General features: G+C 47.0%; 79 protein-coding genes and 3 tRNA genes. 74 read left to right on the top strand and 8 right to left on the bottom strand.

Translation table 11 applies throughout. The annotated features are described in order from the left end of the window. Together V7M78_RS15340 and V7M78_RS15335 are read left to right on the top strand one after the other, a co-directional pair. Positions 1-290, top strand: a 290-nt coding sequence (locus tag V7M78_RS15340; protein WP_333651095.1) for a putative PEP-binding protein, incomplete at its 5' end; no start/stop codon positions are given. 83 nt (positions 291-373) lie between these two features. Further along, entirely contained in the window at positions 374-1,666 is a 1,293-nt protein-coding gene (locus V7M78_RS15335; RefSeq protein WP_333651093.1) for an O-antigen polymerase, read from the top strand. 64 nt (positions 1,667-1,730) lie between these two features. On the opposite strand, the gene V7M78_RS15330 is transcribed toward V7M78_RS15335, so the two are convergent. Next, positions 1,731-2,699 carry a DUF4349 domain-containing protein gene (locus tag V7M78_RS15330; RefSeq protein WP_333651091.1) on the bottom strand — a complete coding sequence of 323 codons (969 nt, stop codon included), beginning with the start codon at positions 2,697-2,699 and terminating at the stop codon, positions 1,731-1,733. 165 nt (positions 2,700-2,864) lie between these two features. Between V7M78_RS15330 and dapF (V7M78_RS15325) the strand changes: the two genes are divergently transcribed. The 18 genes from dapF (V7M78_RS15325) to V7M78_RS15240 all read left to right on the top strand — a co-directional run bounded on the left by dapF (V7M78_RS15325) (position 2,865) and on the right by V7M78_RS15240 (position 22,804). Beyond that, positions 2,865-3,722 (top strand): diaminopimelate epimerase, encoded by an 858-nt coding sequence (gene dapF / locus V7M78_RS15325; RefSeq protein ID WP_333651089.1) that lies wholly within the window; start codon positions 2,865-2,867, stop codon positions 3,720-3,722. A gap of 133 nt (positions 3,723-3,855) precedes the next feature. After that, a complete protein-coding gene (locus V7M78_RS15320) occupies positions 3,856-6,756 on the top strand; it encodes an EAL domain-containing protein (RefSeq protein ID WP_333651087.1) in 2,901 nt (966 codons plus the stop codon). A 46-nt stretch (positions 6,757-6,802) separates the two neighbouring features. Continuing rightward, positions 6,803-7,990, top strand: a complete 1,188-nt coding sequence (locus V7M78_RS15315; RefSeq protein ID WP_333651085.1) for a pyridoxal phosphate-dependent aminotransferase — start codon at positions 6,803-6,805, stop codon at positions 7,988-7,990. Next, positions 7,987-9,039: a histidinol-phosphate transaminase gene (hisC, locus tag V7M78_RS15310; protein ID WP_333651083.1), complete on the top strand. Its 1,053-nt coding sequence runs from the start codon at positions 7,987-7,989 to the stop codon at positions 9,037-9,039. Before V7M78_RS15315 ends, hisC begins: the two co-directional genes overlap by 4 nt. A gap of 57 nt (positions 9,040-9,096) precedes the next feature. Next, positions 9,097-10,224, top strand: coding sequence for a sporulation integral membrane protein YtvI (gene ytvI / locus V7M78_RS15305; RefSeq protein WP_333651081.1), 1,128 nt, complete (start codon positions 9,097-9,099; stop codon positions 10,222-10,224). A gap of 3 nt (positions 10,225-10,227) precedes the next feature. Further along, complete coding sequence (locus V7M78_RS15300; RefSeq protein ID WP_333651079.1) at positions 10,228-11,184, top strand: glycoside hydrolase family 25 protein; 957 nt, start codon at positions 10,228-10,230, stop codon at positions 11,182-11,184. Positions 11,185-11,203: 19 nt separating this feature from the next. Beyond that, a complete protein-coding gene (locus tag V7M78_RS15295) occupies positions 11,204-12,559 on the top strand; it encodes an MATE family efflux transporter (protein ID WP_333651077.1) in 1,356 nt (451 codons plus the stop codon). Positions 12,560-12,736: 177 nt separating this feature from the next. Beyond that, complete coding sequence (locus V7M78_RS15290) at positions 12,737-13,120, top strand: ArsR/SmtB family transcription factor (protein ID WP_442914663.1); 384 nt, start codon at positions 12,737-12,739, stop codon at positions 13,118-13,120. Positions 13,121-13,166: 46 nt separating this feature from the next. Next, positions 13,167-13,391, top strand: coding sequence for a cation transporter (locus V7M78_RS15285; protein ID WP_333651075.1), 225 nt, complete (start codon positions 13,167-13,169; stop codon positions 13,389-13,391). Between the two features lie 14 nt (positions 13,392-13,405). Then, positions 13,406-15,274, top strand: a complete 1,869-nt coding sequence (locus V7M78_RS15280) for a heavy metal translocating P-type ATPase (protein WP_333651073.1) — start codon at positions 13,406-13,408, stop codon at positions 15,272-15,274. A 301-nt stretch (positions 15,275-15,575) separates the two neighbouring features. Continuing rightward, positions 15,576-16,913, top strand: a complete 1,338-nt coding sequence (glnA, locus tag V7M78_RS15275; RefSeq protein WP_333651071.1) for a type I glutamate--ammonia ligase — start codon at positions 15,576-15,578, stop codon at positions 16,911-16,913. Positions 16,914-16,953: 40 nt separating this feature from the next. Beyond that, positions 16,954-17,502 (top strand): ANTAR domain-containing response regulator, encoded by a 549-nt coding sequence (locus V7M78_RS15270; RefSeq protein WP_333651069.1) that lies wholly within the window; start codon positions 16,954-16,956, stop codon positions 17,500-17,502. A gap of 15 nt (positions 17,503-17,517) precedes the next feature. Then, on the top strand, positions 17,518-18,330 hold the full coding sequence (gene dapF / locus V7M78_RS15265) for a diaminopimelate epimerase (protein ID WP_333651067.1): 813 nt from the start codon (positions 17,518-17,520) through the stop codon (positions 18,328-18,330). Positions 18,331-18,346: 16 nt separating this feature from the next. Continuing rightward, entirely contained in the window at positions 18,347-19,579 is a 1,233-nt protein-coding gene (locus V7M78_RS15260) for an LL-diaminopimelate aminotransferase (RefSeq protein WP_333651065.1), read from the top strand. 177 nt (positions 19,580-19,756) lie between these two features. Then, positions 19,757-20,212 (top strand): Lrp/AsnC family transcriptional regulator, encoded by a 456-nt coding sequence (locus V7M78_RS15255; protein WP_333651063.1) that lies wholly within the window; start codon positions 19,757-19,759, stop codon positions 20,210-20,212. A 79-nt stretch (positions 20,213-20,291) separates the two neighbouring features. After that, on the top strand, positions 20,292-21,074 hold the full coding sequence (locus V7M78_RS15250) for an N-acetylmuramoyl-L-alanine amidase (RefSeq protein ID WP_333651061.1): 783 nt from the start codon (positions 20,292-20,294) through the stop codon (positions 21,072-21,074). A 154-nt stretch (positions 21,075-21,228) separates the two neighbouring features. Further along, on the top strand, positions 21,229-21,873 hold the full coding sequence (locus V7M78_RS15245) for an HAD family hydrolase (RefSeq protein ID WP_333651059.1): 645 nt from the start codon (positions 21,229-21,231) through the stop codon (positions 21,871-21,873). Positions 21,874-21,907: 34 nt separating this feature from the next. Then, positions 21,908-22,804, top strand: a complete 897-nt coding sequence (locus tag V7M78_RS15240; protein ID WP_333651057.1) for a DUF368 domain-containing protein — start codon at positions 21,908-21,910, stop codon at positions 22,802-22,804. 68 nt (positions 22,805-22,872) lie between these two features. Here V7M78_RS15240 and V7M78_RS15235 read toward each other — a convergent pair whose 3' ends face one another. Beyond that, positions 22,873-24,138 (bottom strand): peptidoglycan-binding protein, encoded by a 1,266-nt coding sequence (locus V7M78_RS15235; protein ID WP_333651055.1) that lies wholly within the window; start codon positions 24,136-24,138, stop codon positions 22,873-22,875. Between the two features lie 101 nt (positions 24,139-24,239). Beyond that, positions 24,240-24,437: a hypothetical protein gene (locus V7M78_RS15230; protein WP_333651101.1), complete on the bottom strand. Its 198-nt coding sequence runs from the start codon at positions 24,435-24,437 to the stop codon at positions 24,240-24,242. A 259-nt stretch (positions 24,438-24,696) separates the two neighbouring features. Between V7M78_RS15230 and V7M78_RS15225 the strand changes: the two genes are divergently transcribed. The 3 genes from V7M78_RS15225 to V7M78_RS15215 are packed head-to-tail and all read left to right on the top strand — an operon-like array spanning position 24,697 to position 29,293. After that, positions 24,697-25,785, top strand: a complete 1,089-nt coding sequence (locus tag V7M78_RS15225) for a carbamoyl phosphate synthase small subunit (RefSeq protein ID WP_333651053.1) — start codon at positions 24,697-24,699, stop codon at positions 25,783-25,785. After that, on the top strand, positions 25,769-28,972 hold the full coding sequence (gene carB / locus V7M78_RS15220; RefSeq protein ID WP_333651050.1) for a carbamoyl-phosphate synthase large subunit: 3,204 nt from the start codon (positions 25,769-25,771) through the stop codon (positions 28,970-28,972). Before V7M78_RS15225 ends, carB begins: the two co-directional genes overlap by 17 nt. Positions 28,973-28,987: 15 nt before the next feature. Further along, on the top strand, positions 28,988-29,293 hold the full coding sequence (locus V7M78_RS15215) for a DUF3837 family protein (RefSeq protein ID WP_333651048.1): 306 nt from the start codon (positions 28,988-28,990) through the stop codon (positions 29,291-29,293). A gap of 89 nt (positions 29,294-29,382) precedes the next feature. Here V7M78_RS15215 and V7M78_RS15210 read toward each other — a convergent pair whose 3' ends face one another. Genes V7M78_RS15210 through V7M78_RS15200 form a run of 3 tightly spaced genes read right to left on the bottom strand, consistent with a single transcriptional unit; the run spans position 29,383 to position 30,478 of the window. Further along, a complete protein-coding gene (locus V7M78_RS15210) occupies positions 29,383-30,000 on the bottom strand; it encodes a manganese catalase family protein (RefSeq protein WP_333651046.1) in 618 nt (205 codons plus the stop codon). Beyond that, entirely contained in the window at positions 30,000-30,296 is a 297-nt protein-coding gene (locus tag V7M78_RS15205) for a spore coat protein CotJB (protein WP_333651044.1), read from the bottom strand. The genes V7M78_RS15210 and V7M78_RS15205 overlap by 1 nt, the downstream gene beginning before the upstream one ends. Beyond that, complete coding sequence (locus V7M78_RS15200; protein WP_333651042.1) at positions 30,296-30,478, bottom strand: spore coat associated protein CotJA; 183 nt, start codon at positions 30,476-30,478, stop codon at positions 30,296-30,298. Before V7M78_RS15200 ends, V7M78_RS15205 begins: the two co-directional genes overlap by 1 nt. A gap of 194 nt (positions 30,479-30,672) precedes the next feature. On the opposite strand from V7M78_RS15200, the gene V7M78_RS15195 reads away from it, so the two are divergent. From V7M78_RS15195 to V7M78_RS15065, 27 genes are all read left to right on the top strand, one after another. Then, positions 30,673-31,596 carry an NYN domain-containing protein gene (locus tag V7M78_RS15195; protein ID WP_333651040.1) on the top strand — a complete coding sequence of 308 codons (924 nt, stop codon included), beginning with the start codon at positions 30,673-30,675 and terminating at the stop codon, positions 31,594-31,596. Positions 31,597-31,821: 225 nt separating this feature from the next. After that, positions 31,822-31,894, top strand: a tRNA-Val gene (locus V7M78_RS15190). 35 nt (positions 31,895-31,929) lie between these two features. Continuing rightward, positions 31,930-32,003 (top strand) — tRNA-Met (locus tag V7M78_RS15185). 151 nt (positions 32,004-32,154) lie between these two features. Next, a complete protein-coding gene (locus tag V7M78_RS15180; RefSeq protein ID WP_333651038.1) occupies positions 32,155-33,081 on the top strand; it encodes a diacylglycerol/lipid kinase family protein in 927 nt (308 codons plus the stop codon). A 172-nt stretch (positions 33,082-33,253) separates the two neighbouring features. Continuing rightward, positions 33,254-33,796 carry a 2-C-methyl-D-erythritol 2,4-cyclodiphosphate synthase gene (gene ispF / locus V7M78_RS15175; RefSeq protein WP_333651036.1) on the top strand — a complete coding sequence of 181 codons (543 nt, stop codon included), beginning with the start codon at positions 33,254-33,256 and terminating at the stop codon, positions 33,794-33,796. 79 nt (positions 33,797-33,875) lie between these two features. Then, positions 33,876-35,279 carry a cysteine--tRNA ligase gene (cysS, locus tag V7M78_RS15170; protein ID WP_333651034.1) on the top strand — a complete coding sequence of 468 codons (1,404 nt, stop codon included), beginning with the start codon at positions 33,876-33,878 and terminating at the stop codon, positions 35,277-35,279. Next, positions 35,264-35,722 carry a Mini-ribonuclease 3 gene (locus V7M78_RS15165; protein ID WP_333651032.1) on the top strand — a complete coding sequence of 153 codons (459 nt, stop codon included), beginning with the start codon at positions 35,264-35,266 and terminating at the stop codon, positions 35,720-35,722. Before cysS ends, V7M78_RS15165 begins: the two co-directional genes overlap by 16 nt. Beyond that, positions 35,719-36,456: a 23S rRNA (guanosine(2251)-2'-O)-methyltransferase RlmB gene (rlmB, locus tag V7M78_RS15160; protein ID WP_333651030.1), complete on the top strand. Its 738-nt coding sequence runs from the start codon at positions 35,719-35,721 to the stop codon at positions 36,454-36,456. Before V7M78_RS15165 ends, rlmB begins: the two co-directional genes overlap by 4 nt. Positions 36,457-36,478: 22 nt before the next feature. Continuing rightward, positions 36,479-37,462, top strand: coding sequence for a transglutaminase-like domain-containing protein (locus tag V7M78_RS15155; protein WP_333651028.1), 984 nt, complete (start codon positions 36,479-36,481; stop codon positions 37,460-37,462). A 63-nt stretch (positions 37,463-37,525) separates the two neighbouring features. Then, positions 37,526-38,578: a type II secretion system F family protein gene (locus tag V7M78_RS15150; protein WP_333651026.1), complete on the top strand. Its 1,053-nt coding sequence runs from the start codon at positions 37,526-37,528 to the stop codon at positions 38,576-38,578. 11 nt (positions 38,579-38,589) lie between these two features. Continuing rightward, positions 38,590-38,910, top strand: a complete 321-nt coding sequence (locus V7M78_RS15145; RefSeq protein ID WP_333651024.1) for a hypothetical protein — start codon at positions 38,590-38,592, stop codon at positions 38,908-38,910. 18 nt (positions 38,911-38,928) lie between these two features. After that, the gene (locus tag V7M78_RS15140; RefSeq protein WP_333651022.1) at positions 38,929-39,420 is read left to right on the top strand and encodes a DUF4860 domain-containing protein; all 492 of its coding nucleotides are present in this window, start codon (positions 38,929-38,931) and stop codon (positions 39,418-39,420) included. Beyond that, a complete protein-coding gene (locus V7M78_RS15135; RefSeq protein WP_333651020.1) occupies positions 39,413-39,823 on the top strand; it encodes a hypothetical protein in 411 nt (136 codons plus the stop codon). The genes V7M78_RS15140 and V7M78_RS15135 overlap by 8 nt, the downstream gene beginning before the upstream one ends. Positions 39,824-39,836: 13 nt before the next feature. Beyond that, positions 39,837-40,316: a short-chain dehydrogenase gene (locus V7M78_RS15130; RefSeq protein ID WP_333651018.1), complete on the top strand. Its 480-nt coding sequence runs from the start codon at positions 39,837-39,839 to the stop codon at positions 40,314-40,316. 19 nt (positions 40,317-40,335) lie between these two features. Next, entirely contained in the window at positions 40,336-41,403 is a 1,068-nt protein-coding gene (locus V7M78_RS15125; protein WP_333651016.1) for a type IV pilus twitching motility protein PilT, read from the top strand. A gap of 62 nt (positions 41,404-41,465) precedes the next feature. Then, entirely contained in the window at positions 41,466-42,422 is a 957-nt protein-coding gene (locus V7M78_RS15120) for an L-lactate dehydrogenase (RefSeq protein ID WP_333651014.1), read from the top strand. Between the two features lie 209 nt (positions 42,423-42,631). Further along, a tRNA-Thr gene (locus tag V7M78_RS15115) sits at positions 42,632-42,704 on the top strand. 134 nt (positions 42,705-42,838) lie between these two features. Further along, positions 42,839-45,445, top strand: coding sequence for a transglycosylase domain-containing protein (locus V7M78_RS15110; RefSeq protein WP_333651012.1), 2,607 nt, complete (start codon positions 42,839-42,841; stop codon positions 45,443-45,445). A 114-nt stretch (positions 45,446-45,559) separates the two neighbouring features. Beyond that, positions 45,560-47,014, top strand: a complete 1,455-nt coding sequence (gene gltX, locus V7M78_RS15105; RefSeq protein WP_333651010.1) for a glutamate--tRNA ligase — start codon at positions 45,560-45,562, stop codon at positions 47,012-47,014. A 99-nt stretch (positions 47,015-47,113) separates the two neighbouring features. Then, positions 47,114-48,958 (top strand): ATP-dependent helicase, encoded by a 1,845-nt coding sequence (locus V7M78_RS15100; protein WP_333651008.1) that lies wholly within the window; start codon positions 47,114-47,116, stop codon positions 48,956-48,958. 3 nt (positions 48,959-48,961) lie between these two features. Then, positions 48,962-49,513: a cob(I)yrinic acid a,c-diamide adenosyltransferase gene (locus V7M78_RS15095; protein ID WP_333651006.1), complete on the top strand. Its 552-nt coding sequence runs from the start codon at positions 48,962-48,964 to the stop codon at positions 49,511-49,513. A gap of 103 nt (positions 49,514-49,616) precedes the next feature. Further along, entirely contained in the window at positions 49,617-49,949 is a 333-nt protein-coding gene (locus tag V7M78_RS15090; protein WP_333651004.1) for a DUF1292 domain-containing protein, read from the top strand. A gap of 207 nt (positions 49,950-50,156) precedes the next feature. Next, on the top strand, positions 50,157-50,537 hold the full coding sequence (locus V7M78_RS15085; protein WP_333651002.1) for a helix-turn-helix domain-containing protein: 381 nt from the start codon (positions 50,157-50,159) through the stop codon (positions 50,535-50,537). An 18-nt stretch (positions 50,538-50,555) separates the two neighbouring features. After that, entirely contained in the window at positions 50,556-51,170 is a 615-nt protein-coding gene (gene yedF / locus V7M78_RS15080; RefSeq protein ID WP_333651000.1) for a sulfurtransferase-like selenium metabolism protein YedF, read from the top strand. Positions 51,171-51,318: 148 nt separating this feature from the next. After that, positions 51,319-51,726, top strand: a complete 408-nt coding sequence (locus V7M78_RS15075; RefSeq protein WP_333650998.1) for a DUF6465 family protein — start codon at positions 51,319-51,321, stop codon at positions 51,724-51,726. A 243-nt stretch (positions 51,727-51,969) separates the two neighbouring features. Further along, positions 51,970-52,239: a U-box domain-containing protein 56 gene (locus V7M78_RS15070; protein WP_333650996.1), complete on the top strand. Its 270-nt coding sequence runs from the start codon at positions 51,970-51,972 to the stop codon at positions 52,237-52,239. Next, on the top strand, positions 52,175-53,107 hold the full coding sequence (locus tag V7M78_RS15065) for a YitT family protein (protein WP_333650994.1): 933 nt from the start codon (positions 52,175-52,177) through the stop codon (positions 53,105-53,107). The genes V7M78_RS15070 and V7M78_RS15065 overlap by 65 nt, the downstream gene beginning before the upstream one ends. Here the strand turns inward: V7M78_RS15065 and V7M78_RS15060 are convergent, their stop codons facing one another. Continuing rightward, positions 53,108-54,352: a DNA polymerase Y family protein gene (locus V7M78_RS15060; RefSeq protein WP_333650992.1), complete on the bottom strand. Its 1,245-nt coding sequence runs from the start codon at positions 54,350-54,352 to the stop codon at positions 53,108-53,110. 193 nt (positions 54,353-54,545) lie between these two features. Between V7M78_RS15060 and V7M78_RS15055 the strand changes: the two genes are divergently transcribed. The 12 genes from V7M78_RS15055 to citG all read left to right on the top strand — a co-directional run bounded on the left by V7M78_RS15055 (position 54,546) and on the right by citG (position 65,828). Beyond that, on the top strand, positions 54,546-55,817 hold the full coding sequence (locus V7M78_RS15055; protein WP_333650990.1) for a D-alanyl-D-alanine carboxypeptidase family protein: 1,272 nt from the start codon (positions 54,546-54,548) through the stop codon (positions 55,815-55,817). A 94-nt stretch (positions 55,818-55,911) separates the two neighbouring features. After that, a complete protein-coding gene (locus tag V7M78_RS15050; protein WP_333650988.1) occupies positions 55,912-56,802 on the top strand; it encodes a YitT family protein in 891 nt (296 codons plus the stop codon). Positions 56,803-56,932: 130 nt separating this feature from the next. Beyond that, a complete protein-coding gene (locus V7M78_RS15045) occupies positions 56,933-57,499 on the top strand; it encodes a hypothetical protein (RefSeq protein WP_333650986.1) in 567 nt (188 codons plus the stop codon). A gap of 249 nt (positions 57,500-57,748) precedes the next feature. Further along, on the top strand, positions 57,749-59,203 hold the full coding sequence (locus V7M78_RS15040; protein ID WP_333650984.1) for an acyl-CoA carboxylase subunit beta: 1,455 nt from the start codon (positions 57,749-57,751) through the stop codon (positions 59,201-59,203). Between the two features lie 19 nt (positions 59,204-59,222). Continuing rightward, positions 59,223-59,600 carry a hypothetical protein gene (locus V7M78_RS15035; protein WP_333650982.1) on the top strand — a complete coding sequence of 126 codons (378 nt, stop codon included), beginning with the start codon at positions 59,223-59,225 and terminating at the stop codon, positions 59,598-59,600. 21 nt (positions 59,601-59,621) lie between these two features. Then, complete coding sequence (locus tag V7M78_RS15030; protein ID WP_333650980.1) at positions 59,622-60,032, top strand: biotin/lipoyl-containing protein; 411 nt, start codon at positions 59,622-59,624, stop codon at positions 60,030-60,032. Positions 60,033-60,096: 64 nt separating this feature from the next. After that, the gene (locus V7M78_RS15025; RefSeq protein WP_333650978.1) at positions 60,097-61,509 is read left to right on the top strand and encodes an oxaloacetate decarboxylase subunit alpha; all 1,413 of its coding nucleotides are present in this window, start codon (positions 60,097-60,099) and stop codon (positions 61,507-61,509) included. Positions 61,510-61,542: 33 nt separating this feature from the next. Next, positions 61,543-62,076, top strand: a complete 534-nt coding sequence (gene citX / locus V7M78_RS15020) for a citrate lyase holo-[acyl-carrier protein] synthase (protein ID WP_333650976.1) — start codon at positions 61,543-61,545, stop codon at positions 62,074-62,076. 101 nt (positions 62,077-62,177) lie between these two features. After that, positions 62,178-62,477, top strand: a complete 300-nt coding sequence (gene citD, locus V7M78_RS15015) for a citrate lyase acyl carrier protein (protein ID WP_333650974.1) — start codon at positions 62,178-62,180, stop codon at positions 62,475-62,477. Beyond that, the gene (locus tag V7M78_RS15010) at positions 62,474-63,373 is read left to right on the top strand and encodes an aldolase/citrate lyase family protein (RefSeq protein ID WP_333650972.1); all 900 of its coding nucleotides are present in this window, start codon (positions 62,474-62,476) and stop codon (positions 63,371-63,373) included. The genes citD and V7M78_RS15010 overlap by 4 nt, the downstream gene beginning before the upstream one ends. A gap of 1 nt (position 63,374) precedes the next feature. Then, positions 63,375-64,937, top strand: a complete 1,563-nt coding sequence (citF, locus tag V7M78_RS15005) for a citrate lyase subunit alpha (RefSeq protein ID WP_333650970.1) — start codon at positions 63,375-63,377, stop codon at positions 64,935-64,937. A gap of 3 nt (positions 64,938-64,940) precedes the next feature. Next, the gene (citG, locus tag V7M78_RS15000) at positions 64,941-65,828 is read left to right on the top strand and encodes a triphosphoribosyl-dephospho-CoA synthase CitG (RefSeq protein ID WP_333650968.1); all 888 of its coding nucleotides are present in this window, start codon (positions 64,941-64,943) and stop codon (positions 65,826-65,828) included. Positions 65,829-65,843: 15 nt separating this feature from the next. Here citG and V7M78_RS14995 read toward each other — a convergent pair whose 3' ends face one another. Continuing rightward, on the bottom strand, positions 65,844-66,530 hold the full coding sequence (locus V7M78_RS14995; protein ID WP_333650966.1) for a response regulator transcription factor: 687 nt from the start codon (positions 66,528-66,530) through the stop codon (positions 65,844-65,846). A 111-nt stretch (positions 66,531-66,641) separates the two neighbouring features. On the opposite strand from V7M78_RS14995, the gene V7M78_RS14990 reads away from it, so the two are divergent. The 12 genes from V7M78_RS14990 (at position 66,642) to radA (ending at position 83,034) form a co-directional block, all read left to right on the top strand. Further along, positions 66,642-68,819 (top strand): ATP-binding protein, encoded by a 2,178-nt coding sequence (locus tag V7M78_RS14990; protein WP_333650964.1) that lies wholly within the window; start codon positions 66,642-66,644, stop codon positions 68,817-68,819. A gap of 151 nt (positions 68,820-68,970) precedes the next feature. After that, on the top strand, positions 68,971-70,365 hold the full coding sequence (locus V7M78_RS14985; RefSeq protein WP_333650962.1) for a CitMHS family transporter: 1,395 nt from the start codon (positions 68,971-68,973) through the stop codon (positions 70,363-70,365). A gap of 211 nt (positions 70,366-70,576) precedes the next feature. Continuing rightward, positions 70,577-71,695 carry a sodium ion-translocating decarboxylase subunit beta gene (locus tag V7M78_RS14980; RefSeq protein WP_333650960.1) on the top strand — a complete coding sequence of 373 codons (1,119 nt, stop codon included), beginning with the start codon at positions 70,577-70,579 and terminating at the stop codon, positions 71,693-71,695. Positions 71,696-71,761: 66 nt separating this feature from the next. Continuing rightward, positions 71,762-71,893 carry an OadG-related small transporter subunit gene (locus V7M78_RS14975; RefSeq protein WP_333650958.1) on the top strand — a complete coding sequence of 44 codons (132 nt, stop codon included), beginning with the start codon at positions 71,762-71,764 and terminating at the stop codon, positions 71,891-71,893. Positions 71,894-72,171: 278 nt separating this feature from the next. After that, positions 72,172-74,571 carry a dockerin type I domain-containing protein gene (locus V7M78_RS14970; protein WP_333650956.1) on the top strand — a complete coding sequence of 800 codons (2,400 nt, stop codon included), beginning with the start codon at positions 72,172-72,174 and terminating at the stop codon, positions 74,569-74,571. A gap of 47 nt (positions 74,572-74,618) precedes the next feature. Then, positions 74,619-76,442, top strand: a complete 1,824-nt coding sequence (locus V7M78_RS14965) for a cadherin-like beta sandwich domain-containing protein (protein WP_333650954.1) — start codon at positions 74,619-74,621, stop codon at positions 76,440-76,442. 140 nt (positions 76,443-76,582) lie between these two features. Next, positions 76,583-76,969 carry a GntR family transcriptional regulator gene (locus V7M78_RS14960; protein WP_333651099.1) on the top strand — a complete coding sequence of 129 codons (387 nt, stop codon included), beginning with the start codon at positions 76,583-76,585 and terminating at the stop codon, positions 76,967-76,969. Between the two features lie 21 nt (positions 76,970-76,990). Next, positions 76,991-77,536 (top strand): UvrB/UvrC motif-containing protein, encoded by a 546-nt coding sequence (locus V7M78_RS14955; RefSeq protein WP_333650952.1) that lies wholly within the window; start codon positions 76,991-76,993, stop codon positions 77,534-77,536. Then, entirely contained in the window at positions 77,529-78,563 is a 1,035-nt protein-coding gene (locus V7M78_RS14950) for an ATP--guanido phosphotransferase (RefSeq protein ID WP_333650950.1), read from the top strand. The genes V7M78_RS14955 and V7M78_RS14950 overlap by 8 nt, the downstream gene beginning before the upstream one ends. A gap of 16 nt (positions 78,564-78,579) precedes the next feature. Then, complete coding sequence (locus V7M78_RS14945; RefSeq protein WP_333650948.1) at positions 78,580-81,030, top strand: ATP-dependent Clp protease ATP-binding subunit; 2,451 nt, start codon at positions 78,580-78,582, stop codon at positions 81,028-81,030. 120 nt (positions 81,031-81,150) lie between these two features. After that, positions 81,151-81,564 (top strand): endosialidase, encoded by a 414-nt coding sequence (locus V7M78_RS14940; RefSeq protein WP_333650946.1) that lies wholly within the window; start codon positions 81,151-81,153, stop codon positions 81,562-81,564. A gap of 78 nt (positions 81,565-81,642) precedes the next feature. Further along, positions 81,643-83,034, top strand: coding sequence for a DNA repair protein RadA (gene radA, locus V7M78_RS14935; RefSeq protein ID WP_333650944.1), 1,392 nt, complete (start codon positions 81,643-81,645; stop codon positions 83,032-83,034). Positions 83,035-83,360: the final 326 nt, after the last annotated feature.

The raw sequence follows: 83,360 nt of genomic DNA, 5'->3' as shown, positions 1-83,360 counted from the left end.
TCAATCCGGCAGTATTAAGAAGCATCCGCCACGTGATCGAATGCGGACGCAAGGAGGGAATCATGGTAGGCATGTGCGGAGAAGCGGCCAGTGATCCTATGCTTATTCCTTTGCTGCTGGCCTTTGGCTTGAATGAATTCAGCATGAGCGCCTCTGCCATCTTAAATGCCAGAAAGCTGATCACCGGCTACAGCACCAGAGAGCTTCAGGCAGTGGCTGACAAGGCCATGTCCTTTGCAACAACCAAAGAAGTGGAAGATTATATGAAGGAATTTATCCGCCGTTCATAATTCTTCCTTATGTATCAGTATGAAAGGTGCAGCGTCCGCAAAAAAGCGGCCGCTGCCCTTATTTACCAAAGGGGTATTTTACAATGAGCGTTTATCTGATCAGCTATGCAGCGTCTTTTTTATTTGCAAGAGCAGGATTTTACTGGCTGTCCGGTATTGTTCTGATGCTGGCGGCTCTTTTCCTCTACTGGAGGGATTACAAAAAGACCGGGAATATCATTCATCTGCGGGGACTGTTTTCCCTGTTCTGGGTGGGAGGGGAAGGCATTGCCTGTTTAAAGCTTTCAGAGCTTTCTTCTGACTGGAGCATTATTACATGGCTCTGTTTTCTTGTGGCATTTCTGGGTTTTTGGTCAGCTTTTGAATTTCTCACGAAGCTGCAGGGGGAGCCGGGAGGCCAGCGTTCCAGCTGGTTCAGCTTTAAGGGGTTTGAAAGACCTCTTTTTCTATCCATGGTTATTGTTACGGGCCTGTCACTTGGGGCTTTTATTTTTGAAGCTGCTGTTTTGGGATTTATTCCCTTTTTTACCAGGGGAGTGCCTCACGCCTATTCCTCCTTTCACATCACCGGGGTTCATTATTTTACTGTATCCTGTGTGTTGGTTCCGCCTCTGGCTGTACTTTATTTCAGCATTGAGCAGGGGAGAAACGGCCTGCGCATGATTCTGACCGTGATCATGGTTTTAATTGCCTGTGCCATTCCCATTCTCTGCGTATCCCGGTTCCAGTTGATTCTGGCTGTAGGGCTGGCTGTTCTGGCCTACATTGCCATGGAGCACCGGCTGAATATCATCTACGCGGCAGGCCTTGGTCTGGGGATGATTGCCATTTACGGAATACTCACTGTGGCAAGAGGCCATGATGTGGCTTATTTAAACGGCATTTTTGAAATGAAGAACAGCCGTATGCCCATATTTATCACCCAGCCCTATATGTATATTGCCAATAACTATGACAATTTCAATTGTCTGGTGGAATGGCTTCCTTCCCATACCTTTGGGCTTCGGATGCTCTTTCCTCTATGGGCTCTTACAGGGCTTAAGTTTTTGGTTCCCTCCCTTGTGGATTTTCCCATCTATGTAACAAAAGAGGAACTGACTACAGTGACCCTGTTTTACGATTCCTTTTATGATTTTCATATTATAGGGGTGCTTTTATTTGGAGCCATTTTAGGCGCGGCGGCTTTCTTTCTCATGAGATTGGTAAAAGGAGCCCGCAATCCTATTATCTACTTATTTTACGCCCAGTTTGCCATATACATGATCCTTTCCTTTTTCACCACATGGTTCAGCAATCCGGCCACCTGGTTTTACTTCGGAGCCACGGCCGCCTTGTATTTGTTCTGCTCCTGGAAGAATAACGGAAGACGGGGATAGATATGCTCATAAAAAGCTGCAAAGCAACCGGATAAACGGCTGTTTTGCAGCTTTTTTACTGTGATTATGACTCCGGCGTCTTTGGAGCCTCTTCTTTTTCCTTTGAAACAGCTTGGGAGGGCTTTTGGTTTTTCCTGCGTCTGCGACGGAGGAGAACGATGACTCCCGCCAAAGCCAGGACAGGCAGCCAGAAGGGAATGGTAGTGATCAAAACTACCACAAAGCTGACCGCTCCGTTTTTGAATGTCCGTAGGTTATCTTCCAGACCTTTTTTGATACGGGTTCCGGCTGAATCCTGAGAGGTAGGAGAAAAGATGGTAACTTCTCTGATGTACAGGGAAACCGTACTGTAATCCACTTGATTATCGTAGAGCCTGAGCTGAGACTCCATGGACTCCAGTTGATAGCGTATTTCCGACAAGCGCTGCTGGATGGTGATGACCGTGTCCACTGACTCAGCTTTTTCAAGGAATTCCCACATCTTTTCCTGTTCGATTTCCAGGGATTTCTTCTTGCTCTCCAAGTCACTGTACTGGAGGGTCACATCCTGGGTTGACTCGGATCTGTTTGTCACATTTGTATTTGATTCCACAGCGGTTAAAAAGCCGTCCACCTGATTTACCGGAATCCGGGCGGTGATGCTGGCATATCTGGGCCCCGGGTTTCCGGAGGAATACAGGCTGTTTCCGCCCATATCCGACTGTTCTATGTATCCGCCCAGCTCCTGAACCTTGGTTTCCAGCCCTGAGACCAGAGTGTCAAAGTTATCGGTCTCCAGGTTTAAACTCACGTTTCGTATCAGTTTTCTCCCGGCAGGAAGAACAGGCTTGCTTTCCTCTCCCATAGCCTGCGAGGCTGGGGAAAAGACTTCTGCCTCTGCTGCTGCTGCCTCTGTATTTCCTGAAACACTTCTGTCTGCCATTCCGTACTCTGCCGGCACAGCCTGTGAACGGGCAGAAGATTTGCCTGCACAGCCGCCCAGCAGGAGAACTGCCAGAAGCAGGAAAATGGCTTTTAAACTTCTTTTTTTCATAAAATCCCTCCTCTCTATTTCCAGAAAAATAGTATGAAATCAGTATATCATGGCCCTTGGGCCATTTCAATAAATGGGCAAAAAACTTAAGAAAAGTTTATAGATTTGTGTGACTTTTACGGCTGGAATAGGAATATTGTAGAGTAGGGGAAAGGGGGCTTTTTTATGAATATCGTCTTAGAAAAATATCACGGACTGGGAAATGATTATCTTATTTTTGATCCCAACAAAAATGAACTGGAGCTTACAAAAGACAGGGTCCGGCTGATCTGTGACCGGAATTTCGGAGTAGGGTCTGACGGACTTTTGGAAGGGCCTGTGCTAAAGGAGGATAAGCCTAAGGTCAGGATCTTTAATCCCGACGGAAGTGAAGCGGCGTCAGGGGGAAACGGGGTCAGGATTTTTGGGAAATATTTAAAGGATGCAGGCTATGTGCAGAAAAACAGCTTTACAGTCAGCACTTTAAGCGGATTGCAGACCATCCGGTATTTAAATGAAGAGGGAACCAGAATCAAAACCTCCATGGGCAGACTCAGTTTTTACAGCGATGAGATCCCGGTGACAGGGCCCAGAAGAGAGGTGCTTAACGAGACTATGGTGTTTGGAAGCATTCCTTACCGGGTCACCTGTGTGTCCATGGGAAATCCCCACTGTGTTATATGGTTAAATGACATATCAAAAGACCTGGCCTGCCGGATCGGAAAGCACAGCGAAGCAGCGGATTATTTTCCGGAAAAGGTCAATACAGAGCTTTTAAGAGTGGTGGACAGGACCAACATTGAGATCGAAATTTATGAAAGAGGGGCCGGGTATATTCTGGCTTCCGGAACCAGCGGATGTGCGGCGGCAGGGGCTGCTTTCCGGATGGGGCTTACAGATCCCAACATGTATGTCCACATGCCCGGAGGCACTTTAGAGGTAGAGATTGAAGAGAGCGGAGAGGTTTTGATGACAGGGGCAGTTGGATATGTAGGCAGATTTATCCTTTCCCATGAAATGACGGAGCAGCTTCGCACAACGTAATGAAAGTCTCCCGCCCGGAGCATCAGGTAAATCTTCCCAGTGAATGTGTTGACGAAAATAGCGTTTTCATACTATAATATTACAATAATTCAGTTGATGCGTAGTTAATGCAGTGCAGGAGAGGCGGGAGTTTATGAATCGTATGTCGGCTGAAAGCGGAGAGGCTGGTATTTACATCGTTGATCAGAATTACAGGATCATCTATCTGAATGATATGGCAAGGTCCTATTATCCAAATTTGAAAGCAGGAATGCACTGTTATGAAGCGGGTGAGGGCTCTGCCCCCTGCCCTTGTCCCGGAAAGGATTCCGGGCACATGATCTATTACAATACATCATCTGAGCTTTGGATGGATGTGTCCTCCGGAGAAATCGAGTGGCCTGGCTATGATCGGTGCAGGCTCATTATGTTTCGCCCGGTGAGTGAAAAAAATAAAAATTTGTTTTATTATCTGACTGACAATACGGTCTATGATGAACTTCTTGAATTAAATATTTCAGCAAATACCTATCGGATGCTCTCTTTTCAAAAGGATAAATACATTCTTCCCGAAATGGATGGAGGGCTGGATCTTTTGGTGGCCCGTTCCTCGGATTCCCTGATTCATCCCGAGGACCGGGAGGCTTTTTTGAAGTTCTGGGACTCCTCCACTGTTCTGGAGCGTCTTCATTCCAATGGAAGAATCTTAAGGGGAGAGTTCCGGAAAAAGCTGGTAAACGGAAGCTATGGCTGGGTCTGCATGATCTTCGTCCTGTTCCGGTGCGGAGAGTGTGAGGATGCCATTATCATGTGCTACGTCCAGGATATCAGCCGGAGGAAGGCGGAAGAAGAGGAGGAACAGCGCAAGTTCCGGGAAAAGCGCGAAGAAACCGACTTTATGACAGGGCTTTTCCGCTACGGTCCCTTCTTTGAGAAAGCGGAACAGATGTTGAAGCGGAAGGCGGGCACTGTTCATTTTATGGTGGCAATTGATATTGAGCATTTTAAGTTTTTCAACGAGTGGTATGGAGAAGAAGAGGGAGACAGGTTCCTAATAAAGATCGGAAACCACTTAAAGGAAATGGAACAGGCCTATGATACGGTGGCCGGATACATGGGCGGAGATGATTTTGTTGTAATCCTTCCTGCAGACAGCTCATTATTGGACAGCCTGGAGGAAGGGCTTAACGGATATGTCAGGGAGTACGGCGGAAATGCAGGTTTTCGTCCTGCTTTTGGAATCTATCTCATTGAGGATTTGAGTCTTCCTGTCAGCATGATGTATGACAGGGCTTCTATTGCATTAAACTCTATTAAGGGGAAATACACCCAGCGCATCGGCTGGTTTGATCCCGGCATGAAGCAGAAGATGCAAAACGACCAGGTTCTTCTGTCGGAAATTCAGAGAGCTCTTGAAAAAAAGGAATTCATTTTCCATGTTCAGCCCCAGTGCGATATGCTGACAGGGAGAATTGTGGGGCTGGAGTCTTTGGTCAGATGGCAGCATCCGGTGAGGGGACTTGTTTTACCGGGGGATTTCATTCCTCTTCTGGAGCAGAACGGCTTTATCACTTATCTGGATGTCTACATCTGGGAGATGGTATGCCAGCTTTTAAACCGCTGGAAAAGAGAGGGAAGGCGGCTGATCCCTATTTCCGTCAATGTATCCCGCATGGATATCCGTGCCATTGATATTGTTTCTAAATTCCGGGAACTGGTGGACCAGTACAAAATTAATCCTAAATTTCTGGAAATAGAGATTACAGAAAGCGCTTATGCAGAGGATTATGACTTGCTCCGGAATGCGGTGGAGAATTTGAGGAAGGCGGGCTTTCCGGTGTTTATGGACGATTTCGGAAGCGGCTATTCCTCTCTCAATATGCTGAAGGATGTGAATGTGGATGTCTTGAAAATCGACACCAAGTTCCTGGATATGAATGAAAACAGCCGGACCCGTGGAATGGGAATTTTAGAGACCATTGTCAGAATGGCAAGGGTCATGCAGCTGAAAGTCATTGCAGAAGGAGTGGAACAAAAGAGCCAGGTTGACTTTCTGATTAATACGGGCTGTATTTACGGTCAGGGATATTACTATTATAAGCCCATGGCTGTGGAGGAGGCAGAACAGCTTTTGCTGAAGGATCATTATGTGGACTATGGAGGAATCCGGGCCCGCCAGACCCAGCTTAAGCTGGAGGATTTATTTAATGAGAATATTACCAGCGAGGTCATGATGAACAATCTGCTGGGTGCTATTGCCCTTTATGAGGTTTACGATGATCTTTGCGAAGTCCTTTGGGCCAATGAGGAGTATTACCGCATTACCGGGGATAATTTCATGGAAACAGAGGAGCGCAGGCGTTTTATATTAAATAAAATCTACAAAGACGATGCGGACCGGATGCTGAATCTCTTTGAACTGGCTTATAAGGACCCGGTTAGCGGGGCGGAAGGAGTTCTGCGGCGCTGCCGTTTGGACGGCTCCCTTATGTGGGTCCAGTTAAGGGTGTTCTTTTTAAGGGAACAGGATGGACGCCGCCTTTATTACGGTTCTGTCCGGGATTTTACAGAGCAGGTGGAACAGCGCCGGAGGCTGGAGGATTCCCAGAAGATATTGACAGGCATTGTAAAGATGACGGGAGAGAACATTTCCCTGGAAGATATAGCCAGAGAAGGCTACAAGGCAGTCAGCAATATATTTACCCAGGTGATTCCGGGCGGACTCCTTGGCATCTATTGTGAAAAAGGATTTCCCCTCTACTTTGCCAATAAAGAAGTGCTCCGCCTTCTGGAGTATGATTCCTATGAGGTGTTTGCAGAGGATATTGAAGGAAAAGTCGGAAATATCCTCCATCCTGAGGATATGAAGGTGATACAGGAGAATATTTCCCGCTTCAGTTCTCCGGGAATGGAGTATACCCTGCAGCACCGCCTGAGAAAACGGGATGGAAGCTGGCTTTGGCTGAAGACGAGAGGGCGGGTTCTCCGGGTGGAAAACGGCCGCACCGTTATTATAAACTCCTGTATGGATATTACGGATACCGTGAAGCGATAAACGGAAGAGGCGTACCGTCTCCTCCATATATAGAAAGGATAAAATCATGATAGCAGACAAGATGAGACCTCTTTTAGAAAACAATTCTGCCATCCGTGCCATGTTTGAAGAAGGAAAGAAGATGGCAGCTCTGTATGGCCCTGAAAATGTCTATGATTTCAGCTTGGGAAACCCCAATGTTCCGGCTCCGGCTGCGGTCAGCCAGGCCATTTTAGACATTATAAAGGAGGAAGACCCAACCCTGGTTCATGGGTATATGAGCAATGCAGGCTTTGCAGATGTGCGGGAAGCCATTGCCGGGTCCTTAAACAGGCGGTTTGGAACTCATTTTCGTCTGGAAAACATACTGATGACCGTTGGAGCTGCCAGCGGCATGAATGTCATACTGAAAACCATTCTGGACCCAGGAGATGAAGTGGTGGTATTTGCCCCTTATTTCATGGAATACGGCTCTTATGTGAGAAATTATGATGGGGTGCTTGTGGCAGTTCCCCCAAATACAGATACTTTTCAGCCGGATTTGGCGGAGTTTGAGAAACGGATTACTGAAAAGACAAAGGCTGTGATCATCAATACACCTAATAATCCTACCGGTGTCATCTATTCTTCGGAAACTCTCCGACAGATTGCAGAGATTATGGAGAAAAAAGAAAAGGAGCTGGGGACTTCCATTGTGCTGATTTCTGACGAGCCCTACAGGGAGCTGGCCTATGACGGGGCAGAGGTTCCTTATGTGACTCCCTTTTACCACAACACCATGGTCTGCTATTCCTACAGCAAATCCTTATCCCTGCCGGGAGAGAGAATCGGATATCTGGTGATTCCCGATGAGCTGGAGGATTCCTCCAAGGTTCTGGCGGCAGCGGCCATTGCAAACCGCATTTTAGGCTGTGTCAATGCGCCTTCCCTTATGCAGAGGGTCATTATGCGCTGCGTGGATGAGCAGGCTAATCTGGAGGCTTATGATAAGAACCGGCAGCTTCTTTACAGCAGCCTTACGGAATATGGGTTTGACTGTGTGAAACCGGAAGGGGCTTTTTACTTGTTTGTAAAGGCTCCGGAGGCGGATGATAAGGCATTCTGCCAGGTCTGCAAGGAGCACAGGGTGCTTGTGGTGCCCGGAACCTCCTTTGGGTGTCCCGGCTATGTGAGGATCGCTTACTGCGTTTCCTATGAGCAGATTCAGCGGGCTTTGCCTGCCTTTGAAAAAATTGCAAAGGAGTACAGCTTATGAGACCATGGGAAGCAAATATCCGCCGGGTAGCTCCTTACGTACCGGGAGAGCAGCCAAAGGGAACGGATTTAGTGAAACTCAATACCAATGAAAACCCCTATCCTCCGGCTCCGGGGGTGAGGGAAGCTCTGGCCCGGATGGACTGGGAACAGCTTCGTAAATACCCGGACCCGGCCGCATCGGTTCTTACCAAGGCTCTTTCTGAATATTATCAGGTAGGGGAAGATCAGGTTTTCCCCGGCGTAGGCTCTGACGATGTGATTGCCATGGCTTTTATGACCTTTTTTAACTCTGAAAAGCCGGTGCTGTTTCCTGATATCAGCTATTCCTTTTATCAGGTTTGGGCTGATTTGTTTAAGGTTCCTTATGAAACTCCTGCACTTGATAAAGATTTTTGCATCTGCAAGGAAGATTATTACAGGGAAAACGGGGGAATCATATTCCCAAATCCCAATGCTCCTACAGGCGTTTTAATGCCTCTTCATGAGATTGAGGACATTATAGCCCATAATCAGGAGTCTGTGGTGATCATTGATGAGGCTTATATTGACTTTGGCGGAGAAAGTGCCTTAAAGCTGGTGGAAAAGTATGAAAATCTGCTGGTGGTTCAGACTTTCAGCAAATCCCGTTCCATGGCAGGGATGAGAATCGGATACGCCATCGGCCACCGGGATCTGATTAAGGCATTAAATGATGTGAAATACTCCTATAATTCCTATACCATGAATGCACCCTCCCTGGCTTTAGGGGTGGAAGCGGTGTTAGATGATAAGTATTTTAAGGAAACCCTTCATAAGATCGTGGATACGAGAGAACGGGCTAAGGATAGGCTTAAGGAACTGGGATTTTCATTTCCTGATTCCATGGCAAACTTTATTTTCGCCTCTCATAAAGACCGGAAAGCAGAGGAGATTTATCTGGCTCTCCGGGAAAATAACATCTTTGTCCGTTATTTTAAGAAACCGGGACTGGACAATCATCTGCGCATTTCCATCGGCACAGATGAAGAGATGGAAAAGCTCTACAGCTTTTTGAAAGAAATTCTTTAGATTTTATTCCTTTGCGGGAAATACTTTCCAGTAGTATAATAAGGGCAGGTGATGCAAATGGAACATATGAAAAAATATTTCAGGCTTATACTCAATATTGTTATTCCGGTTCTGGGGTTTTATTTGATCTGCGTCTGGGGGCCCAGGTTTTTGAGCTTCTTCCTGCCCTTTGTCATTGGCTGGATCATTTCAGTCATTGCCAACCCCCTTGTGCGTTTCCTGGAGAGCCGGCTTAGGATTGTGAGAAAGCACAGCTCTGTTTTGATTGTGGTGTCCGTTCTTGCCCTCATTATTGCCGGATTATACTTTCTGATTTCCAAGCTGATTACAGAGGCGGCCGGGTTTGCGGCAGACTTGCCCAGGTATTATGAAACCGCATGGGCAGGAGGACAGGAGCTGCTTTTAAAGCTGGAAGGAATTTTGCAGTTTCTTCCCCAGGGAGTCCAGGATTCCATGGACCGGTTTTTCACCCATATGGGCGAATACTTAAATGTGCTGGTGCAAAAGATCGCTTCTCCCACGGTCATGGCAGCCGGAAATGTGGTAAAAGGGATTCCGGCGGCACTGGTTTACACCATTGTGACCATCTTTTCCTCCTATCTTTTTATTGTGGACAGAGATAAGGTTATGGGGATACTCCACCGGTATATGCCGGAGGGAGGAAGCAGGTATTACCGCCATTTGAAAAAAGACGTAAGGCACCTCATAGGCGGGTATTTTCTGGCCCAGTTTAAGATCATGTTTATCGTGGCAGTAGTTCTGGCAATTGGGTTTTTGGTGCTGGGAGTTGATTATGCCCTGCTTCTGGCAGTTCTCATCGCTGTGCTGGACTTTCTGCCCATTTTGGGAACTGGAACCATTCTCATACCCTGGGCACTGCTCCGCCTTGTCTCAGGCCAGTATGCCTTTGGCTTCGGCCTTGTTGCCATTTACGTTCTCACTCTGGTCTTAAGGCAGATCATTCAGCCCAAGATCGTGGGAGATACCATGGGGCTTGATCCTTTTATGACTCTGCTTTTTTTGTACCTGGGATTTAAAATCAGCGGAATTGCCGGAATGATTCTGGCTGTACCCGTTGGAATGCTGTTTATTAACTTATATGAATTCGGTGCCTTTGATTCCCTTATCGGCAGCGTGAAGATTCTGTTTCACGATATCAACGAATTCCGCAGGAGAAAGGATTAAAAGATGAGAGATAAAACCAGATTGAAACTCAGCGCATGTGCGTGTCTGACCGCAGGAATTATGGCCCTGTCTTTGATCGCGGCGCCTGTTACCGGTTATTCGGCCCAGCCCTGGGAACTGGAAAACGGCCAGTTTGTAGATGCGTCAGGAATTCCCATTGCCGGAGCTTTACAAAAGGGAATTACAGTGACCAAGTACCAGAACCGCCAGAGCGAGAAAAACGGAGGCATTGACTGGGATAAGGTGGCAAAATCAGGAGTATCCTTTGCCATGGTGCGCATCGGTTATTTTAATGACATGGACCCTTATTATTCCATGAACATGACCGGCGCGGCAGCCAAGGGGATTAAAACAGGAGTGTTTTTCTATACCCAGGCCCTTGACACCCAGACGGCAGTGGAAGAGGCCAGATATGTGCTTCGTATGGTGAAGGATTACGCTGTTTCCTATCCAATTGCCTATGATGTGGAATCCCAACATTTGCTGGATAATAACTTGTCAAAGCAGCAGATTACGGATAATATCAATGCATTCTGCAAGACCATCACAGAGGCAGGCTACCGGCCTGTTGTCTATGCCAACAACGAATGGCTGACCAACCACATTGATATGAGCCAGGTTCCTTACGACGTCTGGTATGCCAGATACGGAACCATCAACAATTACCAGAACCGTACCATCTGGCAGTGTACGGACCAGGGACGGGTAGACGGCATTGACGGAAATGTGACCATAGAATTTTCCTTTGCAGATTACAACTCCCTTATTCCGTCAGAAGGCTGGAAGGTGATTGATGGAAACTGGTATTATACGAAAAATTATGTAAAACAGACCGGCTGGGTTCAGGTAGGAGATATCTGGTATTATCTGGATTCCAATGGCATTATGGTTCACAGTACCACTATGAGTATTGACGGGGTTTCTTATACCTTTGATACCAGCGGGGCCATGGTGCAGTAACCAGCTGAATGAGGCTTAAATGACAGAGAATAATTTAGATACAGACCAAATAAGAGGACTGGTATGGAGGCTGGCAATTCCCTCCATGCTGGCCCAGTTTGTAAGCGTTTTTTACAGCATCGTAGACCGGATGTACATAGGAAATATTGCCGGAACCGGTGAGATTGCATTGGCAGGAGTGGGAATCTGCGGTCCTATTGTGACTATGGTTTCTTCTGTTGCTTTTTTAGTGGGTGTGGGAGGCTCTCCCTTAATGAGCATCCGCATGGGGGAGAAAAACCATCGGGCAGCCAGCCAGATCCTTGCCAACTGCTTTTTGCTTTTAACGGTTTTAGCCGCGGTGATCACTGTTTTTTCCCTTATGATAAAAGATAAGCTTTTGATGTGGTTTGGGGCAAGCGAAGCCACGTTTTCCTATGCCAATGAATACATTACCATCTGCCTCCTGGGAACTGTGTTTGCCCTGCTGGCTACCGGGATGAACCAGTTTATTATCTGCCAGGGGTTTGCAAAGGTGGGGATGAAGTCCGTTATTTTAGGGGCCGTATGCAATATTGTGCTGGACCCCATATTCATGTTTGTCTTTGGCCTGGGGGTAAGGGGAGCTGCAATTGCCACCGTATTATCCCAGATGGCTTCCTGTACCTATGTGCTTCGGTTTTTATTTGGAGACAAGCCCCCTATCCGGATTACCTTTGGTCATTACGACTGGCAGATTATGAGGCGGGTCCTGATTCTGGGCTTAAGCCCTTTTCTCATCATTGCTTTTGACAATGTTCTGATTATCGCTTTAAACATGATCATTCAGCGTTACGGCGGAGAAAGCCAGGGGGATAAGCTTCTTACCTGTATGACCATTGTGCAGAGCTTTATGCTGATGGTCACCATGCCCCTTGGAGGAATTACGGGAGGAACCCAGACCATACTGGGTTATAATTTCGGGGCGGGAAGACCGGACCGGATTAAAAAGGCAGCAGGCCATATTGCGGGCCTGGCTCTTATATTCACCACTATTATGTTTATTCTGGCTCATACGGTGCCTCAGTATTTTGTCCGTATTTTTATCCGTAATGAAGCTTATGTGGAGCTGACGGTGTGGGCTATTAAGGTTTATACCATGGGAATCATTCCCCTGGCCCTCCAGTATACAGTTGTAGATGGCTTTGTGGGAATGGGAGCCGCTAAAGTGGCAATCTCCCTTTCCATGTTCCGGAAGGCCGTCTTTTTAGTGGGGGCAGCTCTTATCCCAATCTGGTTTGGGGTGGAACAGATCTTTTATATTGAACCGGTTTCGGATTTTGTCAGTGTCTTAGTGTCATTGACGGTCACATTCCTGGTATTTGACCGGGTAGTGGTCAAAAAAACGGCGGATTGATTTTAATGCCCCATGGGTGCAGCCTTTAAGCTCTTTGCAATGAGAGCAGAGGCTGCACCTTTTTTGTTTTGATGATAAAAGAACTCAATAAAACCTCTTGACAATTTATGAAAAAATGATAACATAATCATATGAACAATCATTCATATGACGATAACAAAGATAAGGAGGAATTTAATGGGAGAAGAGACTTTAAAAAATATTCCCAGAGGTGAAGTTGACCAATGTGAGCTTATATATGTCCATGAAGATGTTGTGGGCCAGGTGTTAAAGGCAATGCCAAAAGAGGAGGAGCTTTTTGATCTGGCAGATTTTTTCAAGGTATTCGGGGATACCACCAGAATAAAGATCCTTTACGTCCTCAGCCGTTCAGAAATGTGTGTGTGTGATATTGCCAGCCTGCTCCAGATGAGCCAGTCGGCTATTTCCCACCAGCTTCGTGTGCTGAAACAGATGAGGCTGGTGAAGTTCCGCAGGGAAGGAAAGACTGTATTTTATTCCCTTGCAGACGGCCACATTGAGACTATACTGGCTCAGGGCATGGAGCACATTGAAGAGTGATAAAAACTATGACAAAAAACGAGACAGATGAAAAGGAGAGTCAATTATGAAAAAAATTGTTAAATTAGAGGGTTTATGCTGCGCCAACTGTGCGGCTAAAATTGAAGAAGAGGTAAAGAAGCTTGACGGTGTGGAAAGTGCTTCCTTAAGCTTTATGACTCAGAGGCTGGTTTTGGAAGTGGAAGACGGAAAATCTGATGGCATTATGGAAGCTGCAAAAAAGATATCATTTAAGATCGAACCAGAAGCAGAATTCAAGGTTCTTCGGTAGGAGATGAAGCAGCTATGACGAAGAAGCAGAAAAAGATGATCACCAGGCTGGCGGTCGGCGCTCCGGTTTTTATATTAGGATTGCTTGTGGAAGGAAAGGTGTCCTGGTACTGGCTTCCCTTTGCAGTTTCTTATTTGCTGGTAGGCTATGACATTCCCTTAAGGGCTTTGAGAAACCTGCGTCACGGCCAGTTATTTGATGAAAATTTCCTCATGTCCCTGGCAACCTTCGGAGCCATCGGCATCGGGGCATTGGAAGAAGCCGTAGGAGTTATGCTGTTTTATCAGATTGGTGAATTCTTTAATGACTATGCGGTGAACCGGTCGAGAAAATCCATTACAGAGCTGATGGATATTAACCCGGAATACGCCAATCTCTTAAGGGATGGAAAAGAAGAAAAGGTAGATCCTTATGAGGTTTCCATCGGGGATATGATCGTGATAAAGCCAGGGGAAAAGGTTCCTCTTGACGGAGTGGTGGTTAAGGGAGCAGGAAGCCTTGATACCAGGGCTTTAACCGGAGAATCCATGCCTGCAGAGGTTAAGGAAGGATCTGAGGTGATCAGCGGTTCCATTAACTTAAACGGTGTTCTGGAGGTTCAGGTAACCAGCCTGTTTGACGATTCCACAGTTGCAAAGATCCTGGAACTGGTGGAGAATGCCAGCTCCAGAAAGGCAAAGGCCGAAAACTTCATTACAAAGTTTGCGAGAGTCTATACCCCGGTGGTAGTAATCCTGGCGGCCTTGCTGGCAGTGATTCCTCCCCTTTTGCTGGGAGGGGGCTGGGGAGTCTGGATTTACCGTGCCTGCAGCTTTTTGGTTGTTTCCTGTCCCTGCGCTCTGGTAATTTCCGTTCCTTTAAGCTTTTTCGGCGGTCTTGGAGCAGCCTCCAGACACGGTATTTTGATGAAAGGCAGCAATTACTTAGAAGCAATGGCTTCTTTGGAAACAGTTGTTTTTGATAAAACCGGAACGCTGACCAACGGCAAATTTAAAGTGACGGAAACAGATCCGGCAGAGGGTACGGAGGAAGAACTGTTAAAGCTGGCAGCTTACGGGGAATTTCATTCCAACCATCCCATTGCTTTGTCGGTAAAAGAAGCTTATGGAAAGGCTGTGGATGAGTCCAAAATCGGCCTGGCAGAAGAGATTGCCGGATACGGCATCAGGGCTGAAATAGAGGATGGCGGAAGGACCAGAAACTTGTTCATCGGCAATGCAAGGCTTATGGAGCAGAGAAATATTGAGATTTTTGAAAAGGGCATTGCAGCGGGAACCACTTTATATCTGGCTGACGGAGAAACTTATCTGGGTTCTATTACCATTTCCGATACCATTCGGGAAGATGTGCCCAAGGCTTTAAAGGGCTTAAAGGATTCCGGAGTCAAAAGGCTTGTTATGCTGACCGGAGATAAGCCGGAGGTAGGAAGAGCCGTAGGAGAAGCAATTGGTATTGATGAGGTTCACGGCGGACTTCTACCCGGCGACAAGGTTGGAAAAGTGGAAGAACTGCTGGCGAAAAAGCGGGAAGGTTCTACTTTGGCCTTTGTGGGAGACGGAATCAACGATGCTCCTGTTTTGTCCAGGTCTGATGTGGGCATTGCCATGGGCGGAATCGGATCAGGTGCTGCGGTGGAAGCGGCAGACGTGGTTATCATGACTGATGAGCCGTCAAAGCTGGTGGATGCCATACGGATAGCCAGGAAGACCATTGGCATCGTAAAGCAGAATATTGTGTTCGCCATAGGCATCAAGGTTTTGGTTCTCTTTTTGTCAGCATTTGGGTTTGCAAACATGTGGACTGCTGTATTTTCAGACGTAGGAGTGTCGGTTCTGGCTATTTTAAATGCCGTGCGGGCTTTAAAATATGAAAATTACAAATAAAAATACATTGACAAACTTTTTTTAAGCTGTTATATTTTACACATATACGGGGTGGTGCGAAGATGGTCCATTGTTGAGAGACAGTTTTCGCATACCCTTTTTTGTATTATAAAGAAGCATCATGATAATGAAGCACCCTGCGGGTGTACCATGATGCCCAGAAAACTTGGGTAGTAATAAGGAAGCACCCTACGGGTATACCATGATGCCCAGAATGCGTGGGCAATGATAACGAAGCACCCTGCGGGTATACCATGATGCCCAGAAAACTTGGGCAGTAATAAGGAAAGGAAGGCGTATTATGAGCAAATATAGCAAAGAAGATATATTGCGTATTGTGGAAGAGGAGGATGTGGAGTTTATCCGGCTTCAGTTTACTGATATTTTTGGCATGCTGAAAAACGTTGCCATTACGAAAAATATGCTTGGAAAGGCCCTTGACAACCGCTGCATGTTTGACGGCTCTTCCATTGAAGGTTTTGTCAGAAATGAAGAAGCAGATATGTATCTTCATCCTGATTTTGATACCTTTGAACTTTTCCCCTGGCGTCCCCAGCAGGGAAAGGTGGCCCGGTTGATGTGCGATGTCCACTGTCCGGATCAGACACCTTTTATGGGAGATCCCAGGTTTGTGCTGAAAAAGGTGCTGAAAAAGGCCAGAGACATGGGCTTTGTATTTCATGCAGGCCCGGAATGTGAATTTTTCCTTTTCCACACCGATGAGGAAGGCCAGCCCACCACCAATACTCACGAGATGGCCAGCTATTTTGACGTGGCTCCCATTGATCAGGCGGAAAATGTGCGCAGGGATATGATTATGACCCTGGAGGACATGGGCTTTATGATCGAGTCCTCCCATCATGAAATCGCACCGGGCCAGCATGAGATTGATTTCCAGTACACAGAAGGGCTGGCAACAGCGGATCAGATCATGACCTTTAAGATGGCGGTAAAAACCATTGCAAAGCGCCACGGCCTTCACGCCACCTTTATGCCCAAACCCAAGGCAGGAGTCAATGGTTCCGGAATGCATTTAAACATGTCCTTATCGGATTTAAAGGGTAAAAACATGTTTGAGGATTCCAACGGTAAGCTTGGCTTAAGTAAGGTGGCATACCAGTTTATAGCCGGAATTCTTTATCATATGGAAGAAATGGCAATTATGACCAATCCCTTGGTCAACTCCTATAAACGGCTCATTCCCGGCTACGATGCACCTATTTACATTGCATGGTCTGCCAAGGGAAACAGAAGTTCGGTCATCCGCATTCCTTCTTCCAGGGGGGAAAGCACCAGGATTGAGCTTCGTTGCCCCGATGCCTCTGTCAATCCCTACCTGGCTCTGGCGGTCTGCCTGGCAGCAGGCCTTGACGGAATCGAAAAGGAAATGTCTGCTCCGGAAAGTGTTGACGATAATATCTTTGTTATGTCTGCCGACGAAATCCAGAAAAGGAGCATCAGACAGCTTCCGGAAACTCTTGGAGAAGCCATTGATGCGTTCCGGGAGGCTGAATTTATGAAAGAAGTACTGGGCGAGCATATCTACACCAAGTATCTGGAGGCCAAGGAATCGGAATGGCGTCAGTTCCGGGCCCAGGTGACGGACTGGGAAGTAGAAGAATACCTGTATAAGTATTAGGATTTCTGATTCCCATGGGGTTATCTGGAGGTGAGAGTGTTTGACCAATGTGATAGTGGCATTTTCCAAAGCGGAAGATGCGAAAAATATTAAAAATATTCTTATGAAAAACGGCTTTTCCGTGTCAGCGGTCTGCACCTCCGGCGCTCAGGCGGTCAACAGTGCCGATGAGCTGGGCAGCGGAATCGTGGTCTGCGGATGCAGGTTTGCGGATATGGTGTATCAGGATATTTACGATTGCCTTCCCAAAGGGATGGGGATGCTTTTGGTGGCTTCTCCCAGCCAGTGGAGCGGCAGAGCTCCTGACGATGTGGTCTGCTTAGGGCTGCCTCTGAAGGTTCAGGACCTTGTAAGTACATTGGAAATGATGATGGAAACCATGGCCCGGAGAAGAAAGAAGCTGAAAAGCCAGCCAAAGGAACGGAGTAAGGAAGAACAGGATATGATCAAGCAGGCCAAAGAACTGTTGATGGAACGAAATCACATGTCTGAGACAGAGGCCCACCGCTATATCCAAAAATGCAGTATGGACAGCGGAAACAATCTGGTGGAAACTGCCCAGATGATCATGAGCCTGATTAATATTTAGCTATGGAGGCAAAGAATGAAATTTACAAAGATGCAGGGCACTGGAAATGACTATGTGTATATAAACTGCTTTGAAGAAACCGTGGAAAATCCGGCAGAGCTTTCTAAAAAGGTCAGTGACCGCCATTTCGGAATCGGCTCCGACGGGCTTATTCTCATTTGCCCGTCAGAAACTGCGGATTTCCGCATGAGGATGTTCAATGCCGACGGTTCAGAAAGCCAGATGTGCGGAAATGGAATCCGGTGTGTGGGAAAATACGTGTACGATCACGGCATGGCAGGGAAAACAGAGTTTGATGTGGAGACAGGAGCCGGGATCAAGCATTTGAAAATTACGGAAGAAGATGGAAAGGCTGTGATGATCACTGTGGACATGGGCGTGCCGGAGATTACCAGCCAGGTGCCGGAGCCTATCTGTATCGATGGAACAGATTATGAATTCATCGGCATTTCCATGGGAAACCCTCATGCCATCTATTTTATGGAGGGCATTGACGGTCTGAATCTGGAAGCCATTGGCCCTGCTTTTGAACATCATGCCCGTTTTCCAGAGCGCACCAATTCAGAGTTTATTGAAGTAAAGAGTAAAAGCTATATCCGCATGAGGGTGTGGGAGCGAGGAAGCGGAGAAACCTGGGCCTGCGGAACCGGAGCCACGGCCAGCGTGGTGGCTTCAGCCTTAAGCGGGCGGACCTTCAACAAGGCGGAAGTGGAATTAAAGGGCGGTAACTTGACTATTGAATGGGACAGGGAAGGAAGCGGCCATGTGTTTATGACCGGGCCTGCTGTCCAGGTGTTTGAAGGGGAATTTGACGAAAGAAGTCTTTAAAATAACGGAGGAACCTATGGTTAAAATCAACGAAAATTACTTAAAACTGCCGGGAAGTTATCTCTTCTCCACCATTGCAAAAAAAGTAAGTGCTTACACAGAAAAGAACCCGGATAAAAAACTGATCCGTCTGGGAATCGGAGATGTGACCCAGCCCATTGCCCCGGCAATTATTGAAGCCCTTCACAGTGCAGTGGAGGAGATGGGAAGTGCGGATACCTTTCACGGCTATGCGCCTGATCTGGGCTATGGATTTTTGAGAGAGTTAATTGCAAAAGAGGATTATAGTTCCAGAGGCTGCCCAATATCGGCAGATGAGATCTTTGTTTCCGACGGAGCCAAGAGCGACTGCGGAAATATCCAGGAGATTTTCGACGAGAACTGTAAAATTGCAGTCTGCGACCCGGTATATCCTGTTTATGTGGATTCCAATGTCATGGCGGGCAGAACCGGGGAATATGATGAGAAAACCGGAAAGTGGAGCAATGTGATCTACATGCCTTGTACCGCTGAAAATGATTTTGTTCCCTGTCTTCCTGAGGAAGTGCCGGATTTGATTTATTTATGTGTTCCTAATAACCCTACGGGAACCACTCTCACCAGGGATCAGTTAAAGGTATGGGTGGACTATGCCAATGAAAACGGTGCTGTGATTCTTTATGATGCTGCTTATGAGGCATACATCAGCCAGGACGATGTTCCTCATTCTATTTTTGAGATTGAGGGAGCAGAAACCTGTGCTATTGAGTTCCGTTCTTTTTCTAAAAATGCAGGCTTTACGGGAGTCCGCTTAGGGTTTACAGTAGTCCCTAAGGCTCTTGTAAGGGGCGGAGTATCTCTTCATTCCCTGTGGGCCAGACGCCATGGAACTAAGTTTAACGGAGCTCCTTATATTATCCAGAAGGCGGGGACGGCCGTTTACTCGGCAGAAGGAAAAGCCCAGTTAAAGGAACAGGTGACTTATTACATGAGAAACGCAGAAGTTATTTACGATGGATTAAAAGAGGCGGGATGCCAGGTTTTCGGCGGTGTCAATGCTCCTTATATCTGGTTAAAGGTACCTGCCGGAATGACCTCCTGGGAATTCTTTGATTACCTGCTGGAAGAATCCAGTGTAGTGGGAACTCCAGGAAGTGGATTTGGCCCCAGCGGAGAGGGATACTTCCGTCTGACAGCCTTTGGAACCTATGAAAATACGGTGGAAGCCATTGAACGAATGAAGAAGTGCCTTCCTTCCTTATATAAATAGAGGTTGACAAATCTTCTGGAATTCGTTATGATTATTTTCGTAAAAAAAATAATAATGAGCTTAACTTGTAAGAACAAAAGCGTTCGGTACCCTGATGGTACTGGCGCTTTTTTTATTTGAAGGGCAGAGGAGAAGGGAGTTTTTCTTTCCCGCCTCTCCCCCATGAAGGAGGAGAATATGGACGATATTGATAAGAAAATAGTGCGGATCCTACAGAAAAATGCCAGGGCATCTTTAAAGAACATAGCGGATAATACCTTTCTCTCTTCTCCTGCTGTATCATCCAGAATTGAAAAGCTGGAGAGGGAGAAGGTCATCACCGGATACCATGCTTCCGTTGATCCGGTGAAGCTGGGGTATCACATCATTGCCTTTGTGAGCCTGGAGGTTTCTCCCATGGATAAGATCCAGTTTTATGAACATATGAAGTCCGTTCCTAATGTGCTGGAGTGCAACTGTGTGACAGGAGATTACTCCATGCTGATTAAAGTGGCCTTTCCAAGCACCATGGAACTGGATGTTTTCATCGGAAGACTCCAGAAATACGGAAAGACCAGCACCCAGATCGTATTTTCCGCTCCAGTGGAGCCAAGAGGCGTGGATGTGATGGCGGAAATGGGAGAAAAAGAATAAATCCGGCCTGAAAAATGGTACGGAGGGTACTGCTTTTACATACTTTATAGAATAGAGGTATGTGAAAGGAGTTTTTCTTTTGGAAGAGAGAAAGATCGTAGTAATAGATGCGGGTCACGGCGGCGCAGACCCGGGTGCAACTTATAACGGGCGGAAGGAAAAAGATGATAACTTAAATCTTGCACTGGCTGTGGGGCAGATCCTTACAGACAACGGAGTTGACGTCAGATATACCAGAATTGACGATACCTACAATACCCCTCTTGAAAAGGCTATGATGGCAAATAATTCGGAGGGAGACCTTCTTGTATCCATACACCGTAATGCAATGCCTGTTCCAGGCTCCGGTTCCGGGGTGTTGACTCTTGTTTTTGAAGATGATGGAGACCCGGCCGCATTTGCAAAGAACATAGGGGAGGCGTTAAGTCAGACCGGATTTACCAACCTGGGCACTGTGGAGCGTTCCGGACTGGTAATTCTCAAGCGGACAAATATTCCGTCGGTTCTGGTAGAAGTCGGTTTTATTGACAATGAAGAGGATAACAATTTATTTGACCAGAATTTCCAGGAAATCGCTGAAGCCCTGGCCCGGGGAATTTTAAATACATTCCAGGGTCAGCCGGAGGAGGAAACAGAATATTACCAGGTACAGACAGGTGCTTACAGGGTTCGGCCTCTGGCTGAGAAGCAGATGGATACTTTAAAATCTCAGGGATTTCCAGCCTTTATCGTTCTTGAGGATGGACTTTACAAGGTCCGTGTGGGAGCATTCCGCAATCTGGATAATGCAGTCCGCATGGAGCAGTCCCTTAAGCAGTGCGGATACAACACATTTTTGGTGAGAAAACCGGCGGTATATTGAAAATCAAATGCCCCTGATGCTGGCTTTTTAAGAAAGGCCTTGCACCCGGGGCATTTTTTTGTGTCCGGCGGAGCAGGCTTTTTCCTTTATGGCTTGACAGAATGGATTGAAGTATCGTAATGTTTATAAAGAGATAACAAAAAAGGAGGCAGAAATGATTAAGGCAGTTATTTTTGACATGGATGGAGTTATCATTGACAGCGAGGGCGTTTACCTGGAACACCAACTGGAATTTGCCAGGACAAAAAATCCGGATGTGAAGCTGGAACAGCTGTTTCCTATGGTGGGAGCCACGAAACAGGAGTGCTGGGAAATCCTGGAAGGGGTGGTAAACAACGGACAATCCTGGGAGGAGCTTCGTGAAGAGTTCCGGGAAAAGGATATTTACAGCCAGATGGACTACAGAAAGATTTTCAGGCCAGAGGTAAGGACAACTCTTATGGAGTTAAAAGAGAGGGGATACCGGCTGGCTCTGGCTTCCTCCACAAGGCTTCCGGTGGTGGAACGGGTTCTGGAGGAAAATGAGATCCGGCATTATTTTGAGGCAGTTGTCAGCGGCGGCCAGTTTAAGAGAAGCAAACCTGATCCGGAAATCTACCTGCACACTGCAGGACTGCTGAATGTTGATCCAAAAGAGTGTCTGGCAGTGGAGGATTCTACAGTGGGAATCCTGGCTGCTTACAAGGCCGGCATGAAGGTTGCGGCACTCATAGATGAACGGTATGGCTTTGATCAGAGCCTGGCGGATTATAAGTTACAGCGGGTGAAAGATGTGTTAGAAGAGGTGGAGAAGGCATAAGCTGTGATATACATATTGAATCAGGAGGAATTGATTGAAGTATATCAATGAGCTTTTAAAAGGGCTGATCATTGGCGCGGCAAACATACTTCCGGGAATCAGCGGAGGGGTGCTGGCTATTTCCATGGGAGTGTACGATAAGATCATCCATGCAGTGAACCGTCTGTTTAAGGAGCCGGTGAAAAGCTTCCGGATTCTCCTTCCTTATGGAATCGGGGCTTTGGTTGGAATTGTGTTTCTCTCCCTGGCCTTTGAATATCTTTTTTATACATATCCCCTTCAGACGAAAATGGCATTTCTGGGAATGATCGGCGGAGGACTTCCTTCCCTGTTCAGGAAAGGGTTTCCAAAAGGCGGAAAAGGAAAAATGGCGGGTCTGGTGACCGCATGCCTGACCTGCGGGGCAGTGATACTATTTACCTTTGCTGCTGAAAGGATGATTACCGGCAGTCAGGGCAAAGCGGAAATGGCCTCTGGAGCTGCCTGGCTTTCTTCGGGGACTTACTGGGTTCCTGTTTTATTCCTGATCGGCATAATTGGGGCAGCTACCATGGTAATTCCGGGAATCAGCGGTTCCATGATTATGATGATGCTGGGATTTTACGAGCCCATTCTCCAGACTAATAATGCCTGTATACGGGCTTTATCTGTCCTTGATTTTAACAGCCTTTTTACCAATGGAATCGTGATGGTTCCATACTATGCCGGTCTTGGTGCAGGGATATTTTTATTTGCAAGGATAGTGGAAGGGCTTTTAAGCTGCCATGAACAGAGGATGTACCAGGTTATTATGGGGCTGGTTTTTTCTTCACCTTTTGTCGTATTGTGGGATGTGACATGGAACAGTGTGATGACTCACCAGATACTGGCGGGCATTTCTTTGAGCCTTCTTGGATATGTCTGTGCTGTAGGACTGGGCGGGGAAGGATAAATAAAAAGCCGCTAAAGGCCAATGATAACGGCCCTTAGCGGTTTTTTCTATTGGGGTAATGATTAAACCTAAGAATACTCCGCAATCCTGGTAATTCCCACATAGATATGGGAAATCCGGTACCAGGTGGCAAAATCGATCACTCCGGTGGCCGGGAGTCCAAAGATGGTCTGAAACTCGCGGACTGCCTCTGCTGTTGCAGGGCCGAAGATTCCGTCGGCAGTGATCCGTGGGATGGCCGTATAAACACCGGCAATGGTACTGAGCTGATCCTGAACCTGCTGGACCTTTTCTCCGCTGGAGCCTAAGGTCAGATTGTAGCCGGGCCAGGAGGAAGGAACGCCGGCAATCTGCTCCGCCGTGTTGATGTACATGTTGCTTCCGTAGAAATACCGGAGAATTTCAATGGCAGTATATCCCTGTTCACCCAGATTCTTGCTTCCCCACTGCGTCATCCAGTTTGGACACTGAACCCGGTTTCCGTCACAGTATTGGGTAAGTATGGGCTGCCTTACGCCTGGGCGGGATAAATAGCTGTTAAAAATTTCATCCACAACCTGGGCAATGCTTTCATAAATATTCCGTCCATGGATCCACTTATGATCAAAAGCAGTGGATGAAGTGATGGTAAAATTATAGCCCTGATTCCTGTACCATTCCGTATAAACCCGGTTTAAGGTAAAGCTCATAATAGCCAGAACATTGGCAATAATAGTCTCCCTGGGCCAGGTTGCATAGATTTCACTGGAGGCCACGTTTTTGATGTAATCCCGGTAGGGAACATAATAATTGGTGGCTGTGGGATCAGTGGGAACTCCGTCATGGACAATGACGGTCTGGGGAACCACAACCTGGCTTAATACGATTTCTCCGGTTTCTGCCACAGGTTTTATTTCGTCTTCCGCAATTTTGGGAGGGTAGTCTCCATAAAGTGTGTGGTCCGGGATGACAATGGGAACGTCAGGAGAAACTGCATCTGCAACGGGAATCATGCGCACCGGCTGAAGTGCCAGAGTTTCGGCCAGAATTTCCGTTCCAGAAACTTCAACCGGCTCAAAGCCCTGGGCGCGGATCAGGAGAGAATATTCCGAATAAGGCTGAATAAGGCCCGGCGATAAGCTTAAGTCAATGGGTGGTGCAGACAAACTTACATTTTCCGTTTGTCCTGATACGTTTGTGGTAACCTGTTCCAGAATGCTTTGCGGTTCTCCTTTATAAGAAATGGATATTTCTGCGCCCTGTATGGGAAAATTGCTTTCTGCAGAAACCACATCTACCTGAAGAAGCCCTGTAGAAGAATTTTGCTGTGCGGCCAGTGTCTTGCAGCGAATCATAAAATGCCCCTTGTTTGAGATAATTATTATAAATATATTAAAGGGCTGTAGGAATGATTACAAAAGCCCTGCAGGATGGAAAATTATCCTGCAGGGAGCTTTTAGAAAAAGGAGTTTTTTGGTTCATGAAACATGGATTCTACATAGTTTCTCATTTCCTCGCGGCTTTCAATGGATCTGGCGCCGTTGACGATTCTGTTCCGTTCCGGTTCGGTCAGCCCTGCAAAACGGGTCAGAATGTCGGAATGCTGTGCCAGCTCCATGGTAAAACCAATGGGCAGTTCGCTGTTATCAATCATCATCATCACCTCTTTCATAGTCTGCTCCAATGATTCCAAAAGTATGCGTCAAAAGAAAATGCCAGTCTATTTTTGAATAATTATTCATTGTATTTAGTAAAATGGCTTAAAAATACATAGGATATGCATAAAAATATAGTAAAATAAATCTGCAGAAAATAGTTGAAAAATCTTCCGGGATCATGTATAATCTATTCAATTTGGGCAGACTTAAGCAGACTCAAAAACCATACACTCAGAGAAAGGATGGATTTTGCGTATGAAAGCTTTTTTGATACTAGAAGACGGAACTGTTTTTACAGGGACCAGTATTGGTTCACCCCGGGAAGTAATCAGTGAAATCGTATTCAATACTTCCATGACCGGTTATTTAGAAGTCCTCACCGACCCCTCCTATGCGGGGCAGGCTGTTGTGATGACTTATCCCCTGATCGGTAATTACGGCATTTGTTATGAAGATATGGAGTCATTTAAACCATGGCCGGAAGGCTTTCTTGTCAGAGAATTATCTAGAATTCCCAGCAATTTCAGAAGCGGGGATACCATTCAGCATTTCTTAGAAGTATATGACATTCCAGGTATCAGCGGTATTGATACAAGAACCCTAACAAAAATTTTAAGAGAAAAAGGTACTATGAACGGCATGATTACAACCAATGAAGGTTTTGATCTTGACGAAGTCATTGAACGTATGAAAAAATATTCTGTTGAAGGGGTTGTAAAAGCCACTACCTGCAAGGAAATCCATGTCCTTCCGGGAGAAGGGAAAAAGGTGGCCCTTCTGGATCTTGGAGCCAAGAAAAACATTGCCCGTTCCCTGCAGGAACGAGGCTGCCAGGTGACCGTGTATCCTGCATATACAAAAGCGGAGGAAATTCTTTCTTCAAACCCTGACGGCATCATGCTTTCCAACGGCCCCGGCGATCCTAAGGAGTGTAAGGAAATCATTGAAGAAATTAAGAAGCTGTATGAATCCGGTGTTCCCATTTTTGCCATCTGCCTGGGACACCAGCTTATGGCCCTGGCCACGGGAGCCGATACCCACAAGCTGAAATACGGCCACAGGGGAGGCAACCACCCGGTAAAGGATTTGGAAACAGGGCGGGTGTACATATCCTCCCAAAACCATGGATATGTAGTGGATATGGATACCGTTGATCCGGCTGTTGCAGAGGCCGCATTTATAAATGTCAATGACGGGACCAATGAGGGCTTAAAATACAAAGGCAAAAACATATTTACCGTTCAGTACCACCCCGAAGCCTGTCCCGGCCCTCAGGATTCCAGTTACTTATTTGACCGTTTTTTGAAAATGATGGAGGTAGACGATCATGCCCAGAAATCATGATATAAAAAAGGTGCTGGTCCTTGGTTCAGGGCCTATCATCATCGGACAGGCAGCAGAATTTGACTATGCAGGAACCCAGGCCTGCCGTTCTCTGAAAGAAGAGGGAATTGAAGTCGTTCTCTTAAATTCCAATCCGGCCACCATTATGACGGATAAGGACATTGCGGACAAGGTATACATTGAACCGTTAACTCTGGAAACAGTGGAACAGCTGATCTTAAAGGAAAGACCGGACAGCGTCCTGCCCACCTTAGGCGGCCAGGCAGGCTTAAACCTTGCCATGGAGCTGGAGGATGCCGGATTCTTAAAAGAGCATAACGTAAGGCTTATCGGAACAACCGCCCTCACCATTAAAAAGGCGGAAGACCGGGAAATGTTTAAAAACACCATGGAAAAGATCGGGGAGCCTGTAGCCCCTTCCGACATTGTGGAATGTGTGGAGGACGGTTTGCGGGTTGCCCGGGAAATCGGATATCCGGTGGTTCTCCGCCCAGCTTACACTTTGGGAGGTTCCGGCGGAGGAATAGCCACAGACCCAGCCAAGTGCCGTGAAATCCTGGAAAACGGCCTCCGGCTTTCCCGGGTGGGGCAGGTTCTGGTGGAACGGTGCATCGCAGGCTGGAAGGAAATCGAATACGAGGTTATGCGGGACGGCGCAGGAAATGTGATCACCGTATGCAACATGGAAAATTTAGATCCGGTTGGTGTCCATACGGGAGACAGTATTGTGGTGGCCCCTTCCCAGACCTTGGGAGATAAGGAATACCAGATGCTTCGAACCTCTGCCCTTAAGATCATCAGCGAACTGGAAATCACCGGAGGCTGCAACGTCCAGTATGCCCTTCACCCGGAAAGCTTTGAATACTGCGTCATTGAAGTAAATCCCCGTGTCAGCCGTTCCTCGGCTCTGGCTTCCAAGGCCACAGGCTATCCAATCGCCAAGGTTGCGGCCAAAATCGCCCTGGGATACCATTTGGACGAGATCAGAAACGGGGTCACAAAGAAAACCTATGCCAGCTTTGAACCTATGCTGGATTACTGCGTGGTCAAGATGCCCCGCCTTCCCTTTGACAAATTTTTAAGTGCCAAGCGGACCCTTGGAACCCAGATGAAGGCCACGGGAGAAGTTATGAGTATATGTCCCAGCTTTGAAGGCGGACTGATGAAAGCGATCCGCTCTCTGGAACAGCATGTGGACAGCCTGATGTCCTATGATTTTACGGGACTTTCCGACTATGAACTGACTCAGACACTCCATCTGGTGGATGACAGAAGGATATGGGTCATTGCAGAGGCTTTGCGCCGGGGATTTGCCTACGAGACCATTCACGAAATTACAAAGATTGATTTTTGGTTTATCGATAAGCTGGCAATTCTGGTGGAAATGGAAGCAGAGCTGAAAAAAGGCCCTCTCACAGTTGAATTGTTAAAAGAAGCAAAAAGGCTGGAATTCCCGGATACGGTTATTTCCAGGCTGACCGGGATTCCTTCAGAGGAAATCCACCGTATGAGAAAGGAAAACAGCATTCTTGCAGCCTTTAAGATGGTGGATACCTGCGCAGCCGAATTTGCCGCTGAAACGCCTTACTATTACTCCTGCTTTGGAAGTGAAAATGAGGCAGAAAAAACTTCCGGGAAAAAGAAGGTATTGGTTCTTGGATCCGGCCCCATCCGCATTGGACAGGGAATTGAATTTGACTTCTGCTCGGTTCACAGCACATGGAGCTTCCGGAAGGAAGGCTATGAGACCATTATTGTCAATAACAATCCGGAAACAGTGAGCACAGATTTTGATATTGCGGATAAGCTGTACTTTGAACCTCTGACCCCGGAAGATGTGGAAAGCATTGTGGACATGGAAAAGCCGGACGGGGCAGTGGTTCAGTTCGGCGGCCAGACTGCCATTAAGCTGACGGAGGCCCTGATGAAGATGGGAGTTCTTATTCTGGGAACAGCGGCAGAGGATGTGGATGCGGCAGAAGACAGGGAGCTGTTTGATAAGATTTTAGAGGAATGCCGGATTCCAAGGCCCGCAGGACAGACCGTGTTTACGGCAGAAGAAGCCAAGAAAGCGGCCCGCGCCTTAGGCTATCCGGTGCTGGTAAGGCCCTCCTACGTGCTGGGAGGACAGGGCATGCAGATCGCCATATCGGATCAGGATGTAGATGAATTCATAGGAATCATCAATCAGATCGCCCAGGAACACCCCATTCTTGTGGATAAGTACATTGTGGGCAAGGAAATCGAGGTGGATGCAGTTTGTGACGGGGAAGACATTCTGATTCCGGGAATTATGGAGCATATTGAACGGGCAGGCGTCCACTCCGGTGACAGCATTTCCGTATATCCGGCTCAAAGCATAAGCCAAAAGACAAAGGATATTCTGGTGGAGTACACCAGGAGGCTGGCAAAAGCCCTTCATGTCAAGGGACTGATCAACATTCAGTTTATTGTCAGCGGGGAAGATGTATATGTAATAGAAGTAAATCCCCGCTCCTCCAGAACCGTTCCCTATATCAGCAAGGTGACCGGAATTCCCATTGTGCCCCTGGCAACCAAAGTCATCTGCGGACACTCCATTAAGGAACTGGGCTATGAGCCGGGGCTTCAGCCTGAGGCAGAGCATATTGCCATCAAGATGCCTGTATTCTCCTTTGAAAAAATCAGGGGAGCTGACGTAAGCCTGGGGCCGGAAATGAAGTCCACCGGGGAGTGTCTGGGAATTGCAAAGACCTTTAACGAGGCCCTTTACAAAGCATTTGCAGGTGCAGGAGTCCGACTGCCAAAGCATAAGAATATGATCATAACCGTAAGGGATTCCGATAAGGAAGAGGTGGTTGACATTGCCAGAAGGTTTCAGGCCCAGGGCTATAAGATATTCTCCACCTCAGGTACGGCAAAGGTGTTAAATAAACATGGGGTCAAAGCCCTGCAGGTGCGCAAGCTGGAACAGGAATCCCCCAACCTGCTGGATTTGATCCTGGGTCATGAAATTGATCTGATCATCGATACACCCCCTCAGGGAGCGGACAGAAGCAGGGACGGATTTGTAATCCGGAGAAATGCCATAGAAACCGGAGTGACCGTACTGACCTCTCTGGATACGGCTGCCGCCCTGGTGGCCAGCATGGAAAATAAGTCAAAGGCAATGACCTTGATCGACATTGCCAAGGTAAAAAGCCTGTAAAGGAGTGGAAGATTTATGGTATTTTACATTAACAAACAGGCGGTGGAAATCAAAGCCAGGTTTGAAAACGCGCCCCTCACCTCAGCCAACGAGGTGTGTTCGGCCCTTGGAATGCTTTATAAGATTTACAATCTTCCTTTTCCCGGGAAAAGAGAAATGGTGAGTGAGATGAAAGCGGATTTTTTTGCCGCTGCCGGAGGAGTGCCTGCACCTTCTGCATTTGCCGCCAAAATTACAACCCTTCTTGACGGATACTATAAGGATGAGCCGGTGAAGGATGAGGTTTATGATTTGATGAAATACTGCTATGAGGAACAATAAGGAGCAGTGCGGATAAAAAAATAAGTCAGATTCATCAAAAAGGACCGGGCCCTGTTTTTTCGGGGCTCCGGTTCTTTTAAACTTACGTGTTACATTGGCTTTTTAACAAACTGCTTGTCAAATTCAGGATTAAAATAATAAAAGTTCTTGGAATCCAGGTTGGATTTGATTTTTTCCATAGCCTCTCCAAACCGCTGGAAATGAACTACTTCCCTTGCCCGGAGAAACTTTAAAGGTTCCCGCACATCGGGATTTGTGATAATACGAATCAGGTTGTCATAGGTGGTTCTTGCCTTTTGTTCTGCCGCAAGGTCTTCGGTTAAGTCTGCAATGGCATCTCCCTTGGACTGGAATTCACAGGCGTTAAAGGGAACTCCTGCCGCAGCCGTAGGCCAGAGCGCACTGGTATGATCCACGTAATAAGCGTCAAAACCGGCTGTTTTAGCCTGTTCTGTAGTCAGATTTTTCGTAAGCTGGTATACGATAGCACAGATCATCTCAAGATGTCCCAGCTCTTCCGTTCCAATATCCGTTAAAAGTCCTCCCACTTCCTTGCATGGCATGGAATACCTTTGGGAAAGATACCGCATAGAGGCAGACAATTCCCCGTCAGGTCCGCCGAACTGGGTGATAATCAGGGAAGCTGTTTTCGGGCAGGTTTCCTTGATGTTGACAGGAAACTGCAGTCTTTTTTCATAATTCCACATTATACAGCACCTCCTTCCCACGGCATAGGGCCGTCACACCAGGTAAAATGCTTTTGTCCCCCATAATTGGTATGAGAGGCAGTCTTGTTGTTGGAATCTGGGCAGACACAGTCCATGGTAAGAGGTTCAAAATTCTCTCCATAGGTTTTTAACAACTGTTTTCTCTGCATCATGGCCTGCTGAAAGGCAGACAATGCGTTTTCATCCAGAGGATGAGTGTCTAAATAAAGGGTTAAATCATTGACTGTAAAGCTGATTTCTGTAATTTGCTTTAAAAGAGTTTTTTGATCTGCCATTATTGTTCACCTCCCGAAGCAAAGAAAGGAAAATTAAGGCCCGGAAAAATAGTTCCGTGCTTTAAGGCTGTTGCAGGGTCATAAGGCTGCTCCCAGGGCTGGATCGGAACAGAGCAAATGGCCAAAGGCGACGGAGATGGAGGAGACAAAGGGGCAGTGTTTTCTTTTGGTACTGAATTCATAATAATACTCCTTTCAGTGGTTGGCAGGGCTTTCTTTTTTTATTATGGTTAGAATAGTTTAAAATATATTGTAAAAATTCTCCCAGTCTGACCAGTCAGCGATATTGTAATAAATGGAAAAATGAAATATAATAAGTGGGCAGGCAATGATCCTGACAAAAGGTGGAAAAAAACAAAGACGGGAGAACAGAACGTTGAGTGACAAGAAATTTGCAGTATTGATTGATTCGGATAATATTTCCGCAAAGTATATTACGTGTATTCTGGATGAGATGACCCGGTACGGAGTGATTACCTACAAAAGAATTTATGGAGACTGGACCAGTGCCCAGATGGGTAAATGGAAGATGGAACTGCTGGAGAATTCCATTACTCCCATTCAGCAGTTTTCCAATACTGTGGGAAAGAATGCAACGGATTCCGCGTTGATCATTGATGCTATGGATTTGCTTTATACGGACAATGTGGACGGGTTCTGCATTGTGTCCAGTGACAGCGATTTCACCCGGTTAGCCAGCAGACTTCGGGAGTCAGGAAAAGAAGTCATTGGAATGGGAGAGGAAAAGACACCCAAATCCTTCCGTGCCGCCTGTACGGTATTCACCAATTTAGAGCTTCTTCTTGACCAGGAAGAAGACGGAACCAGAGGCGGAGCCATTGGAAAAGATGTGATTGAGCAGGATATCACTTCTATTATATTGGAAAATGACGACAAAAACAAATCCACCGGGCTGGGAGAAATCGGCAACCGTCTTGTGAAAAAATATTCCGACTTTGATGTGCGTAATTACGGCTACAGCTCCCTGTCCAAGTTTTTAGAGGAAATGGATGGCTTTGAGCTGAGAAAGTCCAAGAATGTGGTGACCGTCCTCGTGAAGGACAACCGCACCAAAAAGCAGGAGCTTGACGATTATGCCATCAAGCTGGTAAAAGACTCCGGAAAAAACGGCATGGAGCTGGCTGCCCTTGGAAACGGTATTCACCGGAAGTTTGCGGATTTTAAGGTCAAGGATTACGGATATTCTACATTTTTCAAATTTGTCAACAGCATTGGGCAACTGGAGGTACGGGAAAACAAGAACAACAGCAAGACCGTATATCTGAAGCAAAATTTGTAAAACCTATTTGAAAGGGACGTATTTTCCCCTTGAATCGCAGGGCGTTTCCTCCCGAGCAAGGGGAAAATACGGCAGAAACCGACGGAAAATCAAGGCTTTACAAGAAAGAAGAAAAAAAGGAAAAAAATTGACAAAAAAATGTTGACAATTAAAACAATTCATATTATACTAGTGAAGCAGTCGAGAGCGAGACCAAAACAAAGGAAAAGCAATCGTACAAGCACTGGGATCTTAGCTCAGCTGGGAGAGCATCTGCCTTACAAGCAGAGGGTCACAGGTTCGAGCCCTGTAGGTCCCACTGATAAACAATTTGTTTATCGCAATTAAATATATGGCGGAATAGCTCAGTTGGCCAGAGCACACGGTTCATACCCGTGGTGTCGAGAGTTCAAATCTCCCTTCCGCTACTTATTGGAAGACTTCACAATCGTTTGGTTGTGAAGTCTTTTTTTATGCAATTGGCCTAAAAAGCCGTGAAAAGCGATTTTTCCATAATTTTTATATTCATTTTTTATCTTTTATGATATACTAGCAGATAGTAAAAAGCGGAGGGATTCCATGTACTATTTTATTGTAAACCCCAATTCGCGCCGCGGACGGGGAGAGAGCATTTGGAAGAAGCTGGAAGAAACTCTCAGGACTTATGGTGTGGATTATCAGGTGTTTCTTACGGAAAAACCGGGAGATGCAAAGGGATTTGCCAAGACACTGACAGAAGGGTGCAGGGATTCGACCATTATCGTTGCAGTAGGCGGAGACGGAACGGTCAATGAGGTTCTAGACGGGCTTTGTTTCTGCGGTTCCATTACATTGGGATACGTTCCGGCAGGGTCAGGCAACGATCTGGCAAGAAGTTTAAAGCTTCCTAAAAATCCAGTCAAGTGTTTAAAGAAAATTTTGCATCCGGAACATTATAAAATTATGGATTACGGCGTTCTCACCTATGGAGAGGATGAGGTATTCCACCGCCGTTTTGCAGTCAGTGCGGGAATCGGAATGGATGGGGCTGTCTGTCACAGCCTTCTCAACTTTAAGGCCAAAAGCCGGTTTTTAAAGCTTCCTGCAGGAAAGTTCACTTACCTTTTTGCAGGAGTGATACAGCTTATTAAGGCCAGGCCATCCAAGGGCTATATTCTCTTAAACGGCGTCCGGAAGGTGGAGTTTAACCATGCTTATTTTATATCCGCACATATCCACCCTTATGAGGGCGGAGGCTTTAAATTTGCCCCTGATGCGGATTATGAGGATGGTCTGCTGTCCATCTGTATTATGAATACAAGGAAAAAGGGGAATCTGGTCCAGGTGCTGTTAAGCGCTCTTTTAGGGAGAAAATCTTTGAATAAAGGAGCCAGATTTTACACTTGCCGGGAAGCAGTGATCCATATGGAACAGCCCATGGCAGTGCATGTGGATGGAGAAAGCTGTTTTTGTCAAAGCGATGTGCAGCTTCGGTGTATTGGTAAAAGGCTGCATATGATTGTATAAAAAGAAATACCCTGCGGGTATACCATTATGCCCAGAAAACGTGGGCAGCAATAAAGAAACACCCTGCGGGTATACCATTATGCCCAGGAAGCATGGGCAGCAATAAAGAAACACCCTGCGGGTATACCACTATGCCCAAAAAACGTGGGCAGCAATAAAGAAAGGAAAGATTATGAGAATCGGACAGGGATACGATGTGCATAAATTGGTGGAAGGAAGGGATTTGATCCTGGGAGGCGTAACCATTCCTTATGAAAAGGGACTTTTGGGCCATTCCGATGCCGATGTACTGGTCCATGCGGTCATGGATGCTCTTTTAGGAGCTGCGGCATTGGGCGACATTGGAAAACATTTTCCTGACACAGACCCTCAGTATAAAGGAGTATCCAGCATTGAGCTTTTAAAGCAGGTAGGCGTGCTTTTGGAGGACAGCGGTTATGTGATCGAGAATATTGACGCAACGGTCATAGCCCAGAAGCCCAAGCTTTTGCCCTACCGTGCTGATATGGTGAAAAATATTGCAGATGCCTTGAATCTGCCTGAGGATAAGGTGAATGTAAAGGCCACCACAGAAGAGGGGCTGGGCTTTACGGGAAAGGGAGAAGGAATTTCCTCCCAGGCAATTACCCTGCTCACCTCAATAAAGGATTACTGCTTTGATGATAAAATCATGTCGTCCGGCTGCGAAGGCTGCGGCGGATGCGGCAGAAGATAAAGATAGGCTGTAAGAAGCACCCTGCGGGTATACCATTATGCCCAGAAAGCGCGGGCAATAAATAAGGAAAGGAGATATTATGAAAATTTTTAATACATTATCCAGACAAAAAGAGGAGTTCATCCCCCTGGAACCTGGGAAGGTGAAGATGTATGTCTGCGGACCGACTGTATACAATTTTATCCATATCGGAAACGCCAGACCTATTATCGTGTTTGATACGGTAAGAAGGTATTTCGAATATAGAGGTTTTGAGGTTAATTTTGTGTCGAATTTTACCGATATAGATGATAAGATCATTAAAAAAGCTATGGAAGAAGGCGTTGAGGCTGAAATTATTTCCAGGCGTTATATTGAAGAGTGCAAAAAGGACATGGAAGGCCTGAATGTAAAACCGGCCACCAGCACTCCTCTGGCTACAGAGGAGATAGACGGTATGCTGATCATGATTCAGGAACTGATCAGAGCCGGTCATGCCTATGCCGCCAAGGATGGAACCGTATATTTCCGCACAAAATCCTTTGAAGAATACGGAAAGCTGTCACACAAGAACCTGGAAGACTTACAGTCCGGTTTCCGTGAGATTAAAGTGACCGGAGAAGAGGGAAAGGAAGATCCAGCGGATTTTGTCCTCTGGAAGCCTAAAAAAGAGGGAGAGCCTTACTGGGAGTCTCCCTGGTGTGACGGAAGACCGGGCTGGCACATCGAATGCTCCGTTATGTCAAAGAAATACCTTGGGGAGCAGATCGATATTCATGCAGGCGGAGAGGATCTTATTTTCCCTCATCATGAAAATGAGATCGCCCAAAGCGAGGCAGCCAATGGCAAAGACTTTGCAAAATATTGGATGCACAATGGATTTTTAAACATCGATAATAAAAAGATGTCCAAATCTCTGGGCAATTTCTTTACAGTAAGGGAAATCGGCGAAAAGTATGACCTTCAGATTCTGCGCTTTTTCATGCTCAGTGCCCATTACAGAAGTCCGCTGAATTTCAGCGCCGATTTAATGGAATCCTCAAAAAATGGTCTTGAACGGATTTTAAATGCTTTTGATAAATTGAGAAGCCTGGAGGCTTCTGCGAAAACAGAGAAATTCCGTGACTGCGAGAGCAGGGAAGCAGCAGAAGAGCTGGTTTCCAAATATGAAGCTGCCATGGATGACGACTTTAATACGGCAGATGCCATTTCAGCCATTTTCGAACTGGTAAAGCTGAGCAATTCCACGACAAATGAAGAGAGCTCCAGGGAATATGTGGTCTATCTAAGAGAGACTATGGAGAGGCTTTGCGGTGTTCTGGGCCTTCTTACGGAAAAGAAGGAAGAGATTCTGGATGAGGAAATCGAAGCCATGATCGAAGCCAGACAGCAGGCCAGAAAAGATAAGAACTTCGCCCTTGCCGATGAAATACGCGGAAAGCTTTTAGAGAAGGGAATTGTTTTAGAGGATACCAGGGAAGGCGTGAAATGGAAGAGAGCATAATGTCACTGCCTGAGTTTTCCGGTTTTTTTAAGGATACCTTAAGGCTTAAAGAAGTGGATATAAAAAGCTATTCCCCACTGGCTCTGGCCTATATCGGGGATGCTGTCTATGAGGTGATCATCCGGACCAAGGTGATGAATCACGGAAGCACCCAGGTAAACCACATGCATAAAAGCAGTGCCAGGCTGGTAAATGCCAAGGCCCAGGCGGATATTGTCCGCAAGCTTCTGGAGGAAGAGGAACTGACTCCCGAAGAAGTGGCGGTCTACAAGCGGGGGCGCAACGCCAAATCCGCAACCACGGCAAAGCATGCCACCATGGTTGATTACCGTACAGCCACAGGCTTTGAAGCCCTGTGCGGATACCTGTATTTAAACGGCAGTTTTACCCGTCTGACCGAACTGGTGGGCAAGGGACTTGAGAAAATAGGAGAACTGGAATGATAGAGGAATTTACGATAGAGGGAAGGAATGCGGTACTGGAAGCATTCCGTTCCGGAAAAACCATTGATAAGCTTTACGTGCAAAAAGGCGTTCAGGACGGTCCCATTCAGTCCATTGTCAGGGAAGCAAAAAAGAGTGATACCATCATTAACTTTGTGGAACGGGAACGTCTGGACCAGATGTCTGAGGAAGGCCATCACCAGGGAGTAATCGCCCATGCAGCGGCCTATGAATACGCAACTGTGGAGGATATGTTAAAAGCAGCCGAAGAAAAGGGGGAACCGCCTTTTCTCATTCTCCTTGACGGCATTGAAGACCCTCACAATTTAGGTGCAATTATCCGTACCGCCAATCTGGCAGGGGCTCATGGAGTGATCATCCCAAAGCGCCGGGCAGTGGGGCTTACGGCTACGGTTGCAAAAACCTCTGCCGGAGCACTGAATTACACTCCCGTTGCCAAGGTTACCAACTTAACTGCAACCATGGAAGAATTAAAGGAAAAGGGCATGTGGTTTGTCTGTGCCGATATGGGCGGAGAACTGATGTATAAGCTCAACTTAAAGGGTTCCATCGGCTTGGTAATCGGAAGTGAGGGAAGCGGCGCGGGAAGGCTTGTAAAGGAAACCTGCGACATGGTGGCCTCCATACCCATGAAGGGCGATATTGACTCCCTCAATGCTTCTGTCGCAGCAGGCGTTCTGGCATATGAGATCGTAAGGCAGCGTTTAGCATAAGATAAAGAAGGAGGAAAAGACTATGAAAAAAGATAATGCGATTATTGCCGCGGTTTTTACAGCAGTGTTGCTTTCTATGGGAGGCTTTGCATCAATTGGCCGCACACCGGCAGCCAATGCCCCAAGTGAAAGCATTGAATGGAAAACTGTGGTGACGATTGAAGATGAGGCGGTGCCCCTTTACTCCAAGCCTGCAGGGAGCAATGTAAGATCTCCCAAGGCCTCCGGCACCGTTACCTACAGCAATAATTCTGTAACCGTGGATGCCTCCAATACCAGCCAGGGATATGTGATGGTAAACTATACCGGCGGTTCTTCTAAAATAAAGGTTCAGGTAATAAAAAGCGGAGGAGAGACCTATAATTATGATCTCAACGCCAGATCAGCCTATGAAGTATTTCCTTTGACAGAAGGAAACGGAAAATATACGGTGCGTGTGCTGGAGCAGGTACAGGGAAACCAGTACGCTGTAAAATCCAGCAATGACATCAATGTTACTCTTGTTAATGAATTTGAGCCTTTCCTCTATCCCAACCAGTATGTGAACTTTTCTGCAGGAAGTGAAGTGGTAAAGAAGGGAGCAGAGGTTTCGGCTTCTGCAGCAGATGCAATCGGTGTTGTAACCAATGTATACAACTATGTCACAAAGAACTTTACCTATGATACGGCCCTTGCTAATTCCGTTCAGGTAGGATATCTGCCCAACGTGGATGATGTACTGGCAAAGAAAAAAGGAATCTGTTTTGACTATGCCGCAGTGATGACGGCTATGCTCCGCTCCCAGGATATTCCCACAAAGCTTGTGGTAGGGTATACGGGAAGTATTTACCACGCCTGGGTCAATGTGTATATTGAAGGCCAGGGCTGGGTGGATAACATCATTTACTTTGACGGCTACAACTGGAAACTCATGGACCCGACCTTTGCCTCTACAGGAGGGCAGGACCCGTCTATTCAGGAATATATTAACAACAGCGCTAACTATCAGGCAAAATACTCATATTAATCTCCCGGTTGGGTGAAAAAACAAAAGAAAAAAGAATTTAATAAGAAAAAGGAGAACTGACATATGGCAATGGAAGGGAAAAAGCAATATTCCTCCAGGGAACTTTCTGCTTTCTGCCTCCAGATTTCGATTCTTCTTCATGCAGCAATCCCTCTTGACGAGGGATTGTCTGTTATGGCGGAGGATTCAGCCTGGGAGGAGGAAAAAAAGTTTCTTTTGCAGATGGCAGAAGAAGCGGAACTGGGAGTTCCTTTTTCAAAGGTGCTGGAGCAGACGGGAGCTTATCCTCCTTATGTGGTCCGTATGGCAAAACTGGGAGAAGAAACAGGAACCCTGGATGAAATTATGGAATCCTTAGCCGGATATTATGAAAAAGAACATGTTCTCATGAAAAATATAAAGAATGCGGTCACTTATCCTGTTATGATGATTTTCATGCTTCTGGTGGTCTTGTTCGTGCTGTTTACCAGGGTAATGCCTGTATTTGAAAATGTTTACGAACAATTGGGGGCAGAGATGTCTCCTGTTTCTGTTGCTGCCACAAGGATGGGAGGAGCCTTCTGCGGAGCTGCTTTGGTTTTAGGTGTTCTTCTGGCAGCCGTATCCGCCTTTCTTTGGTTTCTGGGCCGGATGGGAAAACAGTTTCCCATTGCCCAGCGTCTGATCCAGTGGATCAAAAAGAGAAGCAGGATTGCCCTTGCAGTGGCAAACCGCCGTTTCACCTCTGTACTGGCCCTGACCCTTCACAGTGGGCTTGCCCTTGAAAAGGGAATGGAGCTGGCAGGGGAGCTGGTGGAAAATAAGACAGTGGAAGAGAAGATAAAGACCTGTTCAGAGGAGCTGGAAGCAGGCTCTGATTATTACAGTGCTATGAAAAACACCGGCCTGTTTAAAGGCTTTTATGCCCAGATGATCAAGGTGGGAACCAGAAGCGGCAGACTGGACCGTGTGATGGAGGAAATTTCCAAAAGCTACGAAGAAGAGGCGGATTTAGCTATTGAGCATATGGTCAGCCGGTTTGAACCCACCATTGTGGCTGTTCTGGCTGTGGCCGTGGGACTGATCCTTCTTTCCGTCATGCTGCCTCTTATGGGCGTGTTATCGGCAATCGGATAGGAGGGGGAGAGATGAGGAAATGGAAACAGGTATTTAAAGACCTTAAGGTCTATCTGATCTCTCTGCCTGTATTTATCTGCGTGATCGCTCTTTTTGTGTCCGGAATTATGTCTTTTTCAAAAAATGCGGGCGTAAGGGGAGCTGAAACCCTCAGGGATGCCATACGCAGGGCTTCGGTCCAGTGTTATGCCATTGAGGGAAGGTATCCGCCCAGCGTGGAATATCTGGAGGAACATTATGGAATACAGATTGACAGGAACCGGTATGATGTGTTTTACAGCGGTTTTGCTTCCAATTTTATGCCGGATATTACCGTCAATCTGCGTGAATAATAACCGGGAGGTGGAAGTATGAGAGGTCAGGAAAACCAGAGAGGACGGCTGACCGGAGTTCTCTTTACCATCCTTTTGTTCCTGGTATTTGTACTTTGCGCCTTGTTTTCCGTTCTCATCGGAGGCAAGGTTTATGAAAATATCAATGCCAGGGCAGAGGATACCTACCGGGGTGATGTGGCTTTGAGCTATATCGCCAACAAGGTGAGACAGGGCGATGAAGCAGGAAGGGTATTCCTTTCGGAGGATAAGGGAGTGACGGTCCTTAAGCTGGAACAGAGCATAGGGGATTCGGTATATGTAACTGATATTTACTACCAGGATGGAAGGCTGTGGGAGCTGTTTACCGATGCCCAGAGCGGACTTTCCGTAGGCGATGGAAATGAAATACTGGAATGCAGTGAGGTTTCCATGGAAATGAGGGTTGGGCTTCTTCATATTAAAACAGAGGGAAAAGGCGGAGGAGATTTATGGCTTTCCCTCAGAAGCGGAGGAAAGGCCCATGAATAGAAATCACCAGTCAGGCGTATTTATGATGGAAATGATCGCTGTGGTCCTGTTCTTTATCGTCTGCGCCGCCATTTGCATTCAGACCTTTGCAAAGGCGGATTCCATGAGCCGCAGGGCCTCAGATTTAAACCAGGGAGTCCTAATTGCCCAAAGCATTGCCGAGGTATGGAAGGCTGAGGGAGAAGAGGGACTTGAGAACCGGTTTGAAGCAGGCGGGGCCGGTCAAAACGGGGAAGCCTACATCATGGGCTTTGACAAGGACGGAGTTCCCTGCAAGCCGGAGGATGGGGCTTTTCAGGCGAAGGCCAGATTTCCTGCGGTTGGGCAGGCAGAAGTGACTGTGAGCCGGAATGGGAAAGAGGTGTACAGCCTTTTGGTTTACAGGCAGGAAATAAAGGAATGAGGGAGGTAAAACCATGGCAAAGCAGGAAACAGGAAACAGGCCGGGCATTGGCAGTCCTTCTCTTATTTTAATATTTATTGTCATGTGCCTTGTGACCTTTGGGATGCTTTCCTTAAGCACTGCCAAAAGCGAATGGGACTTAGCGGAGCGCAATGCCGCTTCCGTAACGGAATATTACCGCGCGGACCGGGAGGGAGAGGAATTCTACCGTCTGGTGTCAGAGGCGGCAAAAGAGGCCAGACAGGAAGGCGCTGACATTAACGAGGTAAGACGGCTTCTTGGACAGAAGCTGGGAGAATATTACATCCCCGAAAGAGGTGCGGCAATGACCCAGATTGCCATGGACCGGTCCCAGGCTCTTTTGATTGAAGTGTTTCCTTCCTTAAAGGAGGGTCAGGCTCCGGTTATATCCCAGTGGAAGGTGATTCAGACAGAGGATTTTGAAATCTATGATTCCATGCCGGTATGGACCGGCGGGGAAGGGGAAGAGTAGAAAGAGTAGGAGATTTAGTATGAATGTAGTGGATTTATTAAACTCTGCTGTGGCCCAGAATGCTTCTGATATATTTCTGGTGCCCGGCATGCCGTTTTCATGTAAGATAGGAAGCCGGATTGTTTATCAAAATGAAGAAAAGCTGTTTCCCGAGCAGATGGAAGAACTGATCACCCAGCTTTATGAGGTGGCAGGAAACCGGAGCATGCAAAGGGTGCGGGAACGGGGAGATGATGATTTTTCCTTTGCACTTCCCGGAATCTCCAGATTCCGTTCCAGCGTATTCCGCCAGAGAGGTTCCCTGGCAGCCGTAATCCGGGTGGTGACCTTTACCCTGCCCGATTACAGTGCCCTTCACGTACCGGAAAGTGTCATGGACATTGCCAGGATGACAAAGGGCTTTGTGCTGGTCACCGGACCTGCAGGAAGCGGAAAGAGCACCACCCTGGCTTGTATCATTGATAAAATAAACAATACCCGCAATGCCCATGTCATCACCTTAGAAGACCCTTTGGAGTATCTGCACAAGCATAAGCAGAGCGTGGTGACCCAGAGAGAGATCACAACGGATACGGAAAGCTATGTGAGCGGCTTAAGGGCGGCTCTGCGGCAGGCTCCTGATGTGATTCTGGTAGGAGAAATGAGGGATTATGAGACCATTCAGATTGCCATGACGGCGGCTGAGACGGGACATCTGGTCATTTCCACCCTCCATACGGTAGGAGCGGCCAACACCATTGACCGAATCATTGACAGCTTTCCTCCCAACCAGCAGCAGCAGGTCCGGATGCAGCTTTCCATGGTGGTTCAGGCAGTGGTTTCCCAGCAGTTGATTCCCACCTTGGACGGAGGCGTTTATCCGGCTTTTGAAATCTTGTTTTTTAACAATGCTATCCGGAACATGATCCGGGAGGCGAAGACCCATCAGATTGATTCTGTTATTGCAACCGGACAGTCGGAAGGAATGGTATCCATGGATTCCAGCCTGTTAGCCCTGTATAAGGAAGGGAAGATCACCAGAGAAAGCGCTGTGATCTATGCCGGCAACGGTGAGCTGATGGAAAAGAAAATAGAACGTATGTCATAGTATCCCTGAGTTTGCATTTGAGGCAGCTTCACAGTCTGCCCCAGGATAAGGAGAGTGGTTTGATGGCGAGAACAGATAATAGAAAGGTTGCTTTAGTGGGTACAGGCATGGTGGGAATGAGTTATGCTTATTCCATGCTGAACCAAAGCACCTGTGACGAGCTTGTTTTAATCGATATCGACCGGAAGAGGGCAGAGGGAGAGGCCATGGACTTAAATCATGGGCTGGCCTTCTCCTCCTCTCATATGAAGATTTACGCAGGAGAATACCGGGATTGCTCGGATGCGGATATTGTGGTGATCTGTGCGGGAGTGGCCCAGAAGCAGGGAGAGACAAGGCTTGACTTATTAAAGCGCAATGCTTCCGTATTTCAGTCCATTGTCCGGCCGGTAACAGAATCGGGTTTTAACGGAATATTTCTGGTAGCCACCAATCCGGTGGACATCATGACCAGGATCACTTATACCCTGTCCGGCTTTAATCCTAAAAGGGTTCTTGGAAGCGGCACGGCTCTGGACACTGCCAGACTCCGCTATCTGCTGGGAGAGTCTTTGCAGGTTGACCCGAGAAATGTCCATGCCTATGTAATGGGAGAACACGGAGACAGTGAATTTGTTCCCTGGAGCCAGGCCATGGTGGCAACAAAACCCATCCTTTCTCTTTGTGTGGAAGGCGGGCAGGAGGAGCCGGTCTGCCGGGAAGGGCTAAAGGGCATTGAAGAAGAGGTCAGGGGAGCGGCTTACCGGATTATTGAGGCAAAGCAGGCTACCTACTACGGAATCGGAATGGCTCTCACCAGAATTACCAGAGCCATTCTTGGAGATGAAAACAGCGTTTTAACGGTATCGGCCATGCTTCGGGGAGAGTACGGGCAGTCTGAGGTCTACGCCGGAGTTCCCTGTATCATCAATAAGAACGGAGTACAGAGAGTGCTTCCCCTGTCCCTGACAGAGGAAGAGATGGAGCAGTTTAATAAAACGTGCAGCACTCTTCGGGAAAGCTTTGAAGGCATACTGTAAGAGAAACATGGTGGGGAGAGGAAGCGGATGGGAGGCAGTGGTTTTCCGTCCGCCTTCTTCTTAAGAGGGCATGAGACTGGTTTTCAAGGGCATATCATTTGAAGTTTTTGCTATTTTGTACACATTAGTAAAAAAACAAAAATAATGTTGACAAAGACATATTCCCATGCTATGATATACAAGGTTCGAACAGGGAACCAAAAAAAGATGCTGATGTGGCACAGGTGGTAGCGCACCTCATTGGTAGTGAGGAGGTCACGGGTCCGAGTCCCGTCATCAGCTCTGTAACAAACGGGAAGTCTTAGGTGAAGAGACTTCCCGTTTTTCGTTGGATTAACTCCCGGTCAGCTCTTAAAGAAAAAAGCCGGGGAGGACCGGAATTTCGTATAAAAAGGACGATAAGGAGGTACAGTGGTTTGGGAAATAAGAAAAAGAAACCAAAAAACCCGTGGTCTGTTTTTTTTCGGCCTATTAAAGTGATCATTTTCGCATTTCTTGGGGCAATGGTTTTGGGCTGCTTAATCGGCGGCGCCGTATTTTTGAAGTATCAGGAGGAAATTATAGCCTGCAAGGAAAAGGCTGACTCCATCATACGCAATACCACCAAAACGGATTTTTCCCAGCCTGTGGATACCAGGATCTATGATTCAGGAGGCAGTCTGATCGGAACCATTAATTCAGGCCATTATGAATACGTTCCTATAGGAGAGATCAGCCAGAATCTGCAGGATGCCTACGTTTCCCAGGAGGACAAGCGTTTTTATAAGCATCATGGAATTGACTACATCAGTCTTGCCCGTGCAGGCCTTAAGCTTGTGAAGAACAAGGGAGAAATCACTCAGGGAGGAAGCACCATCACCCAGCAGGTGATTAAAAACACCTATTTAACCCAGGAACAAACCTTCCGGAGAAAGCTGACGGAATTTTTTGCAGCGCCCCGGATGGAGGAAAAATACAGCAAGGATGAGATTCTGGAATTTTACTGCAATACCAACTTTTATGCCAACCGGTGCTACGGGGTGGCAGAGGCCAGCCGGTATTATTTTGATAAAGAGGTAAAGGACTTAAGCCTTTGGGAAGCAGCCACTCTGGTGGGAATCAGCAACAATCCATCCAGATACGATCCTGTGGCCCGCCCGGAGAATGCAAAGGAAAAGCGGAATCAGATTCTGGACAACATGGCCCGGAATGAATTTATCACAGAAGAGGAGCGGGACTATGCAAAGGCCCAGGACCTCACTGTATTACAGGTTTATGAGCCTGGAACAAAGGAAAATTACCAGACCAGCTATGCTATTTACAGTGCGGCCCTGGAGCTGATGAAAAACGACGGATTCGTATTCCAGTATGTGTTTGAGAACAAAGAAGATTATGATTCCTACAGGGAACAGTATCAGGAGCTCTACCAATCCAAAAGCGATATGATCCGAAACGGCGGGTTTGAGATACATACCAGCCTGGAAACAGAGATACAGAATTCTCTCCAGAACGTCCTTGACAAACGACTGGAGGGCTTTAAGGACCTGCAGGAAAACGGCAAGTTCGCCCTCCAGGGGGCGGCAGTGTGCGTTGACAACCAGACCGGATATGTGGTGGCTATTGTGGGCGGAAGAGGAACCGATGACGAGTACAACCGGGGATTTTTAAGCAAACGCCAGCCCGGTTCTACCATAAAGCCATTGATTGACTATGCGCCTGCTTTTGAGACCGGATATTATTACCCCTCCAGACTGGTCAATGACCATTTGTTTGACAAGGGACCGAAAAACAGCGGTGGCCAGTATTTCGGCAGCATTTCCGTCCGGGAAGCATTAAACCGAAGTCTGAACACCGTAGCCTGGCAGGTGCTGGCCGATATCGGAGTCAATACGGGAATCCGGTATCTGGGGAAAATGGACTTTGTCGGCTTAAGCTATCTGGATAACGGAAATAACAGCATGAGTATTGGAGGCTTTACAGAAGGCGCCAGAGTGGTAGATATGGCGAAAGGCTATTCTGTCCTTGCCAACAACGGAATGCTCAGCAGCAACACCTGCATTACAGGCATAACCAGCCAGTATGACGGGGAGGTATACAAGGGCAACCAGGGCGATGACAGAATCTTTACGGAGGATACCGCCTATATGATCACCGATGTGCTCAAAGGAACCATGGATCAGCCTTACGGAACAGGCAGCGGCCTGGGAATCGGCGTTCCGGCTGCCGGAAAGACGGGAACCACAAACGACAATAAGGACACCTGGTTCTGCGGCTATACCAAGTATTACACCACTGCCGTGTGGGTAGGCTATGACACACCAAAGGCCATGCCCGGAGTTTACGGAAAGACGTATTCCGGAAGGATCTGGCAGGATTTTATGGCGGAAATAAACAGCTCCCTTCCCGCCAGAGACTGGGATATGCCGGCCACGGTTTCTCTCTGGAACGTGGATTCTACAGGAGAGAAGACCACTGCGGAAACAGGAAGAAAGGATTTGTTTTCTTCTGTAGCAGAGGCGGCGGCCAGGTCTGATGCCGGACGCTGGAAGCTTTTTGAAGAGAAGAGAAATGCCCAGATCCAGGCTCAAAAGGAACAGGAGGCCGTTCAGGCTCTCCAGCAGGCCCTTGCAGATATTCAGGCTGTTATAGGGGAGTTAAATGCCCTGGAGTACCGTGACAGCACCACAGATGAAAAGATTGCAAGAGCAAACACCCTCCTGCAGAATCTGGCTGCTACGGAATATTACGAGAGTTTAAAGCCCCAGGTTGACGAAGCCGTCAAACGGGCATTGTCCTTGCCAAAGCAGGATGATTCCGGCCACAACCCTCAGGAAATCGGGCCTGGAATTCCCACCGCTCCAAGAGAAACGGCTCCCAGAGAGACTGTTCCAAGAGAAACAGATCCCAGGGAGACTTGGGCACCGTCTTTTCCGGGAGACTGGGATTATGAAGACGACTGGGATTATGAGGAAGACTGGGACCCCGGCATGGGACCGGGGGATTACGAACCCGGTGCAGAGGCGGCAGGTCCCGGAATGGGATAAAGATTTCCTGTAAATGATTGTTTTTTACAGTGGTTCGTTATATAATGAAATTCGATTTGGCTCTGACGGGCCGGTTAACCAATATACCAGCATAAATTCAGGAGTGAGTTTAAGATGAATAAAATAAGAACAAGATACGCCCCCAGCCCTACAGGGCGTATGCACGTGGGAAACTTGAGAACAGCGTTGTATGCATATTTAATTGCAAAGCATGAGGGCGGCGATTTCCTTCTGCGTATTGAGGACACAGACCAGGAGCGCTACGTAGAAGGTGCTGTTGAGATTATCTACAGAACCCTGGAAAAGACGGGCCTGATCCATGACGAAGGTCCGGATAAAGACGGAGGAGTGGGCCCTTACGTCCAGAGCGAACGTCAGGCTTCCGGCACTTATCTGGAATATGCCAAAAGCCTGGTGGAAAAGGGCGAGGCTTATTACTGCTTCTGCACCCAGGCAAGGCTGGACTCCTTAAAGAGGACAGTAGAAGGCCAGGAGATCATGAGCTATGACAAGCACTGCCTTCACCTTTCTGAAAAAGAGGTAAAAGCCAATTTAGAGGCTGGAATGCCTTACGTCATCCGCCAGAACAATCCCACTGAGGGAACCACAACCTTCCATGACGAAATTTACGGAGATATTTCCGTGGATAATTCTGAGCTGGATGATATGGTGCTCATCAAATCCGACGGATACCCCACCTATAACTTTGCCAACGTGGTGGATGACCATCTGATGGGAATTACCCATGTAGTAAGAGGAAATGAGTACTTATCCTCTTCTCCTAAGTACAACCGCCTTTATGAGGCTTTCGGCTGGGAGGTTCCGGTATACGTTCACTGCCCCCTCATCACCAATGAAGAGCATAAGAAACTGAGCAAGAGAAGCGGACACTCCTCCTATGAGGATTTAATTGAACAGGGCTTTATTACTGAGGCCGTAGTCAATTATGTGGCCCTTTTAGGCTGGTCCCCAGTGGACAACCAGGAGATATTCTCTTTAGAGGAGCTGATCAGGGATTTCGATTACCGCAACATCAGCAAATCTCCGGCTGTTTTCGATGTGGTCAAATTAAAATGGATGAACAGCGAATATATGAAGGCAATGGATTTTGACCGCTTTTATGAGCTGGCAGAGCCTTACTTAAAGGCTGTTATCAAAAAGGATCTGGACTTGAGAAAGGTTGCGTCCATGGTCAAGACCAGAATTGAAGTATTCCCGGATATTGCGGAGCATATTGATTTCTTTGAAACCCTGCCGGAATACGATCCATCCATGTATACCAACAAGAAGATGAAAACCAACAGCGAGACTTCTCTGGCCCTTTTAAAAGAGATTCTTCCTATACTGGAAGCCCAGGAGGATTACAGCAATGAGGCTCTTTACGAGGCGCTGTCAAAATATGTGGCACAAAAGGAGTGCAAGACCGGCTTTGTTATGTGGCCTGTCAGGACTGCAGTGTCTGGAAAGCAGATGACTCCTGCCGGAGCTACGGAGATCATGGAAGTCCTTGGAAAAGAAGAGTCCCTGGAACGAATCAGAAAGGGAATCCTTCTTTTAGAAGAGGCTTAAGAATAAGGATTTAAACAGAAGCAGGGGCCTGGATTCAACCAAGCCCCTGCTTTTTAGACATACCACGATGCCCAGGCCATGGGCAGGAAAGAGGACGCCATGAAGGAAGAAGTTACCTATGAGGGAGCCCAGAAGGAAGCCATTCTCCACCACAAGGGCCCAATGCTGGTTCTGGCAGGGCCGGGCTCCGGAAAGACCTTTACCATAACCCACCGGATATGCCGGCTGACGGGAAGCTATGGCGTGGACCCTTCTGAAATTCTGGTCATCACCTTTACCAGGGCTGCGGCCAGGGAGATGCAGGAGCGTTTTGAAGCTCTGTCAGGAGAAGGGAGGTCACGGGTTAGTTTCGGAACCTTTCATTCCATCTTTTTCAGGATTTTAAAGTATGCCTACCGGTACGACGCCGGAAGCATTGTCAGAGATGAGCAGAAGATCCGGTACATAAAAGAAGAGATGGATAATTGCCGGATGGAGGTAGAGGATGAAGCGGAATTTGTGACCTCCATTCTTTCGGAAATCAGTTCGGTAAAAGGGGAAATGATCAGCCTGGACCACTATTATTCCAAAAATTGTTCAGAAGAAATGTTCAAGCAGCTCTATATGGGCTATGAGGACAGGCTGCGCAGGGCCAATCTCATCGACTTTGACGATATGCTGGTCATGTGCCATGAGCTGTTTACCCAGAGAAAGGATATTTTACAGGCGTGGCAGAAAAAATACCGCTATATTCTGGTAGATGAGTTTCAGGACATTAACCGGGTTCAGTACGAGGTGATCCGAATGCTGGCTGCCCCCGAAGACAATCTTTTTATTGTAGGAGACGACGACCAGTCCATTTACCGGTTCCGGGGAGCAAAACCAGAAATTATGCTGGGATTTGAGAAGGATTATCCCCAGGCAAAACGGGTTCTTCTGGACATTAATTTCAGAAGTACAAAGGAAGTTGTGGAAGCGGCGGGAAAGCTGATCCGGCATAATGAAATGCGTTTTCCGAAGAAAATTGTCACAAAAAAGGGACATGGGAAGCCGGTGGTCACCAGAGTATGGCAGGACCCTCAGGAGGAGACTTTAGAGATTGTCCGGGAAATCATGACCTATGAAAAGGCCGGATTTGCCTGGGAGGATATGGCTGTCTTATACCGGACCAATCTGGGCCCAAGGCTTTTGATTGAAAAGTTTATGGAATACAACATCCCTTTTTCCATGAGGGATTCCCTTCCCAACTTATACGACCACTGGATTGCTAAAAATATCATTTCTTATATTAATGCTGCAGCAGGAGACTTGTCCAGGGCCAATGTCCTTTCTATCATAAACCGTCCCAACCGGTATATCAGCCGGGATGCTTTAGAGCTCAGTCAGGTAAACTGGGAGTCAGTCAAATCCTTTTACCAGGACAAGGGCTGGATGGTGGAGCGGATTGAGCAGCTGGAGTATGATTTGAGGATGGTAAAAAACATGGCTCCGGTGGCTGCCGTAAACTACATCAGGAAAGCCATGGGCTATGACGATTACATCAGGGAATATGCCCAGTACCGGAGGATGAAACCGGAGGAGCTGTTGGAAATCCTGGATCAGCTTCAGGAAAGCGGGGCCGGTTACGCCTCCTTCCAAGAGTGGTTTAACCATATGGAGGACTACGGCAGGGAGTTAAAGGCCCAGGTCCAATCCGGAGAATCAAGCCCTGAAGGTGTGGCCTTTATGACCATGCACAGCTCCAAGGGGCTGGAATACCGGATTATTTATATCATAGATGCCAACGAAGGAGTCACTCCCCATCACAAGGCGGTTCTTCCTGCTGATTTGGAGGAGGAAAGGCGGATGTTTTATGTGGCAATGACGAGAGCCAAGGAACGGCTTCATGTCAATTACGTCCGGGAACGGTACGGAAAAAAACAGGAGGTTTCCCGGTTTGTCAGAGAATATTTAGGGAGGGAATAGACTATGTCTGTATATGAGGGAGGAAATTTGATGAAGTCCTGTATTCACATTTACTGCGGAGACGGAAAAGGAAAGACCACTGCAGCCATAGGGCTGGCAGTGCGGGCAGCGGGCAGCGGGAAAAAGGTTCTGGTCACCCGGTTTTTAAAGACTGACCACTCCGGTGAGGTGAACAGCTTAAAAGCCCTGCCGGAAATAGAAGTCACCCCCTGTGAACGAAGCTTTGGTTTTTTCACCAATATGACCGAGGATCAAAAGAAAGAAGCAAAATCCTATTATTCCGGGCTTTTAGAAACCACCTTAATGAAGGCTGGAGAGGAGGGCTTTGATCTTTTAGTCCTGGATGAGATTATGGCAGTCTGCAATTACGGCCTTGTAGAGGAAAGACAGGTTCTTGATTTTTTAAAGAGCCGCCCTGAAAAGCTGGAAGTGGTTCTGACAGGAAGGAATCCTTCGGAAAGTCTTTTAGACGAAGCGGACTATGTATCTGAAGTCAGAAAGGTAAAACACCCATATGACAAAGGCATAAAAGCCAGGAAGGGAATTGAATATTAAGGCGAAATCCCTTGATTTTTGACGAATTGTCTGATAGAGTGAAAGCAGGTGCAAATCAGGCACCGGGATAACAAATTTTAAAGAAAAAAAGAGAGGTATCAGGATGGCACAGGAACCTAATTTAGAACGCGATGATATGGAACCCCAGGAGGAAATGACCGTTACTCTGACTTTAGATGACGGAAAAGAACTGGAGTGCGTGGTACTTACCATTTTTACCGCAGGTGAGAGAGATTACATTGCTCTGCTTCCCACCAATGGCCCTGAAGCAGAAGAAGGAGAGGTTTATCTGTACCGCTACTCTGAGAGCGAAGACGGACAGCCAAATCTTGAAAATATCGAAGATGATGATGAGTATGAGATCGTTGCAGAGGCCTTTGATGAATTACTGGATGAAGCGGAATACGATGAGCTGGTAGGCGAAGAGGAAGAGTAAATACCCCGGCATAACCCGCCGGATGGAGGAAAACCGGGACAGGCCCTTTTAAAGGCAGGTCCCGGTTTTAATAAAAGAGAGCGGACTTTTAAGCCCTGCTAATCATAGAACGAGAAATGGAAGCATATAGACCAAATATTGAAATCTATAAATTATGCATTCTATATACTACTATTATTCTATCTATGAGAAGTGAGGTAGGTCCATATGGATAACGAGGCGGTACTTAGGAAAATCGAAGAAATCAACCAAAGCAGAAACTGGTCTATGTATAAATTGTCAAAGGAAAGCGGAATCGCTCAGTCCACATTGTCCAGCCTGTTTGGCAGGAGAGCTAATATAAGCCTTCCCAAGCTGTTTCGGATCTGTGAGGCTTTTGGCCTGAAAGTGTCGGATTTCTTTGCTCTTCTGGAAGAGGATTCCGGATCTGGGTCCTCCTGTTCCCATGATTATGAAATCATGGAGATGATACAAAAGTCATCGACCCTGTCTGAACACGACAGACGTCTTCTGCGCACCATCATTATTGTGATGGAACAGCTAGAAAAGGAACAGCTGGAAAAGAAACAACTTGAAAAGGATAGTTAGGAAAAGGAGAAGCTCAAAATGGAAAAAATTGTAGATGCAAGAGGTTTAATGTGTCCCCAGCCGGTTATAAAAGCCAAGGCAGCACTAAAGGATATGTCGGAAGGGACCTTGAAGATACTTGTAGACAACGAGATCGCAGTGCAGAACGTAATGAAGCTGGGAAATTATTCAGGACTTTCCCCCTCCTCGGAGAAAAAGGCGGACAAGGAGTTTGAAATCCTGTTTCACGTAAACGGCGAGGCACCGGATTTAACAAAGACCCAGGAGGAAGAAGCCTGTGCTCCTGAGAGCCGGAGAAAGGGGCTTGTGGCAGTGTTGGCCTCTGACCAGATGGGAAGCGGAAATGAAGAACTGGGCCGCCTTCTCATGAAGGGCTTTGTCTATGCCATGACCCAGCTGGAAGAGCTTCCTGAGACTATCCTGCTCTATAACGGAGGGGCAAAATTGTCTGTGGAAGGCTCACAGTCACTGGAGGATTTAAAGAGCCTGGAGGCCCTTGGAGTGGAAATCCTGACCTGCGGAACCTGCTTGAATTACTATGAACTGGGTGATAAACTCCGGGTAGGTTCTGTTACAAATATGTATGAAATTGTAGAAAAGCTGGCGGCAGCAGGTACGGTAATCAGGCCTTAAAAGGCCTGTACCTGCCTGAAAACCATGGTTTTTATTGACAAAACTTATTTTTCGTTCTATAATTCACTCAGCTAATTTTTGACATCAATGGCAGACCAGATTTGTACCTGTTAATGAAAACAGTTTTATTTGTTTGAGGAGGAGAATTATGGAAAGCAATAAAAGTGCGGAAAAGAAGACGGTAAAAACTGAGGAAGTCAAGGAAGCTGTAAGCACCGCAGAAAAGAAAAAAGCGGCACCTTCCAGAACCCGGAAAGCCCCTGAGACCCAGGAGGCAAAGAAGGAAACCGCTCCTAAAAAGGAGACGGAAAAGAAGGCGGCTGCACCCAGAAAAACAGCGGCAAAAAAAGCAGAACCAAAAGCGGAGTTCTTTATTGAATACGCCGGAAGGCAGATTTCAGGAAAAGAGATTCTGGAAGCTGCCAAAAAGGACTATTTATCAAAGAATAAGGATACTGCTGTGAAGACCCTTGAACTGTACATAAAGCCTGAGGAACATACCGCTTACTACACGGTAAACGGAGAAGGCTCCGACGAATACAAGGTAGAGCTGTAGGATTCAGAGTGAATAAGTGCCCGAAAGAATGCTTTTCTTCCGGGTGCTTTTCCATTTTGCCCCTCGCGGCATTCGCCAAATCCAGGAATGCAAGCATTCCTGCACATGGCTCATTGCTCGCGGGAATAAAACATTTGAGGAATGACAATGATTCAATTACCACATGAATTTCAGGAAAAAATAATGGATAGGTGTCCGGTGAGAGCATTTTACATTTTATAAAAGAGAAGAGAGGTCAGAACCATGTTTGATCAGAATATGTATGAAGCAATAGAAGAGGAATTTGAGAAAAACCGGATTTCAGAGGATGTGGAAGAGGTTCTTCTGGATTTGGCAGAATCCCTTGCAGATCAGGGAATTATGGATAAAGAAGTCCATTTCACGCAATCCTATGGAAAGACCCAGTTAGACGTCTGGGGAATCTGTTCTGAGGAGGAGGGAGAAGTCAATGTCTTTATTAAACGGGTCAGGATCGGAAAAAAAGAGTTTGAAATCGAGGATTACTTTCTCTAAATTTGAATATTCTCCAAAGGAGCTTTTTGCTGACCTTTTATGGGACTTGGCAGGGGCGGTTTTCTTCAATATCGGAATCTATAATTTTGCAGTCAATGCGGAGTTCGCACCTGTGGGAATCTCAGGAGTGGCCCTGATCCTGCGCTATTTGTTCGGTCTTCCCATGGGAATCACCAGCATGGTTTTAAATATTCCCATTATTTTAGTCAGCTACCGGCTTCTTGGAAGGCGTTTTCTCCTTCGCTCCGTCAAAAGCATGGTGATTTTTGCCCTTGTTCTGGATTATGTGGTTCCCCTTCTGCCGGTTTACAGCGGAAATCCTTTGTACGCTTCCGCGTGTACGGGAATTTTCTCAGGCCTGGGGCTTACCATGGTATATCTGCGGAATTGTTCCACAGGCGGTACGGACTTCCTGGTCATGGCAATTCGGAAGCTGATTCCCCATCTGACTATAGGACAGATATCTCTGGTGGTGGATGCCGTCGTAATCCTGGCCGGAGGGCTGGTATTTAAAAACCTGGATGCGGTCATCCTTGGCCTTCTTTCCTCCATTGTGACAACTATGGCAATTGATAAAATCATGTACGGTCTGGGTGCCGGAAAACTGGTATTTGTGGTCACTTCAAAGGAAGAAGAGGTGGCTAAAGGCATAGAGGAGACTACTGGAAGGGGAAGCACTTTTCTCAAGGGCAGGGGCTCTTACTCTCTGGAGGAAAAGCATGTTGTCATGTGCGCCTGCAACAACAGTCAGGTAGTTCCCATCCGCCGTACCATTCATGAGATAGATCCGGGTGCATTTTTGATCATAACCGATTCTAATGAGGTTTACGGAGAAGGGTTTAAGGCCATTGACGGCCACTTTATGTGATTATTCCTGTAAATGCTTTCCCTTTCCGGAGGCGTGGTCCACAATGGTGTCCTTTTTTAAGAAGCTGGCCCTCTTTACGCTGTCGGTGCCGAATTTGCTGCGGATATGATCCACAGCTTTTTCCATTTCTTTTATTCTGCGGGAGTGATCCGATTCAAAAAGGCTCAATTGCACGCAGCCCTCGTCAGAAATCTTGGTGGCACGTATGCCCATCAGGCGCAGAGGAGTTCGGTTCCAGAACTCCTTTAAAAGCTTACAGGAATTTTCATATATGACCGCAGTGGAATCTGTGGGATTGTTTAAGGTCATCTGATGGGACTGGGTGTTAAAATCCCAGTCCTTTATTTCTACGCAGACGCAGTCGCAAACCACGTGATCCATGCGGAGCCTGGCTCCCACGGTTTCGCTCAAGGACAGAAGAACCTGGCAGGCCGTGTCAAAGTCGTCGATGTCCCGGGAAAGGGTGATGCTGTTTCCATAGCCCTTGTTAAGAGGCTCCCGTTCTCCTACCGGGGAATTGTCGATTCCGCAGGCATAGTCGTGGATCAGGGCGGCATACTTTTCTCCTAAAATGGGCTTTAGATGGCTGACAGGAAAGGCAGCCAGCTGCCCGATGGTGTGGATTCCTATGCCTTCCAGCTTTTTCTGGGCCGAGCGCCCTACGAAAAACAGCTCCCGGATGGGCAGGGGCCACATCTTTTCCGGGATGTCCTGGGGAAACAAGGTGTGGCAGAGGTTGGGCTTTTTAAAGTCAGAGGCCATTTTAGCCAGCAGCTTGTTGGGGGCAATGCCGATATTTACTGTAAATTTCAGTTCACGTTCCACCCGTTCCCGTATCTGCTCCGCAACCTCCAGGGGAGGGCCGAAGAGGTGTATGGTGGAGGACATGTCAAGAAATGCCTCGTCAATGCTGAATTTCTCAATATCAGGTGTGTAATCAGACAAAAGCTTCATCAGCCGGGCAGAATATTTCTGGTATATGTCAAAACGGGCGGGAACCGTGGTCAGGGAAGGACATTTGCGCAGAGCCTGAACCAACGGTTCTCCTGTGGTGATTCCGTATTTTTTTGCAGGAGTAGACTTTGCCAGGACAATGCCGTGTCTGGAGGCAGCGTCACCGCCTACTGCTGACGGGATGGTGCGCAGATCCAGGGCAGACGGGTCTTCCTCCAGCCGTTCTACAGACTCCCAGCTTAAATAGGCAGAATTTACATCTATGTGAAAGATCAGGGGCTTTGGAGACATGTCTGTCTCTCCTTTCCTTTTCTTTCTATTATACCGAAAATACGTTCGAAAAGCAAATGGTAAGTGTTGAGGACGGGCATCTTCTTGCATGATGCTGATTTTATCCCCATTATTCTCGCCCTACTGAATTGTTACAGGGAATAATTGAAAAAACAGGCTCATAGGATAAAATAAAGTCACGCAGGAGCTTTTTATGAGGTATGCCATAGGAATGCTGCTGGCAGCGGTCATTCTTTTCCTGTTTCCCCTTTCCGGAAACAGGGCATTTGGTCAGGAGCCTAAAAGCCAGACGGCCCAGACAAAGGATGAATTAAAGCTCTACGCCCAGTCAGCCGTTTTAATGGATGGGGTTACGGGCCGGATTTTATATGGGAAAAATGAAGACCAGATCCGCCCCATGGCCAGCACCACCAAGATCATGACCTGTATTATCGCCCTGGAGTACGGAAATCTGGAAGACAAGGTAACAGCCAGCCAGAATGCGGCAGCCCAGCCTAAGGTTCATTTGGGAGTCCGCAAAGGGGAGACATTTCTTCTGAAGGATCTGCTCTACAGCCTGATGCTGGAATCCCACAATGATTCTGCCATGATGATTGCAGAGCATGTCGGCGGAAGCAGGGAAGGCTTTGCCGAGCTGATGAACCAAAAGGCCAGGGATTTGGGATGCAGGGATACATATTTTATCACACCCAACGGCCTGGATGCCAGCGAAGAAAAAGATGGCCAGGTCAGAACCCATTCCACCACAGCGGCAGATTTGGCCCGCATCATGAATTACTGCATCGGCCAGTCCCCCAAGAAAAAGGAATTCCTGGAGATCACCGGAACTCAAAGTTATTTCTTTCATGACCAGGAAAGAAAGCGCTCCTTTTCATGCACCAACCACAATGCGCTTTTGTCCATGATGAGCGGAGCATTTTCCGGAAAAACAGGCTTTACAGGAGGAGCCGGGTATACTTATGTAGGCTCTGTTTCAGATGAAGGAAGGACGTATACCATCGCCCTTTTAGGCTGTGGCTGGCCTCCTCATAAAACCTATAAGTGGTCTGATGCCAGAATGCTTCTGCAATACGGAATGGACCGTTTTCACTACAGGGAAGTGTACAAAGAGCCTTCTCTGCCGGATATCCAGGTGAAGGGCGGCATTGCCTCTTCCGGCCGTTTGGAGGACCCGGTATTGGTTTCCTGCACTCTGGGGGAAGAGGAAAAAAGCTTAAAGCTTCTTCTGGCCGATGAGGAAAAAGTGACGGTTCATTCCCAGATTGAAAAAGAGCTGACAGCTCCTGTATACCAGGGTCAGGCGGTGGGTACCATAATATACAGGCTGAACGGGGAAGCAGTAAAAACGTATCCGGTTTATGCTGCGGGAGAAGTAAAGCGTCTGACCCTTCCCTGGTGCGTGAAACGCATTTTGAGCCGCTATCTGATCATGGACGGACCGGGAGAAATTCTGCCCTCTGTCTGATGCTAAAATACAAAAGAAAATAGAATTGTGCAAAAACGCAGTACATGGTATAGTAACATTGTTTGCCAATTGCATGAAAGGAAGATACAAAAGCATGAATATGAAAAAAATAGCAGCAGTGCTTGCAGGAAACACGGTTTATGCCCTGGCCGTATCCCTTTTTATCCTGCCGGGAGGGCTGATTACAGGAGGCACCACAGGACTTGCCATGGCGGCCCGCCATCAGTTCGGCATTCCGGTGGCTGCCTTTGTAGGTGTCTTTAATATTCTGATGTTTATTTCAGGAGCCCTGGTTTTGGGAAAGGGCTTTGCTTTTACCACCATGATCAGCACCTTTTATTATCCCTTCATATTAGGGATATTTGAAAACCTGCTGGGCCGGACAGCCATAACAGGAGATCCCATGCTGGGCACCGTATTTTCCGGCCTTTTGCTGGGAGCCGGAATCGGAATGGTAATCCGGGTGGGGGCATCCACCGGAGGGATGGACATTCCTCCTCTCATATTAAATAAGAAGTGGAACCTTCCCGTTTCCGTGACCATGTCTGTATTTGACTGTATGATTCTGCTTTTGCAGATGATGTTTTCCAATAAGGAGCAGATCCTTTACGGAATCCTTCTGGTGCTGTTATACACCATGGTCCTTGACAAGGTGCTGTTAATCGGGCAGAATCAGATGCAGGTAAAGATCATAAGCGAACAGTACGAAGCTATTAACCGGGCCATTCAGGTGGAGATGGACCGGGGAACCACTCTTTTGGCCGGAGAAGGCGGGCATTTGAGAAAACCGTCCTTTACCGTTCTTACGGTGGTGTCGGGAAGGCAGCTTTCCAGGCTCAATGATTTAGTTATGGGAATCGACCCCAGTGCCTTTATGATCATCAACCAGGTCAATGAGGTCCGGGGCAGGGGATTTACCCTTCACAAAGTGAATTTGCCCGAAGGGCAAAGAGATATCTGCCTGGGGGATAAGGAATACAAGTGACAGGCGAAACACCGGATTCTTACAGAAAAGTGACTAAGGTTTACGGTTTTTGAAACCCTATTGACTTGGCGGCTTTTCAAATGCTATACTGTGGCCGAACCGGTAAATGGACACAGGGAGGAACCAGAAGATGTTCAGGAAAAAAATCATTTATATTTGTTTCGCCATTGCGGCTGCGGTGCTCTTTTCTGCCGGCTGCGGCGCTCCTTCTTTAAAAGGGGCGGAGGCAGAAACTGGGGCCGCCGTGATGAAAAAAGCAGTGACAGAGGAAAATAAAGAAGATAAAAGTGAGGCTACGGCCGCCAAAGAGACCGATATGGGAGAGGCCGGGCCGGGAGAAGAAGCAGAGACTGAACGGGAGGAAGAGAGGCCGGATAAAAAGATAGAGGCCTTTGCCGAAACAGTTCAGGAGGCAGTGTCGGACCGGGACTTAGAAGCCCTGGGAGACTTGCTCTTTTACCCATGTGTATTTATAACGGGAGATGAAGAAACCATCATCCTTGAGAAAAAAGAGGATCTGCTGAAGCAGAATCCCGATATGGTATTCGGAGACGATCTTATGGTTTCCGTGGCTAACGTGGATACAGCCACTTTAAAGGCCGGTGACGAGGGAGTGGTTTTAGGAGAGGGAACCTCCGGCATCACCTTCCAGGAAAAACCAGGTATTGGCTTAAGAATTACAGAAATAAGAGAATAATTTTGGCATATTAAAATGGCAGGAGCTGTGTATTTAGAAAAAGACACGGTTTTCTGCTGTTTTTTGGTTTAAAGTCTTGAAATCTGGTCAAATTAATTATACAATTAAAAGTATGGAAAAATAGCGCTGTTTCCCCTAAATCCGACGGAAACAGACCGTTCCTTAATAAATTTTAAGGTTCCTTTTTTGGGGGGTTAAGATTCCCCCTGTAAAATATTCCTGAATAAATATAAAAGGGAGGATTGCAAAATGAGTCATTCAATACAAACGCCGGCAAGGGACAGAATCAGCACTTTGCTTGATGAGAACAGCTTTGTTGAAGTTGGCGGCTATGTTACCGCAAGGAGTACGGACTTTAATATGGCGGAAAAAGAAACTCCTGCTGACGGTGTCATCACCGGCTACGGAACCATCGGAGGCTGCCTTGTTTATGTATACAGCCAGGATGCAACAGTTCTGGGCGGTTCCATAGGTGAGATGCATGCAAAAAAAATCACAAAGCTTTATTCCATGGCAATGAAGATGGGAGCTCCTGTCATCGGTTTGATTGATTGTGCAGGCTTAAGGCTTCAGGAGGCAACCGATGCCTTAAATGGCTTTGGAGAGGTTTATATGAGTCAGACTCTGGCCTCTGGTGTAATTCCTCAGATTGCAGCAATATTCGGAACCTGCGGCGGCGGTATGGCCGTATCCGCAGCAATGGCTGACTTCACCTTTATGGAAACAGGGAGAGGAAAATTATTTGTCAATTCTCCCAATGCCATCCATGAAAATAGTGTTGAAATATGCAATACCGCTTCCGCAGATTTCCAGAGCAAGGAAACAGGAGTGGTGGATTTCACAGGAGAAGAAGGAGATATCATAAGCGGTATCAGAACCCTCATTTCCATTCTTCCGGCCAACAGGGAAGATGACATGTCATACGGCGAGTGCAATGACGACTTAAACCGTACGTGTTCGGATCTGGAAAACTATATTGGAGATACTGCCATCGCTTTGGCAAGGATTTCCGATAACCAGTTCTTCCTGGAGACAAAAAAGGAATACATTCCTTCTATGGTGACAGGATTTATCCGTTTAAACGGAGTGACTGTAGGATGTGTTGCCAACAGAACCGAAAGTTATGACGCAAGCGGTATAAAGACCGGAGAATACGAGGCGCTTTTAAGCCCGAAGGCATGTGAAAAGGCTGCGGAATTTGTTCATTTCTGCGATGCATTTGACATTCCTCTCCTCACTCTGGTAAATGTAAAGGGATACCAGGCGACAAAGTGCGTGGAGAAACGGATTGCAAAGGCGGCTGCAAAGCTGACTTATGCATTTGCTGATGCAACAGTTCCCAAGGTAACAGTGGTAATCGGACAGGCATTTGGAACCGCATATCTGACCATGAACAGCAAGTCCATTGGTGCAGATGTGGTTTACGCATGGCCGTCAGCTTCCATCGGAACTATGGAGCCTGCAGAAGCTGCTAAAATCATGTATTCCGATGAAATTGGAAAATCAGAAGATGCCAAAGCCCTGATCAATGATAAGGCAGAAGATTACAAAACACTTCAGTCCAGCGCTGTTTCTGCGGCCAGAAGAGGATATGTAGATGATATTATAGAAGCAAGTGAAACAAGACCCCGCGTCGTTGCTGCATTTGAGATGTTATTCACAAAGAGAGAGGATCGTCCGGCAAAAAAACGTGGCACGATTTAAAAAAAGAGGTGACAGGTATATGAAACGGAATCTAAAACGAATTGTACTGGGTCTTATTATGATGCTCTGCCTCTTTTCACTGTCCGGATGCGGTAAGACTGCGGCTGAGTTCCCTACAGGACTGGCTGTGCTGGTGGGTGTGGGCGTGATTGCATTCATTATCATCCGGCTTCAGGGAAATGGATCAGACGAACCGGCTGTCAGGGAAACTGCTCCTGCACCGGCAGCGCCCGCAGTTTTGGCTCCTGCACCCCGTGAAGAAGAGGAGCTTTTGGATGATCTGGAACTTATGGCAGTGATTACTGCGATTATTATGGCATCTACGGAAGATCAGCCCAGCGGCCTGGTTGTCCGTTCTATCAAACGGGCCCCGGCAGGAAACTGGAGAAAATCTTAATCAATCAGGAGGATTAATATCATGAAAAATTATAGAATTACAGTAAATGGAAAAGTTTATGACATAACAGTAGAAGAGGGCGCATTTGCAGGAACTCCTGCACCGGCAGCATTTGCTCCGGCGGCACCGGCTCCTCAGGCAGCAACTCCTGCACCGGCGGCAGCTCCTGCTCCAGCAGCAGCCCCGGCTCCGGCAGCAGCTCCTTCCGGCGCACAGGGCTCCGTAACTGTATCAGCACCTATGCCGGGCAAGATTCTCGGAGTTAAGGCAAGTGTGGGACAGGCAGTGAAAAAGGGAGACGTTCTCCTGGTTCTGGAAGCCATGAAGATGGAAAATGAAATCGTATCTCCTTCCGACGGAACAGTTGCCAGCATCAATGTATCAAATGGCGATTCCGTAGACAGCGGCGCAACATTGGCAACATTGAACTAAGGCAGCGGGCCCAATCCTCATAAAGCGGATTGCGGTGAAATGACAATAATCAGGAGGTAAGACAATGGCAGAAATAGAGAAAAAGCCGGTTAAGATTGTAGAGACAGCCCTTCGTGACGGTCACCAGTCTTTGCTTGCAACGAGAATGACAACCCAGCAGATGCTTCCCATCATCGAAAAGATGGACAAGGTGGGTTATCATGCAGTGGAATGCTGGGGCGGTGCAACCTTTGATTCCTGCTTGAGGTTTTTGAAGGAAGATCCATGGGAAAGACTGAGAAAGTTAAAAGATGGATTTAAGAATACAAAGCTTCAGATGCTGCTCCGCGGACAGAATCTTCTGGGCTATAATCACTATGCAGATGATGTAGTGGAATACTTTGTGCAGAAATCCGTGGCAAACGGCATTGATATTATCCGTATCTTTGACTGTTTAAACGATTTCCGCAACATCAAGACAGCCGTTGAAGCCTGTAAAAAGGAAAAAGGCCATGCTCAAGTGGCTTTAGGCTACACCTTAGGTGATGCTTATACCTTAGAGTACTGGAAAGACCTTGCAGTCAAGGCAGAAGAGATGGGAGCTGATTCCATCTGTATCAAGGACATGGCGGGACTGTTAACCCCTTATAAGGCAGAGGAAATGGTCCACATGTTAAAGGATACTGTAAAGCTTCCTATAGAGCTCCATACCCATTACACTTCCGGAGTCGGTTCCATGACTTATTTAAAGGGAGTGGAGGCTGGATGCGATATTATCGATACCGCCATTTCTCCTCTGGCCCTTGGCACCAGCCAGCCGGCTACTGAGGTTATGGTGGAAACCTTAAAGGGAACTGCTTACGACACCGGACTTGACCAGGAACTTTTGTCTGAAGTAAGCGATTACTTCCAGCCTATAAGAGACGAGGCTTTAACCAGCGGACGTTTAAATCCCAAGGTGCTGGGCGTCAATATCAAGACTCTTTTATACCAGGTTCCCGGAGGCATGCTGTCAAACCTTGTAAACCAGTTAAAGGAAGCAGGCCAGGAAGACAAATACAGGGAAGTTCTGGAGGAAATCCCCAGAGTGAGAAAGGATTTCGGAGAGCTGCCTCTGGTTACTCCATCCTCTCAGATCGTGGGTACTCAGGCTGTTTTAAATGTAATCAGCGGAGAACGCTACAAGATGGTTCCAAAGGAATCCAAGAAGATCTTAATGGGCGAATTCGGTCAGACTGTAAAGCCCTTTGATCCGGAAGTACAGAAGAAAATCATCAAAGACGAAACACCTATTACCTGCCGTCCCGCTGATTTGATTTCACCCCAGCTTCCTCAGTTTGAGAAGGAATGCGCACAGTGGAAGCAGCAGGATGAAGATGTGTTGTCCTATGCCCTGTTCCCGGCCATTGCCAAAGAATACTTTGAGTACAGGGCCGCACAGCAGACCGGCGTGGACTCTGCTGCAGCAGATAAGGAAAATAAGGCTTATCCGGTATAACTGACCGTACCTTTGATTCCAGGGAGGCAGTGTATGGAAGAATATGTAACATTGGAAGAGATGCTCTGCTTCCGTGAAGAAAAGGTGAGAATTCAGGAAGAACTGAGAGACAGGCATCCAGGGGAGGCCGTAGTGGCTCTGGGAATGAATATTCCTGGACCTAAAAAGACCTCCCCTCATATCCTTCTGGCTTTTGAAGAAGGAGAGAAGACCCTTGACCGGCTGTTTCCGGAAAAAGGGCTGGAAGTATCGGAAGAGACTGAAATAAAGGAAAAGGCAGGATATTTGCGGTTTTATTCCGTAAAGTGTCCTGATGCACTATTTATAAAGAGCCTGATGATTCAGGTTGAAGAATCTCATCCTTTGGGAAGGCTGTTCGATATTGATGTATATGATGCAGATGGAAGAGGAATCGGCAGAGGCGCTCTTGGAGCTTCTCCCCGTAAATGTTTAATCTGCGGACAGGATGCAAAAGTATGCGGACGGAGCCGGAGCCACGGCTTAGAAGAGCTTTGTGAGCATGTGGAGAATATGATACGGTTGTGGTTAAAGGAAGAGACAGATTGAGTATGTCTCTTCCTTAATGAATTTTAAGGTTCTGTTCTCTTCTGTTTAAGAATCTTAGGATAAAATAAAATTATATAAATAAGAGGGAGGCGTGAGGCAAAATGGAGATTAAGAAACCAGCCATGGCTGGAACGTTAGAGTCCAGCGATTGTCAGGTAACTGTTGAACCTGGAAACGGCAAAATTAATTTTGCACTGGAAAGCGCAGTAATCAACCAGTTTGGAAACAGTATCCGCAAAGTAGTTATGGAAACCCTTGAGAAATTTGGAGTTGACGATGTCAACATTTCCGTAGTGGACAAGGGAGCTTTGGACTGTACCATTAAGGCACGTGTGGAAGGTGCTTTATCCCGGTCTACAGACCAGTTTGAGAATGTTCTTTGGGGAGGTGAAAAGCGATGAATCCGAATAAGAAACGGCTCAGAAGAACGATGATGTTTTTAAATGCACAGAAACCGGGTCTTATTAAAGATCCATACATCTATAAGCCCGATTCCATTATGCTGGACTTAGAGGATGCAGTTGCTGAAAACCAGAAGGATGCTGCCAGATTTTCTCTGTACCACGCTCTTCAGGAGATTGATTACAGAGGCTGCGAAAGGGTAGTCCGCATCAACGGACTGGACACCTCTTACTGGAAAGAGGATATCCGCTGTGCAGTGGCAGGCGGCTGTGATGCCATCCGTCTTCCCAAGACAGAAAGCGCTGCCGATATTGTTGCAGTAGAACAGGAAGTCAAGGCGGCAGAAGCTGATTTTAACATTCCTGAGGGAAGAACTCTGCTGATGGCAGCCATTGAATCCGCAAGAGGAGTGATGAACGTTCTGGAAATCTGCGAATCTTCCGAGCGTCTGTTTGGAATCGCTCTTTCCGGCGGAGATTATACCAAGGACCTTCAGACTTATATCACAGGTACCGGAGTTGAGCTGATGGGAGCCAGACAAAATATGATCATCGCAGCCAGAGCTGCAGGCGTTCAGTGTTTTGACACGGTTTTCACAGATCTTGAAAACATGGAAGGCTTCCGTAAGGAAGTGGAGACCATTCACTTAATGGGCTTTGATGGAAAGTCCATTGTAAATCCAAGGCAGATTCCCGTTGTTCACGAAATCTTTACACCAACCCAGAAGGATATTATCTTCGCAGAAAAGGTAGTAAGGGAAATCGATGAGAAAAAGGCGCAGGGAATCGGTGTATTTACCGTAGATGGGAAGATGATCGACATTGCATTCTATGACGGGGCTAAGAGAACCATTGACCTGGCTAAGGCCTCCGGCGTATATAAAGGAGATTTGTGATATGATTAATGCAGTAGGGAGAGAAATTCCGGAAGAGATCTTAAAGGAAACAGGAAAAGAACCTTTTATGGGAGTTCATCATTTTGATGGACATGAATATAAAAAAAGCAGCCCGGTAACAAAGGCTGTAGCCAATTCCAACGGAAGCAAAATTGTGGACAGCATTCGTGAGAGTTTGATAAAGTGCGGAATCAAGGACGGTATGGTCCTGGGCTTCCACCACCATTTCCGCGAGGGTGACTATGTGGTAAACATGGTAATGAAAGAAGTTCATGACATGGGAATCAAGGACATCACCATTTGCGCCAGCTCCCTTGGAAAAGCTCATGACCCGTTGATTGATTACATTGAAGATGGAACCATTATCGGAATTCAGTCCTCAGGTGTAAGAGGAAAGATTGGAAAAGCTATTTCAGAAGGCAAATTAAAGAAGCTTACAATCATGCGTTCTCACGGCGGCAGAGTTCGCGCCATTGAATCAGGAGAAGTAAAGATTGATATTTCATTTATCGGTGCTCCTACCTGTGATGATTATGGTAACTGCCGTGGTGTAGGCGGAAAGTCTGATTGCGGCGTACTTTCTTACGCAGTCGTAGATTCCGAGTATGCTGATAAAGTAGTTGCAATTACTGACTGCTTAGTTCCATTCCCCAACTATCCTGCCCAGATTTCCATGACAAAGGTGGATTATGTGGTAGTGGTTGATGAAATTGGAAACCCGGCAAAGATTGCAACAGGAGCGGCCAAGCCTACCACAGACCTGCGCAGACTTTTGATGGCAGATTACTGTACCCAGTTCGTAGTAAATACTCCTTATTTTAAGGACGGTTTTTCTTATCAGACCGGTGTAGGCGGAGCCTCCATTGCTTCTACGATTTCTCTTGCTAAGATTATGGAAGAGAAGAATATCCGCATGGGATTTGGTGTCGGAGGACTTACAAAGCCTATGTGTGACTTGTTGAAAAATGGCCAGGTAGATGCACTGATGGATACCCAGGACTTTGACCTTGATGCAGTAAAATCAGTGGGCAGTCCGGGACATTACCCCATCACTGCAGGAGAATACGCCAATCCATTTAACAAGGGAGCAGTTGTCAACAAACTGGATTTCGTAATCCTTGCAACTCTGGAAGTGGATGTGAACTTTAACTGTAACGTGGTTGTAGGTTCTGACGGCATGGTTACTGGAGCTCAGGGCGGACATCCGGACACAGCAGCAGGTGCTAAGTGTACCATTATCCTCACTCCTCTTATTCAGGGAAGGATTCCGGCTGTGTGTACCAATGTTACAACGGTTACAACTCCAGGAGAGGCCGTTGACGTTGTAATTACAGATTACGGCGTAGCCATCAACCCCAGAAGACAGGATCTGATGGAATACGCAAAGAATATGGACCTGCCCTTTAAGACCATTGAAGAGCTGAGAGATATTGCATACTCCATCGTTGGAGAACCGGAGCCGGTTCAGTTTGACGATAAGATTGTCGGTATCATTGAAGGCCGCGACGGAACCATTATGGACGTGGTTCGCAAGATAAAACCATTTGAGTTTTCAGAGGAATAAGATATGATGAGCCATTTACAGCCGAATCCGGAGACGGTGATGGAAGAAACGGCTGTCCGGATCGGCAATATGGCTTATGAGGCTTTGCTGGAGGAGGTGTATGCCTCCCCCAAGCCGGGCCTGGTGGATTTATATTCCACAGGAGCCCATAAAGATATGGATGTTTCCACCTTTGAGAAGAGTGCGGCGGCTTTAAGGCCGTATTTTTCGTCTATGGCATTGGAAGGGCTGATCTTTTCCGGTGCTCCCGGACAGCTTTTTCAGCAAATCCGGCGGATCGGGATTTCAGCCGAAAAGGCTATGTATGAAGCTACGGAGGGAGTCAATACCCACAAAGGAATGATTTTCCACATGGGAATACTCAGTGCAGCCGCAGGGGCCTGTATCAGGACCGGTAAGGGACTGACTCTTGAAGACCTGATCAGGATGGAGCAGTCCATGGTGAGAGAAACTCTGATCAAAGAAGTGGAAAGCATGCAGGAATTTACCAGTCATGGTGAGAAAAATCTGGAGAAATACGGAACCCTCGGTGCCAGGGGAGAGGCCATAAGCGGCTATGAATCAGTGCGGAATATCTCTCTTCCTCTTCTGATGAAACGGCTTAGTGAGGGAAAGGACTGGAATTTAATCAAGCTGGAAGCTCTGTTTTTGCTCATGAGCCAGGTGGATGATTCCAACATCCTTGCAAGACATAATCCCCAGGTTCTTTCTGAAGTCAGAGCTATGGCAGGAGAATTTCTAAAAACCACGGGAGTTTACAGCGAAAGCAGCATAGAAGTATTAAAACGTATGGATGGAGAATTCATCAGGAGAAATATCAGTGCCGGAGGATGTGCGGATCTTTTGGCTGTGACTATATTTATGGCACAGCTTATCCGTAATTATGAATAGAAAAAGGCCAGAGGCCTAAGGGATAAACCGGTATCCCAAGCCCCTGACCGTAACAATATGGGCCGGCTTTTGCCGGTCTTCTTCTATTTTTCCCCGCAGTCGGTTTATATACACCATAATGGCGTTATCGTCTACGGCAATGTTGTCCCCCCAGACATGCTCATAAATCATATCTTTTGTAAATACCTGGTTCGGATGTCTTATAAACAACAGCATCAGACTGCTTTCCTTTGAGGAAAGGACGATTTCCTCCCCATTTTTATAAAATCTCATGGAGGAAACACTGAACGTAAAGGGGCCGGATTCCAATGTGTCCGAAGTGTTTAAGATCTGATTTTTATTGCGGCGGATCAAGGCTTTTACCTTGGCACCCAGTACTAAGGGGCGGAAAGGCTTTGTAATGTAGTCATCAGCTCCGAGAGAGAGTCCGTAAAGGGAATCGTAATCCTCATTTCTCCCGCTTACGATCATGACCGGAGTTTGGATGCCCTGGCTCCGCAGCCGTTTGATGACCTCAAAGCCTTCCATATCACCTAACATGACATCAAGAAGAATCAGGTCATAGGAATGGTTTTTCAGATGATTCAATGCGGCAAGGCCGCTGTCTGCCACAGTGGTTTCCAAGTTATTGCTGTGCATGACCTTTTCCAATAACTTGCATACTGCGGGATCATCGTCTACGATTAGTATTTTATCAGGCATATAATCCTCCAAATGAATATTTCAGTAGAATCTTGTTGAAACAGCGCTGATATTATTATAATATTAAGAGGAAGACAAGTCAATGAGGAAAGGCAAACAAGGGGCAGATTTATGGACGGCAGGAAAGACAGTAAAAAATATACGGTTGTATTTCTATCTGGAATCGCGGCAGCCATGCTGATTATTTTTTCTTATCTGGTATTCAGCACCTGGGAAGAATATAAAGAGGCGATTATTGATAATCAGAAAAAGCAGATGCTTTTGACCACCCAGAGCATGGGGGAAAATTTAAAGGCATTTATTGAAGGGTATCAGGCGGATTTAAATTCTCTTTATGCAATAGAGGAAGAAAATTTTAAAAAGACAGGACAGAAGGACTGGAAGGTTTTGGAGGAGTACGTCAAATATCACAACCGGTTCGTCTATGATGTGCTTTTAGAGGACAAGGATGGAAATCACTTAAAGAGCATTAATGGATATGGAGTGACAGACACCTATTCCATTACAGAAATCGACTCCCAGACCAGCTTTCGTCAGTGCAAGCTGGAGAATGGAGAGATGTACCTCCTCCTGAGAAAGGCGATTCCGGAAGACAAGTTCATTTCTGTCGTAATAAATGAACGGAATTATTATCAGTCCCTGGTTTCTCATATCCGTCTGGGCACCAATGGTTATATTGTCATAAAGGACTCTGACGGCATTATACTGGCTCACCCCCAGGAAAGCCAGTGGGGAATTGACGTTATTTCCGGAAGAAAGGAAATGTTTCCGGGCACAGACTTAACCAGTCTGGAAGAGATGATCGAAAAACAGAATAAGGGAGAGTCAGGCGTTTCAGAATACTATTCCTATTGGTGGGCAGAACCGGGAGTTCCTGAGGTTAAAAAGATAAGTGCTTATTCTCCTGCCATTATAGGAGATGGATTTCTGGTGGTCAGTGCTGTCATTGATTACAACGACATTTACATCCCGGTGGCAACGGGATTTTTCAAGCTGGGTCTGGTGTTTTTCGGAATTGTGGCAGTAGTTCTGGGAATGGTATTTTACATCAAGCAGTTATGGATGCAGAAAAAAGAGGATACAGAGGAAATTGCCTATTTATGGGAGCTGAATAAGATTTTAGAGGAGATGCACCAGAGTGAGGAGACCATTGCCCACCGGCAGAGACTGCAGGTTATGGGAACCATGACAGGCGGCATTGCCCATGAATTTAACAATCTTCTGACCCCTATTATGGGCTATGCCCAGCTTTTGATGAGTGATCTGCCTGAGGATTCGGAGCATTATGATAATGCTTTGGAAATTTATGAGGCGTCTGCCAAGGCAAAGGAGATCATTCAGCAGATTTCTTCCCTCAGCAGGAAGAATATGGAGACAGCCTTTAAGGATATCAATGCTGCAAAGGTGCTGCGCAGGGCCATAAAGATGGTAAGCTCTGTCTGCCCATCTAACGTCTCTATAGAGGATGAAATCTTTTTTACCGATGAAAGCTTTTTAGGAAATGAGACCCAGATGAACCAGGTGATTTTAAATATCTGTGTCAATGCCATTCACGCCGTAGGCCATAAAGAAGGCAGTATTATAATAGAAGGAAGAAAGGTGGAGTCAGAGGAGTTAAAAAAATATAAGGTCACCTCTGTTTCGGAAGAATGGAAGTATTATCTGCAGATTGATATCCGGGATGACGGAGAGGGCATGAGTGAGGAGGTGCTGGAACAGATTTTTGACCCGTTTTTTACTACAAAGAAAAATGGATCTGGTACAGGACTTGGACTTTCTTTGGTGGAGCAGATCATCCATTCCCACAAGGGCTATATTTTTGCAGAGAGCAGCCGTGGAAAAGGCAGTGTCTTTCATATTTTCCTTCCGGCCAATGAGCAGAAGGAACAGGAGGGGCATAAGCTGGGAAGCGGTGACGATACAAGTGTCCTGAGGATTATGATTGTGGATGACAATCCAAAGATATTAAGGCTTTTGGAGCGGAATTTTAACAAGCAGAATGTCATTCTTTTGCCCTGTATGGACTTTGAAGAGGCCAGAAGAGTGCTGAAGGAGCAGGACGCAGATGCCATTGTCACGGATCAGTATGTTTCGGGAAAGAGCGGTGCTGACTTCTGCATGTCCTTAAAAGGGCAGTATCCGGAAATTATCTACATTATTATGGCGGACCGGGTCACCAAGGAGATTGTGGAGGCGAAGCGGAGAAGGATTATTGATGATTATATTGATAAACCGGTCTCTGATACAGCAATATTAAAAGTTGTTAAAAACTGCATAGAACGGGCATAATACAAAGGAAAGGCACAAAATGGATATGAATAAAACAGAAATATTTTAGAAACCTTAAAGAATTTTAAGTATTATTTTATTAGTTTTTAAGAATGTGCCTGTATGATAAACCTATAAAAAAATAAATCTCATTAAAAGGGGGATCATTTTTATGATTACTTTACTAGCATGGGCAATGATTATTGTATTCCTTATACTCGTCATGGCCAAAAAGTTACACCCGTTTACGGCATTGATCAGTGTGCCGTTAGTGTTTTCTTTAGTCGGTGTTTTTACCGGAGTAATGAGAACACCAATTGCAGCATACTTATCAAATCCTGATAAGGATGTTGTAGTAGCACCTGAATCCTTATCTATTTTGGATCAGATCATCGCACTGGGCAAGATGTCACAGGATGGATTGGTAAGCAGTGCTAAAACTGCATTTATGCTGCTTTTTGCCATTCTTTTCTTCTCCATCATGCTGAATGCCGGACTTTTTGACCCGGTTGTAAACACTGTTATCAAAATCGCCGGCGGCGATCCAGTGAAGGTACTTGTTGGAACAGCTATCGTAGCAGCAGCAGTTTCCTTAAACGGAGACGGAACAACCACAACGTTGATCTGCTGTACCGCATTTATCCCGATTTACAAAAAGCTGAACTTAAAGATGCTTTATCTGGGAACCTTGGTTGTTTTGATGAATACAATCATGAACCTGCTTCCATGGGGAGGCCCGACAGCTCGTGCTATGGCAGTTATGAATGTAGAAGGCGGTCCTGTTCTCGCTGCTCTTGCTCCTGGTATGGTTGCAGCAGTTGTGTACATGTTGGGTGTAGCATTTTATCTGGGCCTTAAGGAAAGAAAACGTGTAGGTATTCAGACGTTCTCCCAGGCTGATATCGAGAGTGCTACTAAATCCGATCCTGAGGTAGAAGCACTTAAGAGACCAAAGCTCATTTGGTTCAACGCAATTTTAACAATTGGTACTGTAGCAATTTTGGTTATGGATAAAGTTCCTTCTAACTTCCTTTTCCTGGTTGCATTTGTTATTGGTCTTATGGTAAACTACAAGAAGATCAAAGATCAGAAGAACCGTATTCAGGACAATGCAGGTGATGCACTTCAGGTTGTTATCCTGGTTATCGCTGCAGGTATGTTTTCCGGATTATTCGGAAAGACCGGTATGAGTGATGCCCTTGCACAGAGTATTATTGCTGTACTTCCTACTTCCCTTGGAAGATGGTGGGGTCTGGTAACTGCTATCGTTTCCGCACCAGGTACATTCTTCTTATCAAACGATGCTTACTATTATGGAATTCTTCCCGTATTTGCAGAAGCTGGAAGGGGATTTGGCTATACAGATTTAAACATGGCAGTTGCTTCCCTTCTTGGTCAGGCATACCATTTGCTCAGCCCACTTGTAGCATTCATTTACCTGCTGTTAAACTTAACAGGTCTGGAAATGGGCGAGTGGCAGAAGGAATCTGCAAAATGGGCAACCGGAATTTTCATCATCTTCGTTATTGTTTCTGCAATAACAGGAGCGTGCCCGTTATTTATCTAAATGCTGTTATAAGAATATCATGAAAGCCTGCTCCTTTATGGACGGTGCTGACATAAGCACTTTTTATGAGAAGCTGGGATATGCCTTTCGGGGTAAAAGACAGCTTCTCATAAACCGTATCATAGGTACAAGCTTCTTATTTTCATGGCTTTTAAGGCGGCACTTTTTATTTAACCTATTACCATAGGCAGATTGAGATTGGAGACAACATATGAGTATTTTATTAGACGGCATACTATCATTTACATGGCAGCAAGCAGTTATGATGCTGATCGGCTGCGCTTTAATGTATTTGGGTATTAAAAAAGAGTACGAACCGACTCTTCTCGTTCCCATGGGACTGGGTACAATTTTAGTAAACTTCCCGATGTCCGGTATTATTACACAGGCCAGCACAGGAGTAGAGGGACCCTTCAACGTATTGTTTGATGCGGGTATCGATACAGAGCTGTTTCCCCTTCTGATTTTCATTGGAATCGGAGCTATGATCGACTTTGGCCCCCTTCTGCAGAATCCATTTATGATGCTGTTTGGTGCGGCTGCCCAGTTCGGTATTTTCGGTACCGTTCTCATTGTAGTAATGTTTACAGACCTGGCTCTTCCGGAGGCGGCTTCCATAGGAATTATAGCAGCAGCAGACGGTCCTACCAGTATCTTCGTTGCCGGCCAGTTGGCGAAAAACTTGTTGGGCCCCATCACTGTGGCGGCATATTCGTATATGTCTCTGGTTCCTATCATTCAGCCACCTGTTATTAAGGCGCTTACCACCAAAAAAGAACGCCAGATCCACATGAAATATGAGCCTAAGTCTGTTTCAAAGACAGCTAAGATTCTGTTCCCTCTGGCAATCACCTTCGTTGCAGGCTTTGTAGCACCTATGTCCCTGCCTCTGATCGGTTTCTTGATGTTCGGTAATCTGCTGCGTGAGTGCGGCGTATTGGACCGTTTAAGTGCAACCGCTCAGAATGAACTGGTAAACATTATCAGTATTTTGCTGGGTCTTACTATTTCCGTAAAGATGACAGCAGATGAATTCTTAAACTTAAAAACATTGATGATCATTGCTTTTGGTCTTTTGGGCTTTGTTTTCGACACGGCAGGCGGTGTACTGTTTGCAAAACTGCTTAACTTATTCCGCAAGGAGAAGATCAATCCCATGGTTGGTGCAGCAGGAATTTCTGCATTCCCCATGAGCAGCCGTGTAATCCAGAAGATGGCGACAGCAGAAGATCCTCAGAACTTTATTCTCATGCATGCAGCTGGAGCCAATGTATCCGGACAGATCGCATCGGTAGTTGCAGGCGGATTGCTGCTTTCCTTCTTCATGTAAGTGTAAAAGGATTATTTCTATAACTATAAATTTGCGTTGCCTCTTGCAGGCAGGATGGAGGAAAAGATGTCAGAGATCATGGTGCAGGCATTAGAATTGCTGGGCTTAGGCATGGGCGGTATTTTTATCGTAATGTTTTTGCTCTATGGTATTTCACAGCTTCTTTTAAAGCTGACTGCTCCTAAGAAAGAAGATTAACAGGAGCACAATTAAATCCTAAAAATAAAATTAATTCAGGAGAAGCGTTGGAAGTAAATTCCGGCGCTTTTCCTATTGTCCGGGGAGAAAGTCTGTTTCAAAATTTTAAAGATTTTCTTACAAATATATCCATTTGTGCCAACTTTGTCCGATGTGGTTGACACATGGTATAATTTGTCATTATAATATGTAGAGAAGTTTGGTTTGCCTTTTGGTTCACCTGACATCTGATCAGTATGGAAAATTAAAATACAAGAGGACATATTTGGGAGAAACAGATGAAAAAGTATAAAAAAGCTCGTAAGATGGCCCTGATTCTGGCCAGTGTCCTGGTGCTGGATTCTTACATGGGAATGGTTTCGCCATACATAGATGGATATGCTTATACGGAGAAGGCGGCAGCGGTCAATGCGACTTCGCTGAATGTGAGGAGCGGACCGGGCACCTCTTATTCCATTGTTACAAAACTGACCAATGGAGCATCGGTTACGGTAATTGATGAGAAGAATGCATCGGACGGAGCGCTGTGGTACCAGATCCGGGTCACCGGTTCAGGAGGACAGGCGGTGACAGGCTATGTTTCTAAAAGCTATCTCCGGTTTCCGGCAGCCTATACCAGCAATGCGGATTTTGAATCTAAGCTTACGGCAGAAGGCTTTCCGGAAAGCTATAAGGTCCGGCTTCGGGAGCTCCATGCCCTTTATCCGGGCTGGGTGTTCAAGGCCCAGCATACCAACTTAGACTGGAATGCGGCAATTAAGGAGCAGAGCAAGGTGGGAAAGAACCTGGTTCACACCAGCAGCCTTTCTTCCTGGAAGTCTACAGAAAGCGGCGCCTATAACTGGGATACCAGCAGCTGGATCGGTTATGACGGCAGCTCCTGGGTAACTGCTTCAGAGGATATTGTAAAATATTATATGGACCCCAGAAACTTTTTAGATGAAACCAATGTATTTCAGTTTCTGACCCATACATATGACGGAAATAAACAGACAGCGGCAGGGCTGGAAACTATGGTAAAGGGTAGCTTCCTATCCGGCCAGTCTTCTGTTGGAGCTTCTTCCGGCAGCGGCTCTCCCGGCAGTAATTCAGAAGGCAGCTCCGGCGGCTCAGGGCCTGTAAGCCCTGCAGGCCCGGGAGAGGCCATAGGACCTGGTGAGACGGGAGGCTCCGGCAATGTCAGCCTGGAAGGGCCTCAGGCTTCCATCAGCCTTAATAAGCCTGATATTCTCATGGTATATGGCCCCGGGGCAAACTTACCCGGACCTTCCTCCCCAGGCACATCAGGAGGCTCAGGAACAACAGGAACAACAGGAACCGTTACGGGAAGCAGCTCTTATGTGAGCATGATCATGAATGCGGCTGCCCAGTCCGGAGTGAATCCTTATGTTCTGGCTGCTATGATCATTCAGGAGCAGGGTTCCTCAGGTGCGGGAAAAAGCGTGTCGGGCTCAGAATCCGGATACGAGGGATATTATAACTTTTTTAATATTGAAGCATACCAGTCCGGAACCATGAGTGCCGTACAGAGAGGCTTGTGGTGGGCTTCCCAGGCAGGCAGCTATAACAGGCCGTGGAATTCTCCCGAAAGCTCTATTTTAGGAGGAGCCTTTTATTATGGCAATAATTATGTAAAAGTTGGGCAGGATACATTTTATCTGAAGAAATTTAATGTCCAGGGTGCCAATATTCACAAGCACCAGTATATGACCAATGTTCAGGGAGCCGCCTCTGAGGGAGCTGTCTTTTCAAAGGCCTACAACAGCGACATGAAAAAAACAGCCCTTGAATTTAAGATTCCGGTTTATAACAATATGCCGGACAATGCCTGCAGCCAGCCTACAGGTACCGGAAGTCCGAATAATAAGCTGTCAGGCTTAAGCGTGTCGGGCTTGTCCCTGACGCCTTCCTTCAGCCGGGATACCATGGAGTACAACCTGATTGTGGACCCGTCTGTAACGAATATCACCGTAAACGCGTCACCTCTTGATTCCGGCGCCTCGGTAGGCGGAGCAGGAAATATTACGCTTCAAAGCGGTAATAATGACATAAAAATTGCAATAACTGCGCAAAATGGAACTGTAAGGGAATATGTGCTTCATGTGGTGCGTCAAAACGGCGGTCCCACTTCATCACCGGCAGCATCTGACGGAAGTTCCCCCGGAAATACCTCAGGAAGCACGTCTGGAAATACAACCGGAAATACATCCGGCAATACTTCCTCGGGCGGCTCTTCGGCTGGACCTGGAGGCAGTATAGGTCCGGGAGTATCGAAGCCTTCCACCGGAGCCTCAGAGGGAACACCTGGGGGAAGCAATGTGACCATAGCTCCTGACGGCTCTTCAGGCATGTCTTCCCATACATCAGGATCAGCGGCAGTTATCGGCCAGGGGCCGGGATCTGCCCAGGTGACGGATCAGATGACAGTCTCCCGCCAGCCCCAGCCGGAGCAGACAGCAGCAGCCGGGACTTCTTCCCCTCAGCCTTCTTCCGGCGGAGCCGGTGATATCAATGGAGACGGGAAGATCAACAGTCTGGATGTTCTGAAGCTGCAGCGTTTTCTCCTTGGCCTGGAAACTTTGACGGCAGGAGGACAAAAATCAGCCGATCTAAACGGAGACGGTAAGGTGAATTCCCAGGATATTTTGCTTCTTCAGAAGAAAGTCCTTGGGCTTTGATGTTTAGGATAGAAGAGGAAGCGCCTTTCGGGCAGAGAAGAGGAAAGATGAACAAGAAACTGAAAAAACTGATAGCCAGCCTGATGCTGGCCTGTATGATTGCGGCGGCAGGCGGTCCTTTTGGACAGATGGTGTCCTGGGCGGCAGATGCTAAAATAGCTTTTTCCGATCCGTCGGTCATGGTAGGCAATGAAGTGACTGTAACCATGAAGGTGACCAGCGATACTGCCCTGGGAACAGCGGAGATCATGCTGTCTTATGATCCCAATGTTTTGGAGTTTGTCAGCGGCACCAGTGCCAACGGAGGCGCAGGAGCCATTAAGGTTTTGGGGACCATGGAGTCCGCAGATCAGAAGGCATTTAACTTTCAACTGAAATTCAAAACCCTGCAGGCAGGAAACGCTCAAATTAACGTGACCTCCCAGGAAATTTACGATATCAATTCCCAGGCCATTTCCGTAAGCAAGCAGGGAAACTCCACGGTCAAGGTCACATCCCCGGCTACCTATTCAAAGGATGCCAGTTTGAAATCATTGAAAATATCTCCCGGAACCCTGAGTCCGGAATTTTCTCCTGAGGTAGAAAGCTACACAGCCCAGGTAGATGGGAACACAGCAGATCTGGTAGTCAATGCAGTGGCAGCCAATGCGGGAGCCCGTGTGGCCCTCCAGGGAGAAAAGGGCTTAAAGGGCGGAGAAAACCAGGTAATTGTAAAGGTGACGGCAGAAGACGGACAAACAGTCCGCAATTATACTATTCAGGTTACAAAGGGAGACGGCGAAACTGCGGCTTCTGAAACCGATGGCTCCGGTGAAACGGTTGAGGCTTCCTTTGGAGAAGCGACAGCCGTGATTGACGGAACCGTATACAACGTGGCCGCCTCCTTTGAAGAAGCTTCCCTTCCGGAGGGCTTTGAAGCAGGAACTTACCAGTACAAGGGCAATGAGGTTATGGCCGGACGTGGGCTGGAAAAAGAACTTCTTCTGCTTTACTTAGAGGATTCGGAAGGAAACGGCGGATTCTATATCTATAACGAGGGAGCCGATTCCTGGTCCAGGTTTGTACAGGTGGAAACAACCTCAAAGGCCATTGTCATTATCCCCATAGATGAAGAAGCAGCCATGCCCGAAGGTTTCCAGGAGCGTCCGGTGGATATTGACGGCGTTCGGGTAACCGGCTGGGTTGCAGTTACGGAAGCAGAGCCTCAGTACTGCCTCTTCTACGCTATGAACTGGAACGGGGAGAAGTACTTCTACCGCTATGACCTTTCAGAAAAAACAATTCAGAGGTACTTTGCTTCCGGCGTGTCCTATGAAAAGCATATGGAGCTGGCAAATACCTACGATTCACTGGTCAAGGATTACCGCATACAATTTTACATTCTCATCGGTGTGGGTCTGGTGGCATTGATTCTGTTTGCCGTTCTCGTTATGATGATGAAAAAAGGAAACGGGCCCGGATCAGGACTGCCGGATAAGAACAGGGTGAGACCGGATGATGACGGGGAATTCAGAGATGAAAACTTCCGTGAGGAGCGAAGGGATGCACCTCCTTCCAGAATCAGAAGGTACACCAGGGAAGAGTTTGAAAACACGCCATCAGAGGATCTGGGAGAGTCTAAAAATATGATATCAGAGGACCTGAGAGAGTTTGAGAGCACATCCTCAGAGGACCGGAGGGGATTTGAAAGCACACGTTCAGAAGAACAGCCGGAAATCAGGCGAAAAGCTGAAGACGAAGCTGAGGCGGATATAGACGATGACGAGTTCCTTCAGGAAGTCAGCCTGGAGGAAATGGAGCAGGATCTGCCGTCTTACGAAATAGAAGAAGACGATGATTTTGAATTCATTGATCTGGACGAAGAAGAATAGATATGAAAAGACAGCAGATGAAACGGTTCCGGGGGGAAATCCCCGGAACCGTTCTGCATAAGGTGAAAATTATTCCATTGAAAAAGCCGGTTATATGTGCTATTATGTGTATAACAGATATAACGAAAGACGGTGAGAAGATGATATTAAAAATTGATTTTAACAGTGACGAGGCCATTTACATCCAGCTTCGGAACCAGATAATCATAGGAATCGCCAGGTCAAGTATACGGGAGGGTGACTCTTTACCTTCCGTGCGCCAAATGGCCGACAACATAGGTGTTAATATGCATACGGTAAATAAGGCGTACTCTGTGCTGAAGCAAGAAGGATTTGTCAAGCTGGACCGCCGCAAAGGAGCCGTTGTGTCCCTTGATGTGGATAAAATCCAGGTTCTTGATGAGATGAGCAAGGACCTAAGCGTTGTGCTGGCAAGAGGCGTCTGTAAAAACGTTTCATGCGAGGAGGTCCATCAACTGGTTGATGAGATATTCCAGTCATTTTTAAAAGGCCAGAGGGAAGAGTGATCCCTGGATTGGAGGTTCAATATGTTGTGCGAGAGATGTAAGATGCGGGAAGCAAATATTCAATATACAGAAGTGGTAAACGGCGTAAAAAAGGAGCATCATTTTTGCGCCCAGTGTGCAAAGGAAATGGATTTCGGAGTGTATGCGGCTATCTTTGACGGGGATTTTCCCCTGGGAAAGCTGCTGTCCGGCTTGCTTGGAATCGAGGATACCAGCCAGGGCCCGGATAAGCTGAACCAGATCCAGTGTCCCTCCTGCGGCACCAGCTACGAGGAGTTTGTAAAAGACAGCAGGTTTGGCTGCAAGGACTGCTACAGCGTGTTTGGTCCCCTTATGGAGGACAGCTTAAAGCAGCTTCAAGGAAATTTAATCCACACAGGAAAGACCCCGGAGCACCAGAGCCAGGATCCGGTAAAGGCCGGAATCGGAGAAGAGAAAGAGCAGGATTTAATCTATCAGTGGGATGCAAAGCTGAAGGAAGCTCTCCGTTCCGAGGATTATGAAACAGCCGCGGTATGCCGTGACAGGATAAGAGAACTGAAAAAAGGAGATGAGACCGATGCTTAAATGGTTTGAACAGACAGACAGCGGCCGGCCCGGAATTATAAGCAGCCGTGTCCGTCTGGCCAGGAACTGGCAGGAATATAAATTTCCTGCAAAGCTTGAAGACAAGGAGAGCACAGAGATGGTCCGCCGCCTGGAGTTCGGGTTAAGGGGCCTTGGTGAAGACTTTGGCAGGCATTTTGACTTTGCCATGCTGGGCGACATGGAGGACAGGGATAAAAAGGCCCTGCGTGAAAGACGGATCTTAAATTCTGCGGCTGCTTCCATCAAGAAGCCCTCCGGAATTTTTCTCTCCGATAATGAGGATACGGGCATTGTGTTAAACTGCGACGACCACATCAGGATTCAGCTTCTTGGAGCCGGACTTCATTTAGAAGAACTTTGGGAACGGGCCAGCCAGATTGACGATTATATCAATGAGCGGTTTGAATATGCATTTGATGAACGGTACGGCTACCTCACTTCCTTTCCCACCAATGTGGGAACCGGCCTCAGGGCCTCGGTGGTGATCCATCTGCCCATGCTGTCCCAGGGAAAGAAATTCCAGGGACTGATTGGAGATATGAGCCGTTTTGGGGCTGCCATCAAGGGTGTTTACGGGGAAGGAGAAGAGAACTTCGGTTCTCTTTATGAGGTATCCAACCAAAAGACCCTAGGCCGGACAGAGCGGGAGATCATAGACACTGTATCAAAGGCAGCCATACAATTGACCAATCAGGAGATTCAGGTGAGAAAAATGTTTCTCCAGAGCCACAGGCTTGAAAGGGAGGATGAAATTTACAAATCCTATGGAGTGTTGAAATACGCCAGAAGGCTTACCTCCAGGGATGCCATGATTTTCTTATCTCAGATCATGGCGGGACTTTCCGATGGACTGATTCATACAGAGGAGGAATTTTCCGTATACCGCCTGATGCTTGGAATCCAGCCGGCCAATCTCCAGAAGATTTCAGACCGGCCCTTGAGCAAGGAAGAACTTGACGGAGCCAGGGCGGACTTTATCCGAAAGGAACTGCCGGAATTAAATTAACAGGAGGATTTTATTTATGATAGATCGATTTACTACAAAGGCCAGAACGGCTGTCAATCTGGCCGTAAAAGCAGCAGAACGTCTGGGACACAGCTATATTGGCACCGAGCATCTGCTTATCGGGCTGCTGGAAGAAGGCACCGGAGTGGCAGCCAGAGTTTTGGAAGAAAACGGAGTAAAGGAAGAAAAGGTATTGAGCCTGATCAGCCAGCTCATCGCCCCGGATCAGCCTGTCAGGCTTTTCGAAGACGGAGGATATACGCCGGGAGCCAGGAGAGTTCTGGAAAACAGCTACCGGGAGGCTGTCCGGTTTAAAGCCAATTTAATCGGCACCGAGCATTTACTGGTTTCCATTATCAAGGACAATGACTGCGTTGCCTCCAGACTGTTAAATACCATAGGAGTCAGCATACAAAAGCTTTACATTGACGTACTGTCAGCCATGGGAGAGGATGCCCCGGCCAATAAGGAGGAGATTATCAAGGCTCCTAAGGCAAAGGGAAATACCCCTACTCTTGACAGCTACAGCAGGGATTTGACCCAGCTTGCTGCCCAGGGAAAGCTGGACCCGGTGATCGGAAGGGAACCGGAGATTGAGCGTTTGATCCAGATTTTAAGCAGAAGAACCAAAAACAACCCCTGCCTTATTGGAGAGCCGGGAGTCGGCAAGACCGCAGTGGTAGAGGGTCTGGCTCAGATGATTACAGACGGAGATGTGCCGGAAACCATTGCAGATAAAAGGCTTTTGACCTTGGATTTGTCCGGTATGGTGGCAGGTTCCAAGTACAGGGGAGAATTTGAAGAGCGGATCAAGAAGGTGATTGCCGAGGTAATCCAGGATGGAGAGGTCCTGCTGTTCATCGATGAAATTCATACCATCATCGGCGCAGGAGGAGCGGAGGGAGCGATTGACGCTTCTAATATCTTAAAGCCCTCTCTTGCAAGAGGGGAGCTGCAGTTAATCGGTGCTACCACCATTGAGGAGTACCGCAAGTACATTGAAAAGGATTCTGCCCTGGAGAGGCGTTTCCAGCCTATTACGGTTGAGGAGCCTTCTGAAGAGGCTGCCATCGGTATCTTAAGAGGCTTAAAGGGCAGATATGAGGATCACCATAAGGTGACCATTACAGACGATGCTTTAAAGGCAGCCGTAAAGCTGGCAGCCCGGTATATCAATGACCGCTTCCTTCCGGATAAGGCCATTGACGTCATCGATGAAGCTTCCTCCAAAGTCCGGCTGACCGCATTTGTGGAGCCTGGGGAGATCAAGGAACTGGAAGCCGAAATCGAGCAGATGGAGGATCAGAAAGAAGCCGCCATCAAGGCAGAAGCCTATGAAAAGGCAGGATTGATCAAAAAGAAACAGGAAAAGAAGCGGGAAAAGATTGCTAAAATCCGTGAAAAGTGGCAGAAAGATAAAACTTCAAAAACCCTGGTTGTGGATGAGGGAGAAATTGCAGATGTAATCTCAGCCTGGACTAAGATCCCGGTGAAGAAACTGGAGGAAGGAGAGAGCGAAAGGCTCAGAAATCTGGAAAACATTCTTCATGAGCGTGTTATCGGCCAGGAGGAAGCAGTTACTGCCGTGGCTAAGGCCATCCGCAGAGGCCGGGTCGGCTTAAAGGACCCCAAGCGCCCCATCGGCTCCTTCCTGTTCTTAGGACCTACGGGTGTGGGAAAGACCGAGCTTTCCAAGGCTCTTTCTGAATCCATGTTCGGCACGGAAAATGCCCTGATCCGGGTGGATATGTCGGAATATATGGAAAAGCACAGCGTTTCCAAAATCATCGGTTCTCCGCCAGGATATGTAGGCTATGACGAGGGAGGCCAGCTCAGCGAAAAAGTCAGGAGAAATCCTTATTCCGTAATCCTTTTTGATGAGATTGAAAAGGCTCACCCCGATGTGTTCAATATTCTGCTGCAGGTTCTGGATGACGGACATATTACCGATGCCCAGGGAAGAAAGATTGATTTTAAAAATACCATCATCATCATGACTTCCAATGCGGGAGCCCAGAACATCATCTCTCCCAAGCGTTTGGGCTTTGGTGCGGCGGCAGATGAAAAAGCGGACTACAAGATTATGAAGGACCGGGTTATGGAAGAGGTAAAACGCCTGTTCAAACCGGAATTCATTAACCGTATTGATGAGATCATTGTATTCCATCCGCTTAACAAGGTTCATATGAAGGATATTGTTACCATTATGGTGAAAGACATTATGAAGAGAACATCAGAGCAGATGAACATTACTTTGGAAATTGAAGAGGATGCCAAAGAATACCTGATCAACAAGGGCTATGATGAAAAGTACGGGGCAAGGCCCTTAAGACGTACCATTCAGAACAGTCTGGAAGATAAGCTGGCCGAGGAGATTTTAAGCGGAACAGTGAAAAACGGGGATAAAGTGGTGGTTACAGCGGCAGAAGACGGACTTAAATTTTCTGTCAGGGAGCTGGTGAAATAGCTAGCCATTTCCTGTCGATTCGTGTATAATGATTACAAGCCGGCGCATTTATTCAATGCGCCAGGTATAAACTGAATATAATTAAGGGATAAGTAAACAAAATACTAGGAGGGCAAACCGATGCCGGTGATTGAAGAATTAATCCGCACAGAGGAAGACGGAACTATCAGTTTTGGTAATTACAAATTGGGAACAAAATCAAAATTACAGGATTTTGAGCATAAGGGTGATTTGTATAAAGTCAAAACATTTTATGAGATAACAAAGCTGGAGCGTAACGGAATGTTCGTATACGAGTCCGTGCCGGGAACTTCTGTTGAAAACTTTGCCGTTTCCAATGACGGAGTGGATTTTAAAGTGGAAAGCGACAAGGATGCCCAGTTGACCATTCAGCTGGCAGAGGATACTTTATATGAAGTATATGTGGATGAATCGGCTGTAGGAAGCATGAGAACCAACATGAGCGGGAAGCTGTCCGCCAGCGTGGAATTGAATGAGGGAACGCCGGTAGCAGTAAAGATAAGAAGAAGATAATAAGACAAAAAGCTGGGTCTGGCTCTTTAAGGAGAGTCCGGACCCTGTTTTTCTTAAATTATATGGGAGGAAATTCATATGGCAAAGGCGAGGACAACCGCATTTTTCTGTAAGGAATGCGGGTATGAATCTGCAAAATGGCTGGGCCAGTGTCCGGCCTGCAAGGAGTGGAATACCCTTGTGGAGGAGCCGGTGGGCAAAAAAGAATCCGGAGCCAGAAGGGGAATCGGAAGCAGCGCCGCAAGTCCGGGAATCTCCGTAAAAATAAAGCCTTCCAGGCTTTCGGAAATCAAGCTGGATGAGCAGGACCGGATGAAAACAGGATACGAAGAACTGGACCGGGTTCTGGGAGGAGGAGTTGTAAAGGGCTCTTTAATTCTGGTGGGAGGAGATCCCGGTATCGGAAAATCCACTCTGCTTTTACAGGTGTGCCGTAATCTGGCGGCCGGCGGGCAGAAGGTGCTTTACATATCAGGAGAGGAGTCCTTAAAGCAGATCAAGCTTCGGGCAAACCGGATCGGAGAGGTGACGGGAGAGCTTTTATTCCTCTGTGAAACCAGCCTGGAACTGATTGAACGGGCCATTGAAGAGGAAAAACCGGATGTAGTCATCATTGATTCCATTCAAACCATGTTCCGGGAGGAGATTTCCTCTGCTCCCGGAAGTGTCAGCCAGGTAAGGGAATCCACCGGAATCCTGCTTCAGATTGCCAAAGGTTCGGGAATTGCTGTTTTTATCGTAGGCCATGTGACCAAGGAAGGTGTGGTGGCAGGTCCCAGAGTGCTGGAGCATATGGTGGACACGGTTCTGTATTTTGAAGGAGAACGGAGTGCTGCTTACCGGATCATACGGGGAGTGAAAAACCGCTTTGGCTCCACCAATGAGATCGGTGTCTTTGAGATGGTGGAAAGCGGACTTTCTGAGGTAAAAAATCCTTCTGAATATATGTTAAGCGGAAGGCCTGAAGGGGCTTCCGGAGCTGTGGTAGCCTGTTCCATGGAGGGCACAAGGCCCATGCTTTTGGAGGTTCAGGCCCTGATTACGCCTACTGCCTTTGGAATGCCAAGGCGTACTGCCGCAGGAACGGATTACAACAGGGTTAATCTTTTGATGGCTGTTTTGGAGAAGCGGTGCCATTATGACCTGTCTCATTTTGACGCCTATGTAAATATTACAGGGGGCTTGCGGATGAATGAGCCTGCCCTGGATCTGGCAATTGCCATGGCTATTGTTTCCAGCATGAAGGACCGGGCCGTGGACTCTAAAACCATTATTTTCGGAGAGATAGGCTTGTCGGGAGAGGTACGGGCCGTATCCATGGCCCAGCAGAGAGTCAATGAGGCAAAAAAGCTGGGGTTTGAAACCTGCGTCCTGCCGGAGATTTCCCTGGAAAAGATGGGAAAAACAGAGGGCATACGGCTGATTGGAGTCGGCAATGTACGGGAGGCGATTGCAAGGGTAATCGGATAAGAATTAACCCATGGGAAGCAATATAATCAGAGAATAGATGTGATTTGGAGAAGAAAAATAAATAAGCCCGCCTTCCGGCGGGCTTATTTACTGCTTCAGAGGCATATCGCTGGATGGTGCGTAAATTTATAAAGAGCCGTGTATTCACAGCCGGAAATATTTATGTAATTGTTTGTAATATATTGTTATGAGCAAGTAGTGCGGGCATATAATAGAATCAATAAGATTATTGGGGGAAGCCATGAGTATACATGTAGTTCAACCTGGCGATACGATCAATTCAATAGCAGATTATTACAATATTCCCGTTAACAGACTAATATTAG

Source organism: Lacrimispora sp., from assembly GCF_036758025.1.
Classification (GTDB): Bacteria; Bacillota; Clostridia; order Lachnospirales; family Lachnospiraceae; genus Lacrimispora.
The sequence above is the reverse complement of the archived record's forward strand: the minus strand, read 5'-3'. Positions and strand labels throughout refer to the sequence as shown.

Bases quoted from the DNA above. Each gene is read 5' to 3' on its own strand.
- V7M78_RS15335 (WP_333651093.1), top strand. From the start codon at position 374: ATGAGCGTTTATCTGATCAGCTATGCAGCGTCTTTTTTATTTGCAAGA.
- V7M78_RS15330 (WP_333651091.1), bottom strand. From the start codon at position 2,699: ATGAAAAAAAGAAGTTTAAAAGCCATTTTCCTGCTTCTGGCAGTTCTC.
- dapF (WP_333651089.1), top strand. From the start codon at position 2,865: ATGAATATCGTCTTAGAAAAATATCACGGACTGGGAAATGATTATCTT.
- V7M78_RS15320 (WP_333651087.1), top strand. From the start codon at position 3,856: ATGAATCGTATGTCGGCTGAAAGCGGAGAGGCTGGTATTTACATCGTT.
- V7M78_RS15315 (WP_333651085.1), top strand. From the start codon at position 6,803: ATGATAGCAGACAAGATGAGACCTCTTTTAGAAAACAATTCTGCCATC.
- hisC (WP_333651083.1), top strand. From the start codon at position 7,987: ATGAGACCATGGGAAGCAAATATCCGCCGGGTAGCTCCTTACGTACCG.
- ytvI (WP_333651081.1), top strand. From the start codon at position 9,097: ATGGAACATATGAAAAAATATTTCAGGCTTATACTCAATATTGTTATT.
- V7M78_RS15300 (WP_333651079.1), top strand. From the start codon at position 10,228: ATGAGAGATAAAACCAGATTGAAACTCAGCGCATGTGCGTGTCTGACC.
- V7M78_RS15295 (WP_333651077.1), top strand. From the start codon at position 11,204: ATGACAGAGAATAATTTAGATACAGACCAAATAAGAGGACTGGTATGG.
- V7M78_RS15290 (WP_442914663.1), top strand. From the start codon at position 12,737: ATGGGAGAAGAGACTTTAAAAAATATTCCCAGAGGTGAAGTTGACCAA.
- V7M78_RS15285 (WP_333651075.1), top strand. From the start codon at position 13,167: ATGAAAAAAATTGTTAAATTAGAGGGTTTATGCTGCGCCAACTGTGCG.
- V7M78_RS15280 (WP_333651073.1), top strand. From the start codon at position 13,406: ATGACGAAGAAGCAGAAAAAGATGATCACCAGGCTGGCGGTCGGCGCT.
- glnA (WP_333651071.1), top strand. From the start codon at position 15,576: ATGAGCAAATATAGCAAAGAAGATATATTGCGTATTGTGGAAGAGGAG.
- dapF (WP_333651067.1), top strand. From the start codon at position 17,518: ATGAAATTTACAAAGATGCAGGGCACTGGAAATGACTATGTGTATATA.
- V7M78_RS15260 (WP_333651065.1), top strand. From the start codon at position 18,347: ATGGTTAAAATCAACGAAAATTACTTAAAACTGCCGGGAAGTTATCTC.
- V7M78_RS15255 (WP_333651063.1), top strand. From the start codon at position 19,757: ATGGACGATATTGATAAGAAAATAGTGCGGATCCTACAGAAAAATGCC.
- V7M78_RS15245 (WP_333651059.1), top strand. From the start codon at position 21,229: ATGATTAAGGCAGTTATTTTTGACATGGATGGAGTTATCATTGACAGC.
- V7M78_RS15235 (WP_333651055.1), bottom strand. From the start codon at position 24,138: ATGATTCGCTGCAAGACACTGGCCGCACAGCAAAATTCTTCTACAGGG.
- V7M78_RS15230 (WP_333651101.1), bottom strand. From the start codon at position 24,437: ATGATTGATAACAGCGAACTGCCCATTGGTTTTACCATGGAGCTGGCA.
- V7M78_RS15225 (WP_333651053.1), top strand. From the start codon at position 24,697: ATGAAAGCTTTTTTGATACTAGAAGACGGAACTGTTTTTACAGGGACC.
- carB (WP_333651050.1), top strand. From the start codon at position 25,769: ATGCCCAGAAATCATGATATAAAAAAGGTGCTGGTCCTTGGTTCAGGG.
- V7M78_RS15215 (WP_333651048.1), top strand. From the start codon at position 28,988: ATGGTATTTTACATTAACAAACAGGCGGTGGAAATCAAAGCCAGGTTT.
- V7M78_RS15210 (WP_333651046.1), bottom strand. From the start codon at position 30,000: ATGTGGAATTATGAAAAAAGACTGCAGTTTCCTGTCAACATCAAGGAA.
- V7M78_RS15205 (WP_333651044.1), bottom strand. From the start codon at position 30,296: ATGGCAGATCAAAAAACTCTTTTAAAGCAAATTACAGAAATCAGCTTT.
- V7M78_RS15200 (WP_333651042.1), bottom strand. From the start codon at position 30,478: ATGAATTCAGTACCAAAAGAAAACACTGCCCCTTTGTCTCCTCCATCT.
- V7M78_RS15180 (WP_333651038.1), top strand. From the start codon at position 32,155: ATGTACTATTTTATTGTAAACCCCAATTCGCGCCGCGGACGGGGAGAG.
- ispF (WP_333651036.1), top strand. From the start codon at position 33,254: ATGAGAATCGGACAGGGATACGATGTGCATAAATTGGTGGAAGGAAGG.
- cysS (WP_333651034.1), top strand. From the start codon at position 33,876: ATGAAAATTTTTAATACATTATCCAGACAAAAAGAGGAGTTCATCCCC.
- V7M78_RS15165 (WP_333651032.1), top strand. From the start codon at position 35,264: ATGGAAGAGAGCATAATGTCACTGCCTGAGTTTTCCGGTTTTTTTAAG.
- rlmB (WP_333651030.1), top strand. From the start codon at position 35,719: ATGATAGAGGAATTTACGATAGAGGGAAGGAATGCGGTACTGGAAGCA.
- V7M78_RS15155 (WP_333651028.1), top strand. From the start codon at position 36,479: ATGAAAAAAGATAATGCGATTATTGCCGCGGTTTTTACAGCAGTGTTG.
- V7M78_RS15150 (WP_333651026.1), top strand. From the start codon at position 37,526: ATGGCAATGGAAGGGAAAAAGCAATATTCCTCCAGGGAACTTTCTGCT.
- V7M78_RS15145 (WP_333651024.1), top strand. From the start codon at position 38,590: ATGAGGAAATGGAAACAGGTATTTAAAGACCTTAAGGTCTATCTGATC.
- V7M78_RS15140 (WP_333651022.1), top strand. From the start codon at position 38,929: ATGAGAGGTCAGGAAAACCAGAGAGGACGGCTGACCGGAGTTCTCTTT.
- V7M78_RS15135 (WP_333651020.1), top strand. From the start codon at position 39,413: ATGAATAGAAATCACCAGTCAGGCGTATTTATGATGGAAATGATCGCT.
- V7M78_RS15130 (WP_333651018.1), top strand. From the start codon at position 39,837: ATGGCAAAGCAGGAAACAGGAAACAGGCCGGGCATTGGCAGTCCTTCT.
- V7M78_RS15125 (WP_333651016.1), top strand. From the start codon at position 40,336: ATGAATGTAGTGGATTTATTAAACTCTGCTGTGGCCCAGAATGCTTCT.
- V7M78_RS15120 (WP_333651014.1), top strand. From the start codon at position 41,466: ATGGCGAGAACAGATAATAGAAAGGTTGCTTTAGTGGGTACAGGCATG.
- gltX (WP_333651010.1), top strand. From the start codon at position 45,560: ATGAATAAAATAAGAACAAGATACGCCCCCAGCCCTACAGGGCGTATG.
- V7M78_RS15100 (WP_333651008.1), top strand. From the start codon at position 47,114: ATGAAGGAAGAAGTTACCTATGAGGGAGCCCAGAAGGAAGCCATTCTC.
- V7M78_RS15095 (WP_333651006.1), top strand. From the start codon at position 48,962: ATGTCTGTATATGAGGGAGGAAATTTGATGAAGTCCTGTATTCACATT.
- V7M78_RS15090 (WP_333651004.1), top strand. From the start codon at position 49,617: ATGGCACAGGAACCTAATTTAGAACGCGATGATATGGAACCCCAGGAG.
- V7M78_RS15085 (WP_333651002.1), top strand. From the start codon at position 50,157: ATGGATAACGAGGCGGTACTTAGGAAAATCGAAGAAATCAACCAAAGC.
- yedF (WP_333651000.1), top strand. From the start codon at position 50,556: ATGGAAAAAATTGTAGATGCAAGAGGTTTAATGTGTCCCCAGCCGGTT.
- V7M78_RS15075 (WP_333650998.1), top strand. From the start codon at position 51,319: ATGGAAAGCAATAAAAGTGCGGAAAAGAAGACGGTAAAAACTGAGGAA.
- V7M78_RS15070 (WP_333650996.1), top strand. From the start codon at position 51,970: ATGTTTGATCAGAATATGTATGAAGCAATAGAAGAGGAATTTGAGAAA.
- V7M78_RS15065 (WP_333650994.1), top strand. From the start codon at position 52,175: ATGTCTTTATTAAACGGGTCAGGATCGGAAAAAAAGAGTTTGAAATCG.
- V7M78_RS15060 (WP_333650992.1), bottom strand. From the start codon at position 54,352: ATGTCTCCAAAGCCCCTGATCTTTCACATAGATGTAAATTCTGCCTAT.
- V7M78_RS15055 (WP_333650990.1), top strand. From the start codon at position 54,546: ATGAGGTATGCCATAGGAATGCTGCTGGCAGCGGTCATTCTTTTCCTG.
- V7M78_RS15050 (WP_333650988.1), top strand. From the start codon at position 55,912: ATGAATATGAAAAAAATAGCAGCAGTGCTTGCAGGAAACACGGTTTAT.
- V7M78_RS15045 (WP_333650986.1), top strand. From the start codon at position 56,933: ATGTTCAGGAAAAAAATCATTTATATTTGTTTCGCCATTGCGGCTGCG.
- V7M78_RS15040 (WP_333650984.1), top strand. From the start codon at position 57,749: ATGAGTCATTCAATACAAACGCCGGCAAGGGACAGAATCAGCACTTTG.
- V7M78_RS15035 (WP_333650982.1), top strand. From the start codon at position 59,223: ATGAAACGGAATCTAAAACGAATTGTACTGGGTCTTATTATGATGCTC.
- V7M78_RS15030 (WP_333650980.1), top strand. From the start codon at position 59,622: ATGAAAAATTATAGAATTACAGTAAATGGAAAAGTTTATGACATAACA.
- V7M78_RS15025 (WP_333650978.1), top strand. From the start codon at position 60,097: ATGGCAGAAATAGAGAAAAAGCCGGTTAAGATTGTAGAGACAGCCCTT.
- citX (WP_333650976.1), top strand. From the start codon at position 61,543: ATGGAAGAATATGTAACATTGGAAGAGATGCTCTGCTTCCGTGAAGAA.
- citD (WP_333650974.1), top strand. From the start codon at position 62,178: ATGGAGATTAAGAAACCAGCCATGGCTGGAACGTTAGAGTCCAGCGAT.
- V7M78_RS15010 (WP_333650972.1), top strand. From the start codon at position 62,474: ATGAATCCGAATAAGAAACGGCTCAGAAGAACGATGATGTTTTTAAAT.
- citF (WP_333650970.1), top strand. From the start codon at position 63,375: ATGATTAATGCAGTAGGGAGAGAAATTCCGGAAGAGATCTTAAAGGAA.
- citG (WP_333650968.1), top strand. From the start codon at position 64,941: ATGATGAGCCATTTACAGCCGAATCCGGAGACGGTGATGGAAGAAACG.
- V7M78_RS14995 (WP_333650966.1), bottom strand. From the start codon at position 66,530: ATGCCTGATAAAATACTAATCGTAGACGATGATCCCGCAGTATGCAAG.
- V7M78_RS14990 (WP_333650964.1), top strand. From the start codon at position 66,642: ATGGACGGCAGGAAAGACAGTAAAAAATATACGGTTGTATTTCTATCT.
- V7M78_RS14985 (WP_333650962.1), top strand. From the start codon at position 68,971: ATGATTACTTTACTAGCATGGGCAATGATTATTGTATTCCTTATACTC.
- V7M78_RS14980 (WP_333650960.1), top strand. From the start codon at position 70,577: ATGAGTATTTTATTAGACGGCATACTATCATTTACATGGCAGCAAGCA.
- V7M78_RS14975 (WP_333650958.1), top strand. From the start codon at position 71,762: ATGTCAGAGATCATGGTGCAGGCATTAGAATTGCTGGGCTTAGGCATG.
- V7M78_RS14970 (WP_333650956.1), top strand. From the start codon at position 72,172: ATGAAAAAGTATAAAAAAGCTCGTAAGATGGCCCTGATTCTGGCCAGT.
- V7M78_RS14965 (WP_333650954.1), top strand. From the start codon at position 74,619: ATGAACAAGAAACTGAAAAAACTGATAGCCAGCCTGATGCTGGCCTGT.
- V7M78_RS14960 (WP_333651099.1), top strand. From the start codon at position 76,583: ATGATATTAAAAATTGATTTTAACAGTGACGAGGCCATTTACATCCAG.
- V7M78_RS14955 (WP_333650952.1), top strand. From the start codon at position 76,991: ATGTTGTGCGAGAGATGTAAGATGCGGGAAGCAAATATTCAATATACA.
- V7M78_RS14950 (WP_333650950.1), top strand. From the start codon at position 77,529: ATGCTTAAATGGTTTGAACAGACAGACAGCGGCCGGCCCGGAATTATA.
- V7M78_RS14945 (WP_333650948.1), top strand. From the start codon at position 78,580: ATGATAGATCGATTTACTACAAAGGCCAGAACGGCTGTCAATCTGGCC.
- V7M78_RS14940 (WP_333650946.1), top strand. From the start codon at position 81,151: ATGCCGGTGATTGAAGAATTAATCCGCACAGAGGAAGACGGAACTATC.
- radA (WP_333650944.1), top strand. From the start codon at position 81,643: ATGGCAAAGGCGAGGACAACCGCATTTTTCTGTAAGGAATGCGGGTAT.